The organism is Microbacterium sp. ANT_H45B, from assembly GCF_008369345.1.
Lineage (GTDB): Bacteria > Actinomycetota > Actinomycetes > Actinomycetales > Microbacteriaceae > Microbacterium.
This window is the reverse complement of record NZ_VOBK01000002.1, coordinates 1-114,893: the sequence shown is the minus strand read 5'-3', so window position 1 is coordinate 114,893 and position 114,893 is coordinate 1. Positions and strand designations below refer to the sequence as shown.

The window sequence follows — 114,893 nt, the reverse complement described above, 5'->3', positions numbered from 1 at the left end:
GAGCGTACCGGCGGTGTCGATCACGACGTCGGCGACGGCCAGGCGGCGCTCATCGGAGACCTGCGCATCGATCCTCGCCTGCGCCGCGTCTTCCTCCATGCCGCGGAGTTCGACGAGTCGCCGCCGTCGCTCATCCGCAGGCGCATGGGCGACGACGATCAGGTCCCACGGGTCGTCGACGCGCGCTTCGACCAGCAGGGGCACGTCGTACACGACGACCGTCGTCGGATCCGCGGACATCGCCGCGTCGAACCGACGCTGCGACTCGGCACGGACAGCGGGGTGCACGATCGCGTTCAGCTGCGCCAGCTGTTCGGCATCCGCGAAGACCTTCGCGCCGAGGGCGGCACGATCCAGCGCGCCGTCGGCGGCGATGACGTCTGCGCCGAGATGCTTCGCGATGGCGGCGAGAACCGGGGTCCCCGGTGCCTGCACGTCGCGGACGATCTGGTCCGCGTCGACCACGACAGCCCCCCTCTCGGCGAGACGTCGTGCGATGGTCGACTTGCCGGAGGCGATGCCGCCGGTGAGCGCGATGAGAGGCATACCGCAAGTCTAGGCTTCGACCGGCCCGCGCTCAGCGCCCCAGCAGCTGCCGTTTCGAGCTGATCACGCCCGTGTCGAAGCCTGCCAGGTGCAGTCCCCCGTGGAACCGCGCGTGCTCGATCTTGATGCAGCGATCCATCACCACGGAGAGTCCTGCCGCCTCGGCGAGAGCCGCGGCCTCCTCGTGCCATGACCCCAGCTGCAGCCACAGCGTCTGCGCTCCGAGATCGATCGCCTCCTGGGCGACGCCGGGAAGGTCGTCATGCCGACGGAACACGTCGACGATGTCGGGGACGACCGGGAGGTCGGCGAGAGAGGCGTACACGGGCTGTCCGAGGATCGACGACTCCCGCGGGTTCACGAGGTACACGTCGTACGCGGTGCTCGAGAGCAGGTAGGTGGCGACGAAGTACGACGCACGGGCCGGGTTGTTCGAGGCGCCGACGATCGCGACGGACTTCGCTCGTCGGAGGATGCCGAATCGCTGCTGCTGGCTCGGCCCTTCCCATGTGCGTCCCTGGTGCAGAGGGGCACCCCCGGGCAGCGCGCACGCGGCCGCATCCTGAGGCGCGGGGAGGGCGCAGGCGTCTGCTGCCGCGATGTGACTCTCGCTCATCGATCCGTTCCCGTCGCCGTGGTGAGTGCCTGGTCCAGGTCCCAGATGATGTCGTCCGCGTCTTCGAGGCCCACCGAGATCCGGATGAGGTCGGGGCGTACTCCGGCCGCCTCGAGCTGCGACTCCGTGAGCTGACGGTGAGTGGTGGATGCCGGGTGGATGACGAGCGTGCGGGCATCGCCGATGTTCGCGAGGTGCGACGCCAGCTGGAGGTTCTCGATCAGCGTCTCCCCCGCCGCGCGACCGTCGTCGGCCTTCACCCCGAAGGCGAACACCGACCCCGGCCCGAGCGGCAGGTACTTCGCGGCGCGCTCGTGGTGCGGATGCCCCTCGAGCCCGGCCCACGTCACGTACTCCACGCGGGGGTCAGACGCCAGCCAGTCCGCGACGATGCGCGCGTTCGCGAGGTGGGCATCGATGCGCTGCGGAAGTGTCTCGACGCCCTGCAAGAGGTTGAAGGCGGACTGCGGGCTGAGCGCCGGCCCGATGTCGCGCAGTTGCTCGGTGCGGAGCTTGGTGAGGAACCCGTACTCGCCGAAGTTGTCCCACCATGTGATCCCGCCGTACGACTCGACGGGCTCGGTCATCTGAGGGAAGCGTCCGTTGCCCCAGTCGAAGGTGCCCTTCTCGATCACCACGCCGCCGAGAGTGGTGCCATGTCCGCCGAGGAACTTCGTGACCGAGTGGATGACGATGTCGGCGCCGTGCTCGAGCGGACGAGCGAGATACGGGGTCGCCAGCGTCGCGTCGACCACGAGCGGAACACCGGCGGCATGCGCGACCTCGGCCAACCCCTCGATGTCGGCGATCTCACCGGACGGATTGCCGATCATCTCGACGTAGACGACCTTGGTCTCGGGTCGGATCGCGGCGGCGTAGTCGGCCGGATCGGTGGAGGCGACGAAGGTGGTCTGGACGCCGAATCGGCGCAGCGTCACATCCAGCTGGGTCACGGTGCCTCCGTACAGCTGCGCCGAGGCGACAACGTGGTCACCGGCCCCCACGAGTGCGGCGAACGTGATGAACTCGGCGCTCATGCCCGAGGCGGTCGCGACGGCGCCGATCCCGCCCTCGAGCGACGCCAGTCGCTCCTCGAGCGCGGCGACGGTGGGGTTGCCGATGCGCGAGTAGATGTTGCCGTACTTCTGCAGCGCGAAGAGATTGCCGGCATCCGTCGCGTCCTCGAACACGAACGACGTCGTCTGGTAGATCGGCACGGCGCGGGCACCCGTCGCGGCATCCGGTGTGCCGCCGGCATGGAGAGCTCTCGTGCGGAACCCGAAGCGGTGTTCTTGCGTCATCATGTCCTCAGTTCGGCGGTCTCGAGCACGGCGGCGATGTCGTCGACGGCCCAGGGGTTCTGCAACGACGTCGTGTCGCCCAGCGGTGCGGGCGTGCGACCGGCACGGCGATCCTGCTCGGCCTCCCACAGCTGTGCGAGCAGGCGTCGCATGATCTTGCCGGAGCGGGTCTTCGGCAGATCGGGCACCACGACGATGTGCCTCGGCTTGGCGACCGGTCCGATCGCGGTGGCGACCTGAGCGCGCAGCTGCGACGTCGACACGTCCGCGCGTCCTGACGCGGTGACGAACGCGACGACGGCCTGCCCGGTGACGGGATCGGCGACACCTGCGGTGCCGGCCTCCCCCACCGTGTCGTGGGCCACGAGCGCCGATTCGATCTCGATCGTCGAGAGCCTGTGGCCGGACACGTTCACCACGTCGTCCAGGCGTCCGAGGATCCAGATGTAGCCGTCGGCATCGCGCGTCGCCCCATCACCGGCGACGTAGTATCCGCCGTGCTCGCCGTGTCCGGCGTAGGCCGACCAGTACGCATCACGGTATCGCTGGGGGTTGCCCCACACCGTCCGTGCCATCCCTGGCCAAGGACGCCGCACCACGAGCGTTCCGGATCGCCCCGGTGCGACCTCATCGCCGTTCACATCGACCACCGTCGCGTCGATGCCGGGCAGCGGCACGGAGGCGGAGCCGGGCTTGAGCGTCGTCACTCCCGGCAGCGGCGCGATCATCGCGGCTCCGGTCTCGGACTGCCACCAGGTGTCCACCACCGGGAGTTCGTCGCGCCCGAAGTTGCGACGGAACCAGATCCACGCCTCGGGATTGATGGCTTCCCCGACCGTTCCGAGCAGACGCAGCGTCGACAGGTCATGCCCGCTCGGCAGCTCTGCACCGAACCACGTCATGAACGTGCGGATGAGCGTGGGGGCGGTGTAGTAGACGGTCACGCCGTAGCGTTCGATGATCTCGAGGTGGCGCTCGCGATCCGGGGTGTCCGGCGTCCCCTCGTAGATGACCTGCGTCAGTCCGTTCGAGAGCGGGCCGTATATCTCGTACGTGTGGGCGGTCACCCACGCGAGATCCGCCGTGCACCAGTGGACGTCGTCGGGTTTCGCGTCGAAATGCGCCCAGTGCGCCCAGCTCGCGTGAGTGAGGTACCCGCCCGAGGTGTGCACCAGCCCCTTCGGCTTCCCCGTGGTGCCGGACGTGTAGATGATGAAGAGCGGATGCTCGGCATCGAAAGCCTGAGGAACATGCTCGGACGAGGCGGTGTCGACCACGTCGTGCCACCAGACGTCGCGTCCCTCGGTCCAGGGGACATCCTGCCCGGTGCGCCGCAGCACCAGGACGTGCTCGAGGTCGGGAAGATCCGCGGCAGCGACGTCCGCCGTCGACTTGACCTCGGTGGCCGTGCCGCGACGGAACTGTCCGTCGCTCGTCACGAGCAGCGCGGCTCCCGTGTCCGCGAGGCGGAACCGCACGGCCTCGGCGGAGAAACCGCCGAACACGAGCGAGTGCACGGCGCCGACGCGCGCGCATGCCAGGGTGATCACGACCGTCTCGATCAGCACCGGGAGGTAGATCACCACCCGATCGCCGGGCCGGATGCCGAGAGCGATGAGCGCGTTGGCCGCGCGCGACACCCTGTCCTGGAGGTCGGAGTACGTCACCGCGACGCGGTCGCCCGGCTCCCCCTCGAAATGCAGGGCGACCTTGTCGCCGCGGCCCGCGTCGACATGGCGGTCGACGCAGTTGTAGGCGACGTTCAGACGTCCGCCGACGAACCACCGGGCGGCGGGAACGGCATCCCCCACAGGCGGGTCCCATTCGTGGGCCGTGTGCCAGGGCTCGGCCCAGTCGAGCCGCTCGGCCGCCTGCTCCCAGAAGAGGGTCGGATCGGACGCCGCCCGGGCGTACGCCTCGGCGGTCACATTCGCGGCCGCCGCGACGCCGGCGGGAGCAGGGTACGTGCGGGTCTCGTGCAGGCGTGCTTCCGTCACGTCACACCCACCGTCGGAGGAGGTACTTCTCGACGAGCACGAGGAGAGCGTTGGTGATCGTTCCGAGCAACGCGAGCAGCACGATCGACAGGATGATCCTGTCGACGCGTCCGCTGTTCTGCGAGTCGGTGAGCAGGAATCCGAGTCCCATCGACGAGGCGATCAGCTCGGCGGCGACGAGGAACAGCCAGGCCTGCGCGAGTGCCAGTCGGAGACCGGCGACCACCGAGGGGACGACGGCCGGCAGCTGGACGGTGCGGAACAGAGACCAGCCGCGGAGGCTGAACGAGCGCCCCGCCTCGACGAGCTGGGGATCGACGTGCCGGAGGGCCGAGGCGACGGTCGTGTAGACCGGGAAGAACGCGCCGATGGCGATCAGCGTCACCTTGGACTCCTCGCCGATCTGCATCCAGAGGATCAGGAGCGGGACCCAGGCCAGCGACGGGACCGCACGGACCGCCGAGAGCGTGGGGCTGAGCAGCACGTCGCCGATCTTCGAGAGCCCGACGATTCCCGCGATCGCGAGTCCGATCACCGATCCGATCGCGAAACCGAGCAGCACGCGCTGCACCGAGATCGCGATGTGGGTGCCCAGCACCCCGCGTTCCGCGAGCTCGACGCCCGCCGAGAACACGGAGCCGGGCGACGGGAGCAGGTAGGGGGCGACGAGACCGCTCGTCGTCACCACCTGCCAGGCGACGACGATCAGGGCGGGCAGCAGGAACCCGCCGATGACGCGCACCGCAGGACGGTCCCACGCATGCCGTGCGCCCACCTCAGGGCGTCGCCGGACTCCGCGAGCGGCGTCGAGAGCATCCTGCGCGTCCGCGGGCACCACCACGCGCTGGTCGGGGAGGATCACTCGCCCCCGACCGCCTTCTCCGCGAACGTGGCGTTGACGATCGAGTCGAGCGCCTTGTCGACGGAGTCCTTGCCGCCCTGCACGTCGCCGGAGTCGACGAGCACCGGGGCGATCTTCTCGAGGACCGCGATCTGGTCGTCTCCCGGGATGCCGCTCACATCGAGGTTGGAGCGCTCGGTGATGACGGTCTTCGCGACCTCGGGATCGATGCCGGCGATCTCGGCGAGCAGCGACGCCGTCTCGTCGGGGTTCTCGAGAGCCCACTCGCGCGCCTGCTCGTACGCGTCGACCACGGCCTGAGCGAGATCGGCGTGGTTCTCGATGAAGTCCTCGGTCGCATTGAGGAACCCGTAGGTGTTGAAGTCGACGTTGCGGTAGATCAGCCGGTCGCCCGACTCGACCTCGGCCGCGGCCATGATGGGGTCGAGCCCCGCCCAGGCGTCGACGGATCCGCCGTCGAGAGCGGCGCGGCCGTCGGCGTGCTGGAGGTTCTGCACCTCGACGTCATCGATCGAGAGGCCCGCCTCTTCGAGTGACTGCAGCAGGAAGAAGTAGGGGTCGGTCCCCTTGGTCGCCGCCACGGACGTGCCGGCGAGGTCCTCGACCGACGTGATGTCGCTGTCGGGGCCGACGACGATCGCCGACCACTCGGGCTGCGAGAAGATGTCGATGACCTGGATGGGCGACCCGTTGGAGCGGGCCAGCAGCGCCGCGGAGCCCGCAGTGGATCCCACGTCGATGGAGCCGGAGCGCAGCAGTTCGTTCGCCTTGTTGGAGCCGGCCGACTGGACCCACTCGACGTCGACGTCGTCGCCCAGGATCTCCTCGAGGATCCCCTGGTCGCGGATCACGAGGCTCAGCGGGTTGTACGTGGCGAAGTCGATCGACAGCGTGTCGGACGACCACTCGCCGGAGGCGGCGGCGTCGCCTTCCGAGGCGTCGGATGCGGTGGAGTTCTCCCCCGCCACGCAGCCGGTGGCGACGAGCATCATCGTTCCGGCGACGGCGATCGCGGGGATGATTCTGCGGGTGACGGTGCTCATCGGTTCTCCTCGGGTGCGGTGCGGTGATGGGTGTCGACGCCGAGTCCTTCGAGGAGCTCGGCGCGGAGGTTCGCGAGACCGTGATCGGCCCGGTCGCGGGGTCGGATCCCCGGCACGCTCAGGGTGCGCGCGATGGAGGCCGCGTCGGTCTCCGCGTCGCCGCCGAGGGTGCGCAGCAGCAGCACCCGATCGGCGAGGTAGAGGGCCTCCTCGACGTCATGTGTGACGAGGAGGATCGTGGTCGGCTCGGCGGCATGGATCTTGAGCAGCAGATCGTGCATCCGCAGCCGTGTGAGCGCGTCCAGCGCCCCGAACGGCTCGTCGAGGAGCAGCACACCGGGATTGCGCGCGAGCGCGCGGGCGAGCGAGGCGCGCTGCGCCATGCCGCCGGACACCTCGCGCGGCCGCTGGTCGGCCGCCTGCTCGAGACCGACCAGGTCGAGCAGCTCGCGCACGCGTTCGCGCCCTTCGCGTCGCGCTGTGCCGCGGGGAAGCCCGAGCTCGACGTTCTGGGCGATCGTTCGCCATGGCAGGAGCCGGGGTTCCTGGAAGGCGATCGCGGTGCGCTCGTCGACGTCGGCGACGTCGGTGTCCGCGAGGAGGATGCTGCCGCTCGTCGGTGCGTCCAGCCCGCCGACCAGACGCAGAAGAGTGGACTTTCCGCATCCCGAGGGACCGACGATCGCGACGATCTCGCCGGCCGCGACCTCGACGTCGACCCCGCGCAGAACCTCGCGCCGACCACGGGCCACGGGGAAGCTCCGCTCCACACCGTGCAGGCGCACGGGCTGAGCGGTACCGGCGATCGCCGGGACGCGTGCCGTGGAGGGCGCGGAGAGCAGGGAAGTCATATCCCCATGCTGTCCAACTCGCAGAAATGTGACGAATGCCGACGTAATGTGCGGTCACGGAGCACGGGTAACAGGCGGAGACGCGGAACGGGCCGCCATCCCGAAGGATGACGGCCCGTTCCAGAGCGTGATGCTTAAGCGTTGCCGCCCGACAGCTTCTCGCGGAGCGCCGCGAGGGCCTCGTCGTCTGCCAGCGTGCCCGCGCCTGCGGCCTCGCTCGAGAAGACCTGGCCACCGAAGTCGTCGCCAGCGGCTGCCTCGGCCTCGGCTGCCTTGGCAACCTGAGCCTTGTGGGCCTCCCAACGGGACTGGGCTGCAGCGTACTCCTGCTCCCATGCCTCGCGCTGGGTGTCGAAGCCTTCCTTCCACGCACCGGTCTCGGGGTCGAAGCCCTCCGGGTACTTGTACTCGCCGGCCTCGTCGTACTCGGCGAGCATGCCGTACAGAGCCGGGTCGAACTCGGTGCCGTTGACGTCGACGGCCTCGTTCGCCTGCTTCAGCGAGAGAGAGATGCGGCGACGCTCGAGGTCGATGTCGATGACCTTGACGAAGACCTCTTCGCCGACCGACACGACCTGCTCGGCCAGCTCGACGTGCTTGCTGGAGAGCTCGGAGATGTGGACGAGGCCCTCGATGCCGTCAGCGACGCGAACGAATGCGCCGAACGGAACGAGCTTGGTGACCTTACCCGGCGTGACCTGACCGATCGCGTGGGTGCGGGCGAAGACCTGCCACGGGTCTTCCTGCGTCGCCTTGAGCGACAGGGAGACGCGCTCGCGGTCGAGGTCGACCTCGAGGATCTCGACGGTGACCTCCTGGCCGACCTCGACGACCTCGGAGGCGTGCTCGATGTGCTTCCAGGACAGCTCGGAGACGTGCACGAGGCCGTCCACGCCGCCCAGGTCGACGAACGCACCGAAGTTGACGATCGACGACACGACACCCTTGCGGACCTGACCCTTGTGGAGGTTGTTCAGGAACGTGGTGCGCGACTCCGACTGCGTCTGCTCCAGCAGCGCGCGGCGGCTGAGGACGACGTTGTTGCGGTTCTTGTCGAGCTCGAGGATCTTGGCCTCGATCTCCTGGCCGAGGTACGGCGTGAGGTCGCGGACACGGCGCAGCTCGATGAGCGAGGCCGGGAGGAAGCCACGGAGGCCGATGTCGACGATGAGTCCACCCTTGACGACCTCGATGACCGTACCGGTGACGACGCCGTCGTTCTCCTTGATCTTCTCGACGTCTCCCCAGGCACGCTCGTACTGAGCACGCTTCTTGGAGAGGATCAGACGGCCTTCCTTGTCCTCCTTCTGGAGAACCAGGGCCTCGACCTCGTCGCCGACCTTGACGACCTCGTTCGGGTCGACGTCGTGCTTGATCGAGAGCTCGCGCGAGGGGATGACGCCCTCGGTCTTGTATCCGACGTCGAGCAGAACCTCATCGCGGTCGATCTTGACGATCGTGCCTTCGATGATGTCGCCGTCGTTGAAGAACTTCAGGGTCTTCTCGACCGCGGCCAGGAAGTCCTCAGCAGATCCGATGTCGTTGATGGCGACCTGCTTGGTGGCCGGGGCGGTCGTTGCGGTAGTCATGTAGTGGGTTGTCCTTGTGAATGGAGACTCGGGCTGAAGGCTCCGGCCGCGCACGGCCGACTGCGAGCTCTGCAGCGATGGTGTGGGTTTCTGCCACCCGGGCATGCACAGGCACGCCACGAGTGACAGTCAAGGCTATCAGATCCGAGGACTCTTTGACGGACGCGATGTCGCGGCGCGGAGTGCGCTGACAGACTGTGTGCATGCCTCGCGCCGACAAGCTGCTCCTGCTCGACACCGCCAGCCTCTACTTCCGCGCTTTCTACGGTGTCCCCGACAAGGTGACGGCGCCCGACGGCTCCCCCATCAACGCCGTACGAGGGCTGCTCGACATCGTCGCGAAGCTGGTCACGCTGTACGAGCCCACCCATGTGGTGGCCTGCTGGGACGACGACTGGCGTCCTCAGTGGCGGGTCGATCTGATCCCGAGCTACAAGTCGCACCGTGTCGTGGAGGTCGTTCCGGCCGGCCCTGACGTCGAGGAGGTGCCCGATCCGCTCGAGGCGCAGATACCTCTGATCCGCGAGACCCTCGGGCTGCTCCGCATCCCGATCATCGGCGTCGCCGAGCATGAGGCCGACGATGTGATCGGCACGCTTGCCACGCACGCCACGATGCCCGTGGACATCGTCACCGGAGACAGGGACCTGTTCCAGCTGGTCGACGACGAGAGAGATGTGCGGGTCATCTACACCGCTCGCGGCATGAGCAACCTCGAGATCGTGACGGATGCCGTCGTGGTGGCGAAGTACGGCGTGCTCCCCTCGCAGTACGCGGACTTCGCCACGATGCGCGGCGACGCCTCCGACGGCCTTCCGGGTGTGACCGGAGTCGGAGAGAAGACGGCGGCGACGCTGCTGCAGGCTCACGCCGACCTCGTCGGCATCCGAGCGGCCGCCGCAGCCGGAGAAGGGATGAGCGCGGGCGTCCGCGCGAAGATCCTGGCCGCGACGGACTACCTCGACGTCGCACCCACGGTGGTCGCCGTCGCCTCCGATCTCGATATCGAGGCGCCCGGCGATGCGCTCCGCCCCCTCGACCCCGCCGAGGTCGACGCCGCGACGGCCGTCGCAGACAGGTGGAACCTGGGGTCGTCGATGACGCGGGCGATCACGGCGATCGCGGGCATCGACGGCCAGGGCTGACCGCGCGTCACCGCGCCCAGGCGAGCAGCCGCTCCAGCCCCCACGTCGTGACGATGCGCGCGGCGGGCACGCCCGCCCGCTCGGCACGCTCCGCGCCGTGATCGAGCAGCGAGAGCTGGCCGGGCGCATGCGCATCGGAGTCGATCGAGAAGAGGCAGCCGGCCTCCAGGGCGATCGCGATCAGCTCATCCGGCGGATCCTGGCGCTCCGGACGTGAGTTGATCTCGACGGCGACGCCGTTCTCGGCACAGGCGGCGAACACCGCCTCGGCGTCGAACTGCGACTCCGGGCGGGTCCCGCGCTCGCCCTGGACGAGGCGCCCGGTGCAGTGACCGAGGACGTTGACGCGCGGATGCGCCACGGCGGCGAGCATGCGCGCCGTCATCGGCCGCCTGTCCATCCGCAGCTTCGAGTGGACCGACGCCACCACGATGTCCAGTTCGTTCAGCAGCTGCTCCTCCTGATCGAGGGCGCCGTCGTCGAGGATGTCGACCTCGATGCCCGCCAGCAGGGTGAAGCCGTCGCCGGACTCGGCCCGCACGAGCGGCATCTGCTCCCGCAGGCGCTCGGACGAGAGCCCGCGGGCGACGCGCAGGCGCGGCGAGTGATCGGTGATCGCCTGATACTCGTGCCCCAGCGCTCGCGCGGCAGCGGCCATCACCGGGATCGGCGTCGTGCCGTCCGACCAGTCCGTGTGGGCGTGCAGATCTCCTCGGAGACGTGCTCGCAGCGCCGATCTGCGCTCGGGCTCGACCTCTCCCCGCAGCTCGATGAGATAGTCCGGGACCTCGCCGCCCTGGGCCTGCCGGATCACGCCGAACGTCGACTCGCCTATCCCCTTCGCGGCACGGAGCCGCGTGGGATCGGCGCGGACGTCGTCCGGAAGCTGCTGCAGAGCCGCAGCCGCCACCCTGAACGCCTTCGCCCGATACCTCGACGCGCGCTCGCGCTCGAGCAGCGACGCGATCTCGAGCAGTGCTGCGACGGGATCCATCCGGGACCTATGCCGAGGCCAGCTCGCGACTCACGCCGATCCACTGGTCGAGCTTCGCGAGAGCGCGGCCGTCGTCGATCGCCTGTGCGGCGCGCTCGTACCCCTCGCGCAGACGCTCCAGGATGGGTCGCTGCACCTGGGCGGCGTCCTGCGACAGCTCGAAGGCGACGATGCCGGCCGCCGCGTTGAGCAGCACGATGTCGCGCACGGGCCCGGCCTCCCCCTCGAGGGTGCGCCGGAGGATCGCGGCGTTGTGGTCAGGGGTGCCTCCGATCAGATCGGAGAGGTCGGCGACCGGGATGCCGAGGTCTCGGGGGTCGAGGTCGTGCTCGTGGATGTCACCGCGCGTGACCTCCCAGATGCGGCTGTGGCCGGTCGTCGTGAGCTCGTCGAGACCGTCGTCGCCGCGGAAGACCAGGGCCGTGGCTCCTCGGGTGCGGAAGACGCCGGTGATCAGCGGGACGCGCTCGAGCTGCGCGACACCGACGGCGTTGGCCTCTGCTCGGGCGGGGTTGCAGAGCGGTCCGAGCATGTTGAACACCGTGGGCACGCCGAGTTCGGCGCGGACCTTCGCCGCGTGCTTGAACCCCGGATGGAAGGCGCCGGCCCAGGCGAAGGTGATCCCCGTGCGATCGAGGATCGACGACACGGCGGCCGGATCGAGAGTGAGTTCGAGTCCGAGGGCGCTCAGCACGTCGGACGAGCCGGAGGACGAGCTGGCGGCCCGGTTGCCGTGCTTGACGACCGGTACCCCCGTCGCTCCGATGATCACGGCGGCGGTCGTCGAGACGTTGACGGTGCCGACGCGGTCGCCGCCGGTTCCGACGATGTCGAGGACGTCCGGCGACACGGGCAGGGGCACGGCGGCTTCGAGGATGGCGTCGCGGAACCCGACGATCTCGTCGATCGTCTCGCCCTTGGCGCGCAGCGCGACGAGGAACCCCGCGAGCTGCGCCTCGGTCACGTCTCCGCGCATGATCTGGCGCATGGCCCAGGTGGACTCCCAGACGCTGAGGTCTCGGCGCTCCAGGAGGGTGGTGAGCACGTCGGACCAGGTCAGGGAATCAGCCATGTGTGCGATCCTATCGGCGCGGGAAAACGTGCAGACCGTCAGACGGATGACCGGAGACCGCCCCAGAACGCCCTTTTCCGCGGATTCACCGACTATTCGCAGCGATTTCTTAGGGTCGCCTAAGTGCGATGGCAGCGAATCGAAGGGTCCCGGTGCGAGAATCATGCCCCGGGATCGGCCATAATGGAAGGGTGACGACCTCAGCGACGTATGCCCCGGCGGCAAGAACGATCAAGCGCCCCAACCCGGTAGCTGTCGGCACCATTGTGTGGCTCGGCAGCGAGGTGATGTTCTTCGCGGGACTCTTCGCGATCTACTTCACGCTCCGCAGCACCTCCCCCGAGCTCTGGGCCGACCGCACCGAGCTGCTGAACGTGCCGTTCGCCTTCGTGAACACGGCCATCCTGGTGCTCTCGTCTTTCACCTGCCAGATGGGTGTGTTCGCTGCTGAGGATCTGCAGCCGTACAAGCTCGGCAAGGGCCAGAAGAACGGTGCCGGCCGACGCCGCCTGTTCGGCTGGGGCATGGTCGAGTGGTTCTTCCTCACCTTCGCGCTCGGCGCGATCTTCGTCTCCGGCCAGGTGTGGGAGTACGCCACCCTCGTCGCCGAGGGCATGCCCATCAGCGCGGACTCCTACGCCTCCGCGTTCTACCTGACGACCGGCTTCCACGCCCTCCACGTCACCGGCGGACTCATCGCCTTCCTGCTCGTCATCGGACGCGCATACGCCGTCAAGAACTTCCGGCACAAGGAGGCGACCTCCTCGATCGTCGTCTCCTACTACTGGCACTTCGTCGACGTCGTCTGGATCGTGCTGTTCGTCGTTATCTACTTCCTGAAATAAGAGCGGAGCTGATCCCCGAGATGGCACGAGAGAAGAAGCGCCGTTCGAACGGCCGTCGCAGTCCCCTGGCTGCCGCAGCACTCATCGGCGCAGGCCTGATGATCACCGGTGCTGTATACGCCGGGACGTCCGCGGCCTTCGCCGCGACCGACACCCAGACCACCGCATCCAGCACGCTCACCGTCGACGACGGCGAGAAGCTGTTCACGGCGAACTGCGCGACCTGCCACGGCCTCGACCTGCAGGGAACGCCCAACGGGCCCAGCCTGTACGGAGTCGGCGAGCTGGCGGTCGAGTTCCAGATGTCCACCGGACGCATGCCGCTGCAGATGCAGGGCCCGCAGGCTCCGCAGAAGGAGCCGCAGTTCACCGAGGACCAGATCCTCGCGATCTCCTCGTTCGTGCAGGAGTCCGCTCCCGGCCCCACGTTCCCCGAGGACCACCTCCTGGACGGCGGTGGCGACGTCGCGAACGGCGCGGAGCTGTTCCGCGTCAACTGCGCCATGTGCCACAACGTCGCAGCAGCCGGTGGAGCGCTCACCGAGGGCAAGTACGCCCCCGCCCTGACCGAGACCAGCGCGCTGCACATGTACGCGGCCATGGTCACCGGCCCCCAGAACATGCCCGTCTTCGGCGACATGAACCTGTCGGACGAAGACAAGCGCGACATCATCTCGGCACTGCTCTACCAGCAGCAGTCGGTGCAGATCGGCGGGTTCTCGCTCGGTTCGCTCGGCCCCGTCTCCGAGGGCCTGTTCGTCTGGATCTTCGGGATCGGCGCACTCGTCGCGATCACCGTGTGGATCACGGCGAAGTCCAACTGACGCTTAATCATCGAAGAGGAACGTACGAGGAGCACCATGGCACACGACGACGACTCGCAGGCTCTCGATAGGGCCTACCAGCCCTCTCCGGGGCTGGGTGTCGCAGTCAGCGATCCCGTGCAGAACCCGGGGCTTCCGCCGCACCGCGAGCGGATGACCGACAAGGACCCGCGCGCTGAGAAGACTGCGGAGCGCACGGTCTACACGCTGTTCTACCTCTCGCTGGCCGGAAGCATCTGGGCGGTCGCCGCCTACATGCTGTTCCCCATCGAGAGCGGCGCGCTCATCGACATCCGACAGAACAACCTCTTCATCGGTCTGGGCATCGCGCTCGCACTGCTGTCGATCGGAATCGGCGCGATCCACTGGTCCAAGGCGCTGATGAGCGACAAGGAGCACATCGAGCACCGCCACCCCACCCGTGGCAAGGACTCGACCCGCGAGGCCGTCGTCGAGGCGTTCGCCACGGCGAACGAGGAGTCCGGCTTCGGACGCCGCACGATGATCCGAAACTCGCTGTTCGCCGCGATCGTCGCCTCGATCATCCCCGGCGTGACGCTCTTCCGCGGTCTCGCTCCGCACAGCACTCCCGACGACCCCACTGCCGGCGATCCGGTCGTGCTGCTGAAGCAGACCATGTGGGAGAAGGGTCAGCGACTCGTGCGCGACCCCGACGGCACGCCGATCCGCGCCGCCGACGTCACCATCGGCTCCGCGTTCCACGTGATCCCGGAGGACCTCGCCGACCTCAGCCACCACGACGGCTACCTCGAGGAGAAGGCGAAGGCCATCGTGCTGATGATGCGCCTCCGTCCCGAGCAGCTCACCGAGGCCGAGGACCGCAAGGACTGGTCGTACGACGGCATCGTCGCGTACTCCAAGGTCTGCACCCACGTCGGCTGCCCTGTCGCTCTGTACGAGCAGCAGACGCACCACCTGCTGTGCCCCTGCCACCAGTCGCAGTTCGACGTGACCGATCACGCCAAGGTCATCTTCGGCCCGGCCGCACGCCCGCTGCCGCAGCTGCCCATCACCGTCGACGACGAGGGCTACCTCGTCGCACGCAGTGACTTCACCGAGCCCGTCGGCCCGAGCTTCTGGGAGCGCCATTGAGCACCGCAACGCTGTCCAAAGAGGACAAGGACAACAAGGCGCCCCTCGGCGGCCGATTCGTCGGCGCCGCGTCGAACTACATCGATGAGCGCACCAGCATCTCGGGCTTCGTCAAGGAGCTCGGACGCAAGATCTTCCCCGACCACTGGTCGTTCATGCTCGGCGAGATCGCTCTGTGGAGCTTCGTGGTCGTATTCCTCTCCGGAACCTTCCTGACGTTCTTCTTCCAGGCCTCGATGGTCGAGACGCACTACACCGGCGCGTACGCGCCGATGCGGGGCATCGAGATGTCGGCGGCTCTCGAGTCGTCGCTCCACATCTCGTTCGATCTGCGTGGTGGCCTCCTGGTCCGTCAGATCCACCACTGGGCCGCTCTCGTCTTCGTCGCCGGCATCGGCGTGCACATGCTGCGCGTCTTCTTCACCGGAGCGTTCCGCAAGCCGCGCGAGCTCAACTGGGTGATCGGATTCGTCCTGTTCATCCTCGCGATGGCCGAGGGCTTCACCGGCTACTCGCTCCCCGACGACCTGCTCTCGGGTAACGGTCTGCGCATCATCGACGGCATGATCAAGGGCTTCCCGCTCGTCGGCACCTGGATCTCGTTCCTGCTGTTCGGCGGCGAGTTCCCCGGCACCGACATCGTGGGCCGTCTCTACACGCTGCACATCCTGCTGCTCCCGCTCCTGGTCATCGGCCTGATCGCGGTGCACCTGATGCTCATGATCGTGAACAAGCACACGCAGTTCGCCGGCCCCGGGCGCACGAACGACAACGTCGTGGGCTACCCGATGATGCCGGTCTACATGTCGAAGATGGGCGGCTACCTGTTCATCGTCTTCGGCACGATCGTGCTGATCGCGACGTTCTTCCAGATCAATCCGATCTGGAACTACGGCCCCTACGACCCGTCCCCTGTGTCCGCCGGTACTCAGCCTGACTGGTACATCGGCTTCGCGGACGGTGCTCTCCGCCTCGCTCCGTCGAACCTCGACGTCGTGTTCCTGAACCACACCTGGTCGTTCGGAATCCTGCTCCCGGTGATCGTGCTCGGTCTGTTCATCGTGCTCGTGGCCGTCTACCCCTTCATCGAGGCGTGGATCACGGGAGACAAGCGCGAGCACCACATCGCCCAGCGTCCCCGCAACGCGGCGACCCGCACCGCCATCGGTGTGGCCGGGGTCATCTTCTACGCGGTGCTGTGGGCTGCGGCATCGTCCGACCTCATCGCCACGCACTTCATGCTCACGATGGAAGGCGTCATCCACACGCTGCAGGCGCTGCTGTTCGTCGGTCCCGTGCTCGGATACTTCATCGCCAAGCGCATCGCGATCGCTCTGCAGAAGAAGGACCGCGAGATCGTGCTGCACGGCTTCGAGTCGGGCCGCATCGTGCGCCTTCCCGGCGGTGAGTTCATCGAGGTTCATCAGCCGGTCGACAAGTACGACCGCTGGAAGCTCATCGACGTCGACGGCTACGAGCCCCTGGTGGTCCGTCCGAACGCGAAGGGCCGCATCTCGTGGACCGAGAACATGCGTTCGTCGATCTCGCGCTGGTTCTTCGAGGACCGTCTCGCCCCGCTCACGCAGGCGGAGGTAGAGGCTGCGGATTCTCACCAGCACCACGTCGAGGCTCGCAACGAGGAGACCGAGGCCGCGGAGATCCAGGGCGCTCACGAGCGCGCCGGCGCTCCTGACGCCCCTCTCACCTCCAGCGAGACGCACGTCGACGAGACGGCGAACACGCCCAGCACGGTCATCTCGACCGGGCCCGTGAAGAAGCCCCGCGCGAAGAAGAAGTCGGAGGACGGCGAGTAGGATCGCCGCTCCCCCCAGAAGGCCCTGTCCGTTCGCGGACAGGGCCTTCTTCACGTCCGGGTTCCTCTCACGTCGGCGTGGAAGGATCGTTCTATGAGCTCAGCAGTCCAACTCATCCGTTCCACCGATCTCGCCGCTGCACCGTACGCCTACGCGGCCACCGCTCCCACCGGCTCCCGCCTGATCTTCCTCGCCGGGGCCTGCCCTCTCGAAGACGACGGCAGCACCACCGCCCCCGGTGACTACGCCGCGCAGGCCGCCCGCTGCGTGCAGACCCTGCGTGCCGCGCTCCGTGCGAGCGGCGCAGAGCTGACCGATGTGATCAGCACCCGTGTCCTGGTCGCTTCGTCTTCCCAGAGCGATCTGGTGACCGCGTGGGACGTCGTCCACGAGGCCTTCGGGGATCACGACGTGCCGAGCACTCTGATGGGTGTCACTGTGCTCGGCTACGACGACCAGCTGGTCGAGATCGAGGCGATCGCCGCGGTCGCGGGGCAGACCCCGTGAGCGCCGTCATCCGCCCGGGAACAGCGGACGACGCCGAGGCGCTGCAGGCCGTAGAGGCCCAGGCCGACGCTCTTCTGATCGACAGGCTCGGCGCACCGCACTGGCCTGCCGCCGCCGATGGCGCCTCGAGACTCGCAGCGCCCGGTTTCGTCCTCGTGCTCGAGGAGTCCGAGGACTCCTCCCCCGTGGGCTTCGTCCACGTCCTGGATGCGGACGGCCATGCGCACCTCGAGCAGCTCTCCGTCCTGCCCTCCGCCGGACGGCAGGGCCATGGCCGGCGTCTCGTGGAGGCGGCGCTGGAAGAAGCGCGTGAACGCGGCTACACGAGGGTCTCACTGCGGACCTACGCGGAGATCCCATGGAACGCGCCGTTCTATGCCAGCTGCGGATTCCTCGAGAGCATCCCCGAGACGTCCTTCCAGCGCGCTCTGGTCGATACGGAGGCCCGCCTCGACCTCGACCGCTACGGCCGTCGCATCCAGATGACCGTGGAGCTCTGACGCCCCTTCGAGCTCTCACGCCCCTTCGACCCTCTCGCTCTCAAGGTGTTCGGCGCCGTCACCGGGCCTCGTGAGCGCCTTCCCGCTCCGGGGAACTGCAGCCCGCACCGACAGACAGGAAAAGCCCCTGGGATGAATCCCAGGGGCTTTGTCCGTCGTCTTGTCAGCGTGCGAAGTTGCCGCGGTAGTACTCGTACACCCATCCGACGATCGCGACCACGAAGATCGCGAGGCCGATCGGCAGGAGGAAGTGGCCGACGGCGAGTCCGACGACGAACACGGCCGCGGATCCTGCGAGGACCAGGGGCCACCAGGACCACGGGCTGAACTCGCCGAGTTCGGGATCTCCGTCGTCGATGTCGCTGGTCAGGATGTCCTCGGGCAGCTCGCCGTTCTGGGCCTTGTGCGTGCGGTCGAGGTAGAAGGCGATCATCGCCCCCATGAAGGTCGCGAAGAACAGTGCGACCGTTCCGACCCACTCGATCCGCTCAGCGAAGTTGTCCGCGGGCGTGGCGAGGATGTGCCAGCCCGTGTAGACGACGCCGACCAGGGCGAAGAAGGCGGTGAGGACCCACCAGAGGATGACGTTGTCGCGCATGGCTCAGTGGCCCTCTCGCTCGCCGGGTGCGGCAGGCGAGAACTCGGCCGCCTCCGGGTGGTTCAGGTCGAATGCCGGGCGCTCGCTGCGGATGCGCGGGATCGACGTGAAGTTGTGTCGCGGCGGCGGGCAGGACGTCGCCCACTCGAGAGATGCGCCGTAACCCCACGGGTCGTTGACGGTGACCTTGGGAGCCTTGCGAGCCGTGATCCAGACGTTCAGGAAGAACGGGAGCATCGACGCACCGAGGATCATCGCGCCGATCGTGGAGACCTGGTTCTGCCAGGTCCACCCGTCGGCTGCCGAGTAGTCCGCGTACCGGCGCACCATGCCGTCGACACCGAGCCAGTGCTGGATGAGGAACGTCATGTGGAAGCCGATGAACAGCAGCCAGAAGTGCACATAGCCGAGGCGCTCATTGAGCATGCGTCCCGTCCACTTCGGCCACCAGAAGTAGAAGCCCGCGAACATCGCGAACACCACGGTTCCGAAGACCACGTAGTGGAAGTGCGCCACGACGAAGTACGAGTCGGACAGTGCGAAGTCGAGGGGCGGCGCCGCGAGGATGACGCCGGTGAGGCCACCGAACACGAAGGAGACCAGGAATCCGAGGGCGAACACCATCGGCGTCTCGAACGTCACGGAGCCTCGCCAGAGCGTGCCGATCCAGTTGAAGATCTTCACTCCCGTCGGAACTGCGATGAGCATCGTCATCAGCGCGAAGAAGGGCAGCAGCACGGATCCGGTCACGTACATGTGGTGAGCCCACACCGCCACGGACAGCGCCGCGATCGCGATCGTCGCGTAGACCAGGGTCTTGTATCCGAAGATCGGCTTGCGGCTGAACACCGGGAAGATCTCGGAGACGATGCCGAAGAACGGCAGCGCGATGATGTACACCTCAGGGTGTCCGAAGAACCAGAACAGGTGCTGCCACAGCAGGACGCCGCCGTTGGCGGGGTCGTAGATGTGAGCGCCGAGAACTCGGTCCGCACCGGCGGCGAAGATCGCCGCGGCCAGCACCGGGAACGCCATCAGGATGAGGAGGCTGGTGATCAGCGTGTTCCAGGAGAAGATCGGCATGCGCCACATGGTCATGCCGGGGGCGCGCATCGTGATGATGGTCGTGATGAAGTTCACAGCGCCGAGGATGGTGCCGAAGCCCGAGATCCCCAGGCCCAGCATCCAGAGGTTTCCACCCGCGCCCGGAGAGAACGAGGCGCTCGCGAGCGGCTGGTAGGCGAACCAGCCGAACGAGGCCGCACCCTGCGGGGTGAGGAAGCCGGCGACCGCGATGGTCGATCCGAACAGGAAGAGCCAGAAGGCGAAGGCGTTCAGACGCGGGAACGCCACATCCGGCGCTCCGATCTGCAACGGCAGGATCGCGTTCGCGAATCCCGCGAAGAGCGGCGTCGCGAACATCAGCAGCATGATCGTGCCGTGCATCGTGAACAGCTGGTTGTACTGCTCCTTGGTCGGGATGATCTGCATCCCGGGGGCGAACAGCTCTGCGCGGATGACGAGCGCCATCACGCCACCGAGGAGGAAGAACAGCACCGAGGCGATGAGGTACATGTACCCGATCGTCTTGTGGTCGGTGGAGGTGATCCACTTGACGACAATGTTGCCCTTCTGCTCCACACGCGAGGAGCTCATCAGAGCGGCCTGGCGGGCGGGCAGATCGGTGGGACGGGAGCGGGGAGCCTCGTCGGTGCGGGGTGCTTCAGTGGTCGACATGGCTTACTCCTCTCCTTCCTCGGAGTCGGTCGGTGCAGTGGTGCCCGGGTAGTTGCCCAGACGGTCGTAGGCATCGGTGATGTCTCCGGTGTTGCCTTCTTCTTCGAGCGTCTGCAGGTACGCGTCGTACTCGTCCTGCTCGACGACCTTGACGTTGAAGAGCATCATCGAGTGGTACTCGCCGCAGAGCTCGGCGCACTTGCCGGCGTACTCGCCGACTCGGGTCGGGATGAACGACCAGGAGTTGTCCTTCCCGATGTACATGTCCTTCTTGTACAGGAAGTCGATGATCCAGAACGAGTGGATGACATCGCGCGACTGCAGGTTGATCGTGACCTTCTTGTCGACCGGCAGGACGAGCGTGGGCAGCTGCTCCTGGTCGATGTTGCCGGCGGCGTCGGGCTGCGCCTGGATGCCCATGGTCCAGACGGCGTCGGAGTTGTCCTCCTCCTCACCGTCGTACTGGAAGTCCCATGCCCACTGCTTCGCGATCGCGGTGATCTCGACGTCGGGCTCATCCCACTTCGCCTCGATCGCGGTCTGGTCGCGAGCGGTGAAGAAGAACATGCCGAGGACCAGGATGAGCGGAACGATCGTGTAGAAGATCTCGATCGGCATGTTGTAGCGCATCTGGACCGGCAGACCGGTCTGTCCCTTGCGGCGACGGTAGGCGATCGCGGCCCAGGCCATGAGGCCCCAGGTGATCACACCGACGGCGAGCAGGACGATCCAGGAGTTCACCCAGAGCGACGAGACGCGCTCGGTCTGGTTGGTGGCCGCAGGCTCACCCTCCACGAAGCCCGGCAGGTAGCCGTTCAGCTCGGTGGCAGTACATCCCGCCAGGGCCACGGCTGCCGCTACTCCCAGGGGGAGAGCGGCCCAACGAAGGCGGCGTTTCGAGGGCACGATGCACCTTTCAGATTGCGGACAGGGCACACCCAAGTCTAGGGCAACCTCACACCTGATTCATGCCAACCACGCAGGTTGCCACGAGGGGGAACGGGGTCAGTGGAAGCTGTCTCCGCAGGCGCAGCTGCCGGCGGCGTTGGGGTTGTCGATCGTGAAGCCCTGCTCCGAGATCGTGTCCTTGAAGTCGATCGACGCACCGTCGAGGTACGGGACGCTCATGTTGTCGATGATGACCTCGACACCGTCGAAGTCGACGGTCTCGTCGCCCTCGAGGTAGCGCTCGTCGAAGTACAGCTGGTAGATCAGGCCGGAGCATCCGCCGGGCTGGACGGCGACGCGCAGACGCAGGTCGTCGCGGCCTTCCTGCTCGAGGAGATTCTTCACCTTGATCGCGGCGGCGTCGGTCAGCTTCACGCCGTGCGCCTGGGTGGACTCTGCTGCAGTCAGTGTGGTGTCGCTCATGTCGCTCCTTGTGACGGGCCGTGATCACACGGCTGGTGACTCGATTTTACCCTCCGGCCGGACGGTCGGGCTCAGATGATGGTGTCGTTCATGCGCGAGAGCAGCAGGGCCTCGGTCGCCACCGCGTGGCGGAAGGTGTCGAGGTGCAGCGATTCGTTCGGGCTGTGTGCCCTCGAATGCGGATCCTCGACCCCCGTGACCAGGATCTGGGCGGCGGGGAACTCGCGCACGAGATCGGAGATGAAGGGGATGGATCCCCCCACACCCAGATCGATCGGAGCAACGCCGTACCCGTCACGCATGGCGTCGCGGGTCAGCGAGACCGCCCACCCGCTGGTGTCGACGAGGAAGCCGTCGCCCAGGTCGACGTCGGAGAACGTCAGCTCGGCGCCGAACGGCGCATGCGCGCGAAGGTGTGCTTCGAGTGCCGCGTACGCGTCGTCTGCGGACTGCCCCGGCGCCACCCTGGCGCTGATGACGACGGTCACCTCGGGGAGCAGCGTGTTCGACGCTGCGGAGACACTCGTGGCGTCGATCCCGATGACCGTGACCGACGGCTTGTTCCAGATGCGGCTGAGGATCGTCCCGCCGCCGATCGGCGTCGTGCCCGGCAGCAGTCCGGCCTCGTCGCGCAGCGTCTCCTCGCCGTACTCGGGCGTGGGCGCGTCGCGCTCCGTCATCCCCTCGACCGCGACAGACCCGTCGTCGTTCCAGAGAGTGGACAGCATCCTGACCGTCGTCATCATGGCGTCGGGGACCGCTCCCCCGAACATCCCGGAGTGGGAGGCATGATCGAGCGTGCGCACGCGCACCGTGAACCGCGCGTTGCCCCGCAGCGACACGGTCAGTCCGGGGGTGACCGAGTCCCAGTTTCCGGAGTCCGCGACCACGATCGCGTCGGCGCGCAGCGCCTCCTTGTTGTCGGAGAGGAACTGCGCGAACGAGCGCGAGCCGTACTCCTCCTCCCCCTCGATGAACATGGCGATGCCCAGATCGAGATCGTCGCCCCGCACCTCCGCGAGCGCGCGGATGGCCGCGATGTGCGCCATGATCCCGGCCTTGTCGTCCGCGGCGCCTCGGCCGTACATGCGACCGTCTCTGACCGTGGGCTCGAACGGCGGGGTCTCCCACAGCTCGTCGTCGCCGGGAGGCTGCACGTCGTGGTGCGCGTACAGGAGGATCGTGGGCTTGCCGTTGCGGGCAGCGCGGGTCGCGAGCACGGCGGGCTGGCCCTTCTCGTCCGTTCCGGGGATGTCCGCACGGAGGATCCTGACGTCGTCGAACACGCCGGTGTCGGTGGCGAGGGCCGCGACGGCCTCTGCGCTGCGCTCGAGCTGCGTCTGATCGAACGCGGGCCAGGCCATGCCGGGGATGCGGACGAGGCGGCCGAGATCGCTCAGGGCCGCGGGAAGCCCCGTCGACGCCGCCTCGAGGAGCGCGGGCTCACGAGAGTCGGACGGATTCTGGTCACCGGGGTGGGCAGGAGATGTCATGCGAGTAATCTTAAGGTGATCCGCCTTCACCGAACCGAGGAACCTCGTGGCCACTACCCCTGTCTCCCCTCCGACGAACGACGACGCCCCGGAGACGCCGGCGCCGGGCAAGGGGCGCGCGACTCCGTCCAGGGCGGAGCAGGAGGCGGCACGCCGCCGCCCGCTGGTGGCGAACACGAAGGAGGCGAAGGCCGCGGCCCGCGCCGAGCTCAACGAGCGTCGCAACCGCGCCCAGGCCGGTCTCGCGGCCGGCGAGGAGAAGTTCCTGCCGCCCCGCGACAAGGGCCCGCAGCGTCGATGGGTGCGGGACTACGTCGATTCCGGGTGGCACCCGGCGGAGTTCGTGATGGGCGTGATGGTGCTCGTCATCCTCATCTCGTTGCTGCCCGCGAATCTCGCCATCGGCGGATTCGCCGTCGCCGGGTGGGCCTACCTGGTCATGATGGCGTACCTGATCCTCGCGATCGGCGGGATGGTGCTGCTCGGCATCCGCGTCAAGCGCAAGGTGGCCGCGAAGTTCGGCGCTGATCGGATGGAACGCGGACTCGGCTGGTATGCGGCCATGCGATCCCTGCAGATGCGTTTCATGCGCCTGCCCAAGCCTCAGGTCAAGCGCGGCGACCGTCCCGCCTGACCCCGCACACGGAAGAGGCGCCTCCCGCTCGACAGCAGGAGGCGCCTTTTCCGTACGGCGCGCGGATCCGTTCAGCGGGCGGCGAGCCCGCGGTTGATCTCGCGGCCCCAGAACGGCCCGCGGTAGAGGAACGCCGTGTAGCCCTGAACCAGCGTGGCTCCGGCCTCGAGGCGCTCCTGCACGTCGGAGGCCGTCTCCACTCCCCCGACGGCGATGACGCAGAAATCCTCGGGCACGGCGGAGCGCACCAGACGGAGCACCTGCAGCGAACGCTCCTTGAGCGGTGCGCCGGACAGGCCGCCCGCTCCCAGCGCCTCGACCGTCGAGGCATCGGTCACGAGCCCTTCGCGACTGATGGTGGTGTTGTGCGCGATGATGCCGTCGAGTCCCTCGTCGACGGCCAGCTTCGCGATCGCGGTGATCTCGTCGTCGGGCAGGTCCGGGGCGATCTTGACCAGCAGCGGCGTCTCTCCCGCGGCCTTCTGCACGGCCCGCAGCAGCGGGGCGAGCGTCTCGACGGCCTGCAGACCACGAAGGCCCGGCGTGTTCGGCGAGGAGACGTTCACAGCCAGGTAGTCCGCCAGCGGAGCGAGCTTCGTGGCGGACGAGACGTAGTCGGCCGTGGCATCCTCGACGTCGACGACCCGACTCTTGCCGATGTTGACGCCGATGACCGTGTCGGGCGCTCCCCGGCGCAGCCGCGCGAGGCGCCGCGCGACGGCATCCGCACCCTCGTTGTTGAAGCCCATGCGGTTGATGACCGCGCGGTCGGCGATGAGGCGGAAGAGCCGCGGACGCGGGTTTCCCTCCTGCGGGATCGCCGTCACGGTGCCGACCTCCACGTGGCCGAATCCGAGGGCCGCGAGACCGCGCACGCCGACGGCGTTCTTGTCGAAGCCTGCTGCGATGCCGAACGGCGAGGCGAAGCTCAGACCCAGTGCGTCGACCCGCAGGGTCGGGTCGGGCCTGGTGTATGCACGTGTGACGCGGGCGAACGGGCCTGCGCCGAGCACGCGGATCACCGCCATGCCGGCGTGGTGGGCGAACTCGGGGTCGAAGCGCGACAGGACAGCGCGGAAGAGCAGCGGATACATCACTGCCAGATTACCGGTCGGCGAGCTCCGGATCCGCGTGGTCCGCACGGAGGTCGGTGATGGCGCTCTCGAAGTCGTCGAGCGAGTCGAACGCCTGGTAGACGCTCGCGAAACGGAGGTACGCGACCTCGTCGAGGTCGCGCAGCGGCCCGAGGATCGCCAGCCCGATCTCGTTGGTGTCGAGCTGCGAGACGCCGGTCTGGCGCACCGCCTCCTCGACGCGCTGAGCGAGCACGGCGAGATCGGCCTCGGTCACCGGACGACCCTGGCAGGCCTTGCGCACACCGGAGATCACCTTCTCGCGGCTGAACGGCTCCATCACGCCCGAGCGTTTGATGACGTTGAGGCTCGCGGTCTCCGTGGTCGTGAACCGGCCGCCGCACTCCGGACATTGGCGGCGTCGACGGATCGACAGACCGTCATCGCTGGTGCGGGAATCGATGACCCGGGAATCCGGATGACGACAGAAGGGGCAGTGCATCTGACCGATCCTACGCCGTGAAACGAGCCTCGATCGCCTCACCGTGAGCGGGCAGCACCTCGGTGTCGGCGAGAGCGACGACGCCGGCGCGAACCTCGGCCAGCGCGGCGCGGTCGTAGGCGATGACCTGCTGCGGACGCAGGAACGTGTACGCGCCGAGCCCCGGCGCGTACCGAGCCTGCCCGCCCGTCGGCAGCACGTGGTTGCTTCCGGCCATGTAGTCGCCCAGGCTGACGGGGGTGTGATCGCCGACGAACACCGCTCCGGCGCTCGTGAACGACGCGGCCGCGGCCTCGGCACCCGCCAGGTGCAGCTCGAGGTGTTCCGGAGCGTAGGCGTTACTGAACGCCGCCGCCATCGCACGGTCGTCCACCAGCACGATCGCGGACTGCGGTCCGTCGAGCGCCGCCGCGACACGCACCGCGTGCCGGGTCGCGATCGCCCGCGTGCGGACTTCCTCCACCACCCGATCAGCCAGATCCGCGGAGTCCGTGACCAGGACCGCGGAGGCCTGCTCGTCGTGCTCGGCCTGGCTCACGAGATCTGCGGCGATGAGTCGCGGGTCCGCCTCGGCGTCCGCGACGACGAGGATCTCGGTGGCACCCGCCTCGGAGTCCGTGCCGACGACACCGGCCACCGCGCGCTTCGCGGAGGCGACGTAGTTGTTACCGGGGCCGGACAGCACGTCCACCGGATCCAGCCCGATGCCGGCGACCCCGTACGCGAAGGCCCCGATCGCTCCCGCGCCGCCCACCGCGTACACCTCGGTGATGCCGAGCAGGCCCGCTGCGGCGAGGATCGTCGGGTGCACGCGCCCGTCCTGGTCGCGCTGCGGCGGGGATGCGAGGGCGATCTGCTCCACCCCCGCGACCTGCGCGGGGACGACGTTCATGATCACGCTCGACGGGTAGACCGCCTTCCCGCCGGGGATGTAGACGCCCGCTCGATGCACCGGCTGCCAGCGCTGCGTGATGGTCGCCCCGGCGCCGATGCGCGTCACCTGGGACGCCGGCACCTGGGCGGCAGAGGCGATGCGGACGCGGCGGATCGCCTCGTCGAGAGCGGCACGGACCTCGGGGTCGAGGCTCGCCATCGCCTCCTCGATGTGCGCCGCCGGAACGCGGAGATCGTGGCCGACGACCCCGTCAAACCGCTCCGCCTGCTCCCGCAGCGCCTCCTCGCCGCGCTCTCGGACATCGTCGACGATGCGCGCCGCCGTGTCGAGGGCCTCGGCCCTGGCCTGGGTGGCGCGCGGAACCGCCGCGAGCATGTCAGCCGGCGAGAGCTCGCGCCCCCGCAGATCGATCGTGCGCAAGATCAGCCCTTCGTGATGTCAGCGATGTCGTGCAGGTAACCGATGCGACCGTCGTCGTGTCGGATGACGTAGGCGCCGCCACGGTCTTCGATGACCAGGGCCCAGGCGCTCGGGCCGATCCGGAAGATCGCGTCGCCTCGCTCGTCATGGACGTCGCGTTCGGTCTGCGCGAGGATCCAGAACGGCTGCGCGGCCGTCATCGCGGCGTGAGCCGCCGTCTCGTCGCGATCGTCCTCGTCGTCGATGGTGGGAAGAGCGACGGTGCGCGGGGACGAGACGTCGTACGCCGTGGCCCCCAGCAGGGACTCGATGCTGCCGGTGTCCGAGAGGATCTCCTGCGTCTGGCCCCGGGACCGTCGGGAGTACGTCGGCACGTACTCCTCGTCGGCGGTCGCGTCCTCGGTGCCCGTGCCGCCCCCGGAGGCGTGCGCGGCGAGCGGCACCTGCTCGGCGAGATCGATCCGGGCGACCTCGTCCGTGGCGTGCTCCCCCGAGAGTTCGACGTCGAGCCCGCCGGCGGGGAGCGGCGTGGTGGTGTACGCCGGCGTGGCCGAGCTCGCCGATGCATCCCCGGCGACGGGAGCCTGCCCGGAGACGGCGCCGAGATCATCCGTCTGGACCGGATCAGCCGCGAGGGTGGGCTCCACGAACAGAGCGTGGTCACCGGCGAGCTGCGCGGACCCGGATGCCAGCGGCTCCTGGGCGGGAGCCTGCCAGTCCTGGGCGGGAGCCTGCTGCTCCTGGGCGGACGCATCCGTCGTCCAGGAGGAATCCTGCAGAGCCTCGTCTGCCGTGGCCTCCGCTGCGACCGGGGCGGAGTCGGCTGCGACCGTCGCGGCCGTCGGCTCGGGTCGAGGACGCGGGATCACCGGACGGACGGGGTTGGCATTGCGGTGGGCGAGTGTGACCAGTCGCCCCTGGAAGTCCTCCTTGAGCCCCGGTACCAGGGGCGCGAAGACCGTCAACACCACGAGCGCCAGTGCAGCGATGAGCTGGACGACACCGTTCCAGGAGAGTCCGAAGGCTCCGATCTCGATTGCGACGGTCACTGCGCTCCACAGCGCGCCGAGCCAGTAGACGGCGGCGACGGAGAACGCGACCGAGGCGAACTGATCGATCCCCAGCGAGCCGACCCGGCGGATCCCGTCGGGCGAGAAACGTCGCAGGATGAGCAGGAAGACCGCGGCCGTCGGGACTCCGACCGGGAGCACCCACTGGATCCCGGTGCCCCAGATCGAGACACCGCCGAGGTGCGGGAAGAACGACGCGATGAACGCGATGGCCCAGACGCCCACGATCAGCAGCTCGCGCAGAGTGAATCCGATGATGCCGAACTCCGGCGTCACCTCCTCGTCGTACAGCACGCCGTCGTCGTCGGAGAAGACCTCGTCGGCCGTGTGCTCCGTCGACGCCGTCCGGTCATCGGCATCCGTGCCGGCGCCGCTGAGGAAGGGTGATTCCGTGCTCATGGGGAGGGTCCTTTCGCCACGGTGCAGAGCTTCTGACGCCCGCACCCGAACGCGTCCTGATACTACCCGGTGCGTCCGTGAGGTCCTCACCGGAAGACGCCCCTCACGGGACCGCGGTCACCCCAGGCAGGTGGGTCCGAGGAGGGACTTCAGATCTCCGAACAGATCAGCCGTCACCTTGACCGGCATGGGGACCTCGAACACCTTCGCGGTGTTCCCGCGGTGCACCCGCAGCACCACCTCGGTCTCGCCGTTGTGTCGCCGCAGCACCTCGGCGAGCTCGTTCATGACCCGCTCGGTCGCACGCTGTTCTGCGAGCACGAGCGACAGCGGGCCCGCTGCATCGAAGGACCCCACATCGGGGGCGAACGCCGACTGGGCATGCAGGTTGAGCCCGTCATCACGTCGCGACACCCGACCGCGCACGGCCAGAATGGAGTCCTGCTGCAGGACGTGCTGGAACTCGGTGTAGGTCTTTCCCATGAACATGACCGTCACCTCGCCGTTGAAGTCCTCGATCGTGATCATGCCGTACGGGTTCCCGCTGGCCTTCGCGACGCGATGCTGCACGCTCGTGACGAGCCCGGCGACGGTGACCTGGTCGCCGTCCTGCACGTCGTCGGAGTTGTTGAGGACGTGGATCGAGATCGACGCGTGCTTCGCCAACGGGACCTCGAGACCGGCGAGCGGATGGTCCGAGACGTAGAGTCCGAGCATCTCGCGCTCGAAGGCGAGCTTGTCCTTCTTGATCCACTCCGGACGCGGCGGCACCTTGGCGGGTGCGACCTCTTCGACGCCGTCGTACAGGCTGTCGAAGTCGAATCCGATCGCTCCCTGTGCCTCGTTGCGTTTGCGGTCGACGGCGGCCTCGACCGCATCCTCATGCACTTCGAGCAGCGCGCGGCGCGTGTCTCCCAGCGAGTCGAACGCACCGGCCTTGATCAGCGACTCCACGGTGCGCTTGTTCGAGACGTGCAGCGGCACCTTCTCGAGGAAGTGGTGGAACGAGGTGAACCGCTCGCCCTTGCGGGCCTGAACGATGCCCTCGACGACGTTGCTGCCGACGTTGCGCACCGCTCCGAGGCCGAAGCGGATGTCGTCGCCCACGGCCGCGAAGTAGTTGATCGAGTCGGAGACATCTGGGGGAAGCACCTTGATGCCCATCCGTCGGCACTCGTTGAGGTACAGCGCCATCTTGTCCTTCGAGTCCCCGACGCTGGTGAGCAGCGCCGCCATGTACTCGGCGGGGTAGTGCGCCTTGAGGTAGGCGGTCCAGTACGAGACCACCCCGTACGCGGCCGAGTGCGCTTTGTTGAAGGCGTAGTCGGAGAACGGCAGCAGGATCTCCCAGATCGCGTTCACAGCGCCGTCGGAGTATCCGTTGGCGTGCATGCCGGCCTGGAAGCCCTCGAACTGCTTGTCGAGCTCGGACTTCTTCTTCTTTCCCATCGCGCGACGCAGGATGTCGGCCTGTCCGAGCGAGAACCCCGCCACGCGCTGGGCGATGGCCATGACCTGCTCCTGATAGATGATCAGGCCGTAGGACTCGTCGAGGATGTCGGCCAGCGACTCGGTGAATTCCGGGTGGATCGGAGTGATCGGTTGCTGGCCGTTCTTGCGCAGCGCGTAGTTCGTGTGCGAGTTCGCGCCCATGGGCCCCGGCCGGTACAGCGCGATGAGCGCCGAGATGTCGCCGAAGTTGTCGGGCCGCATGAGCCTCATGAGGGACCGCATCGGACCGCCGTCGAGCTGGAACACGCCGAGCGACTCGCCTCGGCCGAGCAGCTCGTAGGCTCCGCGGTCGTCGAGCTCGAGCTTCTCGAGGTCGAGCTCTTCGCCGCGGTTGGTGCGGATGTTGTCGAGGGCGTCCGAGATGATCGTGAGGTTGCGCAGCCCGAGGAAGTCCATCTTGATCAGACCGAGGGACTCGCAGGACGGATAGTCGAACTGCGTGACGATCTGGCCGTCCTGCTCGCGGCGCATGATCGGGATGATGTCGATCAGCGGCTCGGACGACATGATCACGCCCGCGGCGTGGACGCCCCATTGGCGCTTCAGCCCCTCGAGACCCAAAGCGCGGTCGAAGACCGTCTTCGCCTCGGGGTCGGTCTCGATCAGGGCGCGGAACTCGCTCGCCTCTTTGTACCGCTTGTGCGCCGTATCGAACATGCCGCCGAGCTCCATGTCCTTGCCCATGACGGGAGGCGGCATGGCCTTGGTGAGACGCTCACCCATGCTGAACGGGAAGCCGAGCACGCGGCCGGCATCCTTGAGGGCCTGCTTCGACTTGATGGTGCCGTAGGTGACGATCTGCGCCACGCGCTCCGAGCCGTACTTGCGCGTCACGTAGTCGATGACCTCGCCGCGGCGACGATCATCGAAGTCGACGTCGAAGTCGGGCATCGAGACGCGGTCCGGGTTGAGGAACCGCTCGAAGATAAGACCGTGCTCGAGCGGGTCGAGGTCGGTGATCCGCATCGCGTAGGCGACCATCGAGCCGGCGCCGGAGCCTCGACCCGGTCCGACGCGGATGCCGTTGTCCTTTGCCCAGTTGATGAAGTCGGCGACGACGAGGAAGTAGCCGGGGAAGCCCATCTGCAGGATGATGCCGGTCTCGTACTCCGCCTGCGTGCGGACCTTGTCGGGGATTCCGTTCGGGTACCGGTAGTGGAGGCCGGCCTCGACCTCTTTAATGAGCCAGCTGTCTTCGGTCTCGCCGTCCGGCACGGGGAAGCGCGGCATGTAGTTCGCCGCCGTGTTGAACTCGACCTCGCAGCGTTCGGCGATCAGCAGCGTGTTGTCGCACGCCTCGGGGTGGTCGCGGAACAGCTGACGCATCTCGGCTGCGGTCTTGATGTAGTAGCCGTCGCCGTCGAACTTGAACCGATTGGGGTCGTCGAGTGTCGAGCCGGACTGGACGCAGAGCAGCGCCTCGTGCGCGCCGGCCTCGTGCTGGTGGGTGTAGTGGGAGTCGTTGGTGCCGACCAGCGGGATCTGCAGGTCCTTGGCGAGCCGGATGAGGTCGGTCATCACCCGACGCTCGATGGACAGACCGTGGTCCATGATCTCGGCGAAGTAGTTCTCCTTGCCGAACAGGTCCTGGAACTCCGCCGCGGCCGCACGCGCGGCGTCGTACTGACCGAGACGCAGCCTGGTCTGGATCTCGCCCGAGGGGCAGCCGGTCGTGGCGATCAGCCCTTTGCCGTACGTCTGCAGGAGCTCCCGGTCCATGCGGGGCTTGAAGTAGTAGCCCTCCATGCTCGACAACGAGCTGAGGCGGAAGAGGTTGTGCATCCCCTGGGTGGTCTCGCTCCACATCGTCATGTGGGTGTACGCGCCGGAGCCCGAGACGTCATCGCTCTTCTGATCCGGCGAGCCCCACTGCACTCGGGTCTTGTCGCTGCGATGGGTGCCCGGGGTGACATAGGCCTCGAGACCGATGATCGGTTTGACCCCGGCCGCGTTGGCGGCCTTGTAGAACTCGAATGCGGCGAAGGTGTTGCCGTGATCGGTCACCGCGATGGCCGGCATCTCGTAGTCCGCGGCGGCCTGAGTCATCGCCGCGATCTTCGCCGCCCCGTCGAGCATCGAGTACTCGCTGTGCACGTGCAGATGGACGAAGGAGTCGGATGCCATGCCTTCGAGTCTACGGCTGACCCCCGACATCGGAGCCGCTGCGGGGGGTCGCCCCGGCCCCTCGAAGATCGAGGCGCATGAGCACCCGGGGGAAGCCGTCGAGCGTGGATCGCGTGTCGGTCGCCTTGGTGAATCCCGCCGCCTCGAACAGCGCCCTCGTCCCGACATACGCCATCGTGAGGTTCACCTTCACGCCACGGTTGTCGACGGGATAGCCCTCGATCGCCGGTGCGCCCAGCCTCTTCGCGTGCGCGACGGCCCCCTCGATCAGCGCGTGCGATATGCCCTGCCTGCGGTGCCCCGGACGCACCCGCACGCACCAGAGCGACCACACGTCGAGGTCGTCGATGTGCGGGATGAGCCTGTTCCTCGCGAACGTGGTATCCCGGCGGGGATGAACCGCCGCCCACCCGACAGGTTCGTCGTCGAGGTAGACGATCACGCCGGGAGGCGGGTCCTGCTGGCAGAGCTCCCGCACGCGATCCGCGCGCTGGGAGCCTCGCAGCTCGTTGTTCTCTTTGCTGCCGATCCGATAGCTCAGGCAGAAACACACGTTCGACGTCGGCTTCTTCGGCCCCACGAGAAGGGCCACGTCGTCGAACTCGGTCGCCGATCGCACCTCGATGCTCATGCCGAGAGTCTGATGCACCCCACGGACATCGTCGAGCATCTCGATCGGTTCCCGACGGGGATGGACGACTCGGAACGGGCTATTCGCCGCGCAGGATCTCCAACGCATGCTCGAAATCCGCAGGGTAAGCCGACTCGAACTGCACCCACTCCCCCGTGGCGGGGTGCGAGAACCCGAGCTTGTGCGCGTGCAGCCACTGCCGGGTGAGGCCGAGCCGTGCCGACATCGTCGGGTCCGCGCCGTAGAGAGGGTCGCCGACGCACGGATGCCGGAGCGCGGCCATGTGCACGCGGATCTGATGCGTGCGCCCCGTCTCCAGGTGGATCTCCAGCAGAGACGCTCCCGGGAACGCCTCGAGCGTCTCGTAATGGGTGACCGACGGCTTGCCGTCCGGCGTCACCGCGAACTTCCATGAGTGGTTCGGATGCCGTCCGATCGGTGCCTCGATCGTCCCCGTCAAGGGATCGGGGTGCCCCTGCACGACCGCGTGGTAGATCTTCTCGACCGTGCGCTCCTTGAAGGCATGCTTCAGCGCGGTGTACGCGGATTCGCTCTTGGCGACGACCATGAGCCCGCTCGTGCCGACATCGAGTCGGTGCACGACACCCTGTCGTTCAGGCGCGCCGCTCGTCGCCACACGGAACCCCGCCGCGGCCAGCGCACCCACCACCGTGGGGCCCTCCCAGCCGAGGGACGGATGAGCGGCGACGCCGGTCGGCTTGTCGACCACCACGATGTCGTCGTCGTCGTACACGATGCCCAGCTCGGGGACCGCGATCGGGATGATGCGCGGCTCCTCCTTCGGCTGCCATTCGACCTCGAGCCAGCCACCGCCGCGAAGGCGATCCGACTTGTCGAGCGTGACACCGTCGAGGCGCACGCCTCCGGCTGCGGCGACGTCCGCTGCGAACGTGCGGGAGAACCCGAGCATCTTGGCCAAGGCGGCGTCGACGCGCGTTCCCTCCAGTCCGTCGGGAACGGGGAGAGAGCGGGACTCCACGCTCAGCGTCCGTCCGACGCGGGCGCACCCGGCGTCGTACCGTCGAGGCGTGAGGAACCAGCCTCGGCGGAGGAGGACTCCGCATCGGCGTCGACAGCGGCGGCCTCGGCCTCTTCATCGGTCTCGACGGCGACGTGATCGCGGTCGCGGGTGCCATCGAACCGCAGCCCGAACACCACGAGCAGCGCCACGGAGATCATGCCGGTGACGATGAAGATGTCGGCCACGTTGAAGATCGCCGGCATCATCCAGGGCATGGAGATCATGTCGACCACATGACCCATCGGGAAACCGGGATCGCGGAACAGGCGATCGGTCAGGTTACCCAGCACACCGCCGAGGAGGCAGCCGAGCACGACGGCCCAGAGCCGGGAGCGGAGGCCTGTGGCCTTCCACACGATCACGCAGGCGACGACCGCGAGTGCAATCGTGAAGATCCATGTGACGTCGGACCCGAGCGAGAAGGCGGCACCGGGGTTGCGGACGTAGTACAGCTGAAGGAACTCGCCCAGCACGGGGACCGGCTCCTGCAGCGGCAGGTTCTCGGTGGTGAGGTACTTCACAAACTGATCGGCGGCCAGCACGAGCGCTGCGAGAATCGCAACGATCGCGCCGGCCGCCGACCGACGAAGGGCGGGGCGTCCTGGCAAAAGGACGACCTACAGTCCGATCGCGGAGACCGGAGTCGAGTCCGTGGATCCCGACTTCTCGTCGAGGTCGCGGAGCTGGCCCTCGATGTATCCGCGCAGCTGCGAGCGGTAGTCGCGCTCGAAGTTGCGGAGCTCGGTGATGCGGGCCTCGAGCGTGTTGCGCTCGCGCTCCAGGCGTGCCGACTCCTCGCGCTGCTTGGCCTCGGCCTCGGTGCGGATGCGGTTCACCTCGCCCTCGGCGTCGGCGATGAGCTGGTCGCGCTTGGCTTCACCCTCAGCGACGTGCTCGTCGTGCAGACGCTGTGCGAGCTCGATGATCCCGGCCGTGGCGGTCGCCGAGCCGGAAGGCGTCGGCTCGGCCGGGGCGGGAGCCTCGGCGGCGACAGGAGCAGGGGTCTCGGCGACGGGAGCAGGAGCCGCGGCGGCGACAGGAGCGTCACCGGACTCGAATGCTGCCAGCTTGGCCTTGAGCTCGGCGTTCTCCTCGAGGGCCTTGCGCCACTCGATGACGATCTCGTCGAGGAAGTCGTCGACCTCGTCGGGGTCGAAGCCGTCCTTGAAACGGACGTGCTGGAACTGCTTGGTGACGACGTCATCCGGGGTAAGTGCCATGGTGGCTCCTTCGATGAGTTCGGTTGCCAGTATTGATGATGGCATGGTCGAGATGTGGCGCGAACCCGGGGCGCGCACCTGGGAGCCAAGCATAGCCCCCGTGCCTGTCAGCCGCGACGACACGACACTCGGGCTCGGCGAAATCTCCGGGCTGTCAGATGAAGTTCCGCACGATGCTCATCAGGATCAGGACGATCAGGATGGTGATCGAGAAACCGAAGTCCAGAGAGATCCCGCCGATCCGGAGGGGCGGGATGATTCGCTGGAAGAACCGCACGGGCGGGTCGGTGACGGTGTACACGAGCTCGGCCGCGATGAGGCCTGCACCCTTGGGCCGCCATTCCCGATTGAACAGCGGGATGTAGCTGAGGATGAGTCGAGCGAACAGCACGATCAGATACAGCAGAAGCGCCAGATGGACGATGCTGGCGATGATGGAGACGACGATCCCCACGGTCTACGACTGGTCGAAGCCCGCAGACTCAGCGTCTGCGTGCGCGATTCCCCCGTGGCCGGACACCGAGATGTTCTCCGGAGAGAGCAGGAACACCTTCGAGGTGACCCGCTCGATACGGCCGTAGAGGCCGAGCGAGAGCCCGGACGCGAAGTCGATCAGACGGCGAGCGTCTGCGTCGCTCATCTGAGAGAGGTTGATGATGACCGGGACACCCTCGCGGAAGCTCTCGGCGATGAGCTGCGCATCGCGGTACTGCTTCGGGTGCACGGTGAGGATCTCGTTCACTGCCCCTCCTGCGGGCTGACGCACGGCGACGGGGCGCCGCAGCGGGGTGACGGGGGCCGGCGCGGGCTCTTCCCGATCACGGTCACGGTCGCGGTCACGCTCGCGCTGGGCGCGGGCGGGAGCCGGCTCTTCGTAGACCTCTTCCTCATCGGCGAGGCCGAGATACACCATGGTCTTCTTCAGCGGGTTACCCATCGTGTCCTCCGGTTCGAACGAGTCGGGTTGGTCTGTTCACAGGTTAACCCCGGTCGGGGCGGGGGCCCGTGATTGCGGAGCCGATCCGCAGGTGTGTCGCGCCCGCATCGATGGCCTCGACGAAATCGCCGGTCATCCCGGCCGAGATCCAGGTCGCGGACGGCTCGAGCAGGCGCACCTGATCGGCCACCAGCCGCAGCCGGGAGAAGGCGGATGCCGGCTCCTCGTCGAGCGGAGCGACGGCCATCACGCCGCGCAGCCGCAGCGAGGACAACGACAGGATGTGCTCGGCGAGGGTCGACGCGTCGGCGGGCTCGATCCCGCCGCGCCCTTCGTCCTTCGTGAGGTTCACCTGGATAAGCACGTCGAGCGGCTCGTCACCCTCGGCCACCCGGTGCAGGGCGTCCGCCAGCTTCGCCCGATCGAGCGAGTGCACGGCATCCGCGCTCCGACGGATCGCCGACGCCTTGTTGGTCTGCGCCTGCCCGATGAAGTGCCAGCGGACATCCAGGTCGTCCACCTCGGAGACCTTCGAGGTGAGCTCCTGCTGACGGTTCTCCCCCACCTCGCGGACCCCCAGCGCGTGCAGGTCGCGCACTAGGGACGCGGGGTGGAACTTGGTCACGACGATCCGGGTGATCTCCGAGGGGTCGCGGTCCGCGCGGCGCGCGGCGTCGGCGATCCGTTCGTCGATCGCCGACAGCCGCGCGGCCAGAGCCGAACGGCTCTGGCCGGGGCCGTCCGTCACTTCAGGAATTCGGGGATGTCGATGTCGTCGTCGGCGAAGGCCGGCTCGATGCTGGTCGTCGCGACGCGCTGCTGCACGCGCTCCGGTGCGGCAGGCTCTGCGGCGGGCGTACTCTCTTCGTCCTTCGACAGCGTCACCTCGGGCAGCGCGCTCGCGGCGGCGGGACGCGTGACGACCATCGGGTCGAGGCGGAGCGACGGCTCGCCGCTGTCGAAGCCGGCGGCGATCACGGTGACGCGCACCTCATCGCCGAGCGTGTCGTCGATGACGGTACCGAAGATGATGTTCGCCTCGGGGTGCGCTGCCTCCTTGACGAGGTCAGCGGCGTCGTGGATCTCGAAGATGCCGAGGTTCGATCCGCCCTGGATCGAGAGCAGCACGCCGTGCGCTCCCTCGATGCTCGCCTCGAGGAGCGGCGACTCGACGGCCAGCTCTGCGGCCTTGATCGCCCGGTCGGCGCCGCGGGCGGATCCGATTCCCATGAGTGCGGATCCCGCACCCTGCATGACGGACTTGACGTCCGCGAAGTCGAGGTTGATCAGACCCGGCGTCGTGATGAGGTCGGTGATGCCCTGGACACCCGCGAGGAGCACCTGGTCGGCCGTGGCGAAGGCCTCGATCATCGAGATGCCGCGGTCGCTGATCTCGAGGAGACGGTCGTTCGGCACCACGATGAGGGTGTCGACCTCTTCCTTGAGCTTCACCACGCCGGCCTCGGCCTGGCTCTGACGGCGACGGCCCTCGAACGAGAACGGCTTGGTGACGACGCCGATGGTCAGCGCGCCGATCGACTTCGCGATGCGTGCGACGACGGGAGCTCCACCGGTTCCGGTTCCGCCTCCCTCGCCCGCGGTCACGAAGACCATGTCGGCTCCCGTGAGCGCCTGCTCGATCTCTTCCGCGTGGTCTTCCGCGGCGCGGCGCCCCACCTCGGGGTCGGCTCCTGCGCCGAGACCACGGGTGAGCTCGCGACCGACGTCGAGCTTGACGTCGGCGTCGCTCATGAGCAGCGCCTGGGCGTCGGTGTTCACGGCGATGAACTCGACTCCGCGAAGACCGAGGTCGATCATGCGGTTGACGGCGTTGACGCCGCCACCGCCGACGCCGACGACCTTGATGACGGCGAGGTAGTTCTGGTTCTGGCTCATGGCCGGCCTCCGAGTAGTCGAGCCTGTCTATGGGTGAGAATCCAGGGCTTGAACCTTAAACCTCAACTAGAGGTGTAAAGTATTTCCCGGTATTGGTTTCTCTTGTTCGAAGGTAAGCGCGATGCACACGCGCGCACGCAGCGACACGGGCGTGTCGCCCGTTTGACGCCGAAAGTCAGCCGACGACGACGGCGTGCGGCGACGTGACGTCGATGGAGGACGCCCCGGGATTGCCGATCAACGTCTTCGAGAGGACCTCGCTCTTCATCGGTGAGTTCTCCGAGCTCCCCCACACGACGGTCAGTCCGGTGTTCAGCGTGAGCGTCACGTCGTCGGCCGTCGTCGCTCTGACTCCGGTGAGCGCGGCACGCAGATCCGTCGGGACCGAGCGTATGACGAGTCCGGCGCTCTCGAACGCGTCCGAATCCGTGCCGCCCTCGATGTCGAGCAGGGGCTGCCCCTCCGGCTGATCCGAGGTCGTGGAGAGCGCGACGCCCGCCGCATCGACCAGCGTGTACCCCGCATCCGAGCGGATGACGCCGACGGGGGTCCGCTCGACGATCCTCACCGTCAGGTCATGCGGAGGCTTCGCTTCGAGCGCGTAGGTCTCTATCAGCGGGAAGCCCAGCAGGGCCGCCTTCACCTCGCTCGAGTCGACGAGCGCCAGAGGCGTGCCCACCTGCCCCGCCAGAGCGGTCTCGACCGCGGCAGGATCGAGGGTCGAGGCGCCGACGACCGTGACCTTCTCGACCGCGAAGAGCGGGCTGTACGCCGCGATCACCGTGCCGCCCACCACCACGGCGATCGCGCCGACGGTGCTCAGCCAGATGATGCGGCGACGACGCGACCGCTGCGTGAATCGCCGGATCTCGGCTCTCAGCGCCTTGCGGCGCGCTCGGGCCGCGCGCCACACGTCACGCGTGGACGTCGGACGATCCGACGCCTGCTGCAGGGTCTCGTCCGCACCGTCGGCCTGCGAGCCCACGGGCTGATCCGCACCGGTGTGTGTGGGGGGGTCGTCGCCCTGCGCACGAGATGCCCGACCCGCGCCACGGCGTCGCGACGCGCTGCCGCCGTCTGCGGCCCCCGCGGGCGGGGTGGGGAGCGCAGGTGGACGCCGCATCGGCTAGGCCTCGGTGGTGCGCAGCGACTCGAGCACCTGCGGGATGATCTGGTAGACGTTGCCGCAGCCGAGAGTCACGACGAAGTCGCCCTCACGCGCGACGGATGCCGCGTAGTCGGCCGCCTGCTGCCAGTCCGCCACGTAGTGCACGTGCGCGGGGTCGCGGAATGCGCCACTCACCAGCTCGCCCGTGACGCCGGGGACCGGATCCTCCCGCGCACCGTAGACGTCGAGCATCACCGTGTGATCGGCGTGGGCCTCGAGCACGTCGGCGAACTCCTGGAACATGTGCTGCGTGCGCGAATAGGTGTGCGGCTGCTGGATCGCGATGATGCGACCGGCGCCTGCGAGGGAGCGCATGGCCTCGAGCGCCGCGCGCACCTCGGTCGGGTGATGCGAGTAGTCGTCGTAGACCGTCACACCGCGTTCGACGCCGTGCTGCTCGAGACGACGCACCGTGCCGGCGAAGCCTTCGACGGCACGCGCGGACTCGGCGAGCCCGAAGCCGACGGAGAGGAGGACCGTGATGGCACCCGCCGCGTTGATCGCGTTGTGCACTCCCGGCACGGCCAGCTGCAGACGGACGCTCTCGTCGCCGCGACTGATCGTCGCGGAGACGGGCCCCGCTGCCACGATGTCGGTGACGCGCACGTCGGCATCCTCCGCCTGTCCGAAGGTGAGGACGTGCGGATGCGACAACCCTGCCCCGACCCGCAATGCCCCCGGGTCGTCGCTGGAGATGACGACGGCCTCGGTCGCGGCATCGGCGAAGCGGACGAACGCATCGTGGAACGCCTCGTCGGAACCGTAGTGGTCGAGGTGGTCGGGGTCGACGTTGGTGATGAGTGCCACGGCCGTGTCGTAGAGCAGGAAGGTGCCGTCGGACTCGTCGGCCTCGATCACGAACAGCTCCCCCGTGCCCGTCGCACTGGAGATGCCCAGCTGCTCGATGACGCCGCCGTTGACGAAGTTCGGATCCGCGCCGAGTGCCTGCAGAGCCGTCACGATCATGCCGGTCGACGTGGTCTTGCCGTGCGCGCCTGCGACCGAGACCAGTCGGCGCGAACCGATGAGCCAGTGCAGTGCCTGCGAACGGTGGATCACGTGCAGGCCGCGCTCCTTCGCCGTGACGAACTCCGGGTTCTCGGGCCAGATCGCGCCGGTGTGCACCACGGTGTCCGCATCGCCGAGGTGAGCCGCGTCGTGCCCCACATGGACGACCGCCCCGGCGGCCGCGAGGGCGCGCAGATTGTCGCTGTCGGCGCGGTCGCTCCCGGACACCCGGATGCCCGCGTCCAGGAACATCCTGGCGAGGCCGCTCATGCCGGAACCACCGATGCCGATGAAGTGGGCGGAGGAGATCGACTCGGGGATCGGGAGGGAGAGGTCAGGTCTGATCATGTCGGATTCAGTCTACTTTTCGGTAGGGACGTTTCGGCGGCGCGACGCCGCCGGAGGCACGGTCAGGAGACGCCGAGTGCGCGATCCACGAGGGCGATCACGTTCTCGGTGCCGCTGCGCGTCCCGACCTTCTCGGCGGCCGCCGCCATCTCCGCGATCCGCGCCGGATCGTTCAGGACGGGGATCACGATGCGGCGCACGGCATCGCCGTCGAACGACGCGTCGTCGAGCAGGCGTGCCGCTCCGACGGCGACGGCCGACGCGGCGTTGAGCCGCTGCTCGCCGTTGCCCACCGAGTACGGCACGTACAGGGCGGGGATGCCCAGCGCGCTGATCTCGCTGACGGTGGCGGCGCCGGAGCGCGAGACGATCAGGTCGGCGAGGGCGAACGCGAGATCCATCCGATCCACGTAGCGCCGCAACGCGTATCCGGGCACCTCGGGGTCGACGAGGTCGCTGCGCTCCCCCGTGACGTGGAGCAGCTGCCAGCCGGTGGCGAGGATGTCTCCCCACGAATCCGCGAGCGCGTCGTTGAGCCGCTGGGCGCCGAGCGAACCGCCGAAGACCAGCAGCACAGGACGGGACGCATCGAGTCCGAAGTGCACCGCCGCCTCGTCGCGGGCTGCCGCGCGATCGAGCTCGATGACCTCACGGCGCAGAGGCATGCCCACCACCTCGCTGCCGCGCAGACGGGTGCCGCCGAAGGCGACTCCGGTGGCCGCGGCCCCTCGCGCGCCGAGGACGTTGGCCAGTCCCGGCTTGGCGTTCGCCTCGTGCACGACGAAGGGCACGCCCTCGCGACGGGCCGCGACGTAAGCCGGAGCGGCGGCGTAGCCACCGAAGCCCACCACGACATCCACGTCGTGGGCCCGGATGTGGTCGCGGACCTGAGCGATCGCGCGGCGGAATCGGGCGGGGAAAGATGTCGCCTGCCGGTTCGGACGGCGCGGGAAGGGCACCTTGTCAACGATCAACAGCTCATAGCCGCGGGCGGGGACGAGCCGGGACTCGAGGCCCTCGGCGGTGCCGAGCACGAGCACATCGGCGTCGGCATCCCTGGCCCGCAGTCCGTCGGCGACGGCGAGCAGGGGGTTGACGTGACCGGCGGTGCCACCGCCGGCGAGAAGGTACGAGGTCACCGTGCGACCCTACCCCGCCCCACTGATGCGTTCCGCAGAGGAGCCTGAGCCTCGACGGCGGGGATGGTGCGGGCGAAGGAGAGCAGCACTCCGCAGGCGATGAGCACGGCGAGCAGCGCGGTGCCGCCCTGCGACATGAACGGCAGCGGAACGCCCATGACCGGGAACAGCCCGATCACGACGCCGATGTTGAACACGGCCTGACCCGTGATCCAGACCGTGATCCCGCCGGCGGCGACGCGGATGAACGGGTCGGACGTCTTGCGGATGATGTGGAAGGCGCCGACCGTGAACAGCGTGAAGAGCGCGAGCACGACGATGCATCCGATCAGACCGAGCTCCTCGCCGACGATCGCGAAGATGAAGTCGTTCCCCGCGGCGGGCAGCCACCCGTACTTCTCCTGCGAGTTGCCCAGACCGACGCCGAAGATCCCGCCCGAGGCCATGCCCCAGATGCCGTGGATCGACTGGTAGCAGTCCCCCGTGTAGGCCGACATGTCGGAACAGGTCGCGGTGATGCGCCGCATCCGGTCGGGGCTGGTGATGGCGAGAGCGATCACCGACACGACTCCGAGGAGTACGGGCAGGATGAACAGCCGCAGTTTCACGCCGGAGAAGAACAGGCACCCGAGCAGGATGATCACGAGCACCATCGCCGTGCCGAGGTCCTTGCCCGCGATGACCGTGCCGATCGCGAGCGCCCCGACGGGGACGACCGGGATGAAGACCTGGTGCCAGGTGCCGAGCATGGTGTGCTTGCGCATCAGCACGAAGCCGATCCACAGGGCGAGGGCGAGCTTGAGGAACTCCGACGGCTGCAGGGTGAACCCCGCGACCTTGATCCAGTTGCGGTTTCCGCCGTCCTCGATGCCGAGCGGTGTGAACACGAGCAGCTGGAGGGCGACCGCACCGAAGAGCGCAGGCCACGCCATCTTCTTCAGGAAGGCGATCGGCAGTCGCGAGATCAGGAACATGAGCGGGACGCCGAGGACGGCGAAGATGCCCTGGCGCAGGGCGCCGTCCATCGGATTCTCGCCGCTGGCGACCGCGGTGGCGCTGGTCGCCGAGAGCACCATCACGAGTCCGAAGATCGTCAGCATCAGCGCGGCCGACGCGATCATGAGGAACTCGGTGGAGACCGGGGTGAACCTCCGGCCGAGCGAGACGCGAGCGGCGAGACCGTTCGATCCCCCGCCTCCGGACTCAGACCGTGGGGGGCGTGCGACCTGAGTCATCGGCGTTCCCCCGGTCTATCCAGTCCCGCACCGCCTCGGCGAAGCGGTGTCCGCGATCCGCGTAGCCTGAGAACTGGTCGAAGGATGCCGCTGCGGGGGCCAGCAGGACTGTGCCCTCACCCTCGACGATCCCCGCGGCGATCTCCACGACGCGATTCATGACGTGATCAGTCTCGCCAGCATCCACCTCGAACACCGGGACCGTCGGCGCGTGTCGCTCGAATGCCGCGACCACCGATCCGCGCTCGACGCCGATCACGACCGCCGCCCTGGCCGTCGCACCGACCGACGCGACGAGCTCGCCGATGTCGACGCCCTTGAGGTCGCCGCCGACGACCCAGATCGCTCCCGGGTATGCGCGCAGCGACGAGGCCGCGGCATGCGGGTTGGTCGCCTTCGAGTCGTCCACCCAGGTGATGCCCGCATGGCGCGCGATGACCTGGATGCGGTGCTCGTCGAGGCGGAAGGACTGCAGAGCGGCGTGGATCGCCTCCGGCTCGACTCCCAGCGACCGGGCGAGCGCGCTTGCGGCCAGGATGTTCTGCACGATGTGCGGAGCCGCGAGACCGACCCGCTCCAGATCGGCGACGGTGGTGAGCTCGAGCGCGCTGCGCGCCCTGTCGTCGAGGAACGCCCTGTCGACGAGCAGCCCCTCCACCACGCCGAGGTCGCTGGGACCGGGGATCCCGAGGTCGAACCCGACGGCACGCGCCCCCTCGACCACCTCGGCCTGCTCGACCATGGTGCGGGTCGCCGGATCTGCCTTGTTGTAGACGCACGCGACGCGGGTGTTCCGGTACACGATCGCCTTCGCATCGCGGTAGGCATCGGCGCTGCCGTGCCACACGAGATGATCGTCCGCGAGGTTGAGACACACGGACGCGTGCGGGTACAGCTCACCCTCGGCGCTCGACCGGCCGAGATACCAGAGCTGATGGCTGGACAGCTCGACCACCAGCACGTCGAAGCCCTCGGGGTCTCGCACCGCATCGAGGATAGGCACTCCGATGTTGCCGCAGGGGGCGGCGCGCAGCCCGCCCTCGACGAGCAGCGACGCGGTGAGCTGAGTGGTCGTCGTCTTGCCGTTCGTGCCGGTGATCAGCACCCAATCCGCGGACGAGCCGTCCGCTCGCCGCACCTTGTCGCGCACACGCCAGGCGAGTTCGACGTCGCCCCACAGGGCGATGCCGGACTCCTGCGCCCAGCGGATCACGGGATGTGCGGGCGAGAACCCGGGAGAGGCGATGATCACCTCGGGATCGAATCCGCTCAGGGCGGCGGGCACCGTCGCCAGCGGACCGAGCTCCAGGCGGGCCCCGATCACCGGAAGCAGCCGGGCGTACTCCTCTTCCGCGGACTCGCTGAGCACGAGCACGTCGGCGCCGAGCTCGGTCAGGGTGTCGGCGACCGAGAAGCCCGTCATCGACAGGCCGAGCACGGCAACACGCAGGCCGGACCAGTCGGCGTGCCAGCTGGTCAGCGTCGCGAGCCTGGCGTCAGTCGACACGGGTCAGCCATTCCACATAGAACAGACCGACCGCCGACACGGCCAGGAGACCGGCGATGATCCACATGCGCACCACGATGGTCACTTCGGACCATCCGCGCATCTCGAGATGATGGTGGAAGGGGCTCATCAGGAACAGTCGCTTTCCGCGAGTGATCTTGAAGTAGCCGCGCTGCAGGATGACCGACCCCGAGGCCATGACGAACACGCCGGCGATGATGAAGAGCAGCAGCTCGGTGCGGGTGAGGATCGCCATCGCGGTGATCACGCCGCCGATCGCCATCGATCCGACATCGCCCATGAAGACCTTCGCCTTGGGTGCGTTCCACCACAGGAACCCGATCAGGCTCGAGGCGACCGACGCCGCGATGATCGCGAGGCTGAAGGGGTCGCGGACCTCGTAGCATCCGCTGAACGCCGCCTTCTCGACGCCCTCCCCCACACACGACTGCTTGAACTGCCAGAAGGCGATCAGGCTGTAGGCGCCGACGACGATGACCCCGGCACCGGCCGCGAGACCGTCGAGACCGTCCGTCAGATTCACGCTGTTGGACGTCGCGACACCGATGATCGCGATCCACAGCAGGTAGAGCACCCATCCGAGGATCGCCGCGAAGGCGAACAGGTTCAGCCACGGGATGTCGCGGAACAGCGAGATCGATCCGGATGCGGGGGTCTGATCGAACGAGTTGGGGAAGTTCAGGGCGACGATGCCGAACGGGATGATCACGACGAGCTGACCGATGATCTTGCGCCACCCCGACAGACCGAGGCTGCGCTGGCTGTGCACCTTCATGTAGTCGTCGATGAAGCCGACGGCGCCGAAGCCGACCATGAGCCACAGCACGAGCAGCGCGGAGAGCGCGGGGGTGCCGCCGCCGACGTACGTCGCGGTGAAGTAGCCGACCATCGTGCCGAGGATGAAGATGACACCGCCCATCGTGGGCGTGCCGCGTTTGGCCTCGTGGCTCGGGTTCTCGATCGCTTCGGGGGTGCGGATGACCTGCCCCCAACCCCACTTGCGGAAGAGCCGGAGGAAGACGGGAGTCAGGAACAGGGTGAAGGCGAGCGATATCGCGGCCGCCATGATGAGAGACCTCACGAGAACAATTCTCCCAGACGATCGCCGAGATGCCGCAGGCCCACGGAGTTGGAGGACTTCACGAGGACGCGATCGCCGTCACGCAGCTCCGTGCGCAGGTACTCGAACGCCGCGTCCTGGTCGGGGAAGAAGACGGCTTCGCTGTCCCAGGACCCCTCGCTGATCGCGGAGATGAACAGTCGGCGCGCCTCCGGCCCGACGACCACGATGCGCTGGATGTTGAGGCGCACGGCGAGCAGCCCGATCCGGTCGTGCTCCTCGCCCGCGGTCTCGCCGAGCTCGCTCATGGCGCCGAGGACGGCGACGGTGCGCTCGTCCTGGCCGGTGATCTGCGCGAGGGTGCGCAGCGCTGCCGCCATCGAGTCGGGGCTCGCGTTGTACGCGTCGTTGATGATGCGCACCCGGTCGTTGCCGAGCGGCTGCATCCGCCAGCGCTCGGCGATCTCGACGGTCTCGAGGCGCGCGACGGCGTCGGCGGTCGAGACCCCGAGTACCCGAGCGGCGGCGATCGCCGCGAGCGCGTTGCCCACGTGGTGTGCACCGAGCACCTGGAGTCGCAGCGGGATCCGCTCTCCCCCCGCCTCCACCACGCACATCGTGCCGGAGGCGGTCACCTCGACATCGTGCGCGCGGACGTCTGCGGCATCGCTCTGCCCGAAGCCGACGACCGACATCCCCCGGGACGTCGCCAGGTCGCTCATGGCGGCGACTCGAAAGTCGTCCACGTTCAGCACGGCGGTGCCAGAAGAGGTGGCCGCCGAGACGAGCTCGGACTTGGCCTTCGCCGTCGCCTCGATGCCGCCGAACCCTCCGGCGTGGGCCATGCCCACCATGAGGACCACCGCGACATCGGGATGCACGAGGCCTGCCAGTCGTGCGATGCTGCCGGGAGCATCCGCCCCGAACTCGCTGACGAGGAACCGGGTGCCGTGGGTGACGCGCAGCATCGTCACCGGCGCGCCCACCTCGTTGTTGTACGACTTGATGGGAGCGACGGTCTCGCCCTCGTCGGAGAGGATGCGGGCGAGGAAGTTCTTCGTCGTGGTCTTGCCGTTCGAGCCCGTGATGCCCACGATCCTGAGGTCCCCGGCGGCGCGGACGCGAGCGACGACCTCACGGGCCAGATCCGCGAGGGCGGTCACGGCGTCGGGGACCACGATCTGCGGGATGTCCTCGTCGACCACGTGCTCGACGATCGCGAGAGCCGCGCCCGCCTCGCGCGCTGCGCCGACGAACCGGTGCCCGTCGGTCTCGGCACCGGGCTTCGCGACGAAGATCGAGCCGGGACCCATCTCTCGGGAATCGGTGTCGACGATCCCGTCGACGATGGTCTCGGCGGTCGCGGGACCCGCGAGACGGAGATCACCCCCGAGGACGGTGGCGATCTCAGCAAGCGACAGGGCGATCATGACGTCTCCAGGCGCGGCGGGGCGCCGGCTATTCGAACTTCGGGAGCGGTGCGTCCATCGGAGTGGAGGACGGCATCACGCGGTAGGTCTTCATGGTCTGGGTCATCGCCTTCTGGAAGGCCGATGCGGTGGCGGCAGACGATGTAATTCTAGTCGGCTCGTCGAGTGTGACCACGACGACGTACTGGGGGTCGTCGACGGGGGCGAAGCCCACCATGCTCGTGTAGTAGACGCCCGACTTGTAGCCGCCGTTGCCGTCGGGGATCTGTGCGGTACCGGTCTTGCTGGTCACGCGGTAGCCGGGGACCTGGATGCGTTCGGCGTTGCCGCCCTGGACGGCGACGTTCTCGAGCATCCGGGTGATGTCCGCTGCCGTCTGGGTCTTGATGATCTGCTCGTGCGCGGGGGCGTCGGGCGTGACGACGGTGCCGTCGGGCGTTGTGCAGGACTCGATGAGGGAGAGACCGATCTTCTCGCCGCCGTTCGCGATCGCCTGGTAGGCACCCGCGAGCTGCGGAGCCGTCACCGTGAAGTACTGACCGAAGGTCGTCGTGTACAGCGACTGGTTGTCCCATTCGCTGGTGGGATGCAGCAACCCGCTCGTCTCGTCGGGGAAGCCGATCGTCTTGGTCCCGACGCCGAAGCGCTCGAGGTAGTCGTGGCGCACGTCGGGGCTGACCATGGTGCCGAATTTCGACAGCGCCACGTTCGACGAGTCGATGAGGGCGCCCGCGAGCGTGTACTGGAAGGTCGGGTGCACGAAGGCGTCGTTGATGACGGCACCGTTCTCGAACTTCTCGTGCGACGACGCCGACACCGTGGGGGTCGTCATCGTGACGCCGGCGTTCTCCATGATCGCCGCGGCGGTGACCGGCTTGAACGTCGAGCCCGGCTCGAACGGGTAGGTGAAGAGCTTGCTGCCCCAGGTGTCGGGCGACGAGGCGTTGAGGTCGTTGGGGTCCATGGTGGGCCATTCGGCCGCGGCGCGGATCTTGCCGGTCCCCACCTCGACCACCGTGACGGTGCCGCCCTTGGCGCCCTGGGTCTGCGCCTCTTCGGCGATCATCTGCTGCATGTACCACTGCAGGTCGCTGTTGATGGTCAGCTGCACCGAGCCGCCGTCGACCGCGTCTGTCCTGCTCTCGCTGCCCGGGATGACCACGCCGTTCTTGCCGGTGCGGTACGACTCCTCGCCGTCGGTCGGAGCCAGGCACTTCTCGTCCATCTTCTCGACGCCGGCCTGAGCGGTGCTCGTGCCGTCGAGGAAGCCCAGGAGGTTCCCGGCCACGGCGCCGTTCGGGTAGACCCTGACCTCGCGAGGCTTCATCTGGAGGTAGGAAGAGATCTTGAGGTCGCGCAGCTGGATGTACTTCTCGGTGCTCAGCCCCTTCACGAGCGGGAAGTACTGCGAGTCGGGGTTGTCCGCGAGCACCGCCGCGACGTCGGCGCGGAGCTTGTCGGCGTCCAGGCCCATGATCTCCGCGATACGCGTGGACGCCTCCGCCCAGGGCAGCGCCGGCGGGTTCTTTTCGTCCTCTTCCAGCAGGCGGATGACCTGCGGGCTGAGCTGCGCGTCGTACACCAGCACGCTCTCGGCGAGCACCGAGCCGTCGGCGTCCACGATCGATCCGCGTTGACCGGGGATGGCCGTGCCGTGCGCGATGTACTCCATCGACTGGGCGACGTGCTCGTCGGCCTTGACCACCTGGATGTCCACGAGTCGGACGACGAACGCCCCGAGGACCGCGAGGATCACCGCCAGAGCGACGACCGTGCGTCGCCGAGGCGTCCGGGTGGCTCGTGTCGTCATGGATGCTCTCCGTCAGCTCGGGGTGGTCGGTGGGGTCGTGGCTATCGTGTGCTCGGGCTCGGGAGGCCATCGGTGATGGCCGGCGGGAGCTCCTGCATCGACTGCCCCGACGGTGCGTCCGGAGTGTCATCGTCCGCTGTCGATGCGTTGACCGGGACGTCGTTGAGGAGTGCGTTGCCCACCGCGCCCGCGCCGGTCGGATCGATCGTCGACGCGCCGGCCGCGCCGGTCCCCTGCCCGAACACCGCGCCGTCGCTCAGTCTCAGGTACGCAGGCGAACCCGCCACCACCATGCCCAGCGCCGCGGCGCTCGTCGCGAGCGACTGCGGGGAGCTCATCCCGGTGAGGTCCTCCTGCAGCGCATCGGTGCGCAGGTCGAGCTCGTGCTGCTGCGAGGTGAGTCCGGCGAGCGTGAACGAATCCTGGGTGATCGCGAGCGAGAGCCCTATCTGGGCCGCACCGATCGCGAGCGCTCCCCCGACGGCCAGCAGCGCGTAGGCGAGCTTCGGGCGGCGACGCTGCGGCGTCCCGGTGACGGGCTGCAGTGTGCGGCGGGGAGTACGGGCGGGAGCCTCGGGTGCGGGCCGGTTCGGACGGACGGCGGCGTTCAGGCTCATGAGTTCTCCCGCACCTTCTCGGCGGCGCGCAGGCGCACCGGGATCGCCCGAGGATTGCGTGCGCGCTCGTCGTCGTCGGCGAGTTCCGCGCCCCGGGTGATGATGCGGAATCGTGGCGCGTGCTCCGGAAGCTCGACCGGGAGGCCGCGCGGGGCGGTGGATGCCGCACCGGCGGCGAACGCCTGCTTGACGAGCCTGTCTTCGAGGGACTGGTACGACATGACCACGATGCGTCCGCTCGGCGCCAGGGCGTCCATCGCGGCCGGGATCGCGTCGGCGAGCACGTTGAGCTCGGCGTTCACCTCGATGCGCAGTGCCTGGAAGACGCGCTTCGCCGGGTGTCCCGCGCGCTGCGCGGCGGCGGGCGTCGCGGCGATGAGGATCTCGACGAGTTCACCGGAACGGGTGATCGGCTGCTTCTCGCGGGCGGCGATGATGAACCGCGCGTACCGTCCGGCGAGCTTCTCCTCGCCGTAGCGTTCGAAGATGCGGCGGAGGTTGCCCTCGTTGTAGGTCGCGATGACCTCGGCTGCGGTGATGCCCTTGGTCTGATCCATCCGCATGTCCAGCGGAGCATCCTTGGAATACGCGAAGCCGCGTTCCGCTTCGTCCAGCTGCAGCGATGAGACGCCGAGGTCGAAGAGGATGCCGGCGGCCCCCTGCGCATGCAGTCCGATCTCGTCGTAGACCGTGTGCACCAGCGTGACCCGGTCGGCGAAGCGTGCGAGCCTCTCCCCCGCAATGCGGAGGGCATCGGTGTCGCGGTCGAGACCGACGAGGCGGATGTGCGGGAAGCGCTCGAGCAGCGCCTCGGAGTGGCCGCCCATGCCCAGCGTGGCATCGACGAGCACCGCTCCGTCGGCCTGCAGGGCCGGAGCGAGCAGCTCGACACAGCGGTCGAGCAGTACGGGGGTGTGGATGTCGCGGAGGTTCATGATCTTTCTCGGGTGACCCTGTGGTGGAGTCCAAGGCCCTGATCCCCCTCCGCTTCTCGACCCGGCACCGGGGAAGTGTGTCGGGGCGGGAGCGGCGGGGCATCACGGCCGTGGTCAGAAGAGTCCCGGGATCACCTCCTGCTCGAGATCGGAGTAGGTCTCCTCACCGGCGGCGAGGTAGGCGTTCCAGCTCTCGGCATCCCAGATCTCGGCATGTGCGCCGACTCCGGTGACGACGAGCTCCTTCTGCAACCCCGCGTACTGACGGAGGTGAGCGGGGATGGTGATGCGGTTCTGGCTGTCGGGCATCTCCGCACTCGCACCGGAGAGGAACAGACGCATGAAGTCGCGCGCCTGCTTGTTCGCGAGCGGCGCCTGACGGATCCGCTCGTGCATGGTCTCGAACTCGGCCGTGCTGAAGACGTAGAGGCAGCGTTCCTGCCCCCTGGTGACGACGATGCCGCCACCGAGGTCTTCGCGGAACTTCGCGGGAAGGATGACCCTTCCTTTGTCGTCCAGCTTCGGCGAGTGCGTGCCCAGCAACATCGGCCATCACCCCCTCTCCGTCCGGCCAACTCGAGGTGCGCCCCACTTTACTCCACTTTCCTCCACAAACCTACGACGAATCGGCGCCCGGGCACTCCGATTAGAACCCCAACCCGCGGTATTCCGCGGTATCACAGGGATCGCGGCGGGTGGAGGGAGGTGGAGGACGGAGACGACGCGGGCGCGCGCCCCGCGCAGACACGACGAAGGCCCGGATGCTCAGAGCATCCGGGCCTTCGTCGAGGAAGTGTGTGGGGAGAGTCAGCGGCCGTCTTGGCGGCGGTCCCATCGATCGTTCATCCGGTCCATGAAGGACGCGGAGCTGTGCTGCTTGGCGGCACGCTCCTGAGGCACCGACGACAGGGGCCTGCGCACCGGGGTGACGGCGAACATCACGCCGCCGAGCATCGCGGCGAATCCGACGACGCCGACCACGACGCCCCAGACGTCTCCGAGGACGACTCCGACGATCAACCCGCCGACACCGGCGAGGAGCAGCAATGCTCCGTAGACCAGATTGCGGTAGCTGAGTGCTCGGTCACCTGACGGCGCACTGACGACGTCTGCGTCGTTGTGGAGGAGATGGCGTTCCATCTCGTCGAGCAGACGCTGCTCCTGTTCGGAGAGTGGCATTTCGTCCCCCTCGGGTATCGTCTGTTCATTCTACGCGCGGTATGCGGCTCCGGGCTAGCAGTTGGCGCCCTGTTCGCTTTACGTATGCTGGGAGTCGTGCCGTCCCCCACACTCGTCCCCGACGCCGTCGCCGCACGCCTGCATCTCTTCCTGGAGCGGATGCGGAGCGAGTCGAGCGACTACGGCCCCGACGCGGCCGGTCTCATCGACTCGGCCGCCGACACGCTCGTGGGGGGCAAACGACTCCGGGCCCGCTTCTGCCACGCCGGTTGGCAGGCCGTCGCCCGCGTCGCAGACCGGGACGCCGCGCCGACGGATGTGCTCTGGGACGTCTGTGCCGCTCTGGAGATCTTCCAGTCCGCCGCCCTCGTGCACGACGACCTGATCGACAACTCCGACACCCGCCGCGGTCGCCCCGCGGCGCACCGCGCGCTCGAGGGCACGCACCGCGATGCGGGGTGGCGCGGCGACGCGGCGGCGTTCGGCCGATCCTCGGCGATCCTGCTCGGCGACCTCCTGGTGGCATGGAGCGACGATCTTCTCGAGGATGCCGTGGCCCCGCTGCCCCATGCGGCGGCGGTCCGTCACGAGTATGCGCGCATGCGTCGCGATGTCACCGTCGGGCAATTCCTCGACATCGCGGAGGAGTCCGCGTGGAGTGTGCACGCCACCGAGTCGCATCTCGCTCGGGCGCTGCGCGTGGTCTCTCTCAAGTCCGCGCGCTACAGCATCGAGCAGCCTCTCGTGCTCGGCGCGGCGATCGCCGCGGGCGATGCGGATCAGCTCGACGCGCTGCGGCGCTTCGGGCACCCCGTCGGAATGGCCTTCCAGCTCCGAGACGACCTGCTCGGCGTATACGGCGACGCCGCCGTCACGGGAAAGCCCGCGGGCGATGACCTGCGCGAGGGCAAGCGCACCGTGCTGGTCGCGCTCACGCGGCAGACCCTCGACACCGCGACACGCGATCTGTTCGATGAGATGCTCGGGGACCCCGACCTCACGACCGAGCAGATCGCGTTCCTGCAGGACACCATCTCGGGCTCCGGCGCACTCGATCAGGTGGAGCGGATGATCGGGGACTACGCCGAAGAGGCCGACGGGGCGCTCTCCGACGCACGCCTCGACGGCGCTGCGCTCGGAGAGCTGCGGGATCTGGCGCGCGCGGCGACCGTCCGGACGGCCTGACAGGACGCCGGCGGTTCGGAGCCGCACCGGCTCCCGGCGGTCAGGGTCAGGCGAGGGTGCGAGCGATCCGACGGACCGAGCTCTTGTGCCCGGCGAGGAGAGCGTCGATCGGCGAACGGCCCAGCTCCTCCTCGGGTGCGAGCAGCCAGTCGATGACCTCGTCGTCGGAGAAGCCCGCATCCTGCAGCACGATGATCGTGCCGCGCAACGACGGCAGCGGGCTGCCGTCGACGATGAACACGGACGGGACCGCGAAGACGCCCGTGCGGCGCGAGCCCACGAGGTAGTGCTCGTCGATCAGCCGGCGGACACGACCGAGGGCCTCGTCGAGGACATCGACGAGGTCGGGCATCGTCAGCCACTCGGTGGGGGTGGGTGCAGACGCATCCGCGAGGTGCGCGGATGCCGTCGCGGGCTCCGGGTTCTCGGGACGATTCTCAGACGGGTTCACTTCAGGCACAGACACGATGCAACTATCTCACCTCTGCGCGCACCTCGCACTTTCGTTCACACCAGTCTCTTCTGCCTCTCCAGTCTCATCTTTCACATGAGCCCCTCCAGTTGACTTACGTTTACATCCGTGTCAGCGTGGGCGGACGCCGAACAAGGGAGATCGCCTTGAGAACGCAGACTGTCGCGCACCGAACGCGCTACCTCCGACTGGGCGTGCCCGCCGCCGTGCTGGGAACTCTCACGGGGGCCATCGCCGTCGCACCCGCGCACGCAGAAGGCGCCGCCCGTCCGGTGGAGCGACTGCAGTCGCCACCCACCCGCTTAGCGCCGACCGAGGCCCCACCGGCCACGTACACGGTGCAGCCGGGCGACACGATCGCCGCCATCGCCACCCGATTCGGCCTGCGCACCGTGGACGTGCTCACCGCCAACGGGCTGGGATGGCGGTCGGTCATCTACCCGGGTCAGGTGCTCTCGCTCACCGGATCCGCCGCACCGAGCGCGCCCGCGACGTCGCCATCCCCCGTCGTCACGACGACCACCCACGCGGTGCTCGCCGGAGACACGGTGTTCGGCATCGCGCAGAAGTACGGCACCACTGTCGACGCGGTGCTCGCCGCGAACGGGCTGACGCGCGCATCCGTGATCTATCCCGGGCAGCAGCTCGCGCTGACGGGTGCCCCGGCCCCGGCAGCGCAGGCACCGGCCGCCCCGGCGGCTGCGCCCGCATCGGCCCCCGGCGGCCGGACTCACACGATCGTGCCGGGCGACACCCTCTTCGAGCTCGCCAGGACGTACTCCACCACGGTCGCCCAGCTGTATGCGCTCAACGGCCTGACCGCCGAATCGATCATCTATCCCGGGCAGAGTCTCGTCGTCGCCGCGGCGCCGGCCCCCACCCCGCCGGCCGCACCAGAACCTCCTGTGCAGCTGTCCACGGCCCTCGATGCCGAGCAGGCCGGCAACGCCGCTCTCATCATCGGCATCGGCAGGGAGCTCGGCGTACCGGACCGCGGCATCGCGATCGCTCTCGCGACGGCGATGGTGGAGTCGGGCATGCGCAACCTCGCCTGGGGTGACCGGGATTCCCTCGGCCTCTACCAGCAGCGCCCGAGCATGGGGTGGGGCTCGCCCGAGCAGGCCATCGACTCCGACCGCAGCACCCGCGTCTTCTACGGCGGCGCGTCGGATCCCAACGGTCCGGCATCCCGCGGCCTGCTCGACGTCTCCGGCTGGGAGGGGATGCGGTTCACCGACGCGGCCCAGGCCGTGCAGATCTCCGCATATCCGGAGCGGTACGGCCAGTGGGAGACGCAGGCGTACCAGTGGCTCGCCAGCCACGGGTGAGGCGGTTTCCGGCAAACCCGCAGGGTCGAGGGGCGAGCCGCTCCCCGAGCTTTCAGGCAGTTCTCCATAGAATCTTGACGTGACGACCAATCAGCAGGCCGACCCCCTCATCGGGCGGCTCGTCGACGGTCGGTACCGAGTGCGTGCACGGATCGCGCGCGGAGGCATGGCGACCGTCTACGTCGCCACCGACCTCCGGCTCGAACGACGCATCGCCCTCAAGGTCATGCATGCCCACCTGAGCGATGACTCCGCCTTCCAGAGCCGGTTCATCCAGGAGGCCAGGGCCGCAGCCCGCCTGGCCGACCCGCACGTGGTCAACGTGTTCGATCAGGGCCAGGACGGCGAGCTCGCCTACCTGGTGATGGAGTACCTGCCAGGGATCACCCTGCGCGAGCTCCTGCGCGAACAGAAGCGGCTCACGATCCCGCAGACGATCACGATCATGGACGCGGTGCTCGCCGGGCTCTCCGCCGCACACCGCGCAGGCATCGTGCATCGCGACGTCAAGCCCGAGAACGTGCTGCTCGCCGAGGACGGCCGGATCAAGATCGGCGACTTCGGGCTCGCCAGGGCGACGACCGCCAACACCGCCACCGGACAGCAGCTGCTGGGGACGATCGCCTACCTCGCGCCCGAACTGGTCACCCGCGGGACGGCGGACGCCCGCAGCGACATCTACGCGCTCGGCATCATGCTCTACGAGATGCTCGTGGGTGAGCAGCCGTACAAGGGCGAGCAGCCGATGCAGATCGCCTTCCAGCACGCGACCGAATCCGTGCCGCGCCCCAGCGTCCGCAACCCCGGCGTGCCCGAGCAGCTCGACGAGCTGGTGCTGTGGGCCACCGAGAAGTCCCCCGACGAGCGACCGGACGACGCTCAGCAGATGCTCGATCGCCTGCGCGAGATCGAACGCGGTCTCGGTATCGCCCCCGCCGTCGCGGCGGCGACCATGTCGCAGCGTTCGCAGGCGGATTCGGGCGATGTCACCAAGGTGATGCCGAGCACGATCGCGATCGCCGATCCGACCGCGCCGGTGGCTGCGCCCGTCGACAACGCCACGCTGCTGCGCCGACGATCGTCGCGCCGACGTGCGCGCGGTGCCTTCCTGCTGACGCTGGTCCTCCTGCTCGCGACCGTGGCCGGTGGGGTCGGCTGGTGGTTCGGGTCGGGACCAGGATCCCTCGTCGCCGTTCCTGCGGTCGCAGGGATGTCGTACGACGACGCCGCGAACGCCCTGACCGCCGAGGGGTTCACACCCGTTCGCGGCGAGGAGAACTCCATCGATGTCGCCCGCGACCAGACGATCCGCTCCGACCCCGACGAGGGCGCCCGACTCGACAAGGGTGCCGAGGTCACGGTCGTCGTCTCGATCGGTCCCGCATCGCACACGGCCGAGACGCTCAACGGCAAGACCGAGCAGGAGGCCCGTGATTACCTGGCGGGCATCAGGGTCAACACGGCCGAGACGTCTCTGGTGCTGTTCTCCGATGCCGATGCCGGGCGGGTGATCAACGCCTTCGTCACCCCGCGCGACGGCGGCGAGGTGTATGCCTGCGCCGAGGGTTGCGAGCTGTTCGAAGACGATGCGGTCGAGCTCTACGTCTCGGCCGGCGCGTTCCCCGACGTCGCGGGGTTGTCCGTCGACCAGGCCACGAAGACCCTCACCGACAAGCAGCTCCAGGTCAGCGGAGACATCCAGTACGTCTCGAGCGAGGACGTCGACAAGGATCGCGTCATCGGCGTCGCCGATCGCGCCGAAGAGGGCAACTGGCGCCCCGGTGACCAGGTCCAGCTCATCGTGTCGACGGGCCCTCCCCTGTTCCCCGTCCCGGATGTCACCGGGATGAGCCGGGACGAAGCCGCGCAGGTGATTCGCGATGCGGGCTTCGAGCCCACCTGGAACGGCATCTGGAACGCCTTCCCGAACGACTTCACCGAGGTCACCGGATCGGATCCGGGTGAGGGTGAGCAGCGACGCAAGGGGACGAAGATAACCCTGCAGATCCGCAGCAGCGCCTTCTAGCCGCGTGACGGCGGCCGTCGCTGCACAGCTCCTCCGGCGCACCGATCCTCCGGCGCACCGATCAACGAGAACCGCCCTCCCGGAGTCTCCGGGAGGGCGGTTCTGTCGTCGGTCAGGGATCAGCGCTTCTCGAGCTCCTCGGCCACGAGGAACGCGAGCTCGAGCGACTGCATGTGGTTCAGGCGCGGATCGCACAGGCTCTCGTAGCGGGTTGCGAGAGCCGCCTCGTCGATGTGCTCCGATCCACCGAGGCACTCGGTGACGTCGTCACCCGTGAGCTCGACGTGGATGCCGCCGGGGAACGTGCCGACGGCGCGATGCGCCTCGAAGAATCCGCGCACCTCGTCCACGACGTCGTCGAAGCGGCGCGTCTTGTATCCGGTCGGCGTGGTGATGCCGTTGCCGTGCATCGGGTCGGTCACCCAGAGCGGCTGGGCGCCGGAGTCGCGGACCGCCTCGAGCAGCGGGGGAAGCGCGTCGCGGATCTTGCCCGCACCCATCCGGGTGATGAACGTCAGCCTGCCGGGCTCGCGGTTCGGGTCGAGCTTGTCGATCAGCGCGAGAGCGGTCTCGGGTGTCGTGGTCGGTCCGAGCTTCACGCCGATCGGGTTGCGGATCTTCGAGAAGTAGTCGACGTGCGCACCCTCGAGCTCGCGCGTGCGCTCACCGATCCACAGGAAGTGCGCCGAGGTGTTGTACGGCGTGTCCGTGCGGGAGTCGATGCGGGTCATCGGGCGCTCGTAGTCCATGAGCAGTCCCTCGTGCCCGGTGAAGAACTCGACGCGCTTGAGCTCATCGAAGTCGGCACCCGCCGCCTCCATGAACTTGATCGCGCGATCGATCTCCGCCGCCATGCGCTCGTACCGCTGGTTGGCCGGGTTCTGCGCGAAGCCCTTGTTCCAGGAGTGCACCTCGCGCAGGTCGGCGAAGCCACCTTGCGTGAACGCCCGGATGAGGTTCAGCGTCGACGCGGCCGTGTGGTATCCCTGCAGCAGGCGCCCCGGATCGGGCTGACGCGAGAGCTCGGTGAAGTCGTATCCGTTGACGATGTCGCCGCGGTATGCGGGCAGCGTCACGTCGCCGCGCGTCTCCGTGTCGCTCGAGCGGGGCTTCGCGAACTGCCCGGCCATGCGGCCCATCTTGACGATCGGCATCGATGCGCCGTACGTGAGCACGACGGCCATTTGCAGCACGGTCTTGATTCGGTTGCGGATCTGCTCGGCGGTCGCGCCCGCGAACGTCTCGGCGCAGTCGCCGCCCTGGAGCAGGAACGCCTGTCCGGATGCCGCGCGGGCGAGACGGTCGCGGAGGTTGTCGACCTCACCGGCGAACACCAGCGGCGGGAGCGCTCCGATCTGCGTGGAGACCTCGGCGACGCGCTCTGCGTCCGCCCACTGAGGCTGCTGCTTGATCGGGAGCGAACGCCACGCATCAAGCGCGTCGATGTGGTGCTGGAGCATGAGACCAGCCTAGTGCGCGCGTGGCGCGCCGGATGCCTCAGGACCGCTGTGTGACGCGGGCCGGAAGACGGTCTTTCACGGTCGACGCATACACGTCGTCGTACTGCTGCTCGCCGAGGCGGTGGAGGGCGACCATGATCTCGTCGGTGACCGAGCGGAGGATGTATCTGTCGTTCTCCATGCCCGCGTATCGCGAGAAGTCGAGGGGCTCGCCGATCACGATGCCGACCCGCACGATACGGGGCAGCCGCTGCCCGATCGGCATCGCGGTGTCGGTGTCCACCATGATCACGGGGACGACGGGGACCTTCGCCTCCAGCGCCATCCGGGCGATGCCCGTGCGACCCCGATAGAGTCTGCCGTCGGGACTGCGGGTCCCCTCCGGGTAGATCCCGAGGAGGTCGCCTCGACCGAGCACCTGGAGGCCGGTGTTGAGGGATGCCTCCGAGGCCTTGCCGCCGGAGCGATCGATGGGGATCTGCCCCGTGGCCTTCATGAAGAACTTGGTCGCCCAGCCCTTGAGTCCGCGCCCGGTGAAGTAGTCGCTCTTGGCGAGGAAGGACATGGGACGGTCGATCATCAGCGGCAGGAAGATCGAGTCCGCGAAGGACAGGTGGTTGCTGGCGAGGATCGCGGCGCCGCTCGCGGGGATGTTCGCACGCCCGACGACCCATGGGCGGAACACCGCTTTGACCACGGGACCGATCGCGACGTACTTCATCAGCCAGTAGAACATCGAGGTGAAGTCTAGCGCCGAGACCGCGATCCGCCGCGCACGGAACGACAGCTCCGCCATGGGCGACTGGGTTTCATCAACCGTGCGACCGAGTCTCATACTCTAGACTCGGGTGCAACCCAGTGCCCGACCGGTACCGAAGGAGCTGCCGTGGTCCAATTCGAAGTCCCCGCCGTCGTCCCCGCCGATCCCGATGCGAACATCGCCGACCTGCTGGCCCAGCGCGTCGCGGCGACGCCGGATCGCCCGCTCTTCTCCGTTCCGGACGGCGAGGGATGGCGCGACATCAGCGCCTCTGCCTTCGAGACCGCGGTGATCGCCCTGGCCAAGGGCCTCGTCGCTGCCGGCATCCAACCCGGCGAGAAGGTCGGTTTCCTCGCGCGCACCACCTACGAGTGGACGCTCGTCGATTTCGCGCTCTTCTACGCGGGTGCCGTGATGGTCCCGATCTACGAGACCAGCTCGCCGTCGCAGATCCAGTGGATCCTCGAGGACTCCGGCGCCATCGCGCTGATCGTCGAGTCCCCCGAGCACTTCGCCCGACTCGACGAGGTGCGCGGCGATCTGCCCCTGCTCCGCGAGGTCTGGCAGCTGCATCTCGGCGCGATCGACACGCTCACGGCGCAGGGCGCATCGGTCTCGGATGCCGAGATCGAACGCCTGCGCGGCCTCGCGGTCGGCTCCGACATCGCCACGCTGATCTACACGTCCGGCTCCACGGGCCGCCCGAAGGGCTGCGTGCTGACCCACAGCAACTTCGTCGAGCTGTCGCGCAACTCCGCCAAGGCCCTGGATGCCGTCGTGCAGACGCCCGGGTCGTCCACGCTGCTGTTCATCACGACGGCGCACGTGTTCGCCCGCTTCATCTCGATCCTCAACATCCACGCCGGCGTGCGCACCGGGCACCAGCCGGACACACGACAGCTGCTTCCGGCACTCGGATCGTTCAAGCCGACATTCCTGCTCGCCGTCCCCCGCGTCTTCGAGAAGGTCTACAACTCCGCAGAGCAGAAGGCGGAGGCCGGCGGCAAGGGCAAGATCTTCCGCGCCGCCGCGGATGTCGCGATCCAGCACTCCAAGCTGCTCGAGGAGGGGAAGAGCATCCCGTTCGGGACGAAGCTGAAGTTCGCCCTGTTCGACAAGCTCGTCTACGGCAAGCTGCGGGATGCCATGGGCGGCCGCATCGTGTACGCGGTCTCGGGCTCCGCTCCGCTCGGAGCGCGCCTCGGGCACTTCTTCCACAGTCTCGGCGTCGTGATCCTCGAGGGCTACGGCCTCACCGAGACCACCGCGCCCGCGACCGTCAACCTCGCCGACAAGTCCAAGATCGGCACGGTCGGCCCCTCGCTCCCCGGCGTGGGAGTGCGGCTCGCAGACGACGGCGAGATCGAGGTGAAGGGCGTCAACGTCTTCAAGGAGTACTGGAACAACCCCGAGGCGACCGCCGCGGCGTTCAGCGACGACGGCTGGTTCCACACCGGTGACATCGGCAGCTTCGACTCCGAGGGATTCCTCACCATCACCGGCCGCAAGAAGGAGATCATCGTGACGGCGGGCGGCAAGAACGTCGCACCGGCGGCTCTCGAGGATCCGATCCGCGCGAACCCGATCATCGGACAGGTCGTGGTCGTCGGCGACCAGCGCCCCTTCATCTCGGCCCTGATCACCCTCGACCCCGAGATGCTGCCGACCTGGCTCGCCAACGCCGGGCTGCCGAAGGACATGTCGCTGGCGGATGCATCGACCGATGACACCGTGCGTGCCGAGATCCAGAAAGCCGTGGATGCCGCCAACTCCCGCGTCTCGCGCGCCGAGTCCATCCGCAAGTTCACGATCCTCGACAGCGAATGGACCGAGGCCTCCGGGCACCTGACGCCGAAGCTGTCGATCAAGCGGAACGTGATCATGAGCGACTTCGCCGATGAGATCTCGGCGATCTACGACGAGCCGGTCACCACCACGAACGTCGCCATCGGCGGCTGAGCGGCACACCCCGATCACGAGAGTGGCCCCGCCGTCACGGCGGGGCCACTCTCGTGATCCGGAGCGGTCAGAACCAGGCGCTCTCGCGCACTTCGCGCATGGCGCGCTTGCGCGTCTCGGCGTCGAGCCTGTTGAGGTAGAGCGTGCCGTCGAGGTGATCCGTCTCGTGCTGCAGCGCCTGGGCCAACAGGCCGTCGCCCTCCAGGACGACAGGCTCGCCGTCGAGGTCGATGCCCTCGACACGGGCCCACGGATGACGCAGGGCATCGTGCCACAGTCCGGGAACGGACAGGCATCCCTCCCCCGTCGGGACCGGCTCGCCACGCACCTCGGTGAGCACGGGGTTCAGCACGTACCCGATGTCCCCGTCGATGTTGTAGCTGAAGGCGCGGAGCGCCACACCGATCTGCGGAGCGGCCACACCGGCACGGCCGGGGAGCTCGACCGTGTCGATCAGGTCGGCGACCAGTGCCCGCACGCCGTCGTCGATCGCGCCGATCGGCGCACACACCGTGCGCAGCACCGGGTCTCCGAAGACGCGGATCTCGCGAACCGTCATCAGGCGTCCTTCGCCCGGAGTCCCTCGACGAGGAGCGCCGCGAGCTCCCGCGCCGCCACCCGCGTCTCGGGCTGCAGGTTCGCGAAGACGATCGTCCCGCCCCCGGCGATCTGCGCGTCGTACGGCATGCGCACGACCTTCTTGGCGCGGGTGCGGAAGTGCGCCTCGAGCTCGTTCAACCGCACGAGCGGGGCGCCCGGGGTCGACTGGTTGAGCACCACGACCGCGTCCCGCGCCTGGTCGGCGTATCCGTTGCTCTCCAGCCAGGTGAGGGTCTCGGATGCGAGACGCGCCTCGTCGACGCTCAGCCCCGACACGATCACGATCTGGTCGGCGAGGTCGAGCGTGGCCGACATCACCGAGTGGACGATGCCGGTACCGGTGTCGGTGAGGACCAGCGAATAGTAATGCGCCGCCACCCCCGCGACATCGCGGTAGTCGCTGTCGCTGAAAGCCTCCGCGATCCGCGGATCCGAGTCCGAGGCGAGCACGTCCAGCCGCGTCGCGTCGCGCGCGACGATCGCCGAGATGTCATGGTAGCCGCGGACCTCGTCATGGATGCGGACGAGGTCTCTCACCGAGCGCTTGTGGTTCGGTCGCACGACCCGATCGGCGAGAGTGCCCCGGTCGGGATTCGCGTCGACGGCGATCACCCGATCGTCCCTGGCATCCGCCAGGGCCATACCCAGCAGAGCGGTGATGGTCGTCTTTCCCACGCCGCCCTTGCGGGAGAGCACGGGGACGAAGCGGGCGTTCCCCACGATCGGGGCCGCGATCCGCGCGCTGAGCGCCTTGCGCTCACGCGCACGTCGTCCGTCGCCGATGTTGATGCGGCGTCCGGAGATCGTGTAGAGGAAGTGACTCCAGGCGCCCTCCGGTTCGGGTTTGCTGACGCGGTGCGGATCGAGCAGCCGATCCGCGGTGAGCAGGTCCGCGCTCTCCCGGGAGGAGTCGTCGAGGTCGTCCAGCCTCTTCGAAGTGAGCTGCACGTCCGTGCGCGAGGCCCGACCGCCGCGCGGTGCGAGGGGTGCGCTCTTCGATGTGTCCACGGTCGAACTCTCCTTCTTGGCGAGCGATGCCGCTGCCGCGGATCTGCGGGAGGTGGGCACGGATGCGGTGTCGGCGCGTGCGCGGGCGACGAAGGCCGCCGCCGCAGCGGCATCCGCCGCATCAGCCGCAGCCGTGTCGACAGTGATGGTGACCGGCTCCGGGACGGGCGTGGGCTCCGGTTCCGGTTCCGGCTCCGGCTCCGGCTCCGGCTCCGACTCGGGCTCAACCTCAGGCTCGATCTGCAGCTGCGGCTCGGACTCGGGCTCGATCTCCGGCTCAACCTCAGGCTCGATCTGCAGCTCCGGCTCGGACTCGGGCTCGATCTCCCGCTCCGGCTCGGCATCCGGCTCAGGCGCGATCTCAGCGACACCCGGTTCGATCTCCGGGTCCGGCTCAGCCACCAGCTCCGGCTCCGCTTCCCGCGCAGGCTCGAGTTCGGTCTCCACCGGTCCGGCCTCCGCCTCGGCCTCGGTGGGCTCAGGCTCGGGGTCGGGCTCGGCATCGAGTTCGGGCTCGACATCCAGCTCACCCTCGGCAGCCGGCTCCGGCTCGAGTTCGACCTCGACCTCAGCCTCAGCCTCAGCCTCAGCCTCAGCCTCAGCCGGCTCAGTCGATTCGGGCTCGGGCTCACGCTCAGTGCGGAGTTCCGGCTCGACGGGAAGCTCGATGATCATCGGCGCGCTGCCCAGCGCCGGCGGCGAGGCGATGCCCGCCGCAAGAGTCTCCGCAGCCGCCTTCGATGCGGCGACCGGCTCGTCGACGATGAGGTCGGCGATCACCTCGCCGTCGACGACACCGTCGTCCTCGAGGTCGTCTTCGTCGTCCGTCGGCAGTACCACGCTCACCTGAGCGGTGTTGCCGAGGATGCTGATGTGCGAGGTGTCCAGGGATGCGGCGTCGTCGAGCACCCCTCGGGATTCCTCGTCCGGCGTATCTGCCACTTTCTTCGGGGTCACGTCGTCGCTCCAAGCTTGTGCGGGCCTCGGGTGCGCTGGTGAGCGCGGCCTCGCCCGCACAAGATTAGTGCGCGGGAGTGATCACGACCAAAAGATCTCCCGCTTCCACCTGCTGCGTGGCGCCGATCGCGAGACGTCCGATCACGCCGTCGACCGTTGCGGTGATGGCGGCCTCCATCTTCATCGCCTCGATGGACGCGACCGGCTCACCGGCGCGCACCGAGGTCCCGACGTCGACCTTGAGCGTGACGACCCCCGAGAACGGGGCCGCGATCTGACCGGGCACCGAGGTGTCGGCCTTCTCCACCTCGTGGGCATCGACCGCCACGGATCGATCGCGCACGAACACCGGACGCAGCTGCCCGTTCAGGGTCGTCATCACCGTGCGCATGCCCTTGTCATCCGCGTCGCCGATCGCCTCGAGGCCGACGAACAGCTGCACGCCACGGTCGATCTCGACCCGGTGCTCCTGACCTTGGACGAGGCCGTAGAGGTAGTCCGAGGTGTCGAGCACGGAGAGGTCGCCGTACTGCTCGCGCACCTGGGCGAACTCGCGGGTGGGTGCGGGAAAGAGCAGAGCGTTGAGTCGCGCGCGTCGTGACGCGCTGTCACCCGTGAGGGCGGCCTCGTCGTCCGCGGAGATGTCCGTGAGACCGACCCGCACCGAGCGTCCGGCGAGCACCTTGGTGCGGAACGGCTCAGGCCACCCGCCCGGCAGCTCGCCGAGTTCACCCGCCATGAACCCGACGACGGAATCCGGGACGTCGTACTTCTGGGGGTTCGCCTCGAAGTCAGCGGGATCCGCCTTCACCGCCGCGAGATGCAGCGCGAGATCCCCGACCACCTTCGACGACGGCGTCACCTTGGGAACGCGGCCGAGGATGCGGTCGGCGGCGGCGTACATGTCCTCGATGAGCTCGAAGTCATCGGCGAGTCCCAGCGCCTTCGCCTGCTGACGCAGGTTCGAGAGCTGTCCACCCGGGATCTCGTGGTGGTAGACGCGTCCGGTGGGTCCGGGCAGACCCGACTCGAACGGCGCGTAGACGCGGCGCACCGCCTCCCAGTAGGGTTCGAGATCCGAGACGCGGTCGAGGTCGAGCCCGCTGTCGCGCTCGGTGTGCGCGAGTGCGGCGACGAGCGATGACAGGGACGGCTGGCTGGTCGTCCCCGACAGCGGAGCGGATGCCGCATCCACAGCGTCGACGCCGGCGGCGCTGGCCGCGAGGAGCGTCGCGAGCTGGCCACCTGCGGTGTCGTGCGTGTGCAGGTGCACGGGCAGATCGAAGCGCTCGCGCAGCGCGGTGACGAGCGTCGCCGCCGCCGCCGGCCGCAGGAGCCCCGCCATGTCCTTGATCGCGATGATGTGCGCGCCGGCGGCGACGATCTGATCCGCGAGCGCCAGGTAGTAGTCGAGGGTGTAGAGATCCTCAGACGGATTCAGCAGGTCACCCGTGTAGCAGAGCGCCACCTCGGCCACGGCCGTTCCGGTGCGCCGCACCGCCTCGATCGCGGGGCGCATCTGTTCGATGTCGTTCAGCGCGTCGAAGATGCGGAAGATGTCCACCCCGCTGTCGGCCGCCTCCCTGACGAAGGCGTCGGTGACGGCGGTGGGGTACGGGGTGTAGCCGACCGTGTTGCGTCCGCGGAGCAGCATCTGGATCGCGACGTTGGGCAGTGCGGCCCGAAGCCGATCGAGACGCTCCCACGGGTCCTCGCCGAGGAACCGCAGCGCCACGTCGTAGGTCGCCCCTCCCCAGGCCTCGACCGACAGCAGCTCGGGCGTCAGTCGGGCGATGTGCGGCGCGACGGCGACGAGGTCCCGCGTGCGCACCCGGGTCGCGAGCAGCGACTGGTGGGCGTCGCGGAACGTCGTGTCGGTGATCGCAAGCGCGGTCTGCGCGCGCAGACCCTTCGCGAACCCATAGGGCCCGAGCTCGAGGAGCCGCTGCCGCGACCCTGCCACCGGCTCGGTCGACGGGTCGATCCGCGGGAGCTTGGCCCTCGGATCCAGAGCGCCGGGGTGCGCGCCGTGCGGCTTGTTGACCGTGACGTCGACCAGCCAGTTCAGGATCTTGGTCCCGCGGTCCTTCGACTCGCGACCGCGCAGCAGATCGGGGCGCTCGTCGATGAACGAGGTGCTCACGTCGCCCGCGATGAACGCCTCGTCCTCGAGCAGCGCCTGCAGGAAGGGGATGTTGGTCGACACCCCGCGGATGCGGAACTCCGCGAGCGCGCGCCGCGCACGAGCGACGGCCGCCGGGTAGTCGCGCCCTCGGCAGGTCAGCTTGGCCAGCATCGAATCGAAGTGCGGACTGATCTGCGCGCCCTGATGCACGGTGCCGCCGTCGAGTCGGATGCCCGCGCCGCCGGGTGAACGGTACGTCGTGATCTTGCCGGTGTCCGGGCGGAATCCCTGCGTGGGGTCTTCGGTGGTGATCCGGCACTGCAGCGCGGCACCCCTGACGTGCAGGTTCTGCTGCTCCAGCCCGAGCTCGGCGAGGTTCTGGCCCGCGGCGATGCGCATCTGGCTCTGCACGAGGTCGACGTCCGTGACCTCTTCGGTCACCGTGTGCTCGACCTGGATGCGGGGGTTCATCTCGATGAAGACGACCTCGCCGGCGCGCTCCCCCGCGGTCTCGAGCAGGAACTCCACTGTGCCCGCGTTCTCGTAGCCGATCGATCGGGCGAACGCCACGGCGTAGCCGTGCAGAGCTGTGCGGATGCCGTCGTCGAGGTTCGGCGCCGGAGCGATCTCGACGACCTTCTGATGCCGGCGCTGCACGGAGCAGTCGCGCTCGAAGAGGTGGACGGTCTCGCCGGTCTTGTCGGCGAGGATCTGCACCTCGATGTGCCGGGGGCGCAGCACCGCCTGCTCGAGGAACATCCGCGGGTCCCCGAACGCGCTGCCCGCCTCACGCATGGCCTCGGCGAGGGCAGGGGCGAGTTCCGCCGCCGACTCGACACGACGCATTCCACGACCACCACCACCGGCGACAGCCTTGGCGAAGAGGGGGAAGCCGATGTCCTCGGCCTGGGCGACGAGGACATCGATGTCGTCGGAGGCCTCGGTCGACCGCAGCACCGGCACGCCGGCACCGATCGCGTGGCGCTTGGCCTCGACCTTGTTGCCCGCCATCTCAAGCACGGACGCGGGCGGCCCGATGAAGACGATCCCGTTCGCCGCGGCCTTCTCGGCGAGCTCCGGGTTCTCCGACAGGAAGCCGTAGCCGGGGTAGATCGCATCGGCGCCCGCGTCCTTCGCGACCCGGATGATCTCGTCGACGTCGAGATAGGCGCGGACCGGATGCCCGCGCTCACCGATCTCGTAGGCCTCATCCGCCTTCAGCCGATGGACCGACCCGCGGTCCTCATGCGGGAAGACGGCGACGGTCCGCGCCCCCACCTCGAAAGCCGCTCGAAAGGCACGGATCGCGATCTCGCCGCGGTTGGCCACAAGGATCTTCTGGAACATGCACACCTCTGAAAGCTCGATGCGCGCGGGATTCCTCGCGCATGGGGCGGGGCTGAGTGTGCACCCAGCCTAGGGGAAGGTAACGTGGTGTTCGTGCACGTACTCAGCGTCAGCTCTCTCAAGGGAGGCGTCGGCAAGACGACCGTGACCCTCGGCTTGGCCTCAGCGGCCTTCGCCCGTGGTGTCCGAACGCTCGTCGTCGACCTCGACCCGCAGTCCGATGTGTCCACCGGCATGGACATCCAGGTGGCCGGCCGGCTCAACATCGCCGACGTCCTCGCCAACCCCAAGGAGAAGGTCGTCCGTCAGGCGATCACCTCCAGCGGCTGGGCGAAGGTGCACCCCGGCACGATCGACGTGCTGATCGGCAGCCCCTCGGCGATCAACTTCGACGGCCCGCACCCGAGCGTGCGCGACGTGTGGAAGCTGGAAGAGGCACTCGCCGCCGTCGAGGCCGACTACGACCTCGTGCTCGTCGACTGCGCCCCCTCGCTGAACGCCCTCACCCGCACGGCGTGGGCTGCGAGCGACCGGGTCATGGTCGTCACCGAGCCCGGACTCTTCTCCGTCGCCGCGGCCGACCGCGCATTGCGCGCGATCGAAGAGATCCGCCGCGGCCTCTCGCCGCGTCTGCAGCCGCTCGGCATCGTCGTGAACCGCGTGCGCCCGCAGTCGATCGAGCACCAGTTCCGCATCAAGGAGCTGCGCGACATGTTCGGCCCCCTCGTGCTCTCGCCGCAGCTGCCCGAGCGCACGTCGCTGCAGCAGGCACAGGGCGCCGCGAAGCCGCTGCACATCTGGCCGGGAGACTCGGCCCAGGAGCTCGCCTCAGACTTCGATCAGCTGCTCGACCGGATCATCCGCACCGGACGCATCCCGGTGAGCGATTCCGGCGCTCCCGCCTGATCCGCCCCGGACAGCAGAACGGCCATCCTCTCGCGAGGGTGGCCGTTTCTTCGTTGCGCCCGCTCCGGCGACCGGACGGGGAGGAGTGTCAGGCGGATCGCTTGGTGCGACGGGCGGAGAGCTCGTCGACGGGGTCGGGCACCGTGGCGTCGAAGGCGACGAGAGTGGACTCCACCTCGCGAAGCACCTTGCCGACGGCGATGCCGAAGACGCCCTGGCCGCGGCTGACGAGATCGATGACCTCGTCGTTGGAGGTGCAGAGGTAGACCGAGGCCCCGTCGCTCATCAGAGTGGTGCCTGCGAGGTCACGGATGCCCGCGCGACGCAGTTCGTCGACGGCGGTGCGGATCTGCTGCAGGGAGATGCCGGTGTCGAGCAGGCTCTTCACGAGCTTGAGGACGAGGATGTCGCGGAAGCCGTAGAGACGCTGCGACCCTGAGCCGTTCGCTCCGCGGACCGTGGGCTCGACCAGCTCGGTGCGAGCCCAGTAGTCGAGCTGTCGATAGGTGATTCCCGCTGCCCGTGCCGCTACCGCTCCGCGGTAGCCGACCTCGTCATCCATGGCCGGCAGACCGTCGGTGAAGAGGAGTTCGGGCACGAACCGCGGGTCGTCTGCACGCTCATCCGCACTCATCTGAAATCCTCCTTGGAGCTGATACATCCACGCTAGAGCAGCCCCCCGGTACCGGCAATGACATACGCACGAGCGCGGAGGTGTGTCGCAACCAGTTCGTTACGAAAGCAGCCGCTCGATCGCGTCCTTGACGAAGAGCGAGCGCACCTCGTCGATCTTGGCGGCGAGGGTCGGCGCCATCTCGCTCGCCTTGGCTCGCGACGTCGCATCCGTTCGGCGCAGCAGTGACGACATCGCCGATTCGATCAGCGCGACCTCACGCTCTGCACCCTGACGCAGTGACCGGAGGTGACGGGGCTCGATGCCGTGACGGTCGAGTGCGACCAGTCCGCGCAGAAGGGTGACCGTCGCCTCCGAGTAGTACTCCTGGGCCACGACCACGCCGGTGCTGATCGCGTCGTTGAGCAGCTGAGGCCCGGCACCGGCTGCCGACAGCAGCTCCGCCCGGCGGTACCTGCGTGCAGCGGGCGCGATGGAGGGCGGCGGAACGAGGGCCGTGGACTCGCCGTTCGCCTCGGCGTCGTCGAGCTGCTCGCGGATCACGCTGAGCGGAAGATAGTGATCACGCTGCAGGGTGAGTCCGAGGCGCAGTCGCTCGATGTCGGACGACGAGAACTTGCGGTAGCCCGACTCGGTGCGCGACGGGGTCACGATGCCCTGGACCTCGAGGAAGCGGAGCTTGCTGGAGGTGAGTTCGGGGAATTCCGGGGTCAGCCGTGCCAGCACCTGACCGATGCTCAGCAGGCCGGATGACGCGGAGCGTTCGCGGGCGGGGGACGCCGCCATCAGTCGATCGCCGCGACGCGATCGAGCGGAGAGGCGAAGAAGTTCAGGCGGAACTTGCCGACCCGAAGCTCGGTGCCGTCAGCCAGCGCGCTGCGGTCGACGCGCTCACCATTCACGTAGGTGCCGTTGAGCGAACGCTGATCGATGATCTCGAAAGTCGTGCCCGATCGGGTGAACTCCGCGTGTCGGCGGGACACGGTGACGTCGTCGAAGAAGATGTCGGCCTCGGGGTGGCGGCCGACGGTCGTCACGTCCGTGTCGAGCAGGTAGCGGGCCCCCGCGAGGGCACCCGAACGCACGAGCAGGAGCGCCGAGCCGGAGGGCAGCGCCGAGATGGCACTCTGCTCCACATCCGTGAGCTCCACGCCGAAGGGGATGAAGGAGAGGTCCGAGTCGTGCCCGAACGTCTGCGTCACGTCGTGTCTCTGCTCGCCGGGACGGTGGATCGCGGCGTCTCCGCCCGATCGATTCTGGCTGTCTGTCACTATGCCCTCCTAGTCCCCCAGACTAACTGATCGGATGCCCCTCGCGGGAGCGCCGTTCACACTCAGACATCGCCTATCGGGCGTGCATAGGCTGAAGGGGTGAAAACTTCCGCTCGCCGCCTCCCCGCAGCCCCGATCGCTCTCGCGGCAGCCCTGCTCACCGCGCTCCTGGTGATGTTCGCACCGCTCTCCGCGTCCGCGCACGACAGCCTGACCGCCTCCTCCCCCGAGGCCGACAGCACTGTCGACACACTGCCGACCGCGCTCACCCTCACGTTCAGCGCCGACCTCATCGAGGGCGGGAATGCGACCGAGGTCGTGGTCACCGATCCCTCGGGGGCGTCGGTGACCTCCGGCGCGGCGACCGTGAGCGGTGCGACCGTCACTCAGCCACTCACCGGCGAGGGTCCGGCCGGCGTCTACCACGTGATCTGGAGGGTCCTCTCCAGCGACGGCCACCCCACCTCGGAAGAGTTCGACTTCAGCGTGACCACGAGCACCGTGAGCACGGCCACGGAGGAGGCGACCGCCGAACCGACGGCCGAGCCGACCGCATCCGCGACGCCCGAGCCGACGACCACCGTCGGACCCGATGCGGGTGTCACGTCCGCACCGGAAGAGAGCACCGGATCGTCCGCGTCCGCGTGGATCTGGGGCATCTCGATCGCGGTCGTGGCGGTCGCCGTGGGAGCCGCGATCTGGCTCTCGATCCGCAGGCGTCGTAGCACCGGTCCCGGTGCGGATGCGGCCGATTCCGACACCCCCGCAGGGCGATAGGCTGGAGGCATGCCACACTACGATGTCGTCATCCTCGGTGCAGGTCCTGGTGGATACGTCGCTGCTGTCCGCAGCGCGCAGCTGGGTCTGTCCACCGCCATCATCGAAGAGAAGTACTGGGGTGGTGTCTGCCTCAACGTGGGCTGCATCCCCTCCAAGGCGCTCCTGAAGAACGCGGAGCTCGCGCACACGCTCAACCACAAGGCCGACTTCTTCGGCATCTCGGGTGAGTTCACGATCGACTACGGCAAGGCGTTCGACCGCAGCCGCGTCGTCGCAGACGGTCGCGTCAAGGGCATCCACTTCCTGATGAAGAAGAACAAGGTCACGGAGTACGACGGCCGTGGCACGTTCACCGGACCGAAGGCGATCTCGGTCGCGAAGTCCGACGGATCCACCGAAGAGGTCACGTTCGACAACGCGATCATCGCCACCGGATCCAAGGTCCGTCTCCTCCCGGGCGTGCAGCTGAGCGACAACGTCGTGACGTACGAGGAGCAGATCCTCAGCCGCGAGCTGCCGAAGTCCATCGTGATCGTCGGCGCCGGCGCCATCGGCATGGAGTTCGCCTACGTGATGACCAACTACGGGGTCAAGGTCACGATCATCGAGTTCCTCGACCGCGCGCTCCCCAACGAGGACCCCGACGTGTCGAAGGAGATCACGAAGCAGTACAAGAACTACGGCGTCGACATCCTCACCTCCACCAAGGTCGAGTCCGTGGTCGACAACGGTTCGTCCGTCACCGTCTCGTACACCGGCAAGGACGGGCAGCAGACGTCCATCGAGGCCGACAAGGTGCTCATGTCGGTCGGGTTCGCCCCGAACGTCGAGGGCTTCGGACTCGAGGCGACCGGCGTGAAGCTCACCGAGCGCGGCGCGATCGACATCGACGACCACATGCGCACCAACGTCGAGGGCATCTACGCCATCGGCGATGTCACGGCCAAGCTGCAGCTCGCCCACGTGGCCGAGGCACAGGGAGTCGTCGCGGCCGAGACCATCGGCGGCGCCGAGACCCAGACCCTCGGCGACTACCGCATGATGCCGCGCGCAACCTTCTGCTCGCCGCAGGTCGCATCGTTCGGACTCACCGAGCAGCAGGCCAAGGACGAGGGCCACGAGGTGAAGGTCGTCACCTTCCCGTTCATGGCCAACGGCAAGGCCCATGGCCTCGGAGAGCCCGTCGGGTTCGTGAAGATGATCGCCGATGCCGAACACCTCGAGCTGCTCGGCGCGCACATGATCGGCCCCGATGTCTCCGAGCTGCTGCCCGAGCTGACGCTGGCGCAGAAGTGGGACCTCACCGCACTCGAGCTCGCCCGCAACGTGCACACGCACCCGACGCTGTCGGAGGCGCTGCAGGAGGGCTTCCACGGCCTGGCGGGACACATGATCAACTTCTGATCCTTCGGATCGGCTCGAAGGCCCGGCGCACTCACGTGCGACCGGGCCTTCGTCGTCTCACCGGCCGGTCGCTCCGTCTCGCCGGAGCTCGAGCCGCGAGGGCAGCCGGAAGCGGACGGCCCACCCGACGGGCACGGCGACGGAGAGCTCCCCCGGCGTGTACGAGCGACGAATGCTGATGAGCCCGTCCTCGCGGATGAACGACCCTCGCAAGAACGTCCGCGCGAACACCCAGGTCAGGGCGCCGTACAGCGCATAGGCCACCCTGCTGCGGGCGATGTCCCGGTGCACCACGAGTCCTCCGTCGCCGACGAGCCCCACCGAATCGCTCAGCAGTCCCTGCAGCTCGGAGTCGCTCAGGTGGTGCAGCAGATGATTCGAGAAGACGACGTCGTACCGCGTCCCCTCGGAGAGGAGATCCGCCGAGAGCGCACGGCGGTACCGCACGCCGGAGCCCTCGTCGTGGGCGACCGCCCAGCGGATGGCGCGCTCATCGGCGTCCAGTGCCGTGATCTCGGCACGAAGCCCGTCGCGTCGCAGGCGCGCGGCGATCATCCGGCACACGTCGCCACCACCGGCGCCGATGTCGAGGATGCGGATGGGACCGCGACGGGCGCGTGGCCGGATGTCGCGGCGGTAGAGCTGCCCTGTGCCCGAGACGAGGGCGTTGACCACCCGGAAGCGGTCGTATGTGCGCTCCAGCATCCCGAGGTCCGCATCGGGGTCGTCCATGAGCTCGCGCGCGCCGGAGGCGCGGATCGACAGGTCGTGTCTCACGCGACGCCGGAGGTCACGGTCATCAGAGCGCTCTCGGCCGTCAGGCCGGGGCCGAAGGCCATCGCCGCGATGCGGGACCCGTCCACCGCACCCTCGTCGAGGATGCGCCGGATGACGAAGAGGATCGTCGCGCTCGACATGTTCCCGTACTCGCGCAACGTCTCGCGCGCGGGGTGCATCTGGACGTCGCTGAGTCCGAGTCTCTCCTGCACCCGGTCGAGGATGCTGCGGCCACCGGGATGGATCGCCCAGTGCTCCACCCGCTCCCCCACGCGCCCCTGAGCGAAGGCCGCGGCGAGCTCGCCCTCGTGCGCGTAAAGCGGACCGATCGCACCGATGATCGTCTCGCCGATGATCTGCGGCACCCTCGTGGACAGGATCATCTCGAAGCCGTGATCGCCGATCGTCCACGCCATGTCCCGCTCCCCCTCGGGGGCGATCGCCGTGTGGAAGCCGTCGAGACGCACGGCGGGGACGGGGGTCGCGAGGTCTCTCGCGGTGACGATCCCGGCAGCCGCACCGTCGGCGAAGAGCGAGTTGGCGACGATCAGATCGGGATCCTCCGAGGATCGCAGATGCACCGTGCAGAGCTCGACGCTGACGACCAGCACGACCGCCTCGGGATCCGCGGCGCAGAACTGACTCGCCGCTCGCAGTGCCGGCATGGAGGCGTAGCAGCCCATGAATCCCAGGTGGTAGCGCTGGACGCTGTCGGAGAGACCAAGCCCCCGGACGATCTCGTACTCGGGGCCGGGAGCGTGGAATCCCGTGCAGGATGCGGTGATCACGTGCGTGATGTCCGCGGCCACCACGTCGGGATCGGCGTCCAGCGCCTGTCGGGCGACCTCGACGAACAGACGCGAGGCCTCCGCGACATAGACGTCGTTGCGCGCTTTCGTCCCCGGCGACAGCAGGAGACCCGTGTCCGGGTCGAGGAAGGTCGGCGGATCGGCCGTCGCCGCGGCAGGTGCGAGTTCCTTGATCACCGTATGCCGGGTGTCGATGCCCGACCCGTTGAACGAGGCTCCGATGATGCGGGTCGCGAGGCGCCCCACATCCGGCTGGGCGGCGAAGATGTCACGGACGGCGTCCTGCTCGATGACGGTGTCGGGAACGATCGTGCGCAGCGAGCGGAGTACGGCGGAACGGCTCATGTCGCTCACTCAAGCACGATTCCGTCCGGGCCGAGAAGGGGCTTGCGGCGCGTGTCAGAAACCCAGAGCACGGGCGAGCTTCGACCCCGATGCCGCCTCGCGCCCGCCTGCGGCCGCGACCGCCGACTCGACAGCGGCGAACAGCGCGTCACGTCCTGCCTCATCGGCGGGAGCGGCGGGACCCAGTTCGAACTCCCACTCGCGCCATTCGCGACGGACGTCCTGTCGGAGATCCGTCGCGCGGACCCGGTCGTCGACGAACTCGGCGATCACCCCGGCGTCTCCGGTGAGCAGGTACGCGGTGCGGGAGTTCTCGATCCGCGCGAGCGGTGACAGCGGCTCCGTGGTCCACTGCGACAGGGTCGAGGTCACCGCATCGGGGACGCGGTCGTCGTCGCCCAGCGGCCAGCCGATCTCGACTCTGCCGTCCCCCTCGCGGGGGCCCTTGATGTGCCATCCGGCATCGGGGCCTCCGGTTCGCCGGCGCAGAGCGACTCCCGCGCGGGACAGTGCGGCGTCATCGGTGTCGAGGTAGCGCGCGTCGAGTTCGCGCACCTCTCCTTCGGACACCGCGGTGACGCCGGGCAGGTCGCTCCACTGCGGTAACGGCGTGCGGGCGTCGACGTCGTACTTGCGCTCGACCTCGACGACCCGTGACGGGGCGTCGCCCGACTGCGGAGCGCCCGGTTCAGTCATCCGAGGGGGTGAGTTCCTCGAGGGATTCGTCGAACCAGTAGTCCACCTCGGTGGGGCCGTCGGTGTCGCCGGTGTTCTGCGCGTCGCCGCGACGGTTGTACACCACCTGGGTCTCGCTGTAGGGGACGATCAGCTTGTCGTCCGCGTCGCCGAGAGGAATGATCTGCCCGTCGAGCGGGCCGCCGTGAAGTCGTGCGAGTGCCATGTCCTCATGCTATCCCCGCAGCCGCGGATCGGAGCTCACCGCGCGATGATGCCGAGAATCGCGCCGAGGATCATCCACGGCCCGAAGGCGATCCGCGTGGCTCCGTCGGCCCGACGCAGCACCATCAGCCCTATCGCATACAGCGCACCGATCACGAAGGCGGATGCCGCGCCCACGGCGAGCGCCTGCCAGCCGTGCCATGCGAGAGTCAGCCCGATGACGGCCGCGAGCTTGACGTCTCCCCCGCCGATCCCCTGTCGGCTGAGTGCACGGAGCACCGCGTAGAAGCCGCCGAGGATCAGCATCCCCAGCAGGGATCTGACCGTCGTCCCGCTCTCCCCCGCGACGGCGGCGTCGACCGCCACGAGGACGACGAGGACGGCCAGGGTGGGGAGCACGATTCGGTCGGGCAGCCGATGGCTGCGGATGTCGATGGCGACCAGTCTGCAGCCCACCGCGAAGAGGGCGACATGAACGATCACGACGACGGCGGTGCGGAGATCCATGCCCGGAAGGCTAGGAGACCCCGAGGTGCGGCGAGCGCGGGGTGTGGATAACGTCTCGCGCCGATGTCGGGGGTTCGAACTATCGTCGACTACTCCAGTTGATTTATTAGTACATATCTTCGAGGATGGAACCATGGGGATCGGGCTCGATGCGGTGACCGCGCTCTCTCCGGGCGGCGACTCTCGCGCCGGAGAGGTTCTTCGGCTGCGCCGCGAGATCAGCCGGATGCAGCGCCGACGCAGCGAGCATCCCCTGCTCCCTCTCGAGCCGGCGTTCTCCACCCTTCTCCCCGACGAAGGCCTGCAGACCGGGACGGCCTACACCGTCTCCCCCTCGCCCAGCCTGGTCCTCTCGCTGCTCGCGGCCGCGTCGCGGAAGGGACATTGGTGCGCGGTGGTCGGCATGCCGACGCTGGGGGTCGAGGCCGCTGCGGCCTTCGGCATCGAACTGCCCCGACTGATCCTCGTGCCCGATCCGGGCGACCGCTGGCTCGCCGTGACCTCCGCACTCGCCGAGGTCGTGCCCCTCATCGCCGTGCAACCGGGAGGCCGGGCGCGAGACGCCGACGTGTCGCGATTGAGCGCTCGCCTCAGAGACCGAGGCAGTACGCTCCTCGTCGCCGAATCCGCCGAATCGGGAGTCTGGCCGCAGAGCGAGGGCACCATCCGACTCCATGACCAGCAGTGGCTCGGCATCGGCGAGGGCTGGGGGCTGATCGAGGGGTCGACCGCGACCGTCACGGCGCAGACGAGGCACACCCCTCAGCCCACGAGTGTGAGGGTGCGACTGCCCGGCACCCATGGCGCGGTCGAAGAGCTGCCGATCGAGAAGACCGCCTCGCCCATCGCCGAGATGACCGCGCGTGCAGGGCTGCGCGGCGACCGCACCGAGCCGCACGAGTACCCGCCCCTGGCGGTGGCAGGATGACGGCCCCTCTCCGCACCATGGTGCTGTGGTTCCCCGACTGGCCCCTCCGTGCCGCTCTGGGTGGGCCGCCACCGCATCCGCCCACGGCCCTGGTGCATGCGAACACGGTCATCGCCTGCACCGCATCGGCGCGGGAGCACGGCGTGCGCGCAGGCCAGCGTCGTCGCGTGGCGCAGGGGCACATCTCCTCGTTGCGTGTGCTTCCGCACGATGTCGCTCGCGATGAAAGAGCCTTCCTCCCGGTCCTGCAGCTCATCGAGAAGCACGCCCCGGGCGTCGCCCTGCTTCGTCCGGGCCTCGCCGCGGTGCGGGCACGCGGCATCTCCCGCTATCACGGCGGCGAGGCGGAGGCCGCGGACACCCTGATCGGTATCCTCGCCGAGGCCGGCTTCCCCGAAGTGCGCGTGGGGATCGCCGACGGCCCCTTCACCGCCGAGTTGGCGGCACGAGGGCCCACTCCTCGCACCGTCGTACCGCCGGGTCTCGCGAAGGAGTTCCTCGCTCCGCTCCCGGTGCGGGTGCTCAAAGACGAGCAGATCACCGGCCTGCTCATCCGGCTGGGGGTGCGCACGCTCGGCGACTTCGCCGGACTCGACGAGATCGAGGTGCGCGATCGCTTCGGCGAGCGCGGTGCTCGTCTGCACGCTCTCGCCGCCGGAGCCGATTCCCGCCCCGTGGTGCCGAGACCGCCGGACCCGGAGCTCGTTCGCTCCGTGGAGTTCGAACCCGCTCTCGCCGGAGCGGATCAGGTGGCCTTCGCCGTGCGACAGACCGTCGATGCGGTCATGCTCGCCCTCGCCGACGCCTCCGTGGTGTGCACCGAGGTGCGCATCGATCTGGTCGACGACAACGGTGCGGTGTTCTCCCGCCCCTGGCTGCACCCCACCTGCTTCGACGCCGCAGACCTGGTCGACCGGGTGCGCTGGCAGCTCGAGGCCCTGGGAGCGGAATCCGCCAAAGCGCCGATCGATGAGGCTCGGGCCTTCGGCGGCATCGTTCTGGTGCGTATCGTTCCGGTGTCCGTCGACGATGCCGCGCATCACCAGCCCGGCCTCTTCGGTTCCGGGACCGACGAGCGCCTGCACCATGCCATCTCCCGCGTGCAGACGATGCTCGGTCATGAGGGCGTCGTCACCGCTGCCCTCTCCGGTGGGCGCTGGCTCGCCGACAGGCAGGTTCTCACACCGTGGGGAGAGCGCTCGACCGCCCCTCGCGACCCTGCCCGCCCCTGGCCCGGAAGCCTTCCCGATCCTCTCCCCGCCGAGGTCTTCCGACCACCTCGCCCGATCAGTGTGCTCGCGCCGGACGGAGGCACACTCCTCGTCGATGATCGGGGGGCGCTCTCCGCCGCGCCATCGCACATCGACGGCGACGAGGTGCAGGCGTGGGCGGGGCCATGGCCCATCCACGAGCGGCGATGGGAGGCGACCGGCAGCAAGCGGGGGCATCGCCTGCAGATCGTCGACGGTCACGATCGGGCATGGCTCGTCTTCTGCACCGGCGATCGCTGGTGGGCCGAGGGGCGGTACCGCTGATGGGCTGGCACAATCCGCCGCAGACGTGGAAAGAGCTGGAACGCACGCTGAGCGGCGAGGAATCCCCCTACCCGACGGGAGGGACGCCGCCGGGCAGACGACCGGATGCCGGTCCCATCAGCACCCGACGCACGCGCACCGCTCCCACGACCGTGAGCAGGCCCGAGCAATCGGTCCCGTACGCGGAGCTGCACGCGCACTCCTCGTACTCCTTCCTCGACGGGGCGTCCTCGCCCGAGGATCTGCTGGCCGAAGCCGAGCGTCTGGGTCTCACCGCGCTGGCCCTCACCGATCATGACGGGTTCTACGGAGCCGCCCGTTTCGCGGAGGTCGCCGAGCTGATGGACGTGCAGGTGCAGACGGTGTTCGGAGCCGAGCTCTCCCTGGGCCTCGATGCTCCGCAGCGCGGTTCCCCCGACCCCATCGGCGACCATCTGCTCGTACTCGCCGACGGGCTCGAGGGGTACCACCGGCTGTCCGGTGCGATGACGGCGGCTCATCTTCGCGGCGGCGAGAAAGGACGCCCGGTCTACGACCTCGATGAGCTGGCATCGATGTCGGGCGGCCACTGGACGATCCTCACGGGATGCCGCAAGGGAGGTGTCCGTCGTGGCCTGGAGGCCGGAGACGCGCAGACCCCGCTGCGCCGGCTGGTCGACCTTTTCGGTCAGGATCACGTCGTCGTCGAGCTCTTCGATCATGGCGACCCCCAGGACTCCCGGCGCAACGACGCCCTCGCCGACCTCGCCCGGCAGATGCGGCTCCCTGTGGTGGCGACGAACAACGTGCACTACGCCACACCCGAGCGCGCGTCCCTCGCCGAGGCGGTCGCCGCGGTCCGCGCCGTACGCAGCATGGACGAGCTCGACGGATGGCTCCCCGCTCATGGCGGCGCGCACCTGCGCAGCGGTGCCGAGATGGCGGCGCGCTTCCGTCGTCATCCCGGTGCGATCTCCTACGGACTGGAGCTCGCCGCTGCATCCGCGTTCTCCCTCCGACGCGCCCGTCCGGCCCTTCCGAAGCAGGAGGTGCCCGATGGTCACACTCCGATGAGCTGGCTGCGACACCTGGTGTGGGAGGCCGTACCGACGAAGTATCCGCACCTCGATGCCGACGGGCGCCGCCGGATCGGGCGCGAGCTCGACGTCATCGAAGAGAAGGACTTCCCCGGGTACTTCCTCATCGTGCACGGCATCGTGACGGAGGCGAAGCGACGGGGCATCCTCTGTCAGGGACGAGGCTCGGCCGCAGCGAGCGCCGTCTGCTATCTCCTGGGGATCACGGCCGTCGACCCGATCCTCTACGGGCTTCCCTTCGAGCGCTTCCTCGCGACCACGCGCTCCGAGGAGCCGGACATCGATGTCGACTTCGACTCCGACCGTCGCGAGGAGATCATCCAGTGGGTGTATCGCGAGTACGGCAGGGAGCGTGCGGCTCAGGTCGCGAACGTCATCCAGTATCGTCCGAAGAACGCCGTGCGCGACATGGCGAGGGCGCTGGGCTACTCCCCCGGACAGCAGGACGCCTGGTCGCGGCAGGTCGACGGCTGGAGCACCGGCCTCGAGGTGGCCGACGAGCACGACATCCCGCCGAACGTCCTCGACTATGCGAGCGAGCTGTTGAAGGCTCCGCGTCACCTCGGCATCCACTCCGGTGGCATGGTGCTCACGGCGCGTCCGGTCGGCGAGGTGGTGCCCGTCGAGCATGCGCGGATGGAGAATCGCACCGTCATCCAGTGGGACAAGGACGACGCCGCCTGGATGGGCCTGGTGAAGTTCGATCTGCTGGGTCTGGGCATGCTGGCCGCACTCCAGCACTGCTTCGACCTCATCGACGACGCCACCGGCGAACGATGGACCCTCGAAACCCTCCCCAAAGAAGAAGCCGCGGTCTACGACATGCTCTGCCGCGCCGACTCGATCGGCGTCTTCCAGGTCGAATCGCGCGCGCAGATCGGCCTCCTTCCCCGGCTGCAGCCTCGAGCCTTCTACGACCTCGCGATCCAGATCGCGCTCATCCGCCCCGGCCCCATCCAGGGCGGCGCCGTGCATCCGTTCGTCCGCCGCAAGATGGCGAAGGACGCCCTCGACGAGGAGAACCTCGCCAGAGCCGCCAGGGGCGAGGAGCCTGTGGTGCTCGACATCCCGTATCCGCATGTCGACCTCACGCCGATCCTCGAGAGAACCCTGGGCATCCCCATCTTCCAGGAGCAGCTGATCCAGATGGCGACCGCCATCGGCGACTGCACCGCAGACGAAGCCGACCTGCTGCGACGGGCGATGGGCTCCAAACGCGGACTCGAGAAGATCGAGAAGGTCCGAGACAAGCTCTACGCCGGGATGTCGAGACGAGGGCTGTCCGCTGATCAGTCCGATCGCATCTACGCGCAGATCCAGGCCTTCTCCAACTTCGGTTTCGCCGAATCCCACTCGCTGTCCTTCGCTCTTCTCGTCTATGCGAGCTCATGGCTCAAGCTGCACTACCCGGCGGCCTTCCTCGCCGGTCTGCTGCGGTCGCAGCCGATGGGCTTCTATTCGGCGTCGACGCTCACCGCAGACGCTCGTCGCCACGGGGTGGAGGTCCGGCGCCCAGACCTGCACGCCTCCGGTGCGACAGAGACCCTCGAACCCCTCGAGGGCGCTCCCCTGCGGAGACCGACGGGACTGCACGCCTGCAGCGATCCCCTCCAGCCTCGGGTGCCGCGCTTCGACCGCACCGCGCCCGATGAGTCCGAGGCGCACCGCCGCGACGGAGGGTACGCCGTACGCATGGGCCTGGGCGGGGTCCGGGGCATCGGCGCGGCACTGGCCGAGCGCATCGTCGCCGCCCGCGAGGCGGGCGGCCTCTTCCGCGATCTGAACGACCTGGTCCGAAGGACAGACGCGACCGCCGCGCAGTTGGAGGCGCTGGCGACCGCCGGAGCGTTCGAATGCCTCGGGCTCCAGCGCCGGGAGGCGATCTGGCTGTCCGGGGCCGCAGCCGAAGACCGTTCACGCTTCCTCCCCGGCACGACGGTCGCCGTGCAGCCTCCGCTGTTCGCGGATCAGTCCAGCTATGAGCGCCTGTCCGCTGATCTGTGGGCGACCGGCGTGTCCACCGACGATCATCCGATGGCCCATTTCCGCGGTCTTCTCCGGGACCGTGGCGTGCTCACCTCGACCGACCTCCAGAACCACGAGACCGGACGGCGCATCGAGGTCGCCGGCCTCGTGACCCATCGGCAACGACCCGCGACGGCGGCGGGGGTGACCTTCCTCAACCTCGAAGACGAGAGTGGGCTGGTGAACGTGATCTGCTCCACCGGAGTGTGGGGTCGCTATCAGCGGGTGGCGCGGGACTCCCCGGCTCTCATCATCCGCGGAATCCTCGAGCGCTCAGCAGAGGGCGTCGTGAACGTGCTGGCCGATGCCTTCGAAGACCTCCGCACCGGTGTCACGCACCGCTCGAGGGACTTCCGGTGAGCGTCACCAGAAACGGTCGGGCTCGGGTTCGGGCAGCCGATCGCCGCCACCCCACCGGTCCGCTTCGGCCTTCGCCGCATCGACGGCGGCATCCGCGGCGTGCAGTGCCACCCGCGCACCCGTCGACCCGCCCCGTTCGGAGTCCGCCGTGACGGTGAGCGACGTGTGCGAACCCCGTCCGCCGATGACGACCGTGCAGTCTACGACGTGACCCGTCCAGTGGACGATCTCGCTGTCCGGCTCCTCGACGCTGCGGTACCGGATTCCGCTGTCGAGATCGAGGACCGAGAGGATTCCGGACTCCCCCGTCAGCTCGTCGACGCGCTCCGTCACCTCGATGCGATGGCCCCGAGCGATGGCGATATGCGCGTTCACGACGAGCTTTCTGTCCATGCCCCCACTCTATGAGTCGACCCTCTCAGGGCAAGCCTCAAACCGGGAAGAAACATTCGTAGATTTCTTTGTCCCCCAAATGGCGGACAAGACATTTTCGCGATATTCTGCAAGGAGTAGCGGGGGCTACCGGCTGAACATCTGGGGATATCAGTCGAGAGAGCAGCGAAGTTCTTCGCCGCCTCCCCTACCGTCCGGGAAGGACGGTGAGCCCTCTCGAGCGATCCAAAGTGGGGTTTGGGTACTCGGGAGGGCAACCAGGGATCGCCGCGCACGACGACCGCAGCGCGCAGACGTTCTGAGGTCTCATGCGAAAGCCCCCATCCGCACGGGGCAGATGAGGGCCTTGCGGCATTCCGGATGACGCTCACCCGCCGGACGGGTTCTCCAGAGGCTTACCGTCCTCGTCGGTGGTCTCATCCTCGATGATCTCGTCGGTGCTCGTGGACGTCGACTCGTCGGGCGCACCGCCGGAGGCGGTGTCCGCCTCCTCGCCAGCACCGGCCGTACCGTGGGTGTTCTGCAGATCGCTCATGACATCTCCTTCGTCTGATGGCCGACGCTACGCGCCGACGACCCCTTCGCCGGAGGGGGTTGACGCAGAAGGGATGACGAGGGATCCTCCGCGTCGCCGCCGCTCAGAAGTCGTGGTCGAGACCGTAACCGAAGAAGGCGGAATCCGTGTCGACGTCATCCGCCTCGTCATCGCTCCCACGACGGGGATAGAGCCGGTGCTGCCGCAGCTGTTCGGCCTCCACGGAGAAGTCGGGGTCATCGCCGTTCGAGGACTGCGGGCCGACCAGCAGGTCGTTCCCCACGCCGACGATCAGGTCTGCGCAGTCCTTCTCCCCGTCCATGACGATCGGGATGTGCAGAGCTTGAGAATCACCGTCGCTGGCGATCGCCGCGGCGAGCTCCACCAACGCGTCGGCGACATCGTCGGTCGTCACGAGCTGCTGTCCGGCGTAGGAGACGAGTTTCATGCACTCAGCCTCTCACCGCCCGGGAGAAGTCTCGGCCGGGTTGACAGGCCGCGACGCGCGTGCGTAGTGGACGCGTCCGTCGCCCCACGCACCACTCAGAGGTCGTCGAGGATCAGCTCTCCGCGACTGTTCAGGTTGCCCATCATGCGCTCGATGCGGTGCGGATCGAGCGAGGGCGACTTCTCGGTATCGATCTCGATGATGAGCGGGATGCTCGGGTGCATCCAGACGGTGAGCCGGCTGTGATGATCGGCACCGGCTGCGCCCGCCGGCCACGTCATCATGAAGCTCTCCTGGCGACGAAGCTTCGTCGCGATCACGACCTTGAGGTGAGCGAGAGTCTCGTCTTCCACTTCGATCGGGGGCCGCGAACTGTTGTACTCGAGTCTTCCCATGTCGCCCAGATTACGTCACTCAGGCCGATCATGACATGCCTGACGACGGATCAGCCTGCGTTGTCGAAGCTGTCCTTGTAGACGATGAAGCCTTCCGGAGAGATCTGGGCGCTCCGGTCACGCAGAAGGAGCTCGCTCAGCTCTTCGACCGTCTTGTTGTTCCGCTGGGCGACGACGGAGATCCGGTCGCCGAGCTCGTCGATCGCCGCTTCGCCGCCCATCGACTCGGGGAGGAATGTTCCGAATGCCGGTCCAGGTGTCATTTCTCCGCCTTCGTCGTCAGAGGTGCCGGACCCGGTGGGGCCGGTCGTGGATGCGGGCGTCTCCGTCAGCTCGGAGGATGGCACGGCCGTGACGCCGGGGCCCGGATTCGTCATGAGCATTCCGACGATCACGGCGATCACCACGAGCACCACCGCCACCACGGCGACGGCAAGCACAGGGCGTCGACTGGACTGTTCTGCTGTCTCGGACATGGGTACCCTCCTCCATCCCCTCCAGCGAACCACTGTTCCGCTCAGAAGGGAAACGGTCTCACCGTATTGACAGCGAGAAAGACGAAACGGGGTGAGGATCGATACTCGATCCTCACCCCGTGGTGGTCAGGTCACGACCGGAGCGTCAGCCGCGATCGTGACCTGACACCGATCATGCCTCGACGGAGGAGCTCCGACGACGGGCGTACACCAGCACGCCGGCGCCGATCAGCAGCAGCAGGGCTGCTCCCCCGACGAACGGAGCGGCGTTGAAGTCGCTACCGGTCGTGGCGAGGTTGCCGTCCGTGTTGTCACCGTCGTTGTTGTTGCCGGTGGGCGGAGCCGCAGCGACCGTGAAGGTCACCGCTGCGCTGCTCACCGAGGTCTCACCCGCGAGCGTCTGCACCGCGGAGACGACGTACTCGCCGTTGACGAGAGCCGTGGTGAGGGTCAGCGACCAGGTGCCGTCTGCTGCGACGGTCGCCTGACCGACGAGCTCGCCACCGGCCGCGTTGCGCACCGTCACGGTCACGGTCGCACCAGCGACACCCGTACCCGAGATGGTCGGGGTGGAGTCGTCGGTGGTCGCGCCGTTGGTCGGCGACGTGATCGCGGGAGCCGCGATCGGTGCGGCCGGAGCGACGACGGTCACCGAGGTGGTGCCGGGGATCGCGATGGTGCCGACGGTCTGTGCGGCCACGATCTCCGTTGCGTCGTACTGGTTCACGGTCACGTTGCCGGACCATGCGCCCGCGCCGTCAGCGGTCACGGTGTCGACGACAGCGCCGCCCACCGAGAGAGTGACGGTCGCGCCGGGGGTCGCGGTTCCGGTGACGTCGATCTCCTCGCCACCGGTGACAGCGGAGCCGTCCTCCGGGGTCAGGATCACGAGCGGAGCAGAGGCGAACGGCTCAGCTGCACCCGAGAGGGTGTAGTTGCCGAGGCTGCCGTATGCGTCGTATCCGTTGGCGTTCAGCGCGGTCGCCGTTGCGGGGTCGCCCGCTCCGACGCCCTCGACGGCGAGGTAGTAGACCCCGGCCTGGAGGTTCGGCAGCGTGACGGAGGCGTTGAGGCCGGCCGCGACGGTGTCCGAGGTGCGCGTGGACTCGGGGTTGCTCTCCGCAAGGACAGCGCCCGAGGCGTCGACGACGCTCAGCTTCGCGTCGAGGTTCGGCGAGATGTTCGCGACCTGGACGTTCGCGGTGAGCTCGCCACCGGCGGTCGTGACGGCGAAGACATCGAGGTCGGAGTTGCTCTCGATGACGGCTGCGGCCCCGAAGGTGCCCGCCGCGTTGTCGAGTGCCTGCGCGTTCGCACGGTCGTTGCCGACGGTGTCCGCTGCGTAGTCCGCACGGTCAGTCCACGTGAAGTTCAGCGTGAGCTGGTCTCCGGCCGGGTTGCAGTCTCCGTTGACGCCGACGGCGAAGATGACGTCGCCGGGCTGGGGGTTGCTCGGGTTGGCCGTGCTGCCGGCAGGCAGGCACACGCTGCTTCCGGTGTACGGGGTTCCGTCCGGGAGCGTCGCGTTGACGAAGAGCGGGCCGCCTGCCGAGCGATCGGCGATCGTGGCGAGGTCGTCCTGGTCGTTCGTGGCTCCGGCGTAGGCGCCGGCCGACCACTGCGAGACGGGAACGTAGTAGGCAGCGCCCATGATCGTTCCCCACACGCCGTCCTCGGGGGCGTAGTACTCGCCGCCGCCGGCACCGCTGATGCCGTCGTGCTCGAGACCGAAGTTGTGACCGGACTCGTGCGCAGCGATCTCAGCGATCGCCTTCGGGGAGCCACCGGTTCCCTCGGTGAACACGAGTGCGCCACTGAGGTACTCGGATCCCGTGCCGCCGAGCCAGGCGATTCCACCGTTGCCTGCGGCAGCGGGGAGTACCTCGTCGTACGAGTCGGTGATGATGACGTGCGAGCCGTACACGTTGTCGTCCTGCGACGTCTTGTAGAGAGCCTCGTCGCTCGGACGCGTCGTCGTGACGTTCACGTTGAACGGTGCGTAGTCCTCGGCCACAGCGGCCCAGACGGCGGCGCGGTCGGTGACGGCAGCGGCGGGAGCGAAAGCCAGGGAAGCGATACCGGAGTCGGTGTTCCAGTGCTTGCCCTCGAGGGTCTCGCCGTCGAAGTCGAGGTAGACCGTCACGGGTGCCCCGGGGCGAGATCCGGCGGCAGGAGTGCCGGGGATCGCAGCGCCTTCAGGAGCCGCGGGGAGCGCGAGCGTGCGAAGGCTCTGCGACTCGTGGGCCTGGTCGTTGAAGTAGAAGAAGCCCTTGTCGGTCACGCTGATGAGACCGGCTTCCTCCTGGTTCTTGATCTCCGCGGCGGAGGTGCCCGACTGGGCGGCCGCGACGTCGTACTTGGATGCGGAGGACTGGAGTTCAACCGGCCCATCCTGCACGTCATCGGCCGCAGCCGGAATGACAGCCCCTCCGAGAGCCAGAGCACTAGCTCCGATGGTCGCCACGGCGCCTGTGAGCCACCGACGTTTCGTATTTTTCACTATTTTCGAATCCCCTGGGTCGATAGACGGACAACGCCGCCAAACATACCAATATTCAGGAAACGACAACCTCTCTCCCAGGGTTTTCACAGATAACGTTTACCCCTCGGGCGGTCATCCTTCGTCCTGCCAGAGCGGAACCCAGCGAGCAGGGCGACTCACCCCTGAACGTTGTGCGAAGCCGCGGGTGAGCTCAGGGCGGGATTCGCTCGTCGCGGGCGCATCGGACTGCACATCTTCGAGAAGCCTAAACCTCTGAATGAGGGTTCAACCGCGAAGGGAACAGCGGAGGGACTCTCTCTCACCGGATCTTCTGTGACCGTGTTGAGGAAGAGTCCCCCGACCGGAGCGGCCCCGACGCGGCCCCCAGACCGTGGCCAGTGCGCGCTCTCGTCGGCGATGGTACGTCCGATGTGCCCGGGTGCATATCCCATGGTGGATGACGGCGTGTAGGCGTACCCTCATTGATGTCGAAAGCGGCCCTACGCCGGATGCCTCTGTCGAGGGCGCCACCTGTGAGAGCTCTGCGCCGCGTAGCAAGAACTGCCGGGCCCCGCCGGCGTTCGGTTCAACGGTGCGCCCGCCGCGGGCTGGGGTCCCGCACTGACGGCGGACGCACCTGGTACTGGTCGAACGACTGAAGGGCTCTCGCCGAGCGGGTACGGATGAACCGCGAGGCAAGAGCCCCCCGCGTAGAGCGATACCGGTGAGCCACCCCAGGGCCCGTGTATTCGCGCTCTGATCCGCACCCTACGCTCGATCCCCCGAAAGCGTCACCCCGCCTTCGATCCGTCTGAGACGTCTACGGGCGCAGAGAGCCGCCCTCCTCGAACCAGTCCTCTATCCGCGCGTCGTCATCCGAGACATCCGGAGCGGGGCGTCGTGCGAACGACACGGATCCGGCCAGGGCGGCCACCGCTGCGGCGCGAACCTGTTCCCGCTGCGAGGCGTCCTCGAAAAGGTGAGCGGCGACCTCGCGAGCCGCAGTGATCCCGACAGAGATCTCGGCCAGTCGTTCCGCGATCCTGGCGGCGAGCCCATCTCGGAGCTCTTCAAGATTCGTGTTCGCGATCTCCAGACGGCGATCGGCGACACGCAACTCGACAGTCGAGTACCCGTGGGCAGACAGGTAGGCACGCGTCGCGCTGCCCTGGATCGCGGCCACTTCGTCGCGATCCGTCTTGCGCGTGAACACCGCTTCCACGGTGTAGCGGTCCGGCGCTTCTCCCGTCATCAGCGTCGCCGGAAGCGACCCGATGAGAATGGACCCCAGACCCAGCAGTTCGGAGCTTTGCCCCGCGATCTTCAGTTGTGTGTTCATACACGGACGTTACGCCCCGAAACTGGGCGCGTTCACAGTTCCGTCCGCGCACATCCAGGGCCGAAGAGGCGGATGCTCGGCGGGGTCCCGCTCCCGCTAGGAGACCGGCTCCTCGGCGCGTACGCGCTTGTCGGCGCCGATCCGATCCGTCAACGTTCGGAGGCGCTTCTGCAGCGGGGCGAAGGCGTGATGCGTGGCCGCGGCGACCACGAACACGATCGGGTACACCCACCACCAGACGTCGACGCGGTTGACATGCAGGTACGTCGCCGCCGCGATGAGGATGGGCACGTGCCAGAGGTACAGCTCGTACGAGATCTTGCCGATGTAGACGACCGGTCTGAGCTCGAGCATCCGCTGCAGCCACCAGCGCCGACCGCTGCACACCGCATAGATGATGCCGGTCGTTCCGACCGCGCCGCACACCGGGGCGAAGGATTCGAGGATCTTAGGCCCACTCATCTCCCAGGCGGCCGCGATGCCGGCGACGCCGATGAGCGAGTTGAGGATCGGGTTCCCCCGCCAGTCGGTCTCCGCGATGATGATCGCGACGCCGCACCCGATGGCGATACCGCCCATGCGATACAGGGGCAGACCTGCGCCCGTCGTGAAGGCCGCGTACACCCGGACCGCGTTCATTCCCAGTCCGAGGATGATCATGAACGCCGCCATCGTCTTCCACGAGAGCCGAAGACGCATCATCAGGATCAGCAGCAGCGGCCACACCAGGTAGAAGTACTCCTCGGCGGCGAGGCTCCACATATGGCCGTGGAACATCGGCGACCCGTAGCGGGCATCCGTCACCGGCGAGAGGTAGAGCGCGGACCCGATCGTGTGGATGAGGAACCCGCGCCGGTCCGGGTCGAGAGTGAGCCCGAAGATCATCGTGACGGCAAGGGTCGCGAGCAGCGCCGGGTACAGCCGGATGAAGCGGCGCAGGTAGAACCGTCGCAGGCGGAGCCTGCCCAGTTTCTCGTGCTCGTACCAGAGGATCGTGGTGATCAGGAAGCCCGACAGGACGAAGAAGATGTCCACGCCGAACGCGCCTGGAACGAAGAACGGCTTGGCGCCGTGAAGGGCCATGACGAACAGGACCCCCACGGCGCGGAGGCCGTCCAAGGCGGGCGTATAAGCCAGCTTCCGCGCGGTCACAGGGTGACAGTACTCGATCAGGGGCGGGATGCGACTCTTCCGCTAATGTGAGCGCATGCGTTTCACCGTTTCTTCGTGGTGGTGGCTGCGTCCGCAGCCATAACGCATTCACGCGCGGGCTGCACGGCAGCCCGCGAACCATCGCGGCACCCCACGTCCGTGCAGCTCCTCGATCCAGGAGCAGACATGGACTCATTCACCGCCACCGCCGAACGCATGCCCGAGCTGCGCGCTCGGATCGCCGCGCACCCCGAACAGTTCCGGGTGCTGACCGGAGAGCGCCCCACGGGACGGCTGCATCTCGGGCACTACTTCGGCACGGTGCGAGAGCGTGTCCGATTGCAGTCGCTCGGGGTGGAGACCTTCGTGATCCTGGCCGACTACCAGGTCATCACCGACAGAGACGTCGCGGGGAACATCCGCGAGAACGTCTACGAAGCCGTGCTCGACTACCTCGCCGCCGGTCTCGACCCGCAGTCGTCGACGATCTTCACCCACTCGGCCGTTCCCGCCCTCAACCAGCTCCTCCTCCCCTTCCTCAGTCTCGTCACCGAGGCCGAGCTGCACCGCAACCCCACGGTGAAGGCGGAGCTGGCGGCATCCGGCCGTGCGCTGAGCGGACTGCTGCTCACCTACCCCGTGCACCAGGCCGCCGACATCCTCTTCTGCAAGGGCACACTCGTCCCCGTGGGTAAGGACAACCTGCCGCACGTCGAAGTCACTCGCACGATCGCGCGCCGCTTCAACGAGCGCTACGGGGAGGTCTTCCCGGAGCCGGCAGCGCTCATCACCGATGCGCCCGAGCTTCCCGGCCTCGACTGCCGCAAGATGTCCAAGAGCTACGGCAACGCGATCGCACTGGGCATGACGGCCGATGAGACAGCCACCGTCATCCGGCGAGCGCGCACCGACTCCGAGCGCTCGATCACCTACGACCCCGAGAACCGTCCTGAGGTGTCCGGCCTGCTCACGACCGCCGCGATCATCCTGGGCCGCGACCCCGGCGAGCTCGCGGACGAGGTGGGCGACGCCGGAGCCGGGGCGCTGAAGACCCTCACCATCGACGCCGTAAATGATTTCCTGGCCGAGCACCGTGCGCGACGAGCAGAGCTCACCGTCGACGACGCGGCAGCGGTGCTCCGCGAAGGGAACGAGCGGGCGCAGAGCATCGCCGCCGACACCCTCCACGAGGTGCGAGCCGCGATGGGCATGCTCTATTGACGCGGTGAACGAGAGGCCGTTTCCATACTCTCGATGAAGCCTCGCAGTCCGTCGATGACCGTCCGTGCGGCGGCGGGATCGTCGGATGCGAAGAGACCGAGGCCGGACAGCGCCAGTGCGGCATCCCCCTGCACCCGAGCCGCATCCGAGAACGTGCCTCGGGCGCCCGTTCGTCAGCAGACTGCCTCGATCACCGTGATGAGCACGCCAGCACCGATCCATCGGTGGTGGTTCGGCGATCCCCTCACGAACGGGGATCCGATTCCGTTGAGTCTCGGATACGGATCGGATCGCGCAGGTCAGCGTGGCAGACGGGCGTCGCGTACGAACTTGCGCTGCCGAGGAGTTTCGACCGCGCCGCGCCGGTAGGCGGTGCGAATCCAGGCCACAGCCTCATCGGCCGGCACGCCGTCATAACGGGCAAGGATGCAGAGGGCCGTTCCCGTGCGCCCCACACCTCCCCCGCACGCGATCTCCACTCTCTCGGCGGAGGATCGATCGTAGGCATCCCGAAGCGCGGAGATCGCGTCCGATGAAGCTCTGGGCAGACGGAAGTCCGGCCACGCGACCCATAGCGACTCCCAGGACTCCTCATGCGGGCGTGCAGTGAGGTACACCCCGAAGTCGGCCGCTTCGTCGTGGCTGACGGCCCCGGCTCTCAGCGCGCGCCCTCGCACGCGCCGACCGCTGGGCAACGTCACTACACCGTCCAGGTCGGCCGGCCACTGTTCCATGGCTCCATCGTCTCATCGGAGTCTCCCCGCCCTAGGCACCACGTCACCGTGGCACCCGGGTCATCCCGACGACCGGGATGCGGGCGAAGCGTGCGCAGGCGCGGCAGGAACGACGACAGCACGCGCCGCTAATCTGAGTCGCGTGGCGTGGACGACAGTCCGCGACGTCACGGGTGAACGGAGGGGGCTCATGAGCACGCGGACCATGGTGTTGCACAGTGCACACAAGGACCAGTTCGACTTTCCGGACAGAGACCTCGTGTTCTACGACCAGCCCTACGACGCCGAGCAGCTGTCACGCGTCACCGATGTGCACCTGTGGTCTCCCCTCGACGGTCCCATCGATCGTCTCCCCGAGATCATCACCGCGATGCCGAATCTGAAGACTCTGAGCATCGGCCCGGGGAGGGTCCTCCCCACCATCGTCACGGAACTGCGGCAGGGCGACCTCCCTGAGAGTCTCGAAGAGCTCTCGGTGCACATCGGCGATCGGACCCTGGTGTGGCCGAATGTGGTGGTGCCGAACCTGAAGACCCTCTACGTCGGCGAACCCTTCCGCTTCAAGAACGAGCACTTCCCCGGGCTCCGCACGCTCTCCCTCTACCCGCAGAGATCTCTGAACAATGTGCGGCAGGCGCTCGAGCTGCCGCTGGAAGAGCTGAACCTGTTGAATGTGCCCACGGACGAGCAGATCTTCCGTCTCGTCGAACCCGTCGGGCTTCGCCGTCTCGGGCTGATCGGTGGACGCACGCTGACGAGCCTCACCGGGATCCGCGTGCTCCCCGGGTTGGAGTCGTTGCGCCTGAAGAACCTCACCTCTCTCGGTGACATCTCGGAGCTGGCCGCTCTCGCGCGACTCGAGATCGTGAACATCCAGTACTGCAAGAAGATCACCGGCATCGCCGCCATCAACGACCTTCCCCGACTGCGCAGGCTCACTCTGGTCGGATGCGGGACCATCGGCCTCGAGACGATCGAGGCGAAGCTGACGACACTGGAATGGGTCAACACGGGCGCGACCTGGTGACCGTGTGCCCAGAGAGACCGCTCGGTAGCCTGGGGACCATGACGGAGCCCTTCCGAACGGCCACCGGATGCTTGCAGCACGCCGGGTGGACGTATGAGCCGCCTACGTCCACGGGCGACGGTGCTCCCTTCCCGCTGCGGACAGCACCCGACACGGTGATCCGCTGGGTGTCCTCGTTCTCACTGCTCGCGAATGCAGATGAGACGGTGTGGTTCTTGTCCCGCGACGATTACTCGACGGGCGCGGACGGTGCGTTCGCGTGGAACGAGTACGAACAGCTGAGCCTCCAGGCTGCGACAACGGATGACGAGGCGGCCGCGGTCTCCGGTTTCTGGACGCGCCACCTCCCCCTGCTGCTCTCCGTGCGCAACGGATACGAGTATCTGGCCGTGCGAGACGATGGAGCAGTCGTCCACGGAGCGGAGCCCGAGTTCGAAGAAGCGGTCGTCGTCTTCTCGCATTTCGAGGATCTGCTGACGCACATCATCTCGTGGCCGGCCCGACCCGACCACGTCATCGATGGGCTGCTGTTCGATGCGATCAGCATCCCTGACGCGAGGCCGGGCCACTGACCCTCGGGGCTGCGGGCCGACTGTGGTCGCACGACCTCGGAGGGGCTGCGGAAGAGGTCGGGACCCTCGCACATGCAGAAGGCCCGGAGACTCTTGCGAGTGTCCGGGCCTATCTCTGGTCGGGCTGACAGGATTTGAACCTGCGACCCCTTGACCCCCAGTCAAGTGCGCTACCAAGCTGCGCCACAGCCCGTTGTTCTGCACTCTCGCGCAGGCAACTCCCCTATCTTAGCCCCACTCCGTCGCGCTCCGCGAACCGAGCGTACGCTCGGGCACGTCTCCATCTCACCGGTGTGATGTTCCCGCTCGACGACTAGCGTGGAGACATGAGCGACGAGCATCCGACCATCGATGACGCGGAACTCGGAACGCTCACGCGAGCGACGACCGAGCTGACCGACGGCACCGTCCTCGAACACGACTGGTATGCGGGCGGCACCGTCGTCGACGGAGCACCCCTCGACCTCATGATCGAGGGGACGACCGTCGACGAGGCGCGCGCACTGCTCCCGCACGTGCATGAGACGATCGCCGCGCTCGGGGTGCTGCGCCGTCTGGCGTCGGATGCTGTCGTCGTCGCGTTCAGCACCGGCACACCCGAGCAGCATGAGCTCGACGATGCCGCATCCGATCTCGCTCTCGAGACGCTCGAGGCGTCGGCCGACGGGACGATCGTGCTGCACCTGATCGACACCTGCGGCGAGCACTTCCCCGAGGGGTACTGGCCCGCCGTGCACCTCGGCGCCGACGGCCAGATCACGCAGGTCACGGTGGAATCCTGAACGCTGCCGATCCCGTCCTCCCCTATGCCGCCGTGGGAGTTCCGATGCGAAGGCGAGCACGCTGATGGCCGACGCCGCGCGCGTGGACAGCTGGCTCTGGGCGATCCGGGTCTACAAGACCCGCTCCGCTGCGACGACCGCATGCCGTGCGGGGCATGTACGGGTCAACGGCGAGAAGGTGAAGGCCGCGCATCATCTGAAGATCGGTGACGAGTTGCGCATCAGGATCGCGGGCTTCGATCGCATCCTCTTCGTGCGCCAGCTGCTCGTCAAGCGCGTCGGTGCGCCTCTTGCTGCCCTCGCGTACGAAGACCGCACCCCCGAGCGGGAGCCGCAGGCCGCGCTCGGTCTACGCGACCGAGGCGCCGGGCGCCCGACGAAACGGGAGCGCCGCGACATCGACAAGCTCCGTGCTCGCGCGTCCGGGGACGACAGCATCTTCGGCGGATAGCTCACCCGGCACGAGCGCTCGAGTCCCTCAGGGCGTGCCGTCGAGAAGACGCAGCAGCCACCCCGCGGTCTGCACGCCCGCTGCGCCCGCAGCGAGCACTCGGGACTGCAGCTCACGGTCGCTGGTCACCGCGATCACGCGCTGGCCGTCACCGACACGACGGTCGACCTCCGACACGATCGCGTCATCGCCCGCACCGGCGGCCTCGACGACAGACACGACGGCGGCCGGCAGCAGCTCCGCGGTGTCGTCGGGTGTCGGGGCCTCCGCGCCCCGGGCGCGACCTTCGACGACGAGAGCGAGCTCGGGGAACCAGACGGCTCCGCCGATCCCCAGCTCTCCCGCCGGGACGGCGAGTCCGTCGAGGCGCGACGCGAGACGAGTCGTCGCCCCCGCCCGGTCCTTCCACCAGCCGTCCGGCACCGCCCCGACGACATTGGCCGCATCCACCACCAGCGAAGGCCGCACGTCGAGAAGAGTCCGCAGAGTCGGCCACGCACCCGCGAACCCGGGATGCAGCGGAAGCGAATCCACGTCATTCACGGGCACCCAGTCGAGCGCCACGCTCTCGGGGTCGCTGATCACCGGATCGAACGGCCGCACAACGTCGGCGATCACGGTCGTGTACGACCACACGTCGAGGTCGAGAACGCTGGTGAAGCGAGGACGCACGGCACCGTCAGGCACTCCCGCCTCTTCCTGAGCCTCTCGCACGGCGCCCACGATCGCGCTCTCGCCCTCGTGCATGGCTCCCCCGGGGAGACCCCACGTGCCGCCGAAATGGCTCCATGCGACACGGTGCTGGAGCAGGATGCCTCGGGCGGGATCGTAGGCGAGCAATCCTGCAGCCCCGAACCGCCCCCAGTATCTGTCCCCCGATGCCGCGACCACCCAGGCATCGCCGGGGTCACGCGGCCCTCCAGGGCGACGAGGCTCTCCGGCCTCCGCGGGTACGACAGTCATCCCTTCAGCCTGTCACAGCATCCGGGCATCGGCACGTGCGCAGGACACACGCCGGAACACCGCGCGACGCGCCACCGCGGACACCGGACTGACCGCGCGCATACGGCTGTGCCCGCGCGGATCCGCGCGGGCACAGTGTCGCGTCGAGGCGATCGGGTCCGGACCGACTCAGCGCTGGCGCTTCTCGCGGACGCGCATGTTGATCACGATCGGCGTGCCGTCGAATTCGTACAGCTCGCGCAGGCGGCGCTGGATGAATCGGCGGTATCCCGGGTCGAGGAAGCCGGTGGTGAACAGGACGAACGTCGGCGGGCGCGTCGACGCCTGGGTGCCGAACAGGATGCGCGGCTGCTTGCCGCCACGCAGCGGATGCGGGTGCTCGGCGACGAGCTCGGCGAGGAAGGCGTTGAACTTGCCGGTCGGGATGCGTCGATCCCAGTTCTCGAGGGCGGTCTCGAGCGCAGGCACGAGCTTGTCGAGGTGACGACCCGTCTTCGCGGAGATGTTGACGCGCGGGGCCCACGCCACGTGGGCGAGGTCCTGCTCGATCTCACGCTCGAGGTACCGCCGACGGTCGGCGTTCTCGAGGTCGTCGTCGTTCAGACGATCCCACTTGTTGAACGCGAGCACGAGCGAGCGACCGGACTCGAGCACGAGGTCGATGATCCGCACGTCCTGCTCGCTGATGGTCTCCGACACGTCGAGCACCACGACGGCGACTTCCGCCTTCTCGAGCGCCGCCGAGGTACGCAGCGACGCGTAGAAGTCGGCGCCCTGCGCCATGTGCACGCGACGACGGATGCCGGCGGTGTCGACCAGGCGCCACAGCTTGCCGCCGAGCTCCACGACCTCGTCGACCGGGTCGCGGGTGGTGCCGGCGAGGTCGTTGACGACCACGCGCTCTTCGCCCGCCGCCTTGTTCAGGAGCGACGACTTGCCGACGTTCGGTCGACCGAGGATCGCGACACGACGCGGTCCGCCGATCTCCGCCTTCGCGACGGCCGAGACGTCGGGCAGGGTCTTCAGCAGCTGATCGAGCAGGTCTGCCACGCCACGGCCGTGGATGGCCGAGACCGGATGCGGCTCACCGAGTCCGAGGTTCCAGAGAGCCGCGGCCTCGGGCTCCTGGCGGGCGTCGTCGATCTTGTTCGCGACGAGGAACACCGGCTTGCCGCTCTTGCGCAGCAGCTTGACGACATGCTCATCGGTCGACGTGGCGCCGACCATCGCGTCGACGACGAAGAGCACCACGTCGGCGAGGTCGATCGCGACCTCCGCCTGCGCGGCGACGGAGCGGTCGATGCCACGGGCGTCAGGCTCCCATCCGCCGGTGTCGACGAGCGAGAACCGGCGGTCCGCCCACTCCGCCTTGTACGTGACACGGTCGCGCGTCACGCCGGGGGTGTCCTCGACGACGGCCTCACGGCGTCCGAGGATGCGGTTCACCAGCGCGGACTTGCCGACGTTCGGTCGACCGACGATCGCGACGACGGGCAGGGCGGGGAAGAACTGGATGCCGTCCTCGCCCATCGTGATGCCGGCGAGGAGCGCGGCATCCTCATCGTCCAGGTCGTAGTCGGCGAGGCCGGCGCGCAGCGTCTCGGCGCGCGCCTCGGCGAGCTGCTCGTCGAGCGACTCCATCTTCTCGGCGAGCCGATCGACACCGGTCCCTGAGCCTGTCGAAGGGTCGTATTCGTCGTCAGCCATGGTGTACTCCTCGGATTCGTTCGATCACCGAGAGAACGGCGTCGATGGTCTGTGGGAAATCGAGCTCCGTCGAGTCGACGACCTCCACGCCCTCTGCGGCGTTGAGGAAATCGACGACGGCGCTGTCTGATGCGTCTCGCTTGTGCAGTGCGGCGGCCACGGCCTCGGCGTTCTCCCCTGCGAGCTCGCCCGCACGGCGCGCGGCGCGCACCTCGGGGGCTGCCGTCAGGAGGATGCGCACGGGCGCGTCCGGAGCGACCACCGTGGTGATGTCACGGCCCTCGACGACGACCGCGGGATACGGCGCCTCGGCGACGAGGGAACGGAACAGACGGTTGACCTGCTCTCGCACCTCGGGCACCCGGGCGACACCGCTCACCGCGCCCGAGACCGCCGGCTCGCGGATGGCGTCGGTGACGTCGACGTCGCCGACGTGCACGGCACGGTCATCGGGATCGAGTCCGAGACGCACCGGGAATTCGGCGACCGCGGCGAGGACGGCTCCGGCATCCGCCGTGTCCGCACCCCGATCCAGGACGTGCCAGGCGAGTGCGCGGTACGCGGATCCGGTGTCGAGGTAGCCGAATCCGAGCGTGCGGGCCACGGCCTTGGACACGCTGGACTTGCCGGAACCTGCGGGTCCGTCGATCGCGATGAAGTCAGTCATTGGTCGTACCTGCAATCCGCCAGCCGCGTTCCTGGAGTCCGGTGATCGCCCCGTGCAGCGCAGCGGGGTCGACGCTGATCTCGGCGAGACCGAACTGCGCACCGGGCGAGTGCTCGAGGCGGAGATCCTCGACGTTCACGCCGAGCTCGCCAAGCTCCCCGAACAGCCGTCCGAGCTGCCCTGCGGTGTCGTCGATCATGACGACGAGGGACTCGAACCTCTGGTTCTGGCCGTGCTTGCCCGGCAGCCGTTCGACGCCGTCGTTGCCCTGCCGGATGGTCTCGGCCACCACGCGTCGGGCGCCCGGCGCCTCGGGGGCACGCAACGCCTCCGACACCTCTCGGAGGTCGGCTGCCAGCGCGTCGAGGATCTCGACGACGGGCGCGGCGTTCGCGCCGAGGATCTGCACCCACAGCTCGGGCGCGGATGCCGCGATGCGCGTGGTGTCTCGCACACCCTGACCGGAGAGCCGCAGAGCGCCCTCGTCGGCCACGGCGAGTCGCCCGGCGAGCAGACTCGCGACCACCTGCGGCACGTGCGAGGTCAGCGCGACGGAACGGTCGTGCTCCTCGGGAGTCATCTCGAGAGGCATGGCGCCGACATCCAGCGCGAGCGCCTCGACGAGCGCGAGGTCCGTCGCGCGGGTGTCCGCGTCGCGGCAGACGACCCAGGGACGACCGATGAACAGGTCGGCGCGTGCCGAGATCGCGCCGCCGCGCTCTCGTCCGGCGAGAGGGTGCGAGCCGATGTACCGGGTGAGGTCGACGCCTCGGTCCTGCAGACTGCGGAACGGTTCCAGCTTGACGCTCGCCACATCGGTGACCACCGCGTCCGGGAAGCGGGTCAGCTCCGTTTCGATCACGTCGGCGGTGACATCCGGGGGAACGGCGACGACGACGAGCACGGGAGCGTCATCGTCGGCGGCGGTTCGGCCCGCACCGTAGTCGACGGCGAGGCGGAGCTGGGCGGGCGATGTGTCGGCGAGGACGACATCGACGCCCTTCGCGCGGAGCGCATGGCCGATGCTCGAGCCGAGCAGGCCGGCGCCGACGACGCGCACGGTGCCGGAGAGCCTCGCCGCAGTTCGTGGCGCGACGGAACTCCGAGCCCCCGTGGGCACACTCGTCGTATCGGTCACTCGTTCTCCTGCTGCTCGCCTGGCGCCACGGCGACACCGGAATCACGGCGCGACAGAGTCAAGAGCGCGCCCAGTTCGATTTTAGTCAGTTCGCGGCTCTTCCCGACCGGGAGCGTTCCCAGGTGCAGCGGACCGAACTGCCGACGCACGAGTTCGGTGACCGGATGACCGACGGCCGCCAGCATGCGCCGCACGATGCGATTGCGCCCGGAGTGCAGCGTCAGTTCGACGAGACTCGACCCGCGCGAGGTGTCGAGCAGGCGCGCCTTGTCGGCCGCGATGAACCCGTCGTCGAGGTCGATGCCCTTGGTGAGCCGCGAGATCGTCTGAGCCGTGACCGCGCCGTCGACCTTCGCGATGTAGACCTTGGTGACCCCGAACGAGGGGTGCGCGAGAACGTGCGCGAGCTCCCCGTCGTTGGTCAGCACGAGCAGACCGCTGGTCTCGGCATCCAGTCGCCCGACGTTGTAGAGCCGCTCTTCGTAGTCGTCGGTGAATCGGCGCAGGTCGGGGCGTCCGCTCTCATCGCGCATGCTGCTGACCACACCCGTGGGCTTGTTCAGGATCACGTAGCGCTTCGACACGTCGAGCTGCACGGCGGTGCCGTCGACGTCGACGAGATCGGTCTCGGGGTCGATCCGGCGTCCGAGCTCGGTCACGGTCTCGCCGTTGACCTTGATCCGGCCCTCGACGATGTACTGCTCCACGACCCGTCGCGAGGCGACCCCGGCGGCAGCCAGGACCTTCTGCAGGCGGACGCCCTCGGGTGTCTCGAAGCCGCTCATCGGATGGTCCCTTCGTCGAAGCCGTCTGCACCGTCGTCGAGCAGAGGAGAAATGGGGGGCAGCTCGTCGAGCGAGTTGATGCCCAGATGCTGCAGGAGCGCATCCGTCGTGCCGTAGTTGATGGCGCCGGTCTCGGAGTCCGCGAACATCTCGGTGATGAGGCCGCGGGCGAGCAGCGTGCGCACCACCGAGTCCACGTTCACCGCGCGGATGGAGGCGACCTGGCTGCGCGTCACGGGCTGCTTGTAGGCGATCACCGCGAGCGTCTCGAGTGCCGCCTGCGAGAGGCGTGCGGGGGCCTGGCCGCCGATGAACTCGGCCACGAGGTCGTCGTGGTCGTCGCGCACGTAGAGACGCCAGCCGCCCCCGACCTCGCGCAGCTCGAACCCGCGGCGCGGGCCTGCGCCTCTGCCGTCGTAGTCGTCGACGAGCGTCTCGATCGTCTGACGCACCGCCGCCACCGGCGAGCCCACGGCCGCCGCCAGCGCGATCAGCCCGATCGGCTCGTCGATGATGAGCAGGATCGCCTCGATCCGTTCCGCCAGCGGAGACTCGGTCGCGGGGGGATCCGTCACGGATCCGGTCACATCATCGGTCATAATCGGCTCCCAGGGTCGCGAGTGTCTCGTCCGACCACGAATCGGCCGCCCAGCGCAGTGTCAGTTCGCCGAGCGGCTCCAGCTGCTCGAACGAGAGCGCCGCGTGGCGGTACAGCTCCAGCACGGAGATGAAGCGAGCGACGACGATTCCCGGCTCGCTCACTCCGGCGACCAGCTCGCGGAAGCTCACCGCCTCTGCGGCGCGCAACAGGGTCACCACGATCGCTGCCTGCTCGCGGATGCTGACGAGCGGGGCGTGCAGGTGGTCGAGTCCGACGTGCGGGATCTCCTTGGGCGCGAACGCCAGCAGGGCCAGCGCGGCGAAGTCGTCGACGCTCAGCGACCAGACCAGCTCCGGGGTCTTCCGACGGTGCTTCTCGTCGAGGCGCACCGCCCGCACATGCCGCCGGTCCTCGCGCTGGAGGCAGCGGGCGAACCACGCCGAGACCTCCTTGAACGCCCGGTACTGCAGCAGCCGTGCGAAGAGCAGGTCACGGGCTTCGAGCAGTGCCACCGCCTCGGCATCCACCAGCTCGCCCTGCGGGAGGAGGCCGGCGACCTTCATGTCGAGCAGCGTGGCCGCGACCACCAGGAACTCCGACGCCTGGTCGAGCTCCTCGTCGTCGTCGAGCTCGCGGAGGTAGGCGATGAACTCGTTGGTGACCGCGCTCAGCGACACCTCCGTGATGTCCATCTCATGCTTCGAGATGAGATTCAGCAGAAGATCGAACGGTCCGTCGAAGTTCGACAGCGAGACCCGGAATCCCGTCGTGTCGTCAGGTGCGAGGCTCTCGTCAGGCGACAGCGCCACGGGCGACCAGCTCCCGCGCCAGCCGCAGGTATGCCTGGGCGGCGGCGTGCTCCGGAGCGAACTCGGTGATGGGCACACCCGAGACCGACGCATCCGGGAACTTCACGGTGCGGCCGATGACGGTCTCCAGCACATCGTCGCCGAAGGCCTCGACGACGCGCTGCAGCACCTCACGGGAGTGCAGCGTGCGCGGGTCGTACATCGTGGCCAGCAGACCGTCCATCGTGATGGACGGGTTGAGGCGGTCGCGCACCTTGTCGATCGTCTCGATGAGCAGGGCGACGCCGCGAAGAGCGAAGAACTCGCACTCGAGCGGGATGATGACACCGTGCGCGGCGGTGAGCGCGTTCACGGTGAGCAGCCCCAGCGAGGGCTGGCAGTCGATGAGGATGACGTCGTACTCCCCCGCCACCTGACGCAGCACGCGGGCGAGGATCGTCTCACGGGCGACCTCGTTGACGAGGTGCACCTCCGCCGCCGACAGGTCGATGTTCGCGGGCATCACGTCGAGGCCCGCGACGCCGGAGTGGACGATCGCGTCGTGCGCGTCGCGCTTGGTGTCGAGCAGCAGGTCGTAGACGGTCGGCACATCGTGCGTCTGGATGCCGAGACCGGCCGACAGTGCCCCCTGCGGGTCGAAGTCGACGGCGAGCACCTTGCGTCCGTACTCGGCCAGCGCGGCGGCCAGGTTGATCGAGGTGGTCGTCTTGCCGACGCCGCCCTTCTGGTTGCAGAGCGCGATGATGCGCGCCGGGCCGTGCGACGCCAGCGGTTCGGGGGTCGCGAAGCCGTGATAGGGACGCCCGGTGGGTCCCATGGGGGTGTCGTCGGTCTTCGACGTCTTCACCCTGGACTTCGCCGCGTTCTCAGCCACCGATTCTCCTGCTCCGTCGTGCTTGAACGAGTCTAGCGGGAGCCCTGTCGACCCGTGCCTCGGCGCGCGGCAGCAGCCGCACGCGCTCAGCCGCCCCGGAGTGCCTCCACCGGCTCGATCCGCGCCGCGCGCCGGGCCGGGTACCATCCGGACCCCCACCCGACGACCGCCCCGAGCAGCGCGCCGGCCACGGCGACGAGCGGATCGGCGACCGGAGTCCACCCCTGCACGACGGCGACCACGATCACGGCGAGCACGCCGAGCGCTGAGCCGATCAGACCGCCGATGAACCCGATGACGACGGACTCCACCATGAACTGCGAGCCGATCTGCCGACGGGTCGCTCCGAGCGCTCGACGCAGGCCGATCTCGCCGATGCGCTCCATGACCGAGAGCAGGGTGACGTTCGCGATCCCGAGACCCCCCGCCAGGAGGGCGATCACACCGAGGATCAGGAACACGACGTTCACGTCGGACTGCACGCTCTGGCTCAGGTCGGAGGAACCCGAGGGCGCGTTCGCCTCCAGGCTGTCCGGGTCGTCGGGCTGCAGTGCGAGGACGGACTGCTCGGCGACCTGAGGACCTGCGCCGACGACGATGCGGATGTCGAGATCCGACGGCGCGAGCAGACCGAAGTCCGCCCTGGCCGATCCGATCGGGATAATCACCGCGTCCGAGAGCTCACTGCGTCTCTCCATGCCGTCGACTATGCCGACCACGGCATATGCGATGCCGGCGACGAAGACGGAGGGCTGCGAGTCGACCCGGTTGATGCCCATGCGCTCGGCCGCGCGTGCGCCGAGCACCGCGACCCGATCGGCGCGGGTGTCGTGCCCCTGGTCGAAGAACCGCCCGGCGACCACCTCGCCCTCCTCGGCGTCGACGAGCTCCGGAGAGGCGGAGAAGAGCCGCGGCGACGAGACCGCCGGCGCTGACGGGTCGTTGACCGGCACAGCCGTCACCGTCTCGCCCTCGGCGAGTTCGACCTCGCCCAGCAGAGCCGCGCTCTCGACTCCTGCGAGCAGCGCCACGCGATCCGGAGCGTCCCAGGGCAGCCGCCCGGCGGCGACCGTGGTGTTCTTCGCTCCGGACTGCGCGGTCGCCGCGGTCACCACGACCCTCGTGGCCGCCGCTCCGTCGAACTGGCTGGCGATCTGCCCGGCCGCCGTCTGCGCGAATCCGAGAGTGGCGACGAGCGAGGCGATCCCGAGCACCGTGCCCATGATCGTCATCACGAGGCGCGCAGGGCGCGATCCGATGTCCGCGGTCGCCTCGGCGACGAGATCCTGGAAGGTGAAGCGGTCCGCGTGCGTGATCGCCGGGACGAGAGGCGCAGCCGTCGGGTCGCCCGTCACCGCGGCCCCACCGCCCTCCTGCTCGGTGGAGGCGTCCGCCTGACCGCGCTGTCCGCGACGCCACCGCAGGGCGCGCATCACAGCTCCGTCAATCGGCCGTCGGAGATCTGGATGCGGCGGCGGGCGCGCCGAGCGACATCCTGATCATGGGTGATGACGATCAGCGTGAGCCCGTCGGCGTTGAGCTCTTCGAAGAGCGCCATGACCTCGCCGGATGTCCGGTGGTCGAGGTTTCCCGTGGGTTCGTCCGCCAGCAGCAGCCTGGGGCCGCTCACGACCGCGCGGGCGACGGCCACACGCTGCCGCTCACCGCCGGAGAGCGAGTTGGGGAAGAAGTCGACACGGTGCGAGAGTCCGACCCGGGACAGCGCCTCGCGCGCCCTGGCCTCGCGCTCGCGACGTGGCACGCCGCTGTACAGCATCGGCAGCAGCACGTTGTCGAGGACGGTGCGCCGCGGGAGCAGGTGGAACGACTGGAACACGAATCCGATGAACCGGGCACGCACGGCCGCGCGCTCGTCCTCGGTGAGGTCGCCCGTGAGCGAACCCGCCAGGCGGTACTCTCCGACGCTCGGACGGTCGAGGAGTCCGAGCAGATTGAGCATCGTCGACTTGCCGGAACCGCTCGGCCCCACGATCGAGAGGTAGTCACCGGACTCGATCGACAGCGTCGCCGCCTTCAGCGCCTGCACCTCGGGCGGGCCGGGAAAGGACCGCGTCACATCACGGAGCTCGACGAGCGGTGGCGCGACGACGGTCGCTCCCCCGACCTCGGGATCGAGCTCGGTGGCGGCGCCCGCGTCGGTCACTTTCCGACCACCACGAGGTCGCCCTCGTCGAGTTCGCCGTCCACCGGCGTGACCTCCACCGCCCCCTTCGCCGCGAGACCGGTCTCCACCACGACGATCCGTGTCTCGGTGTCGTCTCCCTTGCGCGGATCCGACTCCGCCACCTCGATGCGCGATTCTCCGCCGGGGCCGGCGGTGAGCGCTGCCAACGGCACCGACAGCACGTCGCCCTCGGTGGCACCGACCGCGATGCGCACCCGGACGTTCGCTCCCTGCAGCTGCGTGATCTGCTCGGGCGTGAGCGGGTCGGGCTCGAAGAGCACCTCCCATCGCGCCTTGTTGTCCTTGCCGGGGTTGAGTTCGACGATGACGGCCCGGTGCTCGGTGCCGTCGGGGAGTTCGAACGTGCCTTCGCCGCCCGCCTTGAGCAGACGAGCGTCCGCCTCGGCTGCGGCGCCCGTGAGGCGCACCGTCGCTCCCGACACGGTCATGACCGCCCCCGAGATCGAGGTGCCCCGAGAGACGTTCACCGCATCGACGCGGCGGGGCAGCTCGGTGAGGAACAGCACCTCGCTCGACGGCAGGAACGGAAGGACGCTCTGGCGCGCGGTCTCGAGCGTCTGCGCGGCCGAGTCGACCTGAGCGCGGGCCGATTCCAGCGCGGCGCTCTCCGCCCCGGTGTTCTTCGCCGCCCACAGCTGATCGCGCTCGAGGCGCGCCGTCTGCAGGGCCCATTCCGCCTCCTGGACACTGGTGCCCTCGGCTCCGGCCCTCGCCGCGGCCAGCGCCTGCTCAGCGGCGGCGACGTTCACGTCGGCCTGCCAGCTCTCGAGCTTGCTCGGGCCGGCACCTGCGAGATTCAGCGCCTGCTGCGCCTGCTGCACGCCGTCCTCGGCGGCGCGCACCCCCTCCTCGGCGGAGCGCACGGTCTCCTCCGCGCCCTCCTCGGGCGACGGAGCGGGGTAGCCCGCCTGCGCGTAGAGCTGCCCCACGGCATTCGCGGTGGCCTGGTCGAACAGGTTCGACGTGACGTCGCCGGCATCGATCCCGATGCTCACCAGGGACTGCTTGAGCTGCAGCACGTCGGGACCCGAGACGCCGATGCGCAGCGTGCGGTAGGCGGGGAGCTCACCCGGCAGGACGATGACCGGACGGCCCTCGATCTCCAGCGCGATCGAGAGCGGATCGAGCGTCGCCCCGACCTCGGGCACGGCACCGGTCACGACGCTGCCTCCCCCGGTGGTGTCGATCGTCACATCGACCGCATCCGCGTATCCGACATCGGCCCGCAGGGTCACGTCGTTGCTGAGGGGACCGAACTCGACCGGTACGGTCACCAACCCAGGGTCCGGCGTCTCGCCCGCCTCGGCGGGCGATATCAGGAAACGTCCGACCAGCAGCCCGACGACCAGGCTCAGCACCGCGCAGAGCGCGACGATCCAGAGGGTGCGATTGCCACGGAGGATGCGCCGCCAACCGCTGACGCGGGATGTGTCGACGCGATCCTCCGTCTCGTCGAGGACGGGGTCATCGTCGGTCGGGATCAGTTCATCGACCCCCACCCCCTGTTCGGGGGCGCGTCCGCCGGTGATCGACGGGTCTTCCGGGAGTGGTGTCGTGGGTGTCTCGTCGCGCGTCATTTCAGCTGTTCTGCTCGGCGGCGGCCTTGAAGGCCTCGAGGTCGGCCTTGTTGTCCGCGATGAACTTCTCCTCCAGCGCGAACTGGATCTTCAGCGACTCATCGGCGTACGAGGTCTTGGTGCGGCATTCGAGGTCCGCGAGGGCGAGCTTGATCTCGCGCTCGCCGAGCGCCGCCATCTCCGGGCTCTCGTTGGGGTCGACGAAGTCGGGCGACTCGGTGTCGACCGGGGTCGAGCCGTCGCCGTAGGCGGCGTCGTAGAGAGCGGACTGCTCGTCCGAGATCGACTGCTGCGCCTCGAGCTGCGCGGAGAACCCGGGCTCACCCGCGTCGTCCATGCACGATGCCCATGCCGCGTTGAGCTCTTTGAGCTCCGGGGAGTCCTGCGTCGACGTGTAGAGCTCGTTCATCTTGTCGCGGAGGTCGGCGAATTCGTCCGACTGCCACGGGTCGTCGCCTTCGAGCTCGTGCTGCGCCCAGCCCTGGCATCCCGCGGACTCCCAGCTGTACTCGTAGCTGCCGTCCTCGGACATCTCCTCCTCGGTGGGGCCGGCACCGTAGGCGGTCTCGTAGAACGCGGTCTGCTCGGACTCCGAGAGCGACTCGATGTACTCCTGGTTGGGGTCGACGTACTCCTCCCCGGTCTGCTCGCCCATCTCCTCGCTGTACGGGCTGTTGACGATCCCGTAGCCGTACTTCTCGACCCAGTCCTTCTTCTCGGGCTCCCAGACGACGTCGTCACCGGAGAACACCATGCCGCCGTTGGCGGTGTTCGGCGTGTACTCGAACCCCTCCTTGGCCATGCACTCGGCCATCAGCTCCTCTTGCTCACGCTGCCGTTCCTCGTACTGCTTCTGCTGCTCCTCCTGCGACATGTCGCCGCCGTATGCGGAGGCGAGGTAGGTGCTGAGCGGCGAGTCCTCGTAGCTGAGACCCTCATCGGATGCCGGAGAACACCCCACCAGCGTCGCAGCCAGGGCGGTGGCGGCGAGGGCCGCAAGAGGTCCGGTGGAACGCATGTCGTACTCCTTCGTCGATCGACCCGAGTGATCCGAGGTCTCCCGTAAGCCTAGGGAGAAAGGGGAATTCCTCGCGTCCCCCAAAAGGATGACAAAAACTGGTCGTCGACCGGGGCGGCGTACCGCTAGGATCAGCGCGCGCGCGGATGCGACGTCGCGTAGATGTCCCGCAGGGTGTCGACCGACACATGGGTGTAGATCTGGGTCGTCGCGACCGAGGCATGCCCGAGAAGCTCCTGCACCACGCGGACGTCGGCTCCGCCCTGCAGCAGATGGGTCGCGAACGAGTGCCGCAGCGTGTGCGGAGAGACCTCGGCCGTGATGTGCGCGCTCTCGGCGGCGGCGCGGATGACGAGCCAGGCGCTCTGACGGGACAGCGGTGCACCGCGCGCCCCGAGGAACAGACGAGCGGAGGCACGCCCCTTGGCGGCGAGTCCCGGACGCACCCTGGTGAGATACGCGTCGACGGCAGCCCGGGCGAAGGATCCGACGGGCACGATGCGCTCCTTCGACCCCTTGCCGCGCAGGCGCAGGACGTCGCCGTGCGCGAGGTCGTCGACGTCGAGGCCGACGGCTTCGGAGACCCGCGCACCGGTCGCGTAGAGCAGCTCGAGCAGGGCCCGATCGCGGATGCCGAGCGGGTCCTCGGCCGACGGCGCGGCGAGCAGCCGCTCGACCTGATCGATGGTCAGGGCCTTCGGCAGCCGCTGCGGCGCTTTCGGAGGACGCAGGCGGCCGCTCGGATCGTCGATGTCGATGCCCTCCCTGGTGAGGAAGCGATGCCACCCGCGCACCGAGGACTGCAGACGCGCGAGACTCGAGGCGGCAGGCGCCGGATCGGCACTCGATCGGTCGGCGATGAAGCGTCCGACCACCGCGGCCGTGATCGCCGAGGTGTCGGCGATCCCCTCGGCGTCCAACCACTCGACGTACGCCGTGAGGTCCCGGCGGTATGCCGCGATCGAGTGCTCGCTGAGCCCGCGCTCGATCGTGACATGGCGCAGATAGGCGTCCAACGCTCGATCGAGCTGCACGCTCAGCTCCGGTCGCGCAGCCTCTGCGCGGCGGCGAGGACGCCGATCGTCAGGATGCCGTTGCGCATGCGCCCGTCGAGCACGGCGGAGACGGCGTCGTCGAGCGGAATCCACTCGACGCGGATGTCGGCCTCTTCGTCCTCACGATCGTGCGCTGTGGGCGCGGCGGAGATCCCAGTGGCGAGGAACAGGTGGATGACCTCGTCGTTGCCGCCGGGCGTGGTCCATGACGAGACCAGCGGCTCCCAGTGCGCCGCGACGAGATCGGCCTCCTCGGCGAGCTCGCGCCTGGCGGCCTCGAGCGGATCCTCGCCCGGCACGTCGAGCAGGCCGGCCGGCAGCTCCCAGTCCCGATGGCGGATCGGATGCCGGTACTGCTGGATGAGCAGCACTCGTCCGTCGTCGTCGAGAGCGAGAATGGCCACCGCCCCCGTGTGCGCCACGTACTGGCGACGGATCTCCCCGTCGCCGTAGCGCACCCGGTCATCGCGCACGTCCCAGACGACGCCTTCGAACGCGAGCTCGCTGGTGAGCACCTCCGGCTGGAAGGGCTCGTCGCGCAACTCGTGCGACTCAGGCGTCAGCTTCGACGACTCAGGCATCGGCTTCGACGTCGAACAGCTCGCTCGAGCGGTGCCGGTCGATCGCCGCGCCCACCAGCCCGCGGAACAGCGGGTGCGGGTCGGTCGGACGCGAACGGAGCTCCGGGTGCGCCTGCGTGGCGATGTAGTACGGGTGCACGTCGCGCGGGAGCTCGACGTATTCGACGAGGTCGAGCTCCGGGTTGAGACCGGAGAACACCAGCCCCGCGTCGGAGAGACGGTCGCGGTAGGCGTTGTTGACCTCGTAGCGGTGGCGGTGACGCTCGGAGGCCTCCGGAGCGCCGTACACCTCCCGAGCCAGCGATCCCTCGGCGAGAGCCGCCCGGTAGAGCCCGAGGCGCATCGTGCCGCCCAGGTCACCGCCGTCGAGGATCTCGACCTGCTCCGCCATCGTGGCGATCACGGGCTCCGTGGTGTCGGGATCGAACTCGCTCGAGGATGCGTCGACGATGCCGGCGACGTCCCGCGCGTACTCGATGACCATGCACTGCAGACCGAGGCAGAGCCCGAGCGTGGGGATCCCCTGCTCGCGGGCGAACTTCAGCGCACCCAGCTTGCCTTCGATGCCGCGGATGCCGAATCCTCCGGGGACGCAGATGCCGTCGAGCGCGGCGAGCTGCTCGCGCGCGCCCTCGGGCGTCTCGCAGCGGTCGGAGGGGATCCAGCGGATGTTGACCTTGGTCTCCTGCGCGAAGCCGCCGGCCTTGAGCGCCTCGGTCACCGAGAGGTACGCGTCGGGAAGGTCGATGTACTTGCCGACCAGCCCGATCGTCACCTCGTGCTTGGGGTTGTGGACCGCATGCAGCACCTTGCTCCAGCGCGACCAGTCGACCTCGTCCGCGGCCTTCTGGTCGAGACCGAGGCGACGGACGATGTAGGAGTCGAGTCCCTGGTCGTTGAGCGTCGACGGAATGTCGTAGATGCTCGGCAGGTCGACGGTGTTGATGACGCCTTCGGCGTCGACGTCGCACATCAGGGCGATCTTGTTCCGATTGCTCTCGCTCACCGGCCGGTCGCTGCGGAGCACCAGTGCATCGGGCTGGATGCCGACCTGGCGGAGGGCCGCGACCGAGTGCTGGGTCGGCTTCGTCTTCTGCTCGCCGGACGCACCCATGAAGGGCACGAGCGACACGTGCACGAAGAACACGCTGTCGCGTCCGAGCTCGTGGCGCAGCTGGCGAGCGGCCTCGAGGAAGGGCTGCGACTCGATGTCGCCGACCGTGCCGCCGACCTCGGTGATGATGACGTCGGGACGAGGGTCCTCGGTCGCCTGCAGACGCATGCGGCGCTTGATCTCGTCGGTGATGTGCGGGATGACCTGCACGGTGTCGCCGAGGTACTCACCGCGGCGCTCGCGCGCGATGACCTGCGAGTAGATCTGACCGGTGGTGACGTTGGCCGCCTGCGACAGGTTGATGTCGAGGAAACGCTCGTAGTGACCGATGTCGAGGTCGGTCTCTGCGCCATCGTCCGTGACGAACACCTCACCGTGCTGGAAGGGGTTCATGGTGCCGGGATCGACGTTCAGGTACGGGTCGAGCTTCTGCATCACGACGCGGAGTCCACGGGCGGTCAGGAGGTTGCCCAGGCTGGCGGCGGTGAGCCCCTTGCCCAAAGACGAAACGACACCACCCGTCACAAAGATGTGCTTGGTCGTGTCGTTCTTGGGCCCCGCAGAAGAAGAGTTCATCACGGGCTTCGATCCTATCAGTCGGTGGAGGACCCGAGGGTGAGAAGTTCCCGGGCATGGGTGATCGCGGCATCCGAATCGGTGAGTCCCGACAGCAGTCGAGCCATCTCGGCCTCGCGCTCCGGTCCGTCCAATCGCCGCACGCTCGACGCGGTGACCGCCCCGTCGTGCGACTTGACGACCGACAGATGGTTCGTCGCGAAGGCGGCGACCTGCGCGAGATGGGTGACGGCGATGACCTGAGACTTCTGTGCGAGCCGGGCGAGTCGTCGCCCGACCTCGATCGCCGCAGCGCCTCCGATACCGGCGTCCACCTCGTCGAAGACGAACGTGGGCACGGGGTCGGTCGCCGCGATGACGACCTCGATCGCGAGCATGACGCGCGACAGCTCTCCGCCCGATGCCCCCTTGGCCACCGAGCGGGGCTCGGCGCCGGGGTGCGGAGCCAGCAGGATGGCCACGTCATCGCGACCGTGTGTGCTCTCTGCGCCGGGGGTGACGGAGACCTGCAACGTCGCATCGGGCATCGCGAGCGCGTGCAGCTCCTCACTCACAGCGACGCCGAGGCGTGCGGCGGCGGCCGTGCGGGCGGCCGTCAGCGTCTCGGCGCGAGCATCGAGGTCGGCGCGTGCCGCATCACGCTCGGCCTCGAGTCGGTCGACGCGCTCGCCGTCGTCGTCGAGTTCGGCCAGTCGCGCCGATCCGGTGTGCCAGAGCTCGAGCGCGTCGTCGAGCGAGCCGTGCGCGCGGATGAGAGTGCCCAGCGCCGCCCGGCGCTCTTCGACCGCGGCGAGCTCGTGCGGACCGGACTCGTCGAGGTCGGCGAGGTACGCCGACAGCTGCCCCGCGACGTCCGCGATGCGATAGCCGATGTCGGCCAACGCGGCGGAGATGTCGGTGAGCGAGGCATCCGAGACGCGCTCGAGCGCGCGACGGGCCTCGGCGACGAGCGCGGAGGCATCCGGCTCGCCTTCTTCGCTCGACAGCGCACTGTGGGCGAGCGATGCGGCGAGGCGCAGCTCCTCGGCATTCGCCAGCCGCTCGGCCCGAGCGGACAGCTCGACGTCTTCGCCGGGTTCGGGCGCCGCGGCCTCGATGAGCGCCAGGGCCTCCCTCAGGCGGCTCGCTTCTTCGGCCCGACGATCGCGGTTCTCGGTGATGTCGACGATCTCGGAATCCAGCGCGCGCCAGCGCTCGAACGCCTCCGCATAGGCCTGCAGCGGCACCGCGATGTCCGCGCCTCCGAAACGGTCGAGGGCGTCGCGCTGAGCGGACGCCGAACGCAGCCGCAGCTGCTCCGACTGACCGTGCACGACCACGAGCTCCTCGGCCAGAGCCGACAGCACCCCGGCGGGGGCCGCGCGTCCGCCGACGCTCGCCCGGCTGCGCCCCTCGGCACTCAGCGTGCGGGAGACGTACAGCTCAGCGGCGCCGTCGCCGGCCGGTTCGAGCTCTCCCCCAGCGTCCGCCACGATGTCGGCGACATCGCCGGTCGACGGCACGATCCACACACCGGCGACGGATGCCTGCCCGGCGCCCGCTCGGACGGCGCCCGAGTCCGCACGCTGCCCGAGCAGCAGGCCGAGACCGGTCACGACCATGGTCTTGCCCGCGCCGGTCTCGCCGGTGATCGCCGTGAACCCGGCGCCGAGCGGCAGAACAGCATCGGCGATCACGCCGAGCCCCTGCATCCGCATCTCCTCGATCACGACACGACCCCCTGACCGCGCCATCCGGCGACGGGCAGCTGGAACTTGCGCACGAGCCTGTTGGTGAACTCGGTGGGATGCAGGCGAGCCAGACGTACCGGCCGCGAGGAGCGACGCACCACGACGCGCGCACCCGGAGGGAGATCGTGGGATCGACGCCCGTCGCACCAGAGGATTCCCGACCCCGAGGTCCCCTCGAGCATCTCGATGGCGACGGCCGCGTCAGGGCTGACGACGAGCGGCTTGGCGAACAGCGCGTGGGCTGACAGCGGCACGACCGCGATGGCCTCGACGCTCGGCCAGATCACGGGGCCGCCGGCCGAGAAGTTGTACGCGGTCGACCCGGTCGGGGTCGAGACGACCATGCCGTCGCATCCGAAGCTCGACAGCGGCAGTCCGTCGATCTCGAGCACGACCTCGATCATGCGTTCGCGGCTCGCCTTCTCGACGGTCGCCTCGTTGAGCGCGAACGTCTCGTAGACGACCACGCCGTCGGCATCCTTCACCCGCACCGACAGCGCCAGCCGCTCTTCGACGCCGTAGTCGCGATCGATCACCTTGCGCATCGCGGCGTCCATGTCGTCGCGGTCGATCTCTGCGAGGAACCCCACGTGGCCCATGTTGATGCCGAGCACCGGTGCCGTGCACCCTCGTACGAGCTCTGCCGCGCGCAGGATCGTCCCGTCACCGCCGAGGACCACCGCGAGCTCGAGGTCCTCCTGCTGGACGGTGTCGCCGAGGACGTCGATGTCGGCGAAATGGGAGTCGACGGCGCGCAGATCCAGGCTGTCGTCGGCGGCGAGCACCGGGCGGATCCCGGCGTCGCGCAGCGAGTCGACGACCCGCCGGGCTGCCGCGACGGTGTCCTCGCGTCCCGCGTGGGCGACGATCAGGATGTTGCGTTCGTTCATCGTCTCCCTGCCAATGTGTTGATGCGGTCCGACCATTCTGACGGATCGCTGCCTCGCCCCGGAGCGAGATGCAGCAGGTACTCCGTGTTGCCGTGCGTGCCGAGGATCGGAGAGGGGAGGATGCCGAGCATCCCGAGTCCCGTGTCCCACGCGCTCCAGGCCGTGCGGGCGACGGCGTCCGCCCGGGTCGCGGGGTCGGTGACGAGGCCGCCGCGCACGGCCGTGCGTCCGACCTCGAACTGCGGCTTGACGAGCAGGACGATGTCGGTGGTGGGCGCGGCGACACCGGCGACCGCGGGGAGGACGAGTTCGAGCGAGATGAACGAGAGGTCGCCGACGATGAGGTCGAGCGTGCCCTCTTCTCCGGTGACGCTGCGGAGGTTGTCCGTCGTCATATGACGGACGTTGTAGCCCTCCACCACGACGACGCCGGGGTCGGCGGCGATCGACGGCGCCATCTGGTCGTGCCCGACGTCGACCGAGAGCACTCGTCGCGCCCCGCGTTCCCTGAGTACCTGAGTGAAACCGCCCGTGGACGCCCCCATGTCGAGGGCCAGACGTCCGTCGACCGGGATCCCGAATCCGTCGAGCGCGGCGATCAGCTTGTGGGCGGCCCGCCCGACGTAGTGGTCGGCGCCGGCGACGGAGATCTCGGCAGCATCCGACACGGCCGTCGAGGCCTTGATGACGGGGCGTCCGTCGACGCTCACCAGGCCGTCGGCGATCAACGACGCGGCATGGGTGCGCGAACGAGCGAGTCCTCGCAGGGCGAGGGCGGCGTCGAGTCGGGTCATCGCGCGCCCGGCGCGTCGCGCTGATCGAGTCGCGCACCGCTCTCGAGTCGCCGGGAGAGCTCATCGTGCAGCCCGGAGTACGCGTCGGCCCTGGCAGCGAGCGGCTGTCCTTCGACCAGGCGCAGGCGACTCCACAGGCCGTCCGTCGGCGCATCGGTCGTCTCATCGCTCACGTCTCTACTGTACGTGGAGCGAGGGACTCCCGGTCGGAGCCGGGCCGAGCGACCGGGGGTCAGGGTCGGTGGAACGGATCGTCGTACAGACGCTCCGGCACCCGCAGCACGAACACGGGAGTGCCAGAGGCCCAGATCGCGGACGCACCGGCGCGCAGCAGATCGATCTGACGGTCTCCCTCGGAGACGATCTCGACGTCCGCCCCCACCACGCGGACGGAGGCGCCATTGACCGAGTGGATGCCGTCTTTGACCGTGGCCTCGGGATACGGTTCGTGCAGCTCACGCAGATCGCTGAGGATGAAGGTGGGCCGCGAGCCCTCGGGCGCCGCCAGCACGTGCTTGGGGCGGTCGATGCCGGTGAGGACCAACGCGGACTCGATGCCGGCCCGCACCGCACCGAGGATGTCGGTGTCGAGGCGATCGCCGATGAACAGCGGCTTCTTCGCGCCGAAACGCTCGGTCGCTTCGTCGAAGATCGGCGTCTCGGGCTTGCCCGCCACGGTCGCGAGGCGACCGATGGCTGTATGGACGGCCGACACCAGGGTGCCGTTACCCGGGGCGACACCGCGCTCCCGCGGGATCGTCCAGTCGGTGTTGGTGGCGATCCAGGGGATCCCGCCTTCGTCCTCCGGCAGCTTCAGTGCGAAGGCGGCCTCGGCGAGGTCGGTCCATGCCACCTCAGGGGCGAAGCCCTGCACGACCGCATCCGGGGCGTCCTCGGCGCTGCGGGTGACGGTGTACCCCGCCTTCTCGGCCTCGTCGACCAGCCCCGCTCCCCCGATGATCAGCAACGTCGCCGGCGCCGGCACCAGTCCCGCCAGCAAGCGCATGGCCGCCTGCGGGCTCGTGATCACGTCTGCAGGCGCCACTGTGAGGCCGAGGCTCGACAGGTGCTCGGCCACGGATGCATCCGTGCGTGACGCGTTGTTCGTGATGTACCCGAGTCGAGCTGTTCGCGCAGCGGCGTTCAGGCTCTCCACCGCGTGCGGCAGCGCGCCCGGTCCCGCGTAGACGACACCGTCGAGGTCTGCCAGAACGGTGTCCACACCGTCGAGGGGAGTCCGCGACGACGCGTTCCGCGAGAACAGCCCCACTCACGCCTCCTTGGACGTTGCGGTGTCGTCACCCGCGGTGTCGTCGCTCGCGGTGTCGTCGCTCGCGGTGTCGTCGCTCGAACCCGTCGAAGACGCGTCGGAGTCGACGGACTCCTCGGACTCGTCGTCGTCCTCGCCGAGCAGCTCACGAACCTCGTCCTCGACCGTCGGCTCGGAGTCGACGACCCCTGCCGCGTCTGCGTCGGCGTCTGCATCTGCATCGGCGTCCGTGGCGAGGCTTTCGTCTGCGTCTGCGTCTGCGTCTGCGTCTGCGTCTGCGGCGAGGTTTTCGTCATCGTCGAAGTCGCCCTCGATGAGGCCGTCCTCGATCATGATCTCCTCATCGCCGGCGTCGTCGACTCCCAGAGCCTCGGCGGCGACCTCGGCGCGGTGCGACCAGAACTCGGCCTCATCGGTGCGACCGAGATCCTCGAGCACTGCGGCGCGAGCAGCGAACAGAGCCGGGCTCCACTCGAAAGCTCGGTCAGGGTCGAGCTCAGGGATCTCGAGTTCGCCGAGAGCCAGCTCGAGGTCGCCCTGATCGAGGCGAGCGCCCGACATCGCAATCGCGAGAGACACGCGTACAGGCGTGGTGAGAGCTGCACGGTCGACGGCGCGACCCGTCTCGAGCGCACGATCAGGGCGGCCGATGCCGCGCTCGCTGTCGACCATGAGAGCGATCTGGTCGTCCTTGCCGGAGATGCGGCGGTAGGTGCGCAGCTCGCGGAGAGCGAGAGCGAAGTCCTCTGTCGCATAGGCCGTGATGCCGAGAGTCTCACGCACGATCGCGATGCGGCCGGCCCGACGCGACGCGGCCAGGGCATGCTCGTGCGCCAGCGCGGGATCTTCGTCGATCAGGCGGGATGCCATCGCCAGGTGCCGAGCGACGAGATCAGCATTCTCCTTACTGAGGGTCTTCAGCTCGTTGCGGGCCGATGTGTGCAGATCGCGCGCGGTGACCTCGTCGGGAATGTGCGGATCGTTGAATCGCGGCCGATCGCCCGACGCCTGCACCGGGCGCTCGCGGTCCGCTCCCCCTCGCTGCGGGTACGAACGACCCGAGTCGCGGTCCTGGCGAGGAGCGCGGTCATCCCGGTTGTAGCCACCGGAGCGAGGGGCACCACCGTCACGGTTATCGCGGTTGTAGCCGCCGGAGCGAGGAGCGCCACCGTCACGGTTCTCGCGGTTGTACCCACTCGAGCGGGGAGCGCCACCATCACGGTTGTCACGGTTGTAGCCACCGGAGCGGGGAGCGCCACCGTCACGGTTGTAACCGCCGGAGCGAGGAGCGCCACCGTCACGGCTGTCACGGTTGTAGCCACCGGAGCGAGGAGCGCCACCGTCACGGTTGTAACCGCCGGAGCGAGGAGCGCCACCGTCACGGCTGTCACGGTTGTAGCCACCGGAGCGAGGAGCGCCACCGTCACGGCTGTCACGGTTGTACCCACCGGAGCGAGGAGCTCCACCATCACGGCTGTCACGGTTGTACCCACCGGAGCGGGGAGCTCCACCATCACGGCTGTCACGGATGTACCCACCTGAACGGGGAGCTCCACCATCACGGCTGTCACGGTTGTACCCACCTGAACGGGGAGCACCACCATCACGGCTGTCACGGTTGTACCCACCTGAACGGGGAGCGCCACCATCACGGCTGTCACGGTTGTACCCACCCGAACGGGGAGCGCCACCATCACGGCTATCGCGGTTGTACCCACCCGAACGGGGAGCGCCACCATCACGGCTGTCACGGTTGTACCCACCCGAACGGGGAGCGCCACCATCACGGCTGTCACGGTTGTACCCACCCGAACGGGGAGCGCCACCATCACGGTTATCGCGGTTGTACCCACCCGAACGAGGGGCACCACCATCACGGTTATCGCGGTTGTAGCCACCAGAACGAGGGGCACCACCATCACGGTTATCGCGGTTGTAGCCACCCGAACGAGGGGCACCACCATCACGGTTATCGCGGTTGTAGCCACCCGAACGAGGGGCACCACCATCACGGTTATCGCGGTTGTACCCACCCGAACGCGGAGCACCACCATCACGGCTGTAGCCACCCGAACGGGGAGCGCCACCGTCGCGATTGTCACGAGACTGCCCACCCTCACGACGCGGGCCGCCGCTGCGGCCGTCGGATCGTCCTCCGGAAGGTCGACTGTCACGCGATCCACTGTCGTCATTGCGACGCGGACGGCGCTGTTCCTCTTCCGGCATGATGCTCCCTGTTCTCGATCGTGTTAACGCAAAATGGCCACCCAACGATGGGTGGCCATTTGCTTAAAAGAAGTCCGGCGGTGTCCTACTCTCCCACAGGGTCCCCCCTGCAGTACCATCGGCGCTGTGAGGCTTAGCTTCCGGGTTCGGAATGTAACCGGGCGTTTCCCTCACGCTATGGCCGCCGAAAC

At 68.4% G+C, this 114,893-nt stretch carries 108 protein-coding genes, 1 tRNA gene and 1 rRNA gene (1 of these 110 running past the window's edge); 23 read left to right on the top strand and 87 right to left on the bottom strand.

Translation table 11 applies throughout. The features are described from left to right. The 8 genes from coaE to rpsA all read right to left on the bottom strand — a co-directional run. Positions 1-546 carry the 5' portion of a dephospho-CoA kinase gene (gene coaE / locus FQ142_RS06845; protein ID WP_149422760.1) on the bottom strand. Its footprint begins 54 nt before the window's first position, so only the first 546 of its 600 coding nucleotides appear in the window; the start codon lies at positions 544-546; its stop codon lies off the left edge, out of view. 31 nt (positions 547-577) lie between these two features. Continuing rightward, the gene (locus tag FQ142_RS06840; protein WP_188042339.1) at positions 578-1,162 is read right to left on the bottom strand and encodes a CoA-binding protein; all 585 of its coding nucleotides are present in this window, start codon (positions 1,160-1,162) and stop codon (positions 578-580) included. Continuing rightward, a complete protein-coding gene (locus FQ142_RS06835) occupies positions 1,159-2,463 on the bottom strand; it encodes an O-acetylhomoserine aminocarboxypropyltransferase/cysteine synthase family protein (protein WP_149422759.1) in 1,305 nt (434 codons plus the stop codon). The genes FQ142_RS06840 and FQ142_RS06835 overlap by 4 nt, the downstream gene beginning before the upstream one ends. Beyond that, on the bottom strand, positions 2,463-4,460 hold the full coding sequence (gene acs / locus FQ142_RS06830; RefSeq protein ID WP_149422758.1) for an acetate--CoA ligase: 1,998 nt from the start codon (positions 4,458-4,460) through the stop codon (positions 2,463-2,465). The genes FQ142_RS06835 and acs overlap by 1 nt, the downstream gene beginning before the upstream one ends. Before the next feature lies 1 nt (position 4,461). Continuing rightward, the gene (locus FQ142_RS06825; protein ID WP_149422757.1) at positions 4,462-5,322 is read right to left on the bottom strand and encodes an ABC transporter permease; all 861 of its coding nucleotides are present in this window, start codon (positions 5,320-5,322) and stop codon (positions 4,462-4,464) included. Continuing rightward, positions 5,319-6,365 (bottom strand): aliphatic sulfonate ABC transporter substrate-binding protein, encoded by a 1,047-nt coding sequence (locus FQ142_RS06820; RefSeq protein ID WP_149422756.1) that lies wholly within the window; start codon positions 6,363-6,365, stop codon positions 5,319-5,321. Before FQ142_RS06820 ends, FQ142_RS06825 begins: the two co-directional genes overlap by 4 nt. Continuing rightward, positions 6,362-7,216 (bottom strand): ABC transporter ATP-binding protein, encoded by an 855-nt coding sequence (locus tag FQ142_RS06815; RefSeq protein WP_149422755.1) that lies wholly within the window; start codon positions 7,214-7,216, stop codon positions 6,362-6,364. Before FQ142_RS06815 ends, FQ142_RS06820 begins: the two co-directional genes overlap by 4 nt. 134 nt (positions 7,217-7,350) lie before the next feature. Continuing rightward, positions 7,351-8,805: a 30S ribosomal protein S1 gene (gene rpsA, locus FQ142_RS06810; protein ID WP_045253758.1), complete on the bottom strand. Its 1,455-nt coding sequence runs from the start codon at positions 8,803-8,805 to the stop codon at positions 7,351-7,353. 203 nt (positions 8,806-9,008) lie between these two features. Here rpsA and FQ142_RS06805 point away from each other — a divergent pair, with 203 nt between their 5' ends. Next, positions 9,009-9,950, top strand: a complete 942-nt coding sequence (locus FQ142_RS06805) for a 5'-3' exonuclease (RefSeq protein ID WP_149422754.1) — start codon at positions 9,009-9,011, stop codon at positions 9,948-9,950. A 7-nt stretch (positions 9,951-9,957) separates the two neighbouring features. Here the strand turns inward: FQ142_RS06805 and FQ142_RS06800 are convergent, their stop codons facing one another. Together FQ142_RS06800 and trpD are read right to left on the bottom strand one after the other, a co-directional pair. Next, positions 9,958-10,944 carry a PHP domain-containing protein gene (locus FQ142_RS06800; protein ID WP_149422753.1) on the bottom strand — a complete coding sequence of 329 codons (987 nt, stop codon included), beginning with the start codon at positions 10,942-10,944 and terminating at the stop codon, positions 9,958-9,960. A 7-nt stretch (positions 10,945-10,951) separates the two neighbouring features. Beyond that, complete coding sequence (trpD, locus tag FQ142_RS06795) at positions 10,952-12,016, bottom strand: anthranilate phosphoribosyltransferase (RefSeq protein ID WP_056418508.1); 1,065 nt, start codon at positions 12,014-12,016, stop codon at positions 10,952-10,954. Positions 12,017-12,303: 287 nt separating this feature from the next. On the opposite strand from trpD, the gene FQ142_RS06790 reads away from it, so the two are divergent. The 6 genes from FQ142_RS06790 (at position 12,304) to FQ142_RS06765 (ending at position 17,619) form a co-directional block, all read left to right on the top strand. Further along, positions 12,304-12,861 carry a heme-copper oxidase subunit III gene (locus FQ142_RS06790; RefSeq protein ID WP_230109632.1) on the top strand — a complete coding sequence of 186 codons (558 nt, stop codon included), beginning with the start codon at positions 12,304-12,306 and terminating at the stop codon, positions 12,859-12,861. 20 nt (positions 12,862-12,881) lie between these two features. Further along, positions 12,882-13,685, top strand: coding sequence for a c-type cytochrome (locus FQ142_RS06785; RefSeq protein WP_149422752.1), 804 nt, complete (start codon positions 12,882-12,884; stop codon positions 13,683-13,685). 36 nt (positions 13,686-13,721) lie between these two features. Next, entirely contained in the window at positions 13,722-14,798 is a 1,077-nt protein-coding gene (locus tag FQ142_RS06780; protein ID WP_056418511.1) for a ubiquinol-cytochrome c reductase iron-sulfur subunit, read from the top strand. Continuing rightward, a complete protein-coding gene (locus tag FQ142_RS06775) occupies positions 14,795-16,612 on the top strand; it encodes a cytochrome b (protein WP_149422751.1) in 1,818 nt (605 codons plus the stop codon). The genes FQ142_RS06780 and FQ142_RS06775 overlap by 4 nt, the downstream gene beginning before the upstream one ends. Positions 16,613-16,705: 93 nt before the next feature. Next, a complete protein-coding gene (locus tag FQ142_RS06770; RefSeq protein ID WP_262492086.1) occupies positions 16,706-17,119 on the top strand; it encodes a RidA family protein in 414 nt (137 codons plus the stop codon). Then, a complete protein-coding gene (locus tag FQ142_RS06765; RefSeq protein WP_262492085.1) occupies positions 17,116-17,619 on the top strand; it encodes a GNAT family N-acetyltransferase in 504 nt (167 codons plus the stop codon). The genes FQ142_RS06770 and FQ142_RS06765 overlap by 4 nt, the downstream gene beginning before the upstream one ends. A 163-nt stretch (positions 17,620-17,782) precedes the next feature. On the opposite strand, the gene FQ142_RS06760 is transcribed toward FQ142_RS06765, so the two are convergent. The 5 genes from FQ142_RS06760 to FQ142_RS06740 form a co-directional block, all read right to left on the bottom strand. Further along, positions 17,783-18,217, bottom strand: a complete 435-nt coding sequence (locus FQ142_RS06760; RefSeq protein WP_056418523.1) for a cytochrome c oxidase subunit 4 — start codon at positions 18,215-18,217, stop codon at positions 17,783-17,785. A gap of 3 nt (positions 18,218-18,220) precedes the next feature. Next, the gene (gene ctaD / locus FQ142_RS06755; protein WP_056418526.1) at positions 18,221-19,954 is read right to left on the bottom strand and encodes a cytochrome c oxidase subunit I; all 1,734 of its coding nucleotides are present in this window, start codon (positions 19,952-19,954) and stop codon (positions 18,221-18,223) included. A 3-nt stretch (positions 19,955-19,957) separates the two neighbouring features. After that, entirely contained in the window at positions 19,958-20,860 is a 903-nt protein-coding gene (coxB, locus tag FQ142_RS06750) for a cytochrome c oxidase subunit II (protein ID WP_056418529.1), read from the bottom strand. Between the two features lie 99 nt (positions 20,861-20,959). Further along, positions 20,960-21,325 (bottom strand): iron-sulfur cluster insertion protein ErpA, encoded by a 366-nt coding sequence (erpA, locus tag FQ142_RS06745; RefSeq protein ID WP_045253746.1) that lies wholly within the window; start codon positions 21,323-21,325, stop codon positions 20,960-20,962. Positions 21,326-21,396: 71 nt separating this feature from the next. Then, the gene (locus FQ142_RS06740) at positions 21,397-22,818 is read right to left on the bottom strand and encodes a dipeptidase (RefSeq protein ID WP_056418532.1); all 1,422 of its coding nucleotides are present in this window, start codon (positions 22,816-22,818) and stop codon (positions 21,397-21,399) included. Between the two features lie 46 nt (positions 22,819-22,864). Between FQ142_RS06740 and FQ142_RS06735 the strand changes: the two genes are divergently transcribed. Continuing rightward, entirely contained in the window at positions 22,865-23,452 is a 588-nt protein-coding gene (locus FQ142_RS06735) for a DUF3043 domain-containing protein (protein ID WP_045253744.1), read from the top strand. Between the two features lie 71 nt (positions 23,453-23,523). On the opposite strand, the gene FQ142_RS06730 is transcribed toward FQ142_RS06735, so the two are convergent. The 25 genes from FQ142_RS06730 to FQ142_RS06610 all read right to left on the bottom strand — a co-directional run bounded on the left by FQ142_RS06730 (position 23,524) and on the right by FQ142_RS06610 (position 50,630). After that, positions 23,524-24,546 (bottom strand): quinone-dependent dihydroorotate dehydrogenase, encoded by a 1,023-nt coding sequence (locus tag FQ142_RS06730; protein ID WP_149422749.1) that lies wholly within the window; start codon positions 24,544-24,546, stop codon positions 23,524-23,526. 10 nt (positions 24,547-24,556) lie between these two features. Next, a complete protein-coding gene (nrdR, locus tag FQ142_RS06725; protein WP_045253742.1) occupies positions 24,557-25,027 on the bottom strand; it encodes a transcriptional regulator NrdR in 471 nt (156 codons plus the stop codon). Between the two features lie 10 nt (positions 25,028-25,037). Further along, on the bottom strand, positions 25,038-26,345 hold the full coding sequence (gene hisD, locus FQ142_RS06720) for a histidinol dehydrogenase (RefSeq protein WP_223145285.1): 1,308 nt from the start codon (positions 26,343-26,345) through the stop codon (positions 25,038-25,040). Next, entirely contained in the window at positions 26,345-27,811 is a 1,467-nt protein-coding gene (locus FQ142_RS06715) for a hypothetical protein (RefSeq protein ID WP_262492084.1), read from the bottom strand. Before FQ142_RS06715 ends, hisD begins: the two co-directional genes overlap by 1 nt. 117 nt (positions 27,812-27,928) lie before the next feature. Then, a complete protein-coding gene (gene dnaE, locus FQ142_RS06710) occupies positions 27,929-31,447 on the bottom strand; it encodes a DNA polymerase III subunit alpha (protein WP_149422747.1) in 3,519 nt (1,172 codons plus the stop codon). A 10-nt stretch (positions 31,448-31,457) separates the two neighbouring features. Beyond that, positions 31,458-32,078: a GNAT family N-acetyltransferase gene (locus FQ142_RS06705; protein WP_149422746.1), complete on the bottom strand. Its 621-nt coding sequence runs from the start codon at positions 32,076-32,078 to the stop codon at positions 31,458-31,460. A gap of 79 nt (positions 32,079-32,157) precedes the next feature. Next, positions 32,158-33,078 (bottom strand): RluA family pseudouridine synthase, encoded by a 921-nt coding sequence (locus tag FQ142_RS06700; protein WP_056418543.1) that lies wholly within the window; start codon positions 33,076-33,078, stop codon positions 32,158-32,160. Positions 33,079-33,080: 2 nt separating this feature from the next. After that, on the bottom strand, positions 33,081-33,728 hold the full coding sequence (gene lspA / locus FQ142_RS06695; protein ID WP_253386330.1) for a signal peptidase II: 648 nt from the start codon (positions 33,726-33,728) through the stop codon (positions 33,081-33,083). Positions 33,729-33,737: 9 nt separating this feature from the next. Beyond that, positions 33,738-34,340, bottom strand: coding sequence for a DivIVA domain-containing protein (locus tag FQ142_RS06690; RefSeq protein ID WP_149422745.1), 603 nt, complete (start codon positions 34,338-34,340; stop codon positions 33,738-33,740). A gap of 154 nt (positions 34,341-34,494) precedes the next feature. Then, the gene (locus FQ142_RS06685; protein WP_230109549.1) at positions 34,495-34,794 is read right to left on the bottom strand and encodes a YggT family protein; all 300 of its coding nucleotides are present in this window, start codon (positions 34,792-34,794) and stop codon (positions 34,495-34,497) included. 3 nt (positions 34,795-34,797) lie between these two features. Continuing rightward, a complete protein-coding gene (locus FQ142_RS06680) occupies positions 34,798-35,277 on the bottom strand; it encodes a cell division protein SepF (RefSeq protein ID WP_056418549.1) in 480 nt (159 codons plus the stop codon). A 43-nt stretch (positions 35,278-35,320) separates the two neighbouring features. After that, positions 35,321-36,025, bottom strand: a complete 705-nt coding sequence (locus FQ142_RS06675) for a YggS family pyridoxal phosphate-dependent enzyme (RefSeq protein ID WP_149422744.1) — start codon at positions 36,023-36,025, stop codon at positions 35,321-35,323. Further along, complete coding sequence (ftsZ, locus tag FQ142_RS06670) at positions 36,022-37,173, bottom strand: cell division protein FtsZ (RefSeq protein ID WP_149422743.1); 1,152 nt, start codon at positions 37,171-37,173, stop codon at positions 36,022-36,024. The genes FQ142_RS06675 and ftsZ overlap by 4 nt, the downstream gene beginning before the upstream one ends. Positions 37,174-37,348: 175 nt before the next feature. Beyond that, the gene (locus tag FQ142_RS06665; protein ID WP_262492083.1) at positions 37,349-38,158 is read right to left on the bottom strand and encodes an FtsQ-type POTRA domain-containing protein; all 810 of its coding nucleotides are present in this window, start codon (positions 38,156-38,158) and stop codon (positions 37,349-37,351) included. A gap of 141 nt (positions 38,159-38,299) precedes the next feature. Beyond that, the gene (murC, locus tag FQ142_RS06660) at positions 38,300-39,697 is read right to left on the bottom strand and encodes a UDP-N-acetylmuramate--L-alanine ligase (RefSeq protein WP_149422741.1); all 1,398 of its coding nucleotides are present in this window, start codon (positions 39,695-39,697) and stop codon (positions 38,300-38,302) included. A gap of 62 nt (positions 39,698-39,759) precedes the next feature. Continuing rightward, positions 39,760-40,836, bottom strand: coding sequence for a UDP-N-acetylglucosamine--N-acetylmuramyl-(pentapeptide) pyrophosphoryl-undecaprenol N-acetylglucosamine transferase (locus tag FQ142_RS06655; protein WP_149422740.1), 1,077 nt, complete (start codon positions 40,834-40,836; stop codon positions 39,760-39,762). After that, entirely contained in the window at positions 40,833-42,071 is a 1,239-nt protein-coding gene (gene ftsW / locus FQ142_RS06650; protein WP_149422739.1) for a putative lipid II flippase FtsW, read from the bottom strand. The genes FQ142_RS06655 and ftsW overlap by 4 nt, the downstream gene beginning before the upstream one ends. Next, positions 42,040-43,578: a UDP-N-acetylmuramoyl-L-alanine--D-glutamate ligase gene (murD, locus tag FQ142_RS06645; RefSeq protein WP_149422738.1), complete on the bottom strand. Its 1,539-nt coding sequence runs from the start codon at positions 43,576-43,578 to the stop codon at positions 42,040-42,042. Before murD ends, ftsW begins: the two co-directional genes overlap by 32 nt. Continuing rightward, complete coding sequence (gene mraY, locus FQ142_RS06640) at positions 43,568-44,680, bottom strand: phospho-N-acetylmuramoyl-pentapeptide-transferase (protein ID WP_045253727.1); 1,113 nt, start codon at positions 44,678-44,680, stop codon at positions 43,568-43,570. Before mraY ends, murD begins: the two co-directional genes overlap by 11 nt. After that, positions 44,677-46,089: a UDP-N-acetylmuramoyl-tripeptide--D-alanyl-D-alanine ligase gene (locus FQ142_RS06635; protein ID WP_149422737.1), complete on the bottom strand. Its 1,413-nt coding sequence runs from the start codon at positions 46,087-46,089 to the stop codon at positions 44,677-44,679. The genes mraY and FQ142_RS06635 overlap by 4 nt, the downstream gene beginning before the upstream one ends. Before the next feature lie 28 nt (positions 46,090-46,117). Next, positions 46,118-47,899 carry a peptidoglycan D,D-transpeptidase FtsI family protein gene (locus FQ142_RS06630; protein WP_149422736.1) on the bottom strand — a complete coding sequence of 594 codons (1,782 nt, stop codon included), beginning with the start codon at positions 47,897-47,899 and terminating at the stop codon, positions 46,118-46,120. A 41-nt stretch (positions 47,900-47,940) separates the two neighbouring features. Next, a complete protein-coding gene (locus FQ142_RS06625) occupies positions 47,941-48,516 on the bottom strand; it encodes a hypothetical protein (protein WP_149422735.1) in 576 nt (191 codons plus the stop codon). Then, the gene (gene rsmH / locus FQ142_RS06620) at positions 48,513-49,451 is read right to left on the bottom strand and encodes a 16S rRNA (cytosine(1402)-N(4))-methyltransferase RsmH (protein WP_056418588.1); all 939 of its coding nucleotides are present in this window, start codon (positions 49,449-49,451) and stop codon (positions 48,513-48,515) included. Before rsmH ends, FQ142_RS06625 begins: the two co-directional genes overlap by 4 nt. A gap of 114 nt (positions 49,452-49,565) precedes the next feature. Then, positions 49,566-49,997 carry a division/cell wall cluster transcriptional repressor MraZ gene (mraZ, locus tag FQ142_RS06615; RefSeq protein ID WP_045253722.1) on the bottom strand — a complete coding sequence of 144 codons (432 nt, stop codon included), beginning with the start codon at positions 49,995-49,997 and terminating at the stop codon, positions 49,566-49,568. 261 nt (positions 49,998-50,258) lie between these two features. After that, the gene (locus tag FQ142_RS06610) at positions 50,259-50,630 is read right to left on the bottom strand and encodes a DUF3040 domain-containing protein (RefSeq protein WP_149422734.1); all 372 of its coding nucleotides are present in this window, start codon (positions 50,628-50,630) and stop codon (positions 50,259-50,261) included. 84 nt (positions 50,631-50,714) lie between these two features. Between FQ142_RS06610 and FQ142_RS06605 the strand changes: the two genes are divergently transcribed. Beyond that, a complete protein-coding gene (locus tag FQ142_RS06605; RefSeq protein ID WP_149422733.1) occupies positions 50,715-51,815 on the top strand; it encodes a polyprenyl synthetase family protein in 1,101 nt (366 codons plus the stop codon). Between the two features lie 46 nt (positions 51,816-51,861). Here FQ142_RS06605 and FQ142_RS06600 read toward each other — a convergent pair whose 3' ends face one another. After that, the gene (locus FQ142_RS06600; protein ID WP_350537778.1) at positions 51,862-52,266 is read right to left on the bottom strand and encodes an Rv2175c family DNA-binding protein; all 405 of its coding nucleotides are present in this window, start codon (positions 52,264-52,266) and stop codon (positions 51,862-51,864) included. Between the two features lie 167 nt (positions 52,267-52,433). On the opposite strand from FQ142_RS06600, the gene FQ142_RS06595 reads away from it, so the two are divergent. Both FQ142_RS06595 and pknB read left to right on the top strand, forming a co-directional pair. After that, a complete protein-coding gene (locus FQ142_RS06595; protein ID WP_262492081.1) occupies positions 52,434-53,615 on the top strand; it encodes a LysM peptidoglycan-binding domain-containing protein in 1,182 nt (393 codons plus the stop codon). A 79-nt stretch (positions 53,616-53,694) separates the two neighbouring features. Then, the gene (gene pknB / locus FQ142_RS06590; protein WP_149422731.1) at positions 53,695-55,641 is read left to right on the top strand and encodes a Stk1 family PASTA domain-containing Ser/Thr kinase; all 1,947 of its coding nucleotides are present in this window, start codon (positions 53,695-53,697) and stop codon (positions 55,639-55,641) included. A 119-nt stretch (positions 55,642-55,760) separates the two neighbouring features. On the opposite strand, the gene FQ142_RS06585 is transcribed toward pknB, so the two are convergent. Beyond that, positions 55,761-57,101, bottom strand: a complete 1,341-nt coding sequence (locus FQ142_RS06585; RefSeq protein ID WP_149422730.1) for a class II 3-deoxy-7-phosphoheptulonate synthase — start codon at positions 57,099-57,101, stop codon at positions 55,761-55,763. A 37-nt stretch (positions 57,102-57,138) separates the two neighbouring features. Next, the gene (locus tag FQ142_RS06580) at positions 57,139-57,837 is read right to left on the bottom strand and encodes a lysophospholipid acyltransferase family protein (RefSeq protein ID WP_149423465.1); all 699 of its coding nucleotides are present in this window, start codon (positions 57,835-57,837) and stop codon (positions 57,139-57,141) included. A 150-nt stretch (positions 57,838-57,987) separates the two neighbouring features. On the opposite strand from FQ142_RS06580, the gene FQ142_RS06575 reads away from it, so the two are divergent. Beyond that, positions 57,988-59,820, top strand: coding sequence for an AMP-dependent synthetase/ligase (locus tag FQ142_RS06575; RefSeq protein WP_149422729.1), 1,833 nt, complete (start codon positions 57,988-57,990; stop codon positions 59,818-59,820). Between the two features lie 67 nt (positions 59,821-59,887). On the opposite strand, the gene def is transcribed toward FQ142_RS06575, so the two are convergent. The 3 genes from def to FQ142_RS06560 form a co-directional block, all read right to left on the bottom strand. Continuing rightward, entirely contained in the window at positions 59,888-60,379 is a 492-nt protein-coding gene (gene def, locus FQ142_RS06570) for a peptide deformylase (RefSeq protein ID WP_056418612.1), read from the bottom strand. After that, complete coding sequence (locus tag FQ142_RS06565; RefSeq protein WP_262492080.1) at positions 60,379-62,385, bottom strand: AAA family ATPase; 2,007 nt, start codon at positions 62,383-62,385, stop codon at positions 60,379-60,381. The genes def and FQ142_RS06565 overlap by 1 nt, the downstream gene beginning before the upstream one ends. Positions 62,386-62,449: 64 nt before the next feature. After that, positions 62,450-65,857: a pyruvate carboxylase gene (locus tag FQ142_RS06560; protein WP_149422728.1), complete on the bottom strand. Its 3,408-nt coding sequence runs from the start codon at positions 65,855-65,857 to the stop codon at positions 62,450-62,452. A gap of 93 nt (positions 65,858-65,950) precedes the next feature. Between FQ142_RS06560 and FQ142_RS06555 the strand changes: the two genes are divergently transcribed. Next, on the top strand, positions 65,951-66,763 hold the full coding sequence (locus FQ142_RS06555; protein WP_056419691.1) for a ParA family protein: 813 nt from the start codon (positions 65,951-65,953) through the stop codon (positions 66,761-66,763). A gap of 88 nt (positions 66,764-66,851) precedes the next feature. Here FQ142_RS06555 and FQ142_RS06550 read toward each other — a convergent pair whose 3' ends face one another. The 3 genes from FQ142_RS06550 to FQ142_RS06540 form a co-directional block, all read right to left on the bottom strand. Then, on the bottom strand, positions 66,852-67,397 hold the full coding sequence (locus tag FQ142_RS06550) for a MerR family transcriptional regulator (protein ID WP_056418621.1): 546 nt from the start codon (positions 67,395-67,397) through the stop codon (positions 66,852-66,854). Positions 67,398-67,496: 99 nt separating this feature from the next. Further along, the gene (locus FQ142_RS06545; protein WP_056418624.1) at positions 67,497-68,183 is read right to left on the bottom strand and encodes a MerR family transcriptional regulator; all 687 of its coding nucleotides are present in this window, start codon (positions 68,181-68,183) and stop codon (positions 67,497-67,499) included. Continuing rightward, the gene (locus FQ142_RS06540) at positions 68,183-68,668 is read right to left on the bottom strand and encodes an FHA domain-containing protein (RefSeq protein ID WP_082539404.1); all 486 of its coding nucleotides are present in this window, start codon (positions 68,666-68,668) and stop codon (positions 68,183-68,185) included. Before FQ142_RS06540 ends, FQ142_RS06545 begins: the two co-directional genes overlap by 1 nt. A 99-nt stretch (positions 68,669-68,767) precedes the next feature. Between FQ142_RS06540 and FQ142_RS06535 the strand changes: the two genes are divergently transcribed. Together FQ142_RS06535 and lpdA are read left to right on the top strand one after the other, a co-directional pair. Next, on the top strand, positions 68,768-69,445 hold the full coding sequence (locus FQ142_RS06535) for a copper resistance protein CopC (protein WP_262492079.1): 678 nt from the start codon (positions 68,768-68,770) through the stop codon (positions 69,443-69,445). 9 nt (positions 69,446-69,454) lie between these two features. Next, positions 69,455-70,852: a dihydrolipoyl dehydrogenase gene (gene lpdA, locus FQ142_RS06530; protein WP_056418629.1), complete on the top strand. Its 1,398-nt coding sequence runs from the start codon at positions 69,455-69,457 to the stop codon at positions 70,850-70,852. Between the two features lie 57 nt (positions 70,853-70,909). Here lpdA and FQ142_RS06525 read toward each other — a convergent pair whose 3' ends face one another. Genes FQ142_RS06525 through FQ142_RS06505 form a run of 5 tightly spaced genes read right to left on the bottom strand, consistent with a single transcriptional unit; the run spans position 70,910 to position 74,190 of the window. Next, a complete protein-coding gene (locus tag FQ142_RS06525; RefSeq protein WP_149422727.1) occupies positions 70,910-71,629 on the bottom strand; it encodes a methyltransferase domain-containing protein in 720 nt (239 codons plus the stop codon). After that, positions 71,626-72,783 (bottom strand): type III polyketide synthase, encoded by a 1,158-nt coding sequence (locus FQ142_RS06520; protein WP_149422726.1) that lies wholly within the window; start codon positions 72,781-72,783, stop codon positions 71,626-71,628. The genes FQ142_RS06525 and FQ142_RS06520 overlap by 4 nt, the downstream gene beginning before the upstream one ends. Before the next feature lie 54 nt (positions 72,784-72,837). Further along, on the bottom strand, positions 72,838-73,479 hold the full coding sequence (locus FQ142_RS06515; RefSeq protein WP_056418636.1) for a CYTH domain-containing protein: 642 nt from the start codon (positions 73,477-73,479) through the stop codon (positions 72,838-72,840). After that, on the bottom strand, positions 73,472-73,684 hold the full coding sequence (locus FQ142_RS06510) for a hypothetical protein (RefSeq protein WP_056418640.1): 213 nt from the start codon (positions 73,682-73,684) through the stop codon (positions 73,472-73,474). The genes FQ142_RS06515 and FQ142_RS06510 overlap by 8 nt, the downstream gene beginning before the upstream one ends. A 35-nt stretch (positions 73,685-73,719) precedes the next feature. Next, complete coding sequence (locus FQ142_RS06505; protein ID WP_149422725.1) at positions 73,720-74,190, bottom strand: prepilin peptidase; 471 nt, start codon at positions 74,188-74,190, stop codon at positions 73,720-73,722. Between the two features lie 133 nt (positions 74,191-74,323). On the opposite strand from FQ142_RS06505, the gene FQ142_RS06500 reads away from it, so the two are divergent. From FQ142_RS06500 to FQ142_RS06490, 3 genes are read left to right on the top strand one after another with little or no spacing between them, the layout of a single operon-like run. Then, positions 74,324-75,118, top strand: coding sequence for a hypothetical protein (locus tag FQ142_RS06500; RefSeq protein WP_262492078.1), 795 nt, complete (start codon positions 74,324-74,326; stop codon positions 75,116-75,118). Next, the gene (locus FQ142_RS06495) at positions 75,115-76,653 is read left to right on the top strand and encodes a DNA polymerase Y family protein (RefSeq protein WP_149422724.1); all 1,539 of its coding nucleotides are present in this window, start codon (positions 75,115-75,117) and stop codon (positions 76,651-76,653) included. The genes FQ142_RS06500 and FQ142_RS06495 overlap by 4 nt, the downstream gene beginning before the upstream one ends. Further along, positions 76,653-80,114: an error-prone DNA polymerase gene (locus FQ142_RS06490; protein ID WP_149423462.1), complete on the top strand. Its 3,462-nt coding sequence runs from the start codon at positions 76,653-76,655 to the stop codon at positions 80,112-80,114. Before FQ142_RS06495 ends, FQ142_RS06490 begins: the two co-directional genes overlap by 1 nt. A 3-nt stretch (positions 80,115-80,117) precedes the next feature. On the opposite strand, the gene FQ142_RS06485 is transcribed toward FQ142_RS06490, so the two are convergent. From FQ142_RS06485 to FQ142_RS06455, 8 genes are all read right to left on the bottom strand, one after another. Next, positions 80,118-80,507, bottom strand: coding sequence for a hypothetical protein (locus FQ142_RS06485; protein WP_149422723.1), 390 nt, complete (start codon positions 80,505-80,507; stop codon positions 80,118-80,120). A gap of 367 nt (positions 80,508-80,874) precedes the next feature. Then, the gene (locus FQ142_RS17445) at positions 80,875-81,042 is read right to left on the bottom strand and encodes a hypothetical protein (RefSeq protein ID WP_188042338.1); all 168 of its coding nucleotides are present in this window, start codon (positions 81,040-81,042) and stop codon (positions 80,875-80,877) included. Between the two features lie 103 nt (positions 81,043-81,145). Continuing rightward, positions 81,146-81,490: a hypothetical protein gene (locus FQ142_RS06480; protein WP_056418652.1), complete on the bottom strand. Its 345-nt coding sequence runs from the start codon at positions 81,488-81,490 to the stop codon at positions 81,146-81,148. Between the two features lie 95 nt (positions 81,491-81,585). Then, the gene (locus FQ142_RS06475) at positions 81,586-81,885 is read right to left on the bottom strand and encodes a hypothetical protein (RefSeq protein ID WP_149422722.1); all 300 of its coding nucleotides are present in this window, start codon (positions 81,883-81,885) and stop codon (positions 81,586-81,588) included. Between the two features lie 50 nt (positions 81,886-81,935). Next, complete coding sequence (locus tag FQ142_RS06470; RefSeq protein WP_149422721.1) at positions 81,936-82,361, bottom strand: hypothetical protein; 426 nt, start codon at positions 82,359-82,361, stop codon at positions 81,936-81,938. A gap of 172 nt (positions 82,362-82,533) precedes the next feature. Further along, positions 82,534-84,825, bottom strand: a complete 2,292-nt coding sequence (locus tag FQ142_RS06465; RefSeq protein WP_188042337.1) for an Ig-like domain-containing protein — start codon at positions 84,823-84,825, stop codon at positions 82,534-82,536. A gap of 838 nt (positions 84,826-85,663) precedes the next feature. Next, positions 85,664-86,182, bottom strand: a complete 519-nt coding sequence (locus tag FQ142_RS06460) for a hypothetical protein (protein WP_149422719.1) — start codon at positions 86,180-86,182, stop codon at positions 85,664-85,666. Positions 86,183-86,278: 96 nt separating this feature from the next. Next, positions 86,279-87,334: an acyltransferase family protein gene (locus FQ142_RS06455; protein WP_149422718.1), complete on the bottom strand. Its 1,056-nt coding sequence runs from the start codon at positions 87,332-87,334 to the stop codon at positions 86,279-86,281. A 186-nt stretch (positions 87,335-87,520) separates the two neighbouring features. Between FQ142_RS06455 and trpS the strand changes: the two genes are divergently transcribed. After that, on the top strand, positions 87,521-88,555 hold the full coding sequence (gene trpS / locus FQ142_RS06450) for a tryptophan--tRNA ligase (protein ID WP_149422717.1): 1,035 nt from the start codon (positions 87,521-87,523) through the stop codon (positions 88,553-88,555). A gap of 299 nt (positions 88,556-88,854) precedes the next feature. Here the strand turns inward: trpS and FQ142_RS06445 are convergent, their stop codons facing one another. After that, positions 88,855-89,289 carry a protein-tyrosine phosphatase family protein gene (locus FQ142_RS06445; protein ID WP_149422716.1) on the bottom strand — a complete coding sequence of 145 codons (435 nt, stop codon included), beginning with the start codon at positions 89,287-89,289 and terminating at the stop codon, positions 88,855-88,857. Between the two features lie 190 nt (positions 89,290-89,479). On the opposite strand from FQ142_RS06445, the gene FQ142_RS06440 reads away from it, so the two are divergent. Together FQ142_RS06440 and FQ142_RS06435 are read left to right on the top strand one after the other, a co-directional pair. Further along, positions 89,480-90,316, top strand: coding sequence for a leucine-rich repeat domain-containing protein (locus FQ142_RS06440; protein ID WP_149422715.1), 837 nt, complete (start codon positions 89,480-89,482; stop codon positions 90,314-90,316). Positions 90,317-90,354: 38 nt separating this feature from the next. Next, entirely contained in the window at positions 90,355-90,888 is a 534-nt protein-coding gene (locus FQ142_RS06435) for a hypothetical protein (protein WP_149422714.1), read from the top strand. A gap of 116 nt (positions 90,889-91,004) precedes the next feature. Here FQ142_RS06435 and FQ142_RS06430 read toward each other — a convergent pair. After that, positions 91,005-91,081: transfer RNA gene (locus FQ142_RS06430), tRNA-Pro, on the bottom strand. Between the two features lie 133 nt (positions 91,082-91,214). On the opposite strand from FQ142_RS06430, the gene FQ142_RS06425 reads away from it, so the two are divergent. After that, entirely contained in the window at positions 91,215-91,670 is a 456-nt protein-coding gene (locus FQ142_RS06425; protein ID WP_149422713.1) for a hypothetical protein, read from the top strand. A gap of 64 nt (positions 91,671-91,734) precedes the next feature. Continuing rightward, positions 91,735-92,121, top strand: a complete 387-nt coding sequence (locus tag FQ142_RS06420) for an RNA-binding S4 domain-containing protein (RefSeq protein ID WP_149422712.1) — start codon at positions 91,735-91,737, stop codon at positions 92,119-92,121. Between the two features lie 27 nt (positions 92,122-92,148). Here FQ142_RS06420 and FQ142_RS06415 read toward each other — a convergent pair whose 3' ends face one another. From FQ142_RS06415 to rrf, 23 genes are all read right to left on the bottom strand, one after another. Beyond that, a complete protein-coding gene (locus FQ142_RS06415; protein WP_149422711.1) occupies positions 92,149-93,084 on the bottom strand; it encodes an NUDIX domain-containing protein in 936 nt (311 codons plus the stop codon). 168 nt (positions 93,085-93,252) lie between these two features. Further along, positions 93,253-94,791, bottom strand: coding sequence for a ribosome biogenesis GTPase Der (der, locus tag FQ142_RS06410; protein WP_056418696.1), 1,539 nt, complete (start codon positions 94,789-94,791; stop codon positions 93,253-93,255). After that, positions 94,784-95,458 (bottom strand): (d)CMP kinase, encoded by a 675-nt coding sequence (gene cmk / locus FQ142_RS06405; RefSeq protein WP_056418700.1) that lies wholly within the window; start codon positions 95,456-95,458, stop codon positions 94,784-94,786. Before cmk ends, der begins: the two co-directional genes overlap by 8 nt. Next, a complete protein-coding gene (locus FQ142_RS06400; protein ID WP_149422710.1) occupies positions 95,451-96,596 on the bottom strand; it encodes a prephenate dehydrogenase in 1,146 nt (381 codons plus the stop codon). The genes cmk and FQ142_RS06400 overlap by 8 nt, the downstream gene beginning before the upstream one ends. Beyond that, positions 96,593-97,381 carry a pseudouridine synthase gene (locus tag FQ142_RS06395; RefSeq protein WP_149422709.1) on the bottom strand — a complete coding sequence of 263 codons (789 nt, stop codon included), beginning with the start codon at positions 97,379-97,381 and terminating at the stop codon, positions 96,593-96,595. Before FQ142_RS06395 ends, FQ142_RS06400 begins: the two co-directional genes overlap by 4 nt. After that, the gene (gene scpB, locus FQ142_RS06390) at positions 97,378-97,980 is read right to left on the bottom strand and encodes an SMC-Scp complex subunit ScpB (protein ID WP_056418706.1); all 603 of its coding nucleotides are present in this window, start codon (positions 97,978-97,980) and stop codon (positions 97,378-97,380) included. Before scpB ends, FQ142_RS06395 begins: the two co-directional genes overlap by 4 nt. Next, positions 97,970-98,791 (bottom strand): segregation and condensation protein A, encoded by an 822-nt coding sequence (locus FQ142_RS06385; protein WP_149422708.1) that lies wholly within the window; start codon positions 98,789-98,791, stop codon positions 97,970-97,972. Before FQ142_RS06385 ends, scpB begins: the two co-directional genes overlap by 11 nt. Beyond that, the gene (locus FQ142_RS06380; protein ID WP_056419707.1) at positions 98,775-99,608 is read right to left on the bottom strand and encodes a ParA family protein; all 834 of its coding nucleotides are present in this window, start codon (positions 99,606-99,608) and stop codon (positions 98,775-98,777) included. The genes FQ142_RS06385 and FQ142_RS06380 overlap by 17 nt, the downstream gene beginning before the upstream one ends. Before the next feature lie 143 nt (positions 99,609-99,751). Next, a complete protein-coding gene (locus tag FQ142_RS06375; RefSeq protein ID WP_149422707.1) occupies positions 99,752-101,098 on the bottom strand; it encodes an ABC transporter permease in 1,347 nt (448 codons plus the stop codon). Beyond that, positions 101,098-101,829 (bottom strand): ABC transporter ATP-binding protein, encoded by a 732-nt coding sequence (locus tag FQ142_RS06370; protein WP_149422706.1) that lies wholly within the window; start codon positions 101,827-101,829, stop codon positions 101,098-101,100. The genes FQ142_RS06375 and FQ142_RS06370 overlap by 1 nt, the downstream gene beginning before the upstream one ends. Next, positions 101,826-103,448, bottom strand: coding sequence for a hypothetical protein (locus FQ142_RS06365; RefSeq protein ID WP_149422705.1), 1,623 nt, complete (start codon positions 103,446-103,448; stop codon positions 101,826-101,828). Before FQ142_RS06365 ends, FQ142_RS06370 begins: the two co-directional genes overlap by 4 nt. Position 103,449: 1 nt before the next feature. Beyond that, the gene (locus tag FQ142_RS06360) at positions 103,450-104,466 is read right to left on the bottom strand and encodes a hypothetical protein (protein ID WP_056418718.1); all 1,017 of its coding nucleotides are present in this window, start codon (positions 104,464-104,466) and stop codon (positions 103,450-103,452) included. A gap of 131 nt (positions 104,467-104,597) precedes the next feature. After that, the gene (gene xerD, locus FQ142_RS06355) at positions 104,598-105,500 is read right to left on the bottom strand and encodes a site-specific tyrosine recombinase XerD (protein ID WP_056418720.1); all 903 of its coding nucleotides are present in this window, start codon (positions 105,498-105,500) and stop codon (positions 104,598-104,600) included. A gap of 2 nt (positions 105,501-105,502) precedes the next feature. Next, entirely contained in the window at positions 105,503-106,102 is a 600-nt protein-coding gene (locus tag FQ142_RS06350; RefSeq protein WP_149422704.1) for an NUDIX domain-containing protein, read from the bottom strand. Beyond that, positions 106,095-107,792: a CTP synthase gene (locus FQ142_RS06345; RefSeq protein ID WP_056418725.1), complete on the bottom strand. Its 1,698-nt coding sequence runs from the start codon at positions 107,790-107,792 to the stop codon at positions 106,095-106,097. The genes FQ142_RS06350 and FQ142_RS06345 overlap by 8 nt, the downstream gene beginning before the upstream one ends. A gap of 17 nt (positions 107,793-107,809) precedes the next feature. Continuing rightward, positions 107,810-109,525, bottom strand: coding sequence for a DNA repair protein RecN (recN, locus tag FQ142_RS06340; protein ID WP_410477430.1), 1,716 nt, complete (start codon positions 109,523-109,525; stop codon positions 107,810-107,812). Then, the gene (locus FQ142_RS06335; RefSeq protein WP_056418738.1) at positions 109,498-110,412 is read right to left on the bottom strand and encodes an NAD kinase; all 915 of its coding nucleotides are present in this window, start codon (positions 110,410-110,412) and stop codon (positions 109,498-109,500) included. Before FQ142_RS06335 ends, recN begins: the two co-directional genes overlap by 28 nt. Beyond that, entirely contained in the window at positions 110,409-111,206 is a 798-nt protein-coding gene (locus tag FQ142_RS06330) for a TlyA family RNA methyltransferase (protein WP_056418742.1), read from the bottom strand. The genes FQ142_RS06335 and FQ142_RS06330 overlap by 4 nt, the downstream gene beginning before the upstream one ends. After that, positions 111,203-111,379 (bottom strand): hypothetical protein, encoded by a 177-nt coding sequence (locus FQ142_RS17440; protein ID WP_188042336.1) that lies wholly within the window; start codon positions 111,377-111,379, stop codon positions 111,203-111,205. Before FQ142_RS17440 ends, FQ142_RS06330 begins: the two co-directional genes overlap by 4 nt. Before the next feature lie 59 nt (positions 111,380-111,438). Continuing rightward, positions 111,439-112,476 carry an HAD-IIA family hydrolase gene (locus tag FQ142_RS06325; protein WP_149422702.1) on the bottom strand — a complete coding sequence of 346 codons (1,038 nt, stop codon included), beginning with the start codon at positions 112,474-112,476 and terminating at the stop codon, positions 111,439-111,441. Next, positions 112,477-113,346, bottom strand: a complete 870-nt coding sequence (locus tag FQ142_RS06320) for a hypothetical protein (RefSeq protein WP_262492077.1) — start codon at positions 113,344-113,346, stop codon at positions 112,477-112,479. Positions 113,347-113,393: 47 nt separating this feature from the next. Beyond that, entirely contained in the window at positions 113,394-114,650 is a 1,257-nt protein-coding gene (locus FQ142_RS06315) for a hypothetical protein (RefSeq protein ID WP_149422701.1), read from the bottom strand. Between the two features lie 124 nt (positions 114,651-114,774). Next, positions 114,775-114,891 (bottom strand): 5S ribosomal RNA (gene rrf, locus FQ142_RS06310). Positions 114,892-114,893: the final 2 nt, after the last annotated feature.

Coding starts and splice junctions, on each gene's coding strand:
- FQ142_RS06840 (WP_188042339.1), bottom strand. CDS start 1,162: ATGAGCGAGAGTCACATCGCGGCAGCAGACGCCTGCGCCCTCCCCGCG.
- FQ142_RS06835 (WP_149422759.1), bottom strand. CDS start 2,463: ATGACGCAAGAACACCGCTTCGGGTTCCGCACGAGAGCTCTCCATGCC.
- FQ142_RS06820 (WP_149422756.1), bottom strand. CDS start 6,365: ATGAGCACCGTCACCCGCAGAATCATCCCCGCGATCGCCGTCGCCGGA.
- FQ142_RS06815 (WP_149422755.1), bottom strand. CDS start 7,216: ATGACTTCCCTGCTCTCCGCGCCCTCCACGGCACGCGTCCCGGCGATC.
- rpsA (WP_045253758.1), bottom strand. CDS start 8,805: ATGACTACCGCAACGACCGCCCCGGCCACCAAGCAGGTCGCCATCAAC.
- FQ142_RS06805 (WP_149422754.1), top strand. CDS start 9,009: ATGCCTCGCGCCGACAAGCTGCTCCTGCTCGACACCGCCAGCCTCTAC.
- FQ142_RS06800 (WP_149422753.1), bottom strand. CDS start 10,944: ATGGATCCCGTCGCAGCACTGCTCGAGATCGCGTCGCTGCTCGAGCGC.
- trpD (WP_056418508.1), bottom strand. CDS start 12,016: ATGGCTGATTCCCTGACCTGGTCCGACGTGCTCACCACCCTCCTGGAG.
- FQ142_RS06790 (WP_230109632.1), top strand. CDS start 12,304: ATGTTCTTCGCGGGACTCTTCGCGATCTACTTCACGCTCCGCAGCACC.
- FQ142_RS06785 (WP_149422752.1), top strand. CDS start 12,882: ATGGCACGAGAGAAGAAGCGCCGTTCGAACGGCCGTCGCAGTCCCCTG.
- FQ142_RS06780 (WP_056418511.1), top strand. CDS start 13,722: ATGGCACACGACGACGACTCGCAGGCTCTCGATAGGGCCTACCAGCCC.
- FQ142_RS06770 (WP_262492086.1), top strand. CDS start 16,706: ATGAGCTCAGCAGTCCAACTCATCCGTTCCACCGATCTCGCCGCTGCA.
- FQ142_RS06760 (WP_056418523.1), bottom strand. CDS start 18,217: ATGCGCGACAACGTCATCCTCTGGTGGGTCCTCACCGCCTTCTTCGCC.
- ctaD (WP_056418526.1), bottom strand. CDS start 19,954: ATGTCGACCACTGAAGCACCCCGCACCGACGAGGCTCCCCGCTCCCGT.
- erpA (WP_045253746.1), bottom strand. CDS start 21,325: ATGAGCGACACCACACTGACTGCAGCAGAGTCCACCCAGGCGCACGGC.
- FQ142_RS06740 (WP_056418532.1), bottom strand. CDS start 22,818: ATGACATCTCCTGCCCACCCCGGTGACCAGAATCCGTCCGACTCTCGT.
- FQ142_RS06730 (WP_149422749.1), bottom strand. CDS start 24,546: ATGTATCCGCTGCTCTTCCGCGCTGTCCTGTCGCGCTTCGACCCCGAG.
- nrdR (WP_045253742.1), bottom strand. CDS start 25,027: ATGCACTGCCCCTTCTGTCGTCATCCGGATTCCCGGGTCATCGATTCC.
- FQ142_RS06715 (WP_262492084.1), bottom strand. CDS start 27,811: ATGAGCACGGAATCACCCTTCCTCAGCGGCGCCGGCACGGATGCCGAT.
- dnaE (WP_149422747.1), bottom strand. CDS start 31,447: ATGGCATCCGACTCCTTCGTCCATCTGCACGTGCACAGCGAGTACTCG.
- FQ142_RS06705 (WP_149422746.1), bottom strand. CDS start 32,078: ATGAGCATCGAGGTGCGATCGGCGACCGAGTTCGACGACGTGGCCCTT.
- FQ142_RS06690 (WP_149422745.1), bottom strand. CDS start 34,340: ATGGCACTTACCCCGGATGACGTCGTCACCAAGCAGTTCCAGCACGTC.
- FQ142_RS06680 (WP_056418549.1), bottom strand. CDS start 35,277: ATGGGTAACCCGCTGAAGAAGACCATGGTGTATCTCGGCCTCGCCGAT.
- ftsZ (WP_149422743.1), bottom strand. CDS start 37,173: ATGAGCCAGAACCAGAACTACCTCGCCGTCATCAAGGTCGTCGGCGTC.
- murC (WP_149422741.1), bottom strand. CDS start 39,697: ATGATCAGACCTGACCTCTCCCTCCCGATCCCCGAGTCGATCTCCTCC.
- ftsW (WP_149422739.1), bottom strand. CDS start 42,071: ATGACTCAGGTCGCACGCCCCCCACGGTCTGAGTCCGGAGGCGGGGGA.
- FQ142_RS06635 (WP_149422737.1), bottom strand. CDS start 46,089: ATGATCGCCCTGTCGCTTGCTGAGATCGCCACCGTCCTCGGGGGTGAT.
- FQ142_RS06630 (WP_149422736.1), bottom strand. CDS start 47,899: ATGACGACACGAGCCACCCGGACGCCTCGGCGACGCACGGTCGTCGCT.
- FQ142_RS06625 (WP_149422735.1), bottom strand. CDS start 48,516: ATGAGCCTGAACGCCGCCGTCCGTCCGAACCGGCCCGCACCCGAGGCT.
- rsmH (WP_056418588.1), bottom strand. CDS start 49,451: ATGAACCTCCGCGACATCCACACCCCCGTACTGCTCGACCGCTGTGTC.
- mraZ (WP_045253722.1), bottom strand. CDS start 49,997: ATGTTGCTGGGCACGCACTCGCCGAAGCTGGACGACAAAGGAAGGGTC.
- FQ142_RS06610 (WP_149422734.1), bottom strand. CDS start 50,630: ATGCCACTCTCCGAACAGGAGCAGCGTCTGCTCGACGAGATGGAACGC.
- FQ142_RS06605 (WP_149422733.1), top strand. CDS start 50,715: ATGCTGGGAGTCGTGCCGTCCCCCACACTCGTCCCCGACGCCGTCGCC.
- FQ142_RS06585 (WP_149422730.1), bottom strand. CDS start 57,101: ATGCTCCAGCACCACATCGACGCGCTTGATGCGTGGCGTTCGCTCCCG.
- FQ142_RS06580 (WP_149423465.1), bottom strand. CDS start 57,837: ATGTTCTACTGGCTGATGAAGTACGTCGCGATCGGTCCCGTGGTCAAA.
- def (WP_056418612.1), bottom strand. CDS start 60,379: ATGACGGTTCGCGAGATCCGCGTCTTCGGAGACCCGGTGCTGCGCACG.
- FQ142_RS06560 (WP_149422728.1), bottom strand. CDS start 65,857: ATGTTCCAGAAGATCCTTGTGGCCAACCGCGGCGAGATCGCGATCCGT.
- FQ142_RS06550 (WP_056418621.1), bottom strand. CDS start 67,397: ATGAGTGCGGATGAGCGTGCAGACGACCCGCGGTTCGTGCCCGAACTC.
- FQ142_RS06545 (WP_056418624.1), bottom strand. CDS start 68,183: ATGGCGGCGTCCCCCGCCCGCGAACGCTCCGCGTCATCCGGCCTGCTG.
- lpdA (WP_056418629.1), top strand. CDS start 69,455: ATGCCACACTACGATGTCGTCATCCTCGGTGCAGGTCCTGGTGGATAC.
- FQ142_RS06520 (WP_149422726.1), bottom strand. CDS start 72,783: ATGAGCCGTTCCGCCGTACTCCGCTCGCTGCGCACGATCGTTCCCGAC.
- FQ142_RS06515 (WP_056418636.1), bottom strand. CDS start 73,479: ATGACTGAACCGGGCGCTCCGCAGTCGGGCGACGCCCCGTCACGGGTC.
- FQ142_RS06510 (WP_056418640.1), bottom strand. CDS start 73,684: ATGGCACTCGCACGACTTCACGGCGGCCCGCTCGACGGGCAGATCATT.
- FQ142_RS06505 (WP_149422725.1), bottom strand. CDS start 74,190: ATGGATCTCCGCACCGCCGTCGTCGTGATCGTTCATGTCGCCCTCTTC.
- FQ142_RS06500 (WP_262492078.1), top strand. CDS start 74,324: ATGGGGATCGGGCTCGATGCGGTGACCGCGCTCTCTCCGGGCGGCGAC.
- FQ142_RS06495 (WP_149422724.1), top strand. CDS start 75,115: ATGACGGCCCCTCTCCGCACCATGGTGCTGTGGTTCCCCGACTGGCCC.
- FQ142_RS06490 (WP_149423462.1), top strand. CDS start 76,653: ATGGGCTGGCACAATCCGCCGCAGACGTGGAAAGAGCTGGAACGCACG.
- FQ142_RS06485 (WP_149422723.1), bottom strand. CDS start 80,507: ATGGACAGAAAGCTCGTCGTGAACGCGCATATCGCCATCGCTCGGGGC.
- FQ142_RS17445 (WP_188042338.1), bottom strand. CDS start 81,042: ATGAGCGATCTGCAGAACACCCACGGTACGGCCGGTGCTGGCGAGGAG.
- FQ142_RS06480 (WP_056418652.1), bottom strand. CDS start 81,490: ATGAAACTCGTCTCCTACGCCGGACAGCAGCTCGTGACGACCGACGAT.
- FQ142_RS06475 (WP_149422722.1), bottom strand. CDS start 81,885: ATGGGAAGACTCGAGTACAACAGTTCGCGGCCCCCGATCGAAGTGGAA.
- FQ142_RS06470 (WP_149422721.1), bottom strand. CDS start 82,361: ATGTCCGAGACAGCAGAACAGTCCAGTCGACGCCCTGTGCTTGCCGTC.
- FQ142_RS06460 (WP_149422719.1), bottom strand. CDS start 86,182: ATGAACACACAACTGAAGATCGCGGGGCAAAGCTCCGAACTGCTGGGT.
- trpS (WP_149422717.1), top strand. CDS start 87,521: ATGGACTCATTCACCGCCACCGCCGAACGCATGCCCGAGCTGCGCGCT.
- FQ142_RS06445 (WP_149422716.1), bottom strand. CDS start 89,289: ATGGAACAGTGGCCGGCCGACCTGGACGGTGTAGTGACGTTGCCCAGC.
- FQ142_RS06440 (WP_149422715.1), top strand. CDS start 89,480: ATGAGCACGCGGACCATGGTGTTGCACAGTGCACACAAGGACCAGTTC.
- FQ142_RS06435 (WP_149422714.1), top strand. CDS start 90,355: ATGACGGAGCCCTTCCGAACGGCCACCGGATGCTTGCAGCACGCCGGG.
- FQ142_RS06425 (WP_149422713.1), top strand. CDS start 91,215: ATGAGCGACGAGCATCCGACCATCGATGACGCGGAACTCGGAACGCTC.
- FQ142_RS06420 (WP_149422712.1), top strand. CDS start 91,735: ATGGCCGACGCCGCGCGCGTGGACAGCTGGCTCTGGGCGATCCGGGTC.
- FQ142_RS06415 (WP_149422711.1), bottom strand. CDS start 93,084: ATGACTGTCGTACCCGCGGAGGCCGGAGAGCCTCGTCGCCCTGGAGGG.
- der (WP_056418696.1), bottom strand. CDS start 94,791: ATGGCTGACGACGAATACGACCCTTCGACAGGCTCAGGGACCGGTGTC.
- cmk (WP_056418700.1), bottom strand. CDS start 95,458: ATGACTGACTTCATCGCGATCGACGGACCCGCAGGTTCCGGCAAGTCC.
- FQ142_RS06395 (WP_149422709.1), bottom strand. CDS start 97,381: ATGAGCGGCTTCGAGACACCCGAGGGCGTCCGCCTGCAGAAGGTCCTG.
- scpB (WP_056418706.1), bottom strand. CDS start 97,980: ATGACCGATGATGTGACCGGATCCGTGACGGATCCCCCCGCGACCGAG.
- FQ142_RS06380 (WP_056419707.1), bottom strand. CDS start 99,608: ATGGGACCCACCGGGCGTCCCTATCACGGCTTCGCGACCCCCGAACCG.
- FQ142_RS06375 (WP_149422707.1), bottom strand. CDS start 101,098: ATGCGCGCCCTGCGGTGGCGTCGCGGACAGCGCGGTCAGGCGGACGCC.
- FQ142_RS06365 (WP_149422705.1), bottom strand. CDS start 103,448: ATGACGCGCGACGAGACACCCACGACACCACTCCCGGAAGACCCGTCG.
- FQ142_RS06360 (WP_056418718.1), bottom strand. CDS start 104,466: ATGCGTTCCACCGGACCTCTTGCGGCCCTCGCCGCCACCGCCCTGGCT.
- FQ142_RS06350 (WP_149422704.1), bottom strand. CDS start 106,102: ATGCCTGAGTCGTCGAAGCTGACGCCTGAGTCGCACGAGTTGCGCGAC.
- FQ142_RS06345 (WP_056418725.1), bottom strand. CDS start 107,792: ATGAACTCTTCTTCTGCGGGGCCCAAGAACGACACGACCAAGCACATC.
- recN (WP_410477430.1), bottom strand. CDS start 109,525: ATGGCGCGGTCAGGGGGTCGTGTCGTGATCGAGGAGATGCGGATGCAG.
- FQ142_RS06335 (WP_056418738.1), bottom strand. CDS start 110,412: ATGAACGAACGCAACATCCTGATCGTCGCCCACGCGGGACGCGAGGAC.
- FQ142_RS06330 (WP_056418742.1), bottom strand. CDS start 111,206: ATGACCCGACTCGACGCCGCCCTCGCCCTGCGAGGACTCGCTCGTTCG.
- FQ142_RS06320 (WP_262492077.1), bottom strand. CDS start 113,346: ATGGCATCCCGCCTGATCGACGAAGATCCCGCGCTGGCGCACGAGCAT.